Genomic DNA, 100,309 nt, shown 5'->3' on the forward strand with positions numbered 1-100,309 from the left:
CCGCCCGTGGAGAACGCGAAGCGGCGCGGGCCCGTCACTGCGCTGCCCGCCTGCGATTTGAGCCCGTCGACAAGCGTGACGCTGCATTGCACGTCGGGCGGCAGATCGGCGGCGAAATCATACGCCCACGTTTTGCCGTCGATCCACCGGCCCTGACCCGCGCCGGCAGCCGCGTTGCTGCATTGCAGGCGCGCGGGGTCCTTCGCGTCGGGCGCGCCGAACGCCACCATGGCCTCGTCGAACTTCACCACCACCTGGCGCACCTGCGCCACGGTCCCCTGCGGCGACACGCTCACCGCGCGCGCGGCATAGGCGCGCCACGCCCACGCCATGCATAAGCCCAGCACCAGGGCAAGCGCCAACGTCCACCACCCGCCAGCTTTTCGTGTTATTCGTTGCATCGACCGGTCCTCGTTTGCGCGCGCCGCGTGGCCATTACCGGGCGGCGTGCGGTGAATGGTACAGGGCGCCGCGCGCTCGCGCGCCAGGAATGGCCGGCCACGCGCTCACGCGTGCGGCTCGCGCCGAGTGCGAACGCCCGCGCGCAGCATGACGCGAATCGGGAACGCGCGATATCGGAAATCGCTGAATTTGCGAACGGGCTGGGACGAGGCGTGATACGAGGAGGGAACCGCGCAGAAGATGCTAGCCGGACTCGCGGGCGCGAGCCGATGAGAGACAACGGAAAGGCGTAGTGAAGGTGCGCCGAACGACTGCCGCGCCTCGCGGCTGGCCATGGGCCGCAAGCGGCCACTGGCCAGCCGCTCCCAGTCCATCGGACTACATGGCTTCGCGATACCGCGCCGCGGGCTGGGACTGTCCGAAGTTCGCGAACATGGCGGCGCGTGCGGCTTCGTAATCGTCCCACTGCTGTGCGTCGGGCAGCGGCGGGATCGTCACCGTCTCGCGCCGGTCGAAGCCCACGAGCGCCGCATCGACGAGATCGTCCACTTCCATCACGGCCGGCAATGCATTCACGTCCTTGCCCGAGCGCGCCCAGATTTCGGTGCGCGTGGCGCCGGGCACGACGGCCTGCACGTACACGCCCTTGCCGCCGAGTTCCAGATTCAGCGACTGCGAGAAATACAGCACGAACGCCTTCGTCGCGCCGTACACGCTCGAACGAAACTCGGGTGCGAGGCCGATGACGGAACCGATATTGACGATCGCCCCCTTGCCTTCGCGCGCAAACCGCGGCGCGACCGCGGCGGCGAGGCGCGCGAGCGCCGTGACGTTCAGACCGATGAGGCCGGCGACGGCGTCCGGGCCCTGCTCGACGAACGTGCCCGGCAGGCTCGCACCCGCGTTATTGATGAGCACACCGATGCGTGTGTCGTCGGCGAGTCTCGCCTCCAGAGGCGCAAGGTCGGCGTGCGAAGCCAGATCGGCTCGAACGACTTCCACGTTCACGCCGTCGCGCTCGCGCAGGCGCGCAGCGAGCGCTTCCATGCGGGCGCGATCGCGCGCCACCAGCACGAGGTCATGGCCTCGCCTGGCGAAACGGTCGGCGTAGACGGCGCCGATGCCCGTGGACGCGCCGGTGATCAGGACAACAGATTTATCAGACATCGAAACTTCTCCTTGGAATTCCGTTTACATGATAATCGTCATGTAAACTGAATCATGATGATCATCATGTATAATGTCAAGCATCGAACGATGGAAAGCGGAGAGGACAATGAGGGTCAGTCGCGAACAGGTGGAAGTGAATCGTCAGCGGATCCTGCAAGCCGCCGGCCGGCTGTTTCGCGAGCACGGCTACGATGCGGTGACCGTCGCGGACGTGATGAGCGCTGCTGGTCTGACGCACGGCGGCTTCTACGGCTATTTCAAGTCGAAGGACGAGTTGATTGCGCAAACGCTCGCCCACGTCGTTGCACAGGGCGAAGGCGGCGATTCCGATCTGGCGCGCTATGCCTCGCGCTACCTCAGCGCCGCGCATCGCAACAATGTGGCGGACGGGTGTCCAACGGCGGCGCTCGCCGCCGAAACCGCGCGGCAAACGCCCGAAGCCCGCGCCGTCATGGCAGCCGGTCTGGCGCGTCAGATCGAGCGCCTGAGCGGGGGCATGAACGGCGTCGGCGCCGCAGCGGCGCGCCAGGCGGCGATTGGCAGCTGGGCCGCGATGGTGGGTGCGGTCGTGCTTGCGCGGCTGTGCGACGACCCCGCGCTATCGGACGAGATCCTCGAGTCCACGCGCAGGTGGATTGGCGAGCGTGCCGCGCCGCGGGACTGAAACTGAACGTGGGCGTTTTGGGTGCTATCTACGCAGACGGCAAATGAATCAGCCCGCGATGCGCCTTCGCGCAGTCGCGGGCCGATATTCATCATGCGGCATGAATCGGCTTCGTGCCGCCGTAAACCTCAATGTGCGTTATAGATCGGCGGCGAATAGCTGCTTACCGCGCCATCGGTACGCCAACCGCTTTGCGACGAGCCGCTCGTGGCCGGGCCATAACCGGTTGCCTGCGCAACGGGCGCACCGCCTTGCGCATTCACGCGGGCCTGGGCTTGCTGCAGATCGGCGGGATAATAAAGGTCGTTCGCCGAAGGACGATAACCCGCGGCTTCGAGCTGCACCAGCTCGCTGCGCACCTGGGCATGCGTTACAGGACCATTGCTGCCTTGCGACTGTGCAAACGAAATGGCCGGCGCTGCAAGCACGGCAGCGATCGCAACGGCCTTGATGAGCGTTCTCATGACTAACCTCCAGTAACTTGATCGAATCGGCGCAGCGGCTTGTCTGCATCCGTTGAGTAGAAGTCTAGGAACGTTGGCCTTGCGAATAAATGCTGCAAAAGCGAATTGACTATTCCCGCAACGCAGCTAATCGGCTTTCATTGCTTCAATGCATAAGCTTCTATGCGGATGGAATATGGAACAGATGGGCAACGCATTGTGCCACTCTGATGCATGATAGGGGCTCTTCCGAATCTTCCGGGTTTTCGATAAGGGGGCAGCAATGGCGACGTGGCAACCGGACCCGACCTTCTACCCGTCTGCACGCATGGCAGGCGAAGCCCCGCCGGAGACACTGGCCTACGTGGCCAGCTTCGACCCCACGCGCAGCGTGCCCGATTCGCTCGACGTGGTCGATCTGGACCCCCGCTCGCCGGAATTCGGGCGCATCGTGCACCGGCTGGCCATGCCCAACGTCGGCGACGAGCTCCACCATTTCGGCTGGAATGCCTGCAGTTCGTGCCTGTGTCCCAACGCCCCGCATGCGCATACCGAGCGACGCTATCTCATCGTTCCCGGACTGCGCTCCTCACGCATTCATATTGTCGACACAAAACCAGACGCGCGCCGCCCGCATATCGCGCGCGTGCACGAGCCCGAGAGCGTCGCGCGGCGCGCGGGCTATACGCGCCCGCACACCGTGCATTGCGGGCCGGATGGCATTTATGTGACGTCGCTTGCGAACGCACAGGGCGAGGCGCCCGGCGGCGTCTTCCTGATGGACCACGAGAGTTTCGATATTCTCGGCCAGTGGGAAATCGACCGTGGCCCGCAACAACTCGCCTACGACGGCTGGTGGCACCTCGGCTACGACACGTTCGTGACGAGCGAGTGGGGGCTGCCCGCGACCTTCGAGAACGGCCTCGTGCCCGAGGTCCTGCTCGGCGGCCAGTATGGCCATCGCCTGCACTTCTGGGATCTGCACACGCGCCGGCACAAGCAGGTGCTCGACTTCGGCGCGGAAAACCAGCTCGTGTTCGAACTGCGCCCCGCGCACAACCCCACGCGCCCCTACGGTTTCGTGAACTCCGTGATCAGCCTGAAGGACCTCTCGGCCTCGATCTGGCAGTGGTATCTCGACGGCGGCCAGTGGGCCGCACGCAAGATCATCGAAATTCCGGCCGAGCCGGCCGATCCCGAGCATCTGCCGCCCGTGCTCAAGGGATTCGCGGCCGTGCCGCCGCTCGTCACCGATATCGCGCTCTCGCTCGACGACCGCTATCTCTACGCGGCGTGCTGGGGAACGGGCGATTTGCGCCAGTACGATGTGTCGGACCCCGAACATGCGCGCCTGACGGGTTGCGTGCGCATCGGCGGTATCGCTGCGCGCGCCGCGCATCCCTTCGCGCCTGAGCGCGCGCTCAACGGCGGCCCGCAAATGGTGGAAGTGAGCCGCGACGGCCGGCGTGTTTATTTCAGCAACTCGCTTTATGGTGCAATCGACGCGCAGTTCTACCCCGAAGGCATCGACGGCTGGATGGTGAAACTCGACGCCGCGCCCGAAGGTGGCCTCGCATTCGACGAGCGCTTCTTCGTCGAATGGCCGAAGTCGCACCGGCCGCACCAGATCCGGCTCGAAGGCGGCGATGGCTCGTCCGATTCGTACTGCTACCCATAAGCGCGGAGCATGACATGGAGGAAGTCTTCGCCGCACACTGGGGTGCCTGGGCAGCCGTGGTGGGCAGCGGCGTCTTTCACGGCGTGAATCCGGCGATGGGCTGGCTCTTCGCGACCGCGCTCGGCTTGCAGCGCGGGAGCCGCACGGCGCTGCTGCTCGCCTTGCCGCCCATCGCGCTCGGTCACGCCGCCTCCATTCTGCTGTTCACGAGTTCCACCGCGGCGCTGGGCACGCATCTGCCGGGCGCTGCGCTGCACGCTAGCCTGGGCGCGCTCCTGATCGCGTGGGCCGCGTGGCAGTACGCGTATGGCCACCGGCACCGCGTGCGCGTGGGGATGACCGTGGGCTTTGCCGGGCTCGCGGCGTGGTCTGCCTTGATGGCCACCTTGCACGGCGCGGGACTCATGCTGATGCCCGCCATGCTGCCGCTGTGCGGTGGAGCAGGCGGCGCAGCGGGCCTTGCGAACCCGCTCGCGCTTTCGTTTGCGTTCACCGCACTGCATACCGTCACCATGCTCGCCACCACGGCCATCATCGCGCTGCTCGCCTACGAATATCTCGGTCTTGGCGTGCTGCGGCGAGGCTGGATCAACTTCGACTGGCTCTGGCGCGGGGCGCTCGTGGCGACCGGGACATTGATGATCGCAACGGCGTGAGCCGCCAGCTCAACTCCCCGCCGGATAATCGGTGCCGAGGCTCAACTCGCGCCACGCCTCGATATCGGCAAGCGCCGCGCGCAGGCGGTTCGCCACCGCCTCCACGCCGAACGCGCCCAGCACGAGATGCCGCGGCGGCTTTTCCGTTTCCGTGATGCGGATCATCGCCTGCGCCGCGCGCACCGGGTCGCCCGGCTGATGGCCGCTGCCTTGCGCCGTGCGCTGCATACGCGCGCCCGCCGTTTCGGCGTAATCGTCGATACGGCTCGGCGTCTGCACGAGCGAGCGGCCTGCCCAGTCCGTGCGAAACGGCCCCGGCTCCACGCAGGTCACCTTGATGCCTAGCGGGCCGACTTCCGTCAGCAGCGAATCGGAGAATCCCTCCACGGCGTGTTTCGAGGCCGCATAGTAGCCGGAACCCGGAAAGCCCGCGAGCCCCGCCACCGACGTAATGTTGATGACGTGGCCCTTGCGGCGTGCACGCATGCCCGGCAGCACCGCGCGCGTGAGCGCGAACAGGCCGAACGCGTTGGCATCGAACTGCGCGCGGATCTCGCGTTCGTCGCCCTCCTCGATCGAACTCTGATAGCCATAACCCGCATTGTTGACGAGCACGTCGATCGCGCCGAACTGCTTTTGCGCGGCCGCGACGGCGGCGTCGATCTGCGCCGCGTCGGTCACGTCGAGCGAGACGGGCAGCAGGCGATCGCCGGCCTCGGGGGCGAGATCGTCGAGCGACGCCTTGTTGCGCGCGGTCGCGACACAGCGCCAGCCGCGCGCGAGCACCGCACGGGCAAGCTCGCGGCCAAAGCCGGTCGAACAGCCGGTCACGAACCAGACCGGCGACGCATTCGGGGAATCAACGGACATGGGACGGCCTCCGGGAAGAAGCGGCAGACAAGGCTGCCGAAGACAGGGGAAAGCGGAAGATGGCGCCGCCGCACGAAGCGGGTCGTTGTGAGGTGGCTGAGCCCGTTCGAACGCGTGCGCAGCCTCCGATGATACCGGTCACGCGCAAACTCTGCTGGCGCGCCCCTGAGCCTGTGCCCCTTGCCTGCCCCGTTGAACGCCTGTGCCAATCGCCCGAGCCATGTACCATACGGCGTCTGGCGCGGCGATCGATTGCGGCGCGCCATGAATCAACTGTCACCTGTCACGGAGAAGAAACCCGATGTCCAACGTCACCACGCCCGCACGACCCGCTGCCGATCACGCCGATGCCGTGCGCGCCCTCGAGGCGCGCTACGGTACGCCGTGGTCCGCGCCGCTGCCGGCCTGGAACGATACGCTCGACACGCTGCTCGCGCACCGCTCGGTGCGCAACTACGCGGACCGTCCGCTGCCCGACGGCACGCTCGAAACGTTGATCGCCGCGGCGCAGTCGGCCTCGACCTCGTCGAACCTGCAAACGTGGAGCGTGGTTGCCATCGAAAACCCCGCACGCAAGGCGCGCCTCGCCGAACTTGCGGGCGGCCAGTCGCACGTTCGCGCCGCGCCGCTCTTTCTCGTATGGCTCGCAGACCTCTCGCGCCTCGAAGCGGCCGGCGCCCGCAGCGGGGCGAGCGTCGAAGGTCTGCATTACATGGAGACACTGGTCGTCGGCATGATCGACGCGGCGCTCGCCGCGCAAAACGCCGTCGTCGCGCTCGAATCGCTCGGCATGAGCGCCGTGTATATCGGCGGCATCCGCAATCAGCCTGAGCAGGTGGCCGCGGAACTGGGTCTGCCGCCGCGCGTGCTCCCCGTGTTCGGTCTGTGCGTGGGCTATCCCGACGAAACACGCCCCGCCGACGTGAAGCCGCGCTTGCCGCAGGAAGCCGTGCTCCATCGCGAGCAATACGATGCGCCTTCGCAGGCGGCCGCCATTGCCCGGTACGACGAAATCATGGGCGGCTTTCAGACCGCCCAGGGGTTGAGCGCGGCGGGCTGGACCGTGCGTTCGCTCGCGCGCTGGCGCAGCCGCGAGTCGCTGCACGGCCGCGACCGCCTGCGCGACGCGCTGGGCGCGCTCGGCTTCGAGCTGCGCTGAACGCACCGGCACGCCGCGGAACATTTCGGGGAACGAAGTACGTACGCCACCCAGGAGAAACGCAAATGAAAGTCGCCGTCATGGGCGCGGGCGCAGTAGGCTGCTTTTACGGCGGCATGCTCGCGCGCGCGGGACACGATGTGGTCCTGATCGGCCGGCCCCAGCATGTCGAGGCCATTACGCGCGAGGGGCTGCGCCTCGAAGCGCAGCAGTTCGACGAGCGCATCGGCGCGCCGCACCTCGCGGCCAGCACCGAAGCCGCCGCCGTGGCGGGCGCGGACCTCGTGCTGTTCTGCGTGAAGTCGACCGATACCGAAAACGCGGGCGCCGCGATCAAACCGCATCTGGGCGCCGACACGCTCGTGCTCACGCTGCAGAACGGCGCGGACAACGCAGAGCGTCTGCGCACCGTGATCCCGCAGGACGTGGCGGCCGCCGTCGTCTATGTCGCCACGGAAATGGCGGGGCCCGGCCACGTACGCCATCACGGCCGCGGCGAACTGGTGATCGAGCCTTCGCGCGCGAGCGACGCCGTTGCGCGCACGCTCATCGACGCGGGCGTGCCCACGGAAATCTCGCCCAATGTGCGCGGCGCGCTCTGGGCGAAGCTGATCGTAAACTGCGCGTACAACGCGCTCTCGGCGATCGCGCAACTGCCCTATGGGCGTCTCGTGAAGGGTGCGGGCGTAAGCGACACGATGCGCGACATCGTGGGCGAATGCATGGCCGTCGCGCAGGCCGACGGCGTGACGCTGCCGCCGGACATGGACAGCGCGGTGACGCGTATCGCGCAGACCATGCCGGGCCAATACTCGTCGACGGCGCAGGATCTCGCGCGCGGCAAGCTCAGCGAGATCGATCACCTCAACGGCTATGTCGTGCAACGCGGCGCGGCGCTTGGCGTCCCCACGCCTGCGAACCGCATGCTGCAGACGCTCGTGCGGCTCATCGAGGACAAGGCGCGCGGCGCGATCTAGCGCGCGCCGCTCGTGCTGCGTCAGCGGTCGAACACGAGCAAGGTGGAAGTGGCGGACGCGTAGAGCTTGCCCTGCGCATCCGTGATGCTGGCCTCCGTGAAGGCCGCGCGGCGGCCGATGCTGAGCACGCGCCCTTCTGCGCGCACGGTGCCGGTGTCGGCCGTCATGGGCCGATGGTACGCGACCTTCAACTCCAGCGTGGTGTAGCCCTGATTTGCGCTCAGGCGCGAGTGCGCGGCGCACCCGCACGCGGAATCGAGCAGCGTGGCCGCATAACCGCCGTGCACCGTGCCGATGGGGTTGTATACGTGCAGACCGGGCGTGCCCTCGAACACGACGCGGCCCTCCTCGACTTCGACCAGCCTGAAGCCGAGCGTTTCGCCAATGGCCGGGCCACGGCTTCCATGCAGCAGGTGCTGCAACTGTTCGATGCCGGTCAGGCCGGCAGGCATTTCAGCAACGAGGTTCATCGAGGCAGTCTCCGTCTGCGGCGTGCGTCGGTTCGCGACTGGGCACGCCTGTGCGATTCGCCATCGTAACGTCTTTCGAACGATCGTGCTTAAATTATCGCGAGCCTCGCCGCTGTTTCGATTCAGGCCTCGATTCATTGCACCGGACGTTTCAATACGTCTCGAGATGCAGGCGCCCTTCCCGCTTGAGACGCTCCCACAACGCCTCCCAGCGCATGCCGTGCCTTTCGGCAATCTCCTGCAACGCCTGCAGCACGCCGTCTTCCATGCCCTTCAACCCGCAGACGTAGACATGCGTGTTGCCGTCCTTGAGCAGTTGGGCGACGTCCACGGCGCGCTCGCGCACGGCGTCCTGCACATAGTGCCGGGGCTGGCCCGGCGTGCGCGAGAAGGCAAGGTTCGTGTCGATGAAATCCTTCGGCAGATTCATCAGAGGTCCGAAGTAAGGCAATTCCTGCTGCGTGCGCGCGCCGAAAAAGAGCATGAGCTTGCCGGTCGCGCCCTTTAGCCTGCGGCGGCGGCGATATTCAGTCATCGCGCGCATGGGCGCCGAACCGGTGCCCGTGCAGATCATCAGCAGATGCGAGTTCGGATGATTCGGCATGAGGAAGGTATTGCCGAACGGCCCGATCACGGTCACCACTTCACCCTTCTTCAGATCGCAGAGATAGTTCGAGCACACGCCCGCGGTTGCATTGCCGCTGTGATCGCGCGTCACGCGCTTCACCGTGAGCGAAACGTTGTTGTAGCCGGGACGCTCGCCGTCGCGCGGGCTCGCAATCGAATACTGGCGCGCGTGATGGGCCCGGCCTTCCGGGGTCGCGCCCGGCGGCAGGATGCCGATGGACTGGCCTTCCAGCACCGGGAACGACATGGCGCCGAAGTCGAGCACGATGTGATGGATGTCGCTTTCGGTGGCGTCCCCGGTGAGGCGATAGTTGCCGACCACCGTCGCCGTGGCGGGCGCCTTGTGCGTGTAGAGCTGGACATAGGGGCGCGCGGCCGACCACGGCGGCACGGTCGAGCCACGCACCATGTCGGAGCCGCCCACGGGCGCAGCGGCGCCATTTGGCAGCGCTTGCGCAACGCTCGCACCATCGCCCGCTTCCGGTGCAACGACCGGCGCTTCCACCGATGGATTCTGCGCGGGCAATTCGTCCCACGCGTACTGTTCATCAATGGTGTACGTCTCGGCCTTGCGCACGTTGCGCCAGTTGTCGATCGCGCCGGTCGGGCACGGCGGCACGCAGGCCATGCAGGCGTTGCAGACGTCGGCTTTCACCACGTAGTTGGTGCCGTCGTGCGTGATCGCGTCGATGGGACACGTTTCCTCACACGTATTGCAGCGTATGCAGATTTCAGGATCGATCAGGTGTTGCCTGAGCATTTCCACGGGTAGCGGACCGTTCATGATTGTCTCCCACCGCGACGCGCCAACGCTGGCTGCGCGCCGCCGGCCCCCCTCAGTTAAAGCGCACGTATTCGAAATCGACGGGCTGCCGGTTGATGCCCATGGCCGGCGGCGCGATCCAGTTGGCAAACTTGCCCGGCTCGATCACGCGGCCCATGAGCGAGGTCACGTGGGCGCGGTCCGCCGCGGTGGGCAGCCATTTCGCTTCGTTCGCGGCCCATTCGGGCTCGCCGATCACACGCCCGTCCGGCGACACGCGCACGCCCGCGAACGTGCCGATCTGGCGGTTGAACGCCTTGTGCGGCACAGTGAGGCGAACGTCGATGCCCGTCTTCTCCAGCACCTTGTTCCAGCGGTTCACGCCCGCAATCGAGTCCTTGATGTAGTCGTCGCGCAGCACTTCGTTCATGGCGTTGAGCATCGGCACGTCGCGTTCCACGAGCTTGCCGTCCTGCACGTCGAGCAGGTGGTATTGCCGGCCTTCGAGCTGGTGGTCGTCGTCGCGTTTGGTCTCTTCGTAGCGGCCCTTCAGGCCCGAGCTGTAGAAGGTCGCGGCATTCGACGAGTGGTCGGCGCCGAACAGGTCGATCGTCACGGAGTAGTGGAAATTCAGGTAGCGCTGGATCGTTTCGAGGTCGATCACGCCCGCCCCGCGCAAGCGGTTCACGTCGTCGGTCTTCAGCTCGTTCATGACCTGCGCGGTGCGTTGCACGACGCGCGAGATGCCCGACTCGCCGACGAACATGTGATGCGCTTCTTCGGTCAGCATGAATTTCGTCGTGCGCGCAAGCGGGTCGAAGCCGGATTCGGACAGCGCCGAAAGCTGGAACTTGCCGTCGCGGTCGGTGAAGTACGTGAACATGAAGAACGCCAGCCAGTCGGGCGTTTGCTCGTTGAACGCGCCGAGAATGCGCGGGTTGTCGTCGTCGCCCGAGCGGCGCTCCAGCAATGCTTCGGCTTCCTCACGACCGTCGCGACCGAAGTAGCGATGCAGCAGATACACCATCGCCCAGAGGTGCCGGCCTTCTTCCACATTCACCTGGAACAGGTTGCGCAGGTCGTACATGGAGGGCGCGGTGAGGCCGAGATGGCGCTGCTGCTCGACCGAGGCGGGCTCCGTGTCGCCCTGGGTGACGATGATGCGGCGCAGGTTCGCGCGGTGCTCGCCCGGCACGTCCTGCCACGCCGCCTCGCCCTTGTGCGCGCCGAAATGGATCTTGCGGTCCGCTTCGCCCGGCGTGAGGAAGATGCCCCAGCGATAGTCAGGCATCTTCACGTGGTCGAAGTGCGCCCAGCCGCCCGCGTCGACGCTCACCGCCGTGCGCAGATAGACGTCGTAGCCGTGCGAGCCGTCGGGGCCCATGTCGCCCCACCACGAGAGGAAGTTCGGCTGCCACTGTTCGAGCGCGCGCTGCAGCGCGCGGTCGTCGGCGAGGTTGACGTTGTTCGGGATCTTTTCGCTGTAATTGATCGTGGACATTGCGGTTCCTTGCGGCAAATTCGACAGACGCGGCAAATGCGGCGGCGGATACGGAGATCAAACGCGGTCGACGTCGAACTGCGCCTTGCTGCCCTTGCCGTACACCTTGAGCGCGCCTTTCTCGCCCACGGCGTTGGGCCGGTTGAAGATCCAGTTCTGCCACGCGGAAAGCCGCCCGAAGATGCGCGTTTCCATGGTCTCGGGGCCGTTGAAGCGCAGATTCGCTTCGAGGCCCGTGAGCGCGTCGGGCGACATGACCGCGCGCTCTTCCAGCGCGAGGCGGATTTCGTCGGCCCAGTCGATGTCGTCCGGCGAGGCCGTCACGAGGCCCAGGCGCTCGGCCTCGACCGGCTTGACCGCTTCGCCGGTCTTCGCGCGCACGGCGTCGAGCGGTTCGGTTTCCTCATAGAAGCGCCGCGCGAGACGCGATTGATGCGTGACCATCGGGTAGAGACCGAAATTCGCTTCCGAGAGCGTGATGGCCGGCTCTTCGTCTTCGTTCGCGGGCAGCGCGGCCATGTAGGTGCGGTCCGCGGCGAACGCGAGTTCGGCGAAGGTGCCGGCAAAGCACGAGCCCGGCTCGATCAGCGCGAACAGCGAACGCGAAGAGACATCGATGCGCGCGAGCGTGCGGCGCAGCATGCCGATCGTCTCGCGCACGAACCAGTGGTCGCGGTGCGCGAGCAGCGCAGCGTCGGCGGCGAGCACGGTGCGGGTGTCGCCTGAAGTCTTGAGAATCCACGTGCCGATGTCGAGCTCGTTGGTGCGCATGGAGAGTATGGCGTCGTCCAGCTCGCGCGCGAACTGCAGCGGCCACCACGATGCGCCGGCGGCGACGATTGATTCGATATCCGAAGCAGGCGCCGCGGCGGGCGCTTTCGCCGTGAAGGTCGCGGTGCGCTTCGCGCGGTCGATCGCCACCTCGACCGTCGCATAGCTCAGGCCGCCGTCGTGCTCCAGACGTTCGATGCGCGCAAGCGCAATGCCCTTCGCGTCGGCGGGACGATCGCTTGCGGCGGCCAGCTCGAGCGCGCGCGCCTGCACGGCCTGGCCGAACTGATTCGGCTTCACGACTTCGTCCACGAGACGCCAGGCCTTGGCGCGCTCGCCGCGAATGCCCTCCACCACCGTGCAGAAGATATCGGCGCGATCGTGGCGCACCTTGCGCTTGTCGGTGAGGCGCGTGAGGCCGCCCGTGCCCGGCAGCACGCCGAGCAGCGGCACTTCCGGCAGAGCGACCGATGACGACCGGTCGTCCACGAGCATGATCTCGTCGCAGGCGAGCGCGAGTTCGTAGCCGCCGCCGGCACACGCGCCGTTCACGGCCGCAATGAACTTCAGGCCCGAATGGCGCGACGCATCTTCCATGCCGTTGCGCGTTTCGTTGGTGAACTTGCAGAAGTTGACCTTCCAGGCGTGGCTGGAGAGGCCGAGCATGAAAATGTTGGCGCCCGAGCAGAACACACGGTCCTTCAGGCTGGTCAGCACGACGGTGCGCACTTCCGGATGCTCGAAGCGGATGCGCTGGAGTGCATCGTGCAGTTCGATATCGACGCCGAGGTCGTACGAATTCAGCTTCAGCTTGTAGCCGTCGCGAATGCCGCCGTCCTCGGCAACGTCGATGCCGAGCGTCGCCACGGCACCGTCGAACGAAAGCTTCCAGTGCCGGTACTGCGAGGGGTCGGTGCGGTAGTCCACCTGCTGCGGGGCGACGGCGGTTTCCACTGCGGCCATGAGCGTCTCCTGTCTACACGTCGTTTGCATGAACGATAGTGCAATTAATTGCTCATGTAAAGCACATTAATGCATTTTAATGCATGGAAGAGGTAACCCTGGGGTAAACCCGTGAGACCGCAGTCCGCGTCCGCCGCTCATTCGATGCGGGGCGCCTGCGCGGCCAGGCGGGCGGCCAGCCGGTCGCGCAGCTGCAGGTAGGCGTCGGCGAGCGTCCTTTCGCTGGTATCGAAGGTCATGTCGGCGCGGCCATACAGTTCGCTGCGGCCCGCCAGGATGCGCTTGAGGTCGTCCATCGCCTCGCTGTTGCCCGAGTTGCCCGCCATGGGCCGCAGATCGCCCTGTGCCACGACGCGGCGCATGTGCTCTTCGGGTGCGGCCTGCAGCCAGACGGTGAAGCAATGCGCGAGCAGCACATTGAACGTGGCGGGCTCGGAAACGAGGCCGCCCGGCGAGGCGATCACGGCGCGCGGGTGCTCCGCGATCACCGCGTCCAGCGCCCGGCGCTCGTAGCGGCGATAAGCGCTCGCGCCATACAGCGAATGGATTTCCGAAGGCGGACAGCCCGCCAGCTGTTCGATCACCCGCGTCAGCTCGACGAACGGCACCTTCAGCTCCTGCGCGAGCATGCGCCCGAGCGTGGACTTGCCCGCGCCGCGCAGGCCGATGAGCGCGATGCGGTCGCTGCGGTGCGGGTCGGCGCTCGTGTTCGAGAACATCTCGGCGAGCGCCACGCGCGCGCGCTGCAAGGCAGCCGGATCGCGCCCCTGCAGCAACTCGCGGATCAGGAGCCATTCCGCCGACGAGGTCGTGACGTCGCCGATCACCTCGGCAAGCGGGCAGCTCAGCGTGTTCGCGATTTGCCGCAACACCAGCACGGAGGCATTGCCCACCCCGGACTCCAGATTGGCCAGATGCCGCTCCGAGAGCCCGGTTTCCGCCGCCAGCGTCTTGCGCGTCATGCCGCGCCGCGCGCGCAGCATGCGTACGCGCTCGCCCATGGCGGTCAGGAACGGATCGCGTTCGGTGCGCTCCCCGCGCGAGGCGTCGTCGGCGGCTTCCGCTGGCCGCTCGGCAATGTAAGTTTGCTTCATCTTAGGGAATCCCTGAACCCGGGTTTATGTACTATAGTGCTTGACATGCATTTTACGAACCGCTAATTTTCCGCGAAAAGGTTGATCGACGACAAATCCGATCGAATCAGACTGAGCGGAGACAACACCGTGCCAATCCCAGCAGCGTCGCCGGAACACGCCGCGGCCGTGCCGCCGCCCGCGCAATTCAACTTCGCCGCGCACCTGTTCTCGCTCAACGCCGCACGCGCCGCGAAGACTGCTTATATCGACGACACGCTCACGCTGAACTACGGCGAACTCGAAACGCGGGCCCGCCGCTTCGCGGCCGCCATGCGCGCGCTGGGCGTCCACGCGGAAGAGCGCGTTCTGCTCGTGATGCTCGACACCGTCGAGCTGCCGATTGCGTTTCTCGGCGCGCTCTATGCCGGTATCGTGCCGGTGGTCGTCAATACGCTGCTCACGCCGGCCGACTATGTGTACATGCTCACGCACAGCCGCGCGCGCGTGGTCATCGCGTCGGGCGCGGTGCTGCCCGCCGTGGGCGCGGCGCTCGCCGAAGCACAATGTGAGGACTGCCAGTTAATCGTTTCTCAGCCTGCGTCTCAGCCAGCCTCGCATGAATCACCACTCGTCCTCGCCGATCTGATCGCGCGCGCCGAGCCCGCCCCGCGCGCCGCGCAAACGGGCTGTGACGACATCGCATTCTGGCTCTACTCGTCGGGATCGACGGGCAAACCCAAAGGCACGGTGCATACGCACGCCAATCTCTACTGGACCGTCGAGACTTACGCGAAACCCATTCTCGGCATACGCGAAAACGACATCGTGTTTTCGGCGGCCAAACTGTTCTTCGCCTATGGCCTCGGCAACGGCCTTTCGTTTCCGCTCTCGGTAGGCGCGACCACGATCCTGATGGCCGAACGCCCCACCGCCAGCGCCGTATTCGCACGCCTCGTCCAGCATCGGCCCACGGTGTTCTACGGCGTGCCCACGCTTTACGCGAGCATGATGGCTTCGCCGGCCCTGCCCGCACGCGCCGACGTCGCGCTGCGCGTGTGCACCTCCGCGGGCGAAGCGCTGCCGCGTGAACTGGGCGAGCGCTTCAGGGAGCACTTCGGCAGCGACATTCTCGACGGCCTCGGCTCCACGGAAATGCTGCACATCTTCCTCTCGAACCGCCCAGGCGTGGTCGAATACGGCACTACGGGCCGCCCCGTGCCCGGCTACGAGATCGAACTGCGCGACGAGACCGGCGCGCTCGTGCCGGACGGCGAGATCGGCGACCTCTTCATCCGCGGACCGAGCGCCGCCGTAATGTACTGGTGCAATCGCGAGAAGTCGCGCGCGACCTTCCTCGGCGAGTGGGTGAGGAGCGGCGACAAGTACCGGCGCCTGCCGGGCGGCGCCTATGTCTATGCGGGCCGCAGCGACGACATGCTCAAGGTGAGCGGCCAGTATGTCTCGCCCATCGAAGTGGAAATGGTGCTCATGCAACACGAAGCCGTGCTCGAAGCAGCCGTGATCGGCGTCGATCAGGGCGGGCTCGTGAAGACCTGCGCGTTCGTCGTCCTCAAGCAAGCGGCAATGGAAACTTCGCACGACGCACTGGCCGGGCAGTTGAAAGCGTTCGTCAAGACGCGGCTCGCGCCGCACAAGTATCCGCGCGATATCCTGTTCGTCGACGATCTGCCGAAAACGGCGACGGGTAAGATTCAGCGTTTCCGGCTGCGTCAGCAGTTTCCGTCCTGACAATGACAAGCACCATGAACGAAAGCGAATTCGCCGATCTGCCCGCCACGCCTGTACACGATGCGTTGCGCATCGAATATCGCTGGATCGCCGCGGCCGCGAGCGAAGCGCCGCTCGCCGTGTTCCTGCACGAAGGCCTCGGCTCGATCGCGATGTGGAAAGACTGGCCCGCCGCGCTTTGCGAACGCCTCGGCATGCGCGGGCTCGTTTATTCGCGCCCGGGTTACGGGCGTTCCACACCGCGCGCGCAAGGCGTGAAATGGCCGGTCGATTTCATGTCGGCGCAGGCGCGCACTGTCTTGCCTGCGCTGCTCGACGCGCTAGGGGTGAGTGCGACCGAACGCGCGCGCATGTGGCTGATCGGTCATAGCGACGGCGCATCCATCGCCCTGCTCTACGCCGCCGCTTTCCCCGAAGCACTCGCGGGCGCGGTGGCGATCGCGCCGCACGTGTTCGTCGAAGACATTTCGGTCGAAAGCATCCGCGAGACGAAGGTTGCGTACGAAACGACCCGCCTGCGCGAAAAGCTCGCGCGCTATCACGACGATGTCGATTCCGCGTTCTACGGCTGGAACGATATCTGGCTCGATCCCGCGTTCCGGTCCTGGAACATCGTCGGCGAACTGGCGTCGATTCGCGCGCCGTTGCTCGCGGTGCAGGCGCGCGATGACCACTACGGCACCATGGCGCAAGTCGAGGCGATTGGCGCGGCCGTGCCGCATGCGTGCGTCCACGCGCTCGCGCACGGCGGCCATTCCCCGCATCGCGACGCGCCGCAGCCGCTGAACGACGTCATCGAGCCATTCGTTCGCGCGCAGCGCAAGCCCGCAAACTGAAGGCCGCACAGGCCAACCCCAGCGCCCCGCAAGCCCCCTCCAACGTCCATCGAATGCCTCCAGACAGGGGCGAATCGATGCACTTCGCATAACACTCCCCCGCCAACGCAGCACTGAAGCCCATCCAGGGCCAAACCCGCCCCATCGCTGCAATCCTTTGGTGATATTGTCTTTCTTTGCGCAGCGGAGACGGGGTCCGATCACGCGACCCCAACGGTAAAACGGGGCACCAAAAAAGCGAGACGCAAGAAGACCGGCCGGGTCACGCGCGCCGGCCAGAACGATGAGCGATTCCATCCTGATGAACGTTTCAAGAACCTCGGTGCGACTGAGGCGAGCCTGGGCGTCGATGCGTCCGCGCTTCGTGCGCGCCTTCGCGCCCGCGCTGCGCAACCTGCAATACGTGAAGCGCCGCATGCGCCCGCTCGCCGTGGTGGCGAGCGTGGGCTTCCCGCTTTACTACTACGTCTGGAAAGACCTCTTTCCTCAGCCGTATGAAAATCTCACGCTGCGCCTGATCGGCTCATTGCTGTTCGTGCCGATACTCGCGTTCGAGCGCTGGCCCGCCGCACTGAAAAAGCTGCTGCCGTGGTACTGGTACTTCTGCACGCTCTACGCACTGCCGTTCTTTTTCACGTTCATGCTGCTCAAGAACAACGGCAACGAAGTGTGGGTGGAAAGCGCGCTGATCGCGGCGTTCGTGATGGTGCTGCTGCTCGACTGGCTCATGCTCGTCCTGCAGTTTCTCGCGGGCATCAGCCTCGCGGTGATCGCGTACTGCCTCACCACCTACCCCGTCGTGCTCGGGCCGAACTACCTCACGCATCTGGCGATCTTTTCGTTCGCCGTGGCGATCGGCGCGGTGGCCAATTACGATCAGGACCGCATTCAGATCGAACAGGAGCGCGCCATGCTGGCCACGGCCGGCAGCGTGGCGCACGAACTGCGCACGCCGCTCGTGGCGATACGCGTGGGCGCCGCGGGCCTCATGCGCTATTTGCCCGCGCTGCTCGATACCTATCAACTCGCCCAGCGCAGCCGCTTGCCCGTGCCCAAAATACGCGTGGCGCATCTGCATTCCCTGCAAGGTGTGGTCGGCCGCATTGAACAAGAAGCACTGCATTCGAACGCCATCATCGACATGCTGCTCGCCACGGCGCGTTTCACGGGCGGCAACATGCAAAACGCAACGACGTGTTCCATCGCACACTGTGTGGAAACCGCGCTCGCGCGTTTTCCGTTTCGCGAAGGCGACCGGCGTCGGGTAATCTGCAACCTGCGCCCCGATTTCGAATTCCACGGATCTGAAATGCTTACCGTTCACGTGCTCTTCAATCTGCTCAAAAATGCCTTCCGGCATATGGGCAGCATCGAGGGCGCGCAGATTTCGATCCGTCTTGAATCAGGGCAAAGGGCCAATCGTTTGATTTTCAGCGACACGGGCACAGGTATTTCCCCTGAGGTATTGCCGCACATCTTCACGCGCTTTTATACTTCGACAACCGCCACCGATGACGTGACGCTCGGAGCAGGAATCGGGCTGGCATTCTGCCGCGATGTCATGCAAGCGATGGGTGGAGCAATTACCTGCTCTTCCGTAAAAGGCGAATATACCGAGTTCGTTTTGACATTCCCTGCGCCATGACGAAAGCCATTCAGCCGTTCTCCTATCCGACCACCGTCGCATTCGTCGACGACAGCGCCGCGTTCCTTTCGAACCTGAGCCTGCAACTCGACCCCGACCTGGCCTTCCGCCTGTTCAGCTCGCCCTCCGAGGCGCTGAAGTTCCTCAATGGCCGTGCGCCGCACGACCGCGCGGCAGAGCCTATCTTCAGCCCCTATCTGGACCGCACCGAAGAAAACGACGCGCACCAGGTCATCGCCATGCGCGTCGATGCGATACGTAGCCTCGTACATAACGCCTCGCGCTTCGAGTCGGTTTCGGTCGTGGTGGTCGATTACGACATGCCCGAACTCAACGGCATGGAGTTTTGCCGCCGCATCACCGACCCGTCGATCAGGAAAATCGTGCTGACCGGCAAAGCCGACGAGCACGTGGCCGTGAAGAGCTTCAACGAAGGGTTGATCGACCGCTTCATCCGCAAGCATGAAGTCGATGCGGTGGAAACGCTGAATCAGGCGATCGACGATATGCAGCGCGCGTATTTCGACCGCTGCTGCAGCACGGTGCTCGACGCGCTCGCCGTTTCCGAATATGCCTTCCTCAAGGATCATGCCCTCGCCGCGCACGTGAAGGGCATTGCCGATTCCCTGGGTATCGTCGAGCACTATCTCTCGTACCAGCCGCACGGACTCCTGATGTTCGACGGTGTCGGCACCGCGTACCTGCTCGTCATTCACACCGACGAATCGCTGCGCGGCGTGCGCGAAATCGCCGTCGAACAGGGTGCGCCCACAAGCTTTCTCGCGGAACTCGACAGCCGTCGCAGCCTGCCCTACTTCTGGCGCACGGAAGGCTATTACCCGTCACAGTGCGTGGAATGGCAGCCGTATATGCACCCCGCATCGGAGTTTCACGGCGACCGCCGCTATCTCTACGCCGTGGTGAAGAAGCCGGCGGGGCTCGCGCTCGACAACGTGCTGCCCTACGACCGGCATCTCGATCAGCTGGACCGGGAGATCCAGGCAGCGTGGGACTCGCCCTGATTTATGGCGCTGATTGACGCCGCGTTTTTCGCAGGCCGTCAATCGGGCGCCCCCCACGCTTGTCGCTGTCTCGCTCCATCCCGCCTCGACCGCGCGCGGCTCAGGCCGCCACGGCCACCATCGGCATGCTCACCACAGGCTGCGGCATACGCACGCGCGCACGGCCCGCGTTGCGTTCGTTGCGGCGCGTGGACGGCCAGTTCCACATCTGCACCTCGTCGCGAATCTCCGCGCACACGTCCACGAGCCGTTCCAGTTCCTCCTCGCACAGCGCCGCATTGAGCGAGAGCCGCACAAGCGAGCGGTTCTGCGCCGTGGCGGGCGCACAGAACACCGAACCGAAAATGCCGCGCGCCTCGAGCGCGTCGCGCAACACGATCGTCTGCGGTTCCGGCCCGGCTTCGAGCGCAATGATCTGCGTTTCGCTGCCGTTCAGGTTGTAGCCAAGCTCGGCCAGCCGTGAGCGCACGTAACGCGCGTTGGCCGCGACGCGCGCGCGCCGCCAGTCTTCGCGCTCGATCACGCCAAGCGTCGCCGCGAGACCTGCGGTTTCGTGCGGCAGCAGCGTCGAACTGAAAATGGCGGGCAGCGCCTCGCACTTGAAATACTCCTGAAACCGGCGCGAACAGCTGATGATGCCCGCGCGCCCGGCAAACGCCTTCGCAAGACTCGCGGTGCGGAAATGCACGCGGTCGATGAGTCCGAGTTCGGCCACCATGCCCGCACCGTGCGGCCCGTGCGTGCCGAGCGAATGCGATTCGTCCACGACCAGCACGCAGTCGTGCTCGGCGCACACCTCGGCAATCGCCGTGAGCGGCGCCACGCTGCCGTTCGTGCTGTACACCGAATCGACGATCACGATCCCGGCCCCGTAACGCTGGATGCGCTGCTCGAGATGATCGACGTCGTTGTGGAAGAAACTGATCGCGCGCGCACCGGCGCTGCGTATGCCTTCCCAAAGCGACATGTGCGCCATCATGTCGACGTATACCGGCGTCTGCGCATTGGCGATCGACTGGATCAGCCCCGTATTCGCGGCAAAACCCGACTGGCACAGCACGCTCGCTTCGGCCCCCATGTAGGACGCGAAGCGGTCTTCGAGCGCGAGCTGCGGGCAATCGTCGCCGTGCAGGAACACGCCCGACATCAACAGGCCGTTACCTTCCGAGCGGATACTCATGCACATTGCATCGAGAATCTCGGGGTGGCGCGCAATCGAAAGGTAGTCGTTACTCGAAAGGTGCAAGGCATCGGCATCGGCAACACGGCCCTTCATAATGTGGCCCCCGGCCCAGCTTTCCTGCACGCGCTCGGTGTAGTACCGATCGACACGTGCTGCGAGGAATGCGGGCAATGCCGCGTCGTTGTTATGTGCGTTACGCCAGTTGCTGCCAACTTTCATCTCAGGCTCCTTGTGGTTAAAGGCCGGCCCCGGAGGCGACTTGTCTGGTCAGGGTGGATTCCGAAAGGCAGGCCCGTAATGTGCCCGCAGCGAAACGGCACGCGCGATGAGGCCTCACGTGCGCATTCCGGCAGCGGACTTTCGAATGTGGGTGATGCAATGACTGGCAAGCGCGTGAGTCGCGGCGCGCGGCGGGGAGCGGTCACGGCCGGCGGCGCCAGAGCGCGCTTGAGAGAAAACCAATGCGGGCGCGGGGCGCCGGGAGCAGGCGCCCTCATATCCGCACGAATCCCGCTTCGCGTGATCGCCACTGGGTACAAGGGAAGAAACGCCCGCCCGAAAATATTTGAGGCGCGCCACGGGAGGCCACCTGGACCATGCACGTCATGCAGCGAAAGCGCCTTCACGCTGCACGCAACGTCAGTCGCGCCATTGATAATTATCGTTTAAAAACAGCGCTGTTAAGTCCTTCGCAGTGCGCAACTATGCGTAGCGCATGGAGTTTCGACAAGGATTGCCCGTCGCGCCGCGAAAGGGCGCGAGCATTGATTCATCGCGCATGAATTGCGCGAAGGAGACTGGCGGAATCGTCAGATGGCCACGACGCGGTCGCGTCCGCGTGACTTGGCGACGTACAGCGCGGCGTCGGCGCGCGCCATCAATGTGGCGAGCGAGTCTTGCGCCTGGAGTTCGTCCACGCCTGCGCTGAACGTCAGGCCGTCATGGGCCTCCTGGCCGGACTCGGCCGCGAGAGTGTCGGCGCTGCGGCGCACGGAGAGTGTCAGCACGCGCAATTCATCGAGCCGCGTCACGACATCGTCGCGGGTCGTGCCCACGAAGAGCAACGCGAATTCCTCCCCGCCGAGGCGGCCGAATACGTCTTCCGCGCGCACGCCGCCCTTCACGACGCGGCAGAACTGCGCGAGCACGCGGTCGCCTGCGGCGTGTCCGTAGCGGTCGTTGATCGACTTGAAGTGATCGATATCGACGATCGCGAACGCGACCCGCTGGCCCTTCTCGCGCGCGCCTTCGAGCGACGCGCTCGCCTGGGCGAGAAAGGCGCGGCGCGTAAGCGCGCCGGTCAGTTCGTCCTGGTTCGCGAGGCGTTCGAGCCGTTCGGCCATACGATCGTGCGCGAGCAGAACCATGCCGATCGAAATCGCGGGCAGCACGAGAATGCCGAGTGCAAGCCACGCGACGTTGAGCGGCGTGGAGTCGAGCAGCCCGTACTGCTTCACGAAGCCGCCGCCGTACATCACCCCGCGCAGCGCGTGCGCGAATGCGCCCAGCCAGGCCGCCAGCGTCACGAACCGGTAGCTGTAGACGGGGCGCGCGGGCGGCCGGCAACGCCATGCGAGCCAGCCGATCGACGCGTAAATGGCCGCATGGAACGCAGAGACGACGGCCACGCGTGCGCCGAGGCTGGGCGTGACCCAGTACCACCACACAATACCCGTTGCGAGCGCAACGGTTCCCGCGTAGGCGAGCGGCACACGCGGCTTGAGCCCGAAGAACTCGCGGCAACCCTCGAGTATGTGCACCACGGCTAGCGCCAGCAGCGTATTCGAAACGAAGACGGTGAGGATCGGCACGCCGAGCCGTTGCATGCCGGCGAGCAGGATCGCGACGCTTGCCATCAGGTAGGCGCCGATCCAGCGCCCGACACCGGGAATACCCGCAGGCCGCAACGAGCCGAGAATGGCGAGGCTCATGATGCTCGAAAGCACCGTGACAAGAAGAATATTGACCGGATCTAGCATGTACGGCGTGGTCTGAAGATATGTCCGAGTTTACGGCATCATTTTGAAAAACATTCGCTCCGGCCGGCGGCAGGCGGGAAAAATCCGCCGCGCCCTACCAACGCTTGACGAACGCCCCAAAGGACCGCGACCATGCCTGAGACGCCACGACCTGACAGGAGCCATGTCATGACCCACCATGCGTTATACGTCGAGCTGCACGCGCAGCCCGGCAAGGAAGAGGAACTGGCGGCATTTCTCGCGAGCGCGAAGCCGTTGGTCGATGCCGAACCCGCCACGCTGGCCTGGTTCGGCGTGCGCTTCGACGCTGCCACGTTTGCGATCTTCGACGCATTCGACGACGAAGCCGGCCGCAACGCGCATCTGAACGGCCAGGTGGCCGCGGCATTGATGGCGCGCGCAGGTGAGCTGCTGGCTGCGCCGCCACAGATCCGCCGCGCAGACGTGCTCGCCGACAAGCTTCCCGGCTGAACTGCCGCCAGATTGCCCGAGAAGACGTGCGCGCCTGCGCGCACAGGGAAAAGGCGCCAGGAATGGCGCCTGCGGGAGGCGTCGCGATTTTCGAAGGAGAAGCCGATGAAGCCTGGTTCCGCTTGCGAGGCAACCCGGGCTGATACCCCGGACGCGGCGCGTTCGAACGCAGAGGCGCTGAGCGGGCGCGTGCTGCACGCCCTCGAACGTGTCACGTGGCCCGCCCACCCCGCCACGCTGATCGAATGCGCCGAGCGCAGCGGCGCGCCGCGCGACGTGATCGACGCCTTGCGCCGCCTGCCCGACGAGGCGTTCGGCAGCTTTCCCGAAGTCTCGGCGCTCATCGTCGCGGCGCAACTGGGCGCGCGCGGCACGATCGCCCAACGGGGCGCGGCGAAGCAAGGATGACGAACGAAACGGAAACGATGCCGGCGGCTGACCTCGATTGCGTGCCGCGGGAACAGGAATTGCGTGCTGTGAACGGCCGCCGGAGACCGCCGGTCCGCCGCGACGCAATCGCGAAGAACAAAGGCACAGCCGCCATGATTGGCCGGGCCGCTCACGCACGAAACGTATGGCAACCGTATTACTAGTCGACGACGACACGAACGCGCTCGACGCGCTCAAGGAACTGGTCGGGCAGGAGGGTTATCGGGTCAGGACCGCCGCAGACGGTTCGGATGCCCTGCAAAGCGCGCTCGACGACCCTCCCGATGTCGTGATCTCCGACTGCATGATGCCGGGCATGGACGGTCTCTCCCTCATGCGCGAAATGAGGCGCAGCAGCAAGCTCGCGGGCGTGCCGCTCGTGCTCGTCTCCGCGCTCGTCACCCCGCCCGCCGACGCCGACGTCGTGGGCTTCCTGCGCAAGCCCTTCGCGGTTTCGCAACTGCTCGACATCCTCCACCGGGTCGCCACACCCTGACAAGCTTGAGCCTCGTTCATCGCATGAACGATTTACATCATCGTTGTAGCGACTGACGCGCCGGTTCGTAGGTGTTGACCTGATTCGGCATCCTGACTGGTCCCTGATCGAATGCCTCGCCTGGCACGCCACGGCATGACCGATGCTGGAGAGTCGGCGAGGCCGGTCCATTTGGGGCTGGCATGGGATCGAACCCTGGGCGCACCGCGTCGTGATGCGATGCGCATATCCGAAGGAGGTCGAAATGAGCGAATACGCAGGCCGGTCGCACGACGAGCGCGTGGCGCAACGCAAGCGCGAGAAGAAGGGCGCCACGGAGCCGCCGGGCGGCGATATGGCCGTGCACGGCACCGAGCCCGACGCCACCCACAGCAGCGGCGAGCTCTCTGAGCAAGGCAAGGAAGTGTGGCGCAAAGGCGCGGGCCTCGACGGCGGCGGCAAGAGCTCTGTGTCGCCCGGCGGCGACGGCGCACGCATCGTCGGCCGCAACCGCCCGGCAACGCCGGGCCCCGGCCCGGAAGTGATGGCGGCCAGTACGCTGGTCGGCGACCGCGTGCTGAGTTCGGACGGCGACGAAGTCGGCAAGGTCAAGGAGATCATGCTCGACGTGGAAAGCGGCTGCATTGCCTACCTGGTGATGTCGAGCGGCGGCTTTCTCGGCATTGGCGACAAGCTGCTGGCGGTGCCGTGGAATGCCCTCACGCTCGACGCGGCGCGCAAGTGCTTCGTCATCGCGCTCAACTCCGAGCGCGTGAAGAACGCGCCGGGCTTCGACAAGGGCGAATGGCCCTCGATGGCGGACCGCACCTGGGCCAGTTCCGTGCACCAGTACTATGGCCGGGAGCCGTACTGGAGCAACGACGCCGCGAGCCTGCCGCTGGACGAGCCGCCGGGTCGGGAGCCGCCGGAGGCCGGAGGCGTGAAGCTCTGACGCGCCTGCACGCGCACCGACAACCCTTCATCAAGCGCCCGCCGCGGCGCCAACGTGTCATGCTAATGGTCGCCGGGGCCTGTTCACGCTAATAGCAGGCCCTGACACAACGACAATAACGCGAACCCACCATGACTTCGATGGACCGCCGTGATTTCCTTCGCGCCGCCGCCGCGGGTGCGGCGCTCAGCATGACTTCACCCGCCATCCAGCGGGCGCTGGCCATTCCCGCAGACAACACAACCGGAACCATTGAAGACGTGCAGCATATCGTCATCTTCATGCAGGAAAACCGCGCGTTCGATCACTACTTCGGCACGCTGCCCGGGGTGCGCGGCTTCTCGGACCGCATCACGATCCCGTTACCCGACGGTGCCAACGTGTGGCAGCAAAGCGACGGCACACGCACGCTGCTGCCGTTCTACCTGGACAGCCGCATGGGCAACGCGTTGCTCGCGGGCGGCGCGCACAACTGGGCCGACGCCCACGAGGCCTGGGACCATGGCCGCATGACGCATTGGCCAAAGTTCAAGGGCGAAGCCTCGATGGGCTATTTTCAGGCCTGGGACCTGCCGTTTCATTTCGCGCTCGTCAACGCCTTCACGGTCTGCGATGCCTACTATTGCTCGCTGCACGGCGGCACCAATGCGAACCGGCTCTTTCTGTTCACCGGCACGAACGGCCCCACGGCTTCGTCTTATGCCGTGGTCGACAACAATGGTTGGGACAACATTGGCGCGCCGTCCACGGGCCTGAAATGGACGACGTATCCGGAGCGCTTGCAGGCCGCAGGCGTGACGTGGAAGGTGTACGAAAACCAGCCCGATAACTACACCGACAATCCGCTCGTCGGGTTCGCGAGCTATCGCAAGGTGCTCGAGGCCATCGAAGGCTCGCCCAACGTGCCGTGGAACCCGGTGCTCGACGCACGCGAGCCGCTCTATAAAGGCGTCGGCAATACGATGCCAGACGGCGGCTTCCTGCAGGCGCTCAATGACGACATTGCGGCGAACCAGTTGCCTCAGGTGAGCTGGATCATCGCGCCGCCGGCCTACTCCGAACACCCCGCCGTTTCGACGCCAGGCCAGGGTGCGTACTATCTGCAGAAGCTGCTCGAAGCGTTGACGCGCAACCCGGAAATCTGGAGCAAGACCGTGCTCTTCGTGAACTTCGACGAGAACGATTGCTTCTTCGATCACATGCCGCCGCCTTGTCCGCCCTCGCCCATCAAGGGCGGTGGATACGCAGGAAAATCCACGGCCAGCACCCGCCACGAATACTTCACCATGCCGAACCCGCCAGGCGACGGCAAGCCGGTCGCGCCAGACGGCTTGCCGTTCGGACCCGGGCCGCGCGTGCCGATGATCGTCGTCTCGCCGTGGAGCACGGGCGGCTATGTGAACTCCGAAGTGTTCGATCACACGTCGGTGCTGCGCTTTGTCGAAACGCGCTTCGGCGTGCGCGAACCGAATATCAGCCCGTGGCGGCGTGCGGTATTCGGCGACCTCACCTCGGCATTCAACTTCAGCACACCGAATGAAACGCCCGTGCCGGCGTTTTCCGCGCCGACGAAAGCGCAGGCCGATGCGCTGAACAAGCAGCAGAACGCGCTCCAGCCCGTGCCGGCGCCACAGCCCGACACGCAGACCATGCCGCAACAGGCACGCAAGACGCGGCCCTCGCGCGCGCTGCCGTACCGCCTCAACGTGGATGCGAGCGTCGACGGGCGTCATCACAAGGTTCAACTGGAGTTCGGCAACGAAGGGAAAGCTGGCGCCGTTTTTCACGTGTACGACACGCTTCACCTCGACAGGTCGCCGCGCCGCTACACCGTCGAAGCAGGCAAGACGCTGCGCGACACGTGGACGCCCACCGCCGCCGACGACGGCGCATACCGCCTGTGGGTGCTTGGCCCGAACGGTTTTCATCGCCACTTCGAGGGCAACGTGCGCGCGGCGGCGCATGGGCCCAATCCTGAAGTGCGCGTGCGGTACGACCCCGCGAGCGATGCACTCGAACTGAACATCGCGAATCGCGCGAGCGAGGCTTCGAACCTGCGCCTGGCGGCCAATGCCTACCGCACGGACGGCCCCTGGACTCATGCGTTGCGCCCCGGCGAACAGGTGCACTCGACCTGGGCGCTCGCGGATTCGGGCGGCTGGTACGACTTCACGCTGAGCGCCGAGAACGGCGTGCTAAGGCGCTTCGCGGGCCGGGTGGAAACCGGCAGGGACAGCGTGAGCGATCCGGCGATGGGTGCGTGAGACGCCTGAGTCAGCATCCGGAGCGCCTGCACGGTACACTGCCCGTTCCCTTCACGATGGCCGCGCGCGACGTTGCGTCCGGAACGTTCGATACGCGTTCAATGCGCGTTCGACACGCGTTCGCAGGCGTGGTCAGCCCCCCTCAAGGAGCCCGCATGAAAATCGATCTGACTGGAAAACTCGCGCTCGTCACCGGCTCGGCGGCGGGCATCGGTCTTGCCGCGGCCAGGGGCCTCGCGCTCGCGGGCGCCGACGTGATCGTCAGCAGCCGTCACACCGGAAACGTGCGCGAAGCCGAGGCTGCGCTGCGCGCCGCTGCGCCCGGCGCGCGGGTGCAGGGCTTCGTCGGCGATCTTTCCACCGCTCAAGGATGCGACGCGCTCGTGAAGGCGCATCCGCAGGTGGACATTCTCGTGAACAATCTCGGCGTGTTTCAGTTGCAGGAATTTTTCGAGATTCCCGATGACGAGTGGCTGCGCTTCTTCGAAACCAACGTAATGTCGGGCGTGCGTCTCTCGCGCGCCTATGCGAATTCAATGGTCAAGCGCGGCTGGGGGCGCATCGTGTTCATCTCGTCGGAATCGGGATTGAACATTCCCGCCGACATGATCCACTACGGCATGACGAAGACCGCGCAACTCGCACTCGCGCGCGGCCTCGCCAAGCGCCTTGCGGGCACGGGCGTCACGGTCAATTCGGTGCTGCCGGGCCCGACACTCTCGGATGGCGTGACGCACATGCTGAAGGACGAAGTGGCCGCTTCGGGCAAAACTGTCGAGGAGGTCGCCGCGCAGTTCGTGCAGACGCATCGTGCCTCTTCCATCATCCGGCGCGCGGCGAGCGTGGAGGAAGTGGCGAACATGATCGTCTATGCGTGTTCGAAAGAGGCTTCCGCAACCACGGGCGCGGCCCTGCGCGTGGACGGCGGCGTGGTGGATACCATCGCGTGACGTCTCCGGCTCTGAGCGAAATGATTTAATTCGTCATACGAATCATCGAGACGCAGCCGTCGAATGCAACAATGCAGCCCGCGCGGGCGGGCTGCGCTTCGGCCGCAACCAGCGTCGCTCGCTGACTAGCCCCTTCTCATGACGCCAAGCAACAACGTGACGAGGAAGATCACGAGGAAGATGAAGAACAGGATCTTGGCGATCGATGCCGCACCCGCCGCGATGCCGCCGAAACCGAACACGGCGGCAATGATCGCGATGATAAAGAAAATGACAGCGTATTGAAGCATGACGTCCTCCTGCATCCGGCGCGAGCCGGCTCAAGGGTGGTCGCCGCGCCCCGGCGCCGCGTGCGGTCGCCCGATGCCCGGCATCTGGTTGAGCAGGACGGATCAACGCGCCCGCCCCTGCAGGATCATGACAGCAAGCGCGGTGCCCGAGACCGGGCAGGCACTCGCGGGAAATGGCGTGACGCAATGATATTGGCAGGATGTTGGCAAACACGCGCGCGCCGCAAAAGCGCGCGCTTCGTGACGCGTTACGCCACTTGCGGATGCCAGCCGGCGCGCTGGAACGCCGTAGCGAAGAAAAGCACCTGGTAGCGGATCGAGTTCGACCAATAGGACCACGTATGGCCGCCTGGACGTTCCGCGTAATCGTGAGGCACGCTGAGTTCGACGAGCTTTTCGTGCAGCATCCGATTCGATTGCACGAAGAAGTCGCTCACGCCGCAGTCGATGGTGAGCGCGATATGGGCGTGTTCGAAGTCCTGAGCGCTATCCACGATCGCATTGCTGTTCCAGAACGACGCGTGCCGCGCGGGATCGCCGAATACGTGATCGATGCCGGGTTCGTCCTCGCAGTTGCGCGGATCGACGGCGCCGCTAATGCTGCCGGCCGCGCCGAACGTCTCCTGCCGGTCCAGCGCGATGCGCAGCGCACCGAATCCGCCCATGCTCAAACCCGTGATCGCGCGCGCCTCGCGCGTGGCGATCGTGCGGAAATGCGTGTCGATATACGACACGACCTCGCTGCCCACATACGTTTCATAACGACTGCTCCGGTCGAACGGGCTGTCGATGTACCAGCTCTCGTGACCGCCGTCCGGCATCACGAGCACCACGTGATAACGGTCGGCGAGCTTGCCGATGCGGGTGTTCGAGGTCCAGTCGGCATAGCTGCCGCCCGAGCCGTGCAGCACGTAGATGACCGGAAAGCGCGCGGCGTGGTTGCCGCGCGCGTAGTCGTCGGGCAAAACGACGGTCGCGTCGAACGAGCGCTGCATCGCCGCGCTGGGAATCGAAACGACACGCGTCTGGTAGGCCCAGACGGGTGCACTGAGAAGCAGCGCCAGAACGAACCAGCATGCGCGGACTATAGCCATGAGAAGTCGCTCTTGTGTTGACTGCCACGAAAGACCACTGCTTTCGTCGACTCTAACAAGGGCCACTTACAACCAAATTTCAGCGTGCCATACGAATGGGCGACAATGATCCTATCCCATTTTTTTCCCGAATACTGTATCCAGTGAAAGGGGATGGCGGCCGAGCCTCAGCCCCTGCCCCTCAAACCCGCAACGTGAATCAGAAGTTGAAGTTATCGATATTCGAAGCATCGAACGTCGTGGGCGGCCCGAGAATCACCTCACCGCCCTTGCCGATCGTGCGTTTGCCGAGCTTGCCCGCGTCAAACGACTCGCCTTCCTTGCCCGTGATCGTGCCTGAAGCCAGATTGGCCGCCGCATACGCGGCGAGATAGCCGAGTGCACCCGGATCCCAAAGCTGGAACGCCTTCACGGTGCCGTTCTTCACGAACGCGCGCATCTGGTTAGGCGTGCCGAGACCCGTCACCGCCACCTTGCCTTTGCTCGGCGACGAAGAGATATAACGCGCCGCTGCTGCGATGCCGACCGATGTGGGCGCAACGATTGCCTTCAGGTTCGGATACGCCTGCAGCAAGCCCTGCGTCTCGACAAAGGACTTCTGGTCGTCGTCGTTGCCGTAGGCGATTTTCACGAGCTTCATCTTCGAATACTCGGGCTTCTTCAGTTCTTCCTGCATCCACTTGATCCAGGTATTCTGGTTCGTCGCGTTGGGCGTGGCCGAAAGAATCGCGAACTCGCCCTCGCCGCCCATCAGCTTCGAAACGAGCTGGATCTGGCCGCGGCCGATGCTTTCCGCGTTCGCCTGGTTCACGAAGATCTGCCGCCCTTCGGGCGCCGTGTCCGAGTCGAACGTGACGACCTTGATGCCTTGATCCATTGCGCGCTTCAAATACGGCACGAGCGCATTCGCATCGTTGGCCGCAATGACGATCGCGTCCTGGTGCTGCGTGGTGAGCGTATTGATGTACGAGACCTGCGAGGACGCGCCCGCGTCCGAAGGTCCGACCACCTTGCCGTCGCCCTTGAACGCCTTGATTGCGTCCATGCCGCCGTTATCGGCGATCACCTCGTAGGGGTTGTTGATCTGCTTGGGCACGAACGCGATCTTCAACCCCTCCTTGATGCCGGCCGCGTGCGCCGCGACGCTGCCTCCCATTAGCATCGCGCACAGCAAGGCCGTACACACGTGACGTACTGGCTTTCTCATGACTCGTCTCCTCGATGGGTACCGGACGCGTCCGGCTGATTGACTGCCTCTTGACTTCCCTGCCTGTTTTCACGCCACGCTCAAGCCGCCCGCGCCAGCGCGCGGCGGTCGCGCATCGTGCGCCAGCGGGCGGCGAGATTCGGGATCAGCACCGAAGCCAGCAGCAGCGCCCCGGTCACGATCGTGAGCGTTTCGCTCGACACATCGACGAGCGTGAGCGCGTTCTTCAGCACACCGACGATCAGCAGCGAGAGCAGTACGCCATACATCGACCCGCGCCCGCCAAAAATGCTTACGCCGCCAAACAGCACCGCCGCGATCACCGAAAGCTCGAAGCCCTCGCCGTTGTCGCCCCGCGCGCTCGTGAAGCGCAGCGTATAGACCATGCCCGCGAGCGCGCTCATCACGCCCGAGAGCATGAACAGGCGCAGCTTGATCTTCGGCACGTCGATGCCCGAGAACGACGCGGCCGTACTGTTCGCACCGATCGCGAAGAGGCTGCGGCCGAACGCTGTGGCCTGCAGCCATATCGTGAACACGATGGCGCACGCCGCGACGATCAGGAACGGCAACGGGATGAACGTGCTGCCCAGGTTGCTCATGCCGAAGAGCGTATAACCCGGCGGAAAGTCGGCAATCGCCTGGTCGCCGAGCAACACGTAAGCCAGCCCGCGAAACAGCGCGAGCGTGCCGATCGTCACCGCGAGCGAAGGCAGATTGAGCTTCACGATCACGAGACCGTTGAAAAGACCTGCGAGGCCGCCCGCCACGAGCACGAGCGCCATGGCGACCGGCATCGGCAAGCCCATGTGCCACAGGACGCCCAGCAAGGCGCTCGATGCGCCGAGCACCGAGGCCACCGAAAGATCGATTTCGGCGGCAACGATGATGAGCGTCATCGGCAACGCCATGAGTGCGACTTCGGTGAGGTCCGCCAGCACGTTGCTGATGTTCGCGCCCGTGAGGAACACAGGCGAGAGCACGCGCCCCACCACCAGCGATGCCATGAGAATGACGACGAGCAGCGCTTCCCAGTCAAGCGGCAAGCCGGGCTTGCGCGTGAGCAGCGCGGCGTCGGGTTTCGGGGCGTTCCTAGCCATGGTCGCGTTTCCTCATCATGCGTTTTGCCACTGAGCGGGCGAGCAGCGTATCGGCGGCAATGGCGGCCACGATCAGCGCGCCCTGAATCGCCTGCTCCCAGAACGGCGAGACGTGCAGCACCACGAGCGCGATGCTGATCACGCCGAGCACGAGCGCGCCGAGCGTCGCGCCGAGTATCGTGCCCACGCCGCCCGTGATCGCCACACTGCCGACCACGGCGGCCGCGACCACCTGCAGCTCGATCCCCTTCGCGGTGCTCGCCTCCACGGTGCCGAAGCGCGCGAGCCACAGCGCGCCAGCCAGGCCCGCAATTGCGCCGCTGATCAAAAAGCCCGTCGCGACGCGGCGCTCCACGTTGATGCCGGCAAGGCGCGCCGCCTCGGGGTTCGAGCCGATCGCGTAGTACTCGCGGCCCGGCCGGAACTGCTTGAGATAGACGGAGAGCGCCGCCAGCAGCACGATCGCGATGAGCGCCAGCACCGGAATGCCGAGCACCGAGCCTGTGGCGAGCCGCGAAAACGCGTCGGGCAGGCTCGTGGCGTTGATCTGCCCGCCGTGCACCCACGCGTAATCGGCGCCGCGAAAGATGTAGAGCGTGGAAAGCGTCGCGACGAGCGACGGCACGCGCCCCACGGCCACGAGCAACGCATTGATTGCACCCGCAACGAGTCCGATGGCGAGCCCGGCGATCAACGCCGCGAGCACGGGCATATGCGGGAACGCCACGTAGAGACTACCCACGCCATAAGCGCTGATGCCGACCGTCGAACCGATCGAGAGATCGATATGGCGCATCAGGATCACGATCGTCATGCCCGCCGTGAGCAAGCTCACGATGGAGACGTTGAGCAGCACGTCGCGCAGATTCTGCAGGTTGAGGAATTGCGGCCGCGCGAGCGCCGTGCCGCCCACGATCAGCAGCAGGACCACGAAAAGCGTGGTCTCGCGGCTGCGCGCCAGCGCTTCGGCCAACGCACCCGCGTTGCGCCTCAGCGGGCGCGGTTCGCCGCCGTGCAGGGGATGAGGAGAAGTGGAATGGCGCATCATGCGGCGTGCCCCAGATGAATGCTGGATTCGCCGAGCGCGGCGCTCATGATGCGCGCTTCGCTGGCGTCGGCACGGGCGATGTCGGCGGTGATGCGGCCTTCGTGCATGACGAGCACGCGGTCGGCCATGCCGAGCACTTCGGGCAGTTCGCTCGAAATCATCAGCACGGCCATGCCCTCTTTCACGAGTTCCGCGAGCGCGCCGTAGACCTCGGCCTTCGCGCCCACGTCGATGCCGCGCGTCGGTTCGTCGATGATGAGCACCTTCGGCCCGGTGGCGAGCCACTTGCCGAGCACCACCTTTTGCTGGTTGCCGCCCGAGAGCGTACCCACGGGTGCGTTCAGATCGCTCGCCTTCAGGCGCAGGCGCTTGCCCCACTGCCCGGCAAGCTCCACTTCGCGCCCCGTGGAAATGAGGCCGAAGCGCACGAGCCGCCCGAGCACCGTGAGCGACGCGTTGCGCGCAATGCTCAGTTCGAGCGCGAGACCTTGCTGACGCCGGTCCTCGGGCACGAGCGCGAGCCCTGCCTTCACGGCGGCGGCGGGCATGCCGGAGGCCAGCGGCTTGCCCGCTATCTGAACCTGCCCGGCGTCGCACGGATCGATGCCGAATATCGCGCGTGCCACTTCGCTGCGTCCCGCGCCCACGAGACCCGCGAGCGCGACGATCTCGCCCGCGCGCACGTCGAACGAAATGTCCTTGAACACGCCGCGGCGCGTGAGGCCGCGCACGCGCAGCATCACTTCGCCCGGTTGCACGTCGGCCTTCGGGTAGAACGTGGCGAGGTCGCGTCCCACCATCTTCGCGACGATGTCCTGGGTCTTGAGCGTTGCGGTAGGCGCGTTGAACACCTTGGCGCCGTCGCGCATGATCGTCACGTGCTGTGTGAGTGCGAAGACTTCTTCGAGCCGGTGCGTGATGAAGAGAATCGCCACGCCGCGCTCGCGCAGCGTGCGCGCGATCGTAAAAAGCCGCTCGACCTCGGGCAGCGATAGTGCGGCCGTGGGCTCGTCCATGACGAGCACGTTCGCGTTGAGCGAAAGCGCCTTCGCAATTTCGATCACCTGCTGGTCCGCAATCGAAAGTCCGCGCACGAGCCGTTCGGGCTTCAGTTCGACGCCGAGCGACTGGAGCAGTGCCGCGACCTCGCGATGCATCGTGTCGTAGTCGATGCGGCCCACGCGGTCCACGGGCTGACGCCCCATGTAGATGTTCTCCGCAATCGAAAGATCGAAGAACAGTGTGGGCTCCTGATAAATCACCGCGATACCGGCGTCGCGCGCCTCGCTGGGCGTTGCGAACGCACGCGCCACGCCGTCGATGCGCATTTCGCCGCCGTCGGGCTGATACACGCCTGCAAGGATCTTCACGAGCGTCGACTTGCCCGCGCCGTTTTCGCCGAGCAGCGCGTGCACCTCGCCGGGCATGAGCCTCAAGCTGCCGTCGATGAGCGCCCGCACGCGTCCGAACGACTTGCTCGCGTTACGCAGTTCGAGCCGTGCAGTGTCGTCGGCCCTGATTTTTGCTTCTGCTTCCACGCCGGTCTCCTGTGGTTGCGCACGCGCTCAAATGCGGTAAATACGTTCGGCGTTGCCGCGAAATAGCGCCGCGTTTTCGCCCTCGCTCGCGCCGCTCACGATCGACGCATACGCATGCCAAAGCTTCGGATAGGCGCTGAACAGACGGTCCACCGGAAAGTTCGAGGCGAACATCGCGCGATCCGCGCCGAATGCGTCGATCGTTTCCAGCACATAAGGGCGCAGGCTCTCGACGCTCCACGCATGATCGAACATCGCCAGTCCGCTGATTTTCACGGCCACATTCGGGCATGCCGCAAGCAGGCGCAGGCCGTCGCGCCACGCGCGGTAGCCCGCGACGCTGTTGCGGTCGACGAACATGCCCGCGTGATTGATCACGAACTGAATGCCGGGATGCGCACGAGCGAGTGCGGCCGCCTCTTCCATCTGCGACGGGTAAAGCTGCAGGTCGAACGAAAGACCGTACGTCTCCAGCAGCGCGAAGTTCTCGCGCCACGTCGCCTCGTGCATGTAATGCCGGCCCACGTAGTCGTAGAGCTTGTTTTCGTGAACGTTGAGAATCTGGCGAATGCCGCGCGTACGCGCGAACGCCGCATGCGCCTCGAGCACGGCGGGTGCATTGGGCGCGCTGAGATCGCAGGCCGCGACGATCGCGTCGGGCCATGCATGCGCCGCCCCCTCGTTCACGGCAATGTCTGCGAGCCCTTCCAGCCAGCGCGTTTCCTCCACGGGATCGTCCGGATCGTGATTCGCCTCGACGTGCACGACCTTGAGCACGTCGACGTCGCCGGCCTCGCGCAGCAAGTCGGCAGGCAGATAGTTGTGCCTGAGTTCGCGCGCATCGCCCACGAAGGACGTGCCCGGATTCGCGAGCCACGGGTAATGATGCGTATCGAGGTTCCAGAAGTGGACGTGCGGATCGACGACCTGCATGGCATGTTCCTCGCGTGTGCTCAAGACAGCTGAAAGACCTGCACGAGCGGCTGTTGCAGCGGCACGTTGTGTGCATCCGTCTGCATGATGTCGGCCATGTAATCCCACCATTTGCGCATGACGGGCAGTTCGGGCAGCGCGTCCATGCTGTGGTCGTCGCGGCGTTCGAGCACGGCAAAGAGATGGTGCGTCGCTTCGTCGAGAAAGATGCGGTAATGCTCCACGCCCGCATCGCGCAGCGCGCCCGCGAGCTCGGGCCAGATTTCGCGGTGACGCCGCTCGTATTCGTCCCGTTTACCGGGATCGAGCTGCATGCGAAACGCGATTGTCTCCATGATGTGTCTCCGTCCAGCCTCGTTACGTCGAGCGCGTATGCCGCCTGTCTGCCCCTGGCGCACGCGTCGACTCGGTGTTTGCCCTGGCTTCGCGGCACGCGGTTGCGCGCGTTTTTACGGGGTTAGCTGCGCTGTGATCCGACTATAATTCCCGCATCGATAGCCAACCAATCCGATGTTGGGATCGGGCGATGCACAAACCGGATCGCTCCATGAACCATCAAACTTCCGTCGTCGCACTCGTCAACCGGCTCAGATTCAAACACCTTGCCCTGCTCGTCGCACTCGACGACGCCCGCAACGTCCACCAGGCCGCCGACACCATCAATGTGGCCCAGCCCAGCGCGAGCCGCATGCTGAGCGACATCGAGGAAGCGTTCGGCTTCCGGCTTTTCGAGCGCAACGCGCGCGGCATGCAGCCCACCGCGCTCGGCGTCGTCACGCTCGCCTACGCACGCCGCGCGCTCGCCGAGCTCACGCGCTTTGCCGAAGACCTCGACGTGAAGCGCCGCGGCGGTCACGGCCAGCTCACCGTGGGCGCGATCATGGGCGCCGCGCCCGACCTGCTCGCGCAAGCCGTCGCCACGCTCAAGACCGAACGCCCGCTGCTGCACGTGCGCATCCTCGGCGAAACAAGCGACCAGGTCGTGCAGCTGTTGCATCGCCGCGAAGTCGATCTCGCGCTCGGGCGCCTCACCACGCCGCTGCAGCACAATGATTTCAGCTTCGAGCCGATCGCGCGGGAAACGCTCGTGCTCGTGGTGCGCGCGCGCCATCCGCTTGCGCGGCGCGAACAGGTCACGCTCGCGGAACTGATGGACTGGCCGTGGGTGGCGCAACCCATTACGAGCCCCGCGCGCGAGTTGTTTGAAGGAGAGCTCGCGCGCGCCGGTCTCGGCACGCCCGCCAATCTCACCGAGTCGGCCTCGATCTTCGCCACGCTGCAACTGCTCGAAAGCTTCGACGCCGTGGCCATGCTGCCCGAGCCGGTCGTGCGCGACCATGTGCGCGGCAAGCTGCTCGTCGTGCTGCCGCTCGAAATCGGCAAGAGCCTGCCGGGCTACGGCGTGCTCACGCGCAAGAACGAGCCGCTTGCCGAGCCCGCCGAGCATTTCGTCGGCTTGCTGCGGCGCTTTTCGCAGCCCTTCAGGAGGGACGATATCGCTCACGATGGTGCGCACGCGGCCGTGCTCGCTCCTCATTGAAACGCTTGCCCAGGGCTCACTGCAGATTCACGAACAGCCCGCCATCCACGAGCAGCGCGGCACCCGTTACATAGCGCGCGCGGTCCGAGGCGAGAAACACCACGCATTCGGCCACGTCCTCCGGCGCGCCCAGCCGCCCGAGCGGAATGCGCTTTTCGAAGCAGGCGCGCTTCTCCTCGTCGCTCAGGTCTTCGGCGTTCAGGTCGGTGGCGATAGTGCCCGGCATCACCGAATTGCAGCGTATGCCATAGGGCCCAAGCGCGATCGCGCACGACTGCATGAGCGAATGCACGCCGGCCTTGGTGGGCGTGTAGTGGGTCTGCATGCCGCCGCCCACCAGCGCGCTGATCGAACTCGTCGCCACGATCGCGCCGCCCGTGCCCTGTTCTTTCATTTGCCGCGCGACAGCCTGGGTCACGTAGAACGCACCGTTCAGGTTCACGCCTATCGTGCGTTCGAGCACGGCGGGCGGCATGTCGAGAAACGAATGGAACGGGCAGATACCCGCATTGCTTGCGAGCACATCGACCTTGCCGAAGCGCTCCACGGTCTGGCGCACGAGATCCACGCCCGTTTGCGGCGCGGCCACGTTGCCTTCCAGCGCGATCGCGCGGCGCCCCAGCCGCCCGATCTCGCCCAGCACCTCGTCGATCGCCGAGCGGCGGCCGTACGAGGCGTCGTTGTCGCCCCAGTAGTTGATCGCGACATCGGCGCCCTCGCGGGCGCTCGCAATCGCAATGGCACGGCCAATGCCGCGCGAACCACCGGTGACGATCACCACCTTGTCCTTGAGCAGCACGTGTTTCTCCTCGCAGCTTGTGATGAGCCTCGCTCGGCGCACATTCGGTGCGCTCAGTGCGTATAAGGCCGCGAAAGTTTGCAGTCCGGATTGAGCCGCACGCCGAAGCCCGGCGCGTCCGGCACCTTGAGCCGGCCTTTCACCGGCACCGGTTCGTCGAGCAGCAGCGGGGTGAACATCGGCACCACCTTGTCGGCCTTCGGCGCCATCATGAGGAACTCCGCGAACGGCGAGTTATGGCGCGTCACGACGAAGTGGTAGCTGTACACCGAGGAGCCGTGCGGCACGACCAGCACGTTGTGCGCGTCGGCGAGCGCCGAGATCTTGATGAGTTCGGTCATGCCGCCGCACCAGTTCACGTCGGGCTGGATCAGGTCGCAGCAGCCCATTTCCAGCAGCATCCGAAAGCCCCAGCGCGTCGCCTCGTGTTCGCCGGTGGACACCATCATGCCGCGCGGCACATTGCGGCGCAGTTCGGCATAGCCCCAGTAGTCGTCGGGCGGCAGGCATTCCTCGATCCACTTGAGGTCGTACGCTTTCGCGGCCAGGGCGAGGCGCGTGGCATAGCGCACGTCGAGGCTCATCCAGCAGTCGTACATGAGCCAGAAGTCGTCGCCTACGCGTTCGCGCATCGTGGCGAGCCATTCGATGTTCTTTCTGAGGCCCTCCTCGCCTTCGGCCGGACCATGCAGCAGCGGCAGCTTGCCGCCGATGAAACCCATTTCCTTCGCGAGATCGGGGCGCGCGCCGGTCGCGTAGAACATCAGCTCGTCGCGCACCGGGCCGCCGAGCAGCTGATACACGGGTTCCTTGCGAATCTGCCCGAGCAGGTCCCACAGCGCGAGATCGACGCCCGATATGGTGTTGAGCACGACACCCTTGCGGCCGTAGTAGAGCGTGGCGAAGTACATCTGATCCCACATCTTCTCGATGTCGGTCACGCGCTGCCCTTCGAGAAAGCGCGCGAGATGCTTCTCGACGATGAATGCACCGATCTCGCCGCCCGTGGTCACGGCAAAGCCCACGGTGCCGTCGCTCGCCTCCACTTCCACGACGAGCGTGCCGAGCACGTCGATGCCGAACGAACGGCGGCTCTGACGATACTCGGGATAGCGCGCCATGGGCGTGGAAATATGGTCGTCGATCCAGTGGCCGTCGGGCTGATCGTGATAATCGGCGCCGCCGCCGCGCACGGTGAAGGCGCGCACGTGTTTGATGGTTGGCATGGCCATGTTACGTAGCTCCTGGGTAAGGGATTCATGCGCGCGGGTCGTGCTTCCCGCCTCAGTAAGTCGCCCGCCCGCCCGAAAGGTCGAACACCGAACCGGTGCTGAACGCGCAGTCTTCCGTCGTGAGCCATACGATCATCGAAGCCGCCTCGTCCGGCATGAGGAAGCGGTTCATCGGGATCTTCGCGAGCATGTAGTCGATATGCTGCTGCGACATCGAATCGAAAATCTCGGTCCTGGCCGCCGCCGGCGTCACGGCATTGACGAGCACGCCCTTCGTGGCAAGCTCCTTGCCGAGCGACTTGGTCAGCCCGATGAGCCCGGCCTTCGATGCACTGTAGTGCGAAGCATTCGGATTGCCTTCCTTGCCGGCCACCGAGGCGATATTGACGATGCGCCCGTAGCCCTGCTCGATCATGCGCGGCACCACGGCGCGGCAGGTCAGGTAGCTGCCGATCAGGTTTACTTCGATCACGCGGCGCCACACGTCCACGGGCAGTTCCCACGTGAGGCCATTGCCGCCCGTGATTCCCGCGCTGTTCACGAGCGCATGAATCGCGCCGTGTGCTTTCACGGTTTGCTGGGCGGCTGCCTCGACCGAGGCTTCGTCGGTCAATTCGACCGTCACCACCGAGACGCTGCCCAGATCCGACAACCCGGCGCGTGCGCGTTCGAGCCGCTCGGCGTCGATGTCCCAGAGCGAGACGGCCGCGCCCGAACGCAGTGCCCGTTGCGCCACGGCATAGCCCAGACCGCGCGCGCCGCCCGTCACGACCATCACGCGGTTGCCCAGATCCAGTTGATTCATTGCGCCTGCCCTCCTTGTTGCGCCACGAGGCGTTGCTGTTGGTCGCCGAGGCCGCTCGCGCCCAGCATGGGAATCGATCGTTGACAGCCAATATAGGTGCGCCGCGATAGCCGAACAATCCGAAAGCCGCATGAGGCGATAGCGAAACCGGATCGCGCTTTTGGCTTTGTACGGTTGATGCGCCATGGTTGGTAAGCAGACGAACCAAAGCCCGCGAACGCCGTGGTGGCGTACGCGGGCTTTGTGCACTGCAACGCGCCTGTTTTGCAGGCGCGACAGGGTGAGCGCGGTTAGTGCATCGCGTGCAGGTAATGATAGAGACCGGCTGCAGCCGCGCCGCCGGCAAGCGGTCCGAATACCGGAATCCACGCATAGCGCCAGTCGCTGTCGCGCTTGCCCGGAATCGGCAGCAGTGCGTGCATGATGCGCGGCGAGAGATCGCGCGCCGGGCTCATCGCATAGCCGGTCGGGCCGCCGAGCGAAATGCCGATGCCGAGCACGAGCAGGCCGACGGGCAGCGCATCGAGCGCGCCGAGTCCCACCTGCGGCGAGGCCAGGTAGAGCACGCCGAGGATCAGCACGAAGGTGCAGATCGCTTCCGTCAACACGTTGTGCCGCTTGCTGCGAATGGCGGGCGCCGTGCAGAACACTGCGAGCTTGATATCCGGGTCGGCTTCGTTCGCAAAATGCTGTCGATAGGCAAGCCACACTAGCAGTGCGCCCGCCATGCCGCCGAGCATCTGCGCCGCGATATAACCGCCGACCTTCGACCACGCGAACTTGCCCGCGAGCGCGAGGCTGATTGTGACGATCGGGTTGAGGTGCGCGCCGCTGAACGAAGCGGTCACGTAGACCGCCACGAACACGGCCATGGCCCAGCCCATCACGATGACGATGAGGTCGGCGCCCTTGCCCTTCGTTTTCGCCAGCAGCACGTTTGCAACGGCGCCGTTGCCTAGCAGCACGAGAATGGCCGTGCCGATGAACTCCGCAAGATAGGGTGACATGATTTTCGTAGTCTCTCTCTGCCCGCGCGGTGCATGCGCACGAAGCGCATGCCATCCCGCTGCGGGTTATGTTAATTAGTTATGCTTGTTTGGCGGAAAAGCGTGTTGCGCGGCTCAGTGCGAGTCGTCCGCCCAGGCCTTGGCCGCACGCACCGCGCGCTGCCAGCCCGCGCGGCAGGCGTCGACCTGCGCGGCCGGCATGGACGGCGCGAAACGGCGGTCGAGCTTCCACTGGCTCTGCAGTTCGCCCACGTTCTGCCAGTAGCCGGTTGCGAGGCCGGCGAGGTAGGCCGCGCCGAGCGCCGTGGTTTCGGTGATCTTCGGGCGCACCGCGTCCACGCCGAGCAGGTCTGCCTGGAACTGCATGAGCAGATTGTTCGCGCTCGCGCCGCCGTCCACCCGCAGCTCGCCCACGCTGATGCCCGAATCCGCTTCCATTGCGGCCAGCACATCGAGCGACTGGTACGCGATCGAATCGAGCGCCGCGCGCGCGAGGTGCGCCGCGGTCGTGCCGCGCGTCACCCCGAACAGCGTGCCGCGTGCGTGCGCGTTCCAGTGCGGCGCGCCGAGGCCCGCGAAGGCCGGCACGAGATACACGCCGTCCGTATGCGGCACGCTCGCGGCGAGCGCTTCGATTTCCGGCGCGCTCTTGATGATGCCCATGCCGTCGCGCAGCCACTGCACCACCGCGCCCGCAATGAAGATACTGCCTTCGAGCGCGTAGTTGACCTCGTCGCCGATCTGCCAGGCAATCGTCGTGACGAGGTTGTTCTTCGACTCGATGGGCTTCGTGCCCGTGTTCATCATCAGGAAGCAGCCCGTGCCGTAGGTGTTCTTCACCATGCCCGTGCTCGTGCACATCTGGCCGAACATCGCGGCCTGCTGGTCGCCCGCGATGCCGGCAAGCGGAATCTTCGAGGCGAACACCGTGGTCTTCGTCGGACCATAAACTTCGGATGACGAACGGACTTCCGGCAGCATGCTGCGCGGAATTTCGAGCGCGTCGAGCAGTTCGTCGTCCCATTGACGCGTGTGAATATTGAAGAGCATGGTACGCGACGCGTTCGTCACGTCGGTCACGTGCAGTTCGTGCTTCGTGAAGTTCCACACGAGCCAGCTGTCCACGGTGCCGAACGCGAGCTTGCCTCGCCGCGCTTTTTCGCGTGCGCCGGGCACGTTGTCGAGAATCCAGCGAATCTTGGTTGCCGAGAAGTACGAATCGATCGGCAGACCCGTCTTCGCGCGCACTGTCTCTTCGAGGCCGCGTGCCTTGAGCGAGTCGCAGAAGTCGGCCGTGCGGCGGTCCTGCCACACGATGGCGTTATAGACGGGATGGCCCGTCTCGCGGTCCCAGACGATCGTCGTCTCGCGCTGGTTCGTAATGCCGATCGCGGCGATATTGGTGCCGTTCATGCCGGCACGCGTCACGGCCTCGGCGGCGACGCCCGCCTGCGTCGACCAGATTTCCTGCGGATCGTGCTCGACCCAGCCCGGCTGCGGATAAATCTGTTCGAACTCCTTCTGGGCGATCGAAACGATGTTGCCCTGGCGGTCGAAAAGCATGGCGCGCGAACTCGTGGTGCCCTGGTCGAGCGCAAGAATGTACTGTTCCTGCATGTCTCTCATCTCCGTCTGTACTAGTTGTGATGACGCGCCGCGGGAACGGCGCGTTGGGGGGTGCGTGACTTACCTTGCGTGATGCCGGCGAGCTTCAGTGCTGCGCGGTCGCTGTCGCGCTTGCTGCGGCAAACCAGTGATCGATTGCGGCGGCCACGCCATTGAGCGTGCCCGGCGCCACATGCAGGCCCAGCTTCGAGCGGCGCCACAACACGTCTTCGGCGCGCGTGGCCCATTCGGCGTTGCGCAGGTAGCGCAACTCGGCTTCGTATATGCCCGGCACAACTTCGGCGCCGAGGTCCGCGAGCGACTGCGCGTTGCCCACGAGATGCCCGGCGCGCGTACCGTACGCGCGTGCGTAGCGGCGCGCAAGCGCTGCTGGCAGCCACGCGTGGCGTCTGGCGAAGTCCTGTGCAAAAGGCTCGAAACGCGCGTTCGCGATATCGCCGCCAGGCAGCGGCACGCCCGCCGTCCACGCAGGCGCGGCGTGGCCAAGCACGCGGCACAGCATGTCCGAAGCCTCTTCCGCGAGCTTGCGGAAAGTCGTGATCTTGCCGCCGAACACCGAAAGCAGCGGCGCGCCAGCGGTTTCGTCGAGTTCGAGCTTGTAGTCGCGCGTGACGGCGGACGCGTTCTCCGCGCCCTCTTCCTCGAGCAGCGGACGCACGCCCGAGTAGGTCCATTGCACGTCGGCCGGCGAAATCTTGCGTTTGAAATAACGGTTGATCGACTCGCACAGATAGCGCGTTTCGTCGCCGTCGATCGCGACCTTCGCGGGGTCGTTGTGATACTCCACGTCGGTCGTGCCAATGAGCGTGAAGTCGTGCTCGTACGGAATCGCGAAGATGATGCGCTTGTCCGGGTTCTGGAAGATGTACGCGTGGTCGTGCCCGAACAGGCGCTTCGTGACGATATGGCTGCCTTTCACGAGCCGCACGCTGTGCTGCGCGCCGCGCCCGAGCGCACCGTGCAGCACCTCGCCCACCCACGGGCCGGCCGCGTTGGCGATGGCGCGGGCGCGCACGTCGAAGGTGCTGCCGTCCGGGCGGCGCAGAAGCGCCTGCCATTCGCTGTCCGTGCTGCGCGCGCTGTCCGCGCCGGTCGCCGCGTTCGTGCGCACGGCGGAAACGAGCTTCGTGCGCGTGAGGATTTGCGCGCCGCGCTCCTGCGCGTCGAGCGCGTTGAGCACGACGAGGCGCGCGTCGTCGACCCAGCCGTCCGAATACACGAAGCCGCGCTGGATCGAGTCGATGAGCGGCTCGCCCGCCGCGTGGCGGCGCATGTCGATGCCGCGCGAGCCCGGCAGCAATTCGCGCTTCGCGAGATGGTCGTAGAGAAACAGGCCCATGCGAATGAGCCACGCGGGGCGCAGATTCGGCATGTGCGGCATGACGAAACGCAGCGGCCACATGATGTGGGGCGCGGCGCGCAGCAGCGTTTCGCGCTCCTGCAGCGCCTTGCGCACGAGCCCGAATTCCTTGTACTCGAGATAGCGCAGGCCGCCGTGAATCAGCTTGGTGCTGGACGACGAGGTATGCGAGGCGAGATCGTCCTGCTCGCAAAGCAGCACCGACAACCCGCGGCCGGCCGCGTCGCGCGCGATGCCCGCGCCGTTGATCCCGCCGCCCACGACGAGCAGATCGTACCGGTTCTGTTGAGTCACCCTGCTGTATCCCTAAAAGAAAAACGAACCTCGAAATGTTCGAATTCGAAATTTATCGAACATTAACGAAAAAGTAAAGGTTCGAATTTCAGGCGATTTACCGAAATCGGTGCGCAAACGAACACGTATCGAACAAGGCCGAACGTTCGTCAGGCGCGAACGAAAACAGGGGCGTGAGCGGGGGTCGCCGCGTGTTTCCGGTGGGCGACACCCCGCCCACACGCGAAACGCGCTGGAATTCAGGCCGGAAAGGGAAAAACGCGCGACCAACGGGTCCGGAACAAGCGCGTACGAAAAGCCCGCGGCTTACGCGGCGACGTGGACCTGCGTGCCCGCCGCGAGCACCGCCTCGTTCATTTCCTCAGGCAGCGGCTCGTCGGTGAAGAGCGCGTGAATCTGGCTCAGATGCCCCTGGCGCACGAGCGCCGGGCGGCCGACCTTCGAATGGTCGGCCACGAGATAGACCGTGCGCGCATGCTCGATAATGGCCTGCGCCACGCGGACTTCGCGCGTGTCGAAGTCGCGCAGCGTGCCGTCGGTCTCGATAGCCGAGGTGCCGATGATCGCGTAATCCACCTTGAACTGGCGGATGAAGTCGATGGTGTGCTCGCCGACGATCCCCTTGTCCCAGGGCCGCACGACGCCGCCCGTGATCATCACTTCACAGTCGGCGTAGCCGCTCATCACGCTCGCCACGTTGAGATTGTTCGTGACGACGCGCAGGCCCTGATGATGATTGAGCGCGCGCGCGACTTCCTCGGTCGTGGTGCCGAGGTTGATGAAGAGCGAGGCCTGATCGGGAATATGCTGGGCCGCAAGGGCCGCGATGCGGCGCTTCTCCTCATGGAACATGTGCTGCCGCGCACTGTACGAGACGTTCTCCGCACTCGTCGGCAGGCTCGCGCCGCCATGATAGCGGCGCAGCAGATTCATGTCGGCGAGCCAGTTCACGTCGCGGCGGATGGTTTGCGGCGTAACGTCGAAATGCGAGGCGAGATCGTCGACCGTGACGAAGCCGTCGCGTTGCACCCATTCGAGCATTGCCTGCTGGCGCGCGTTCAGGGTGAGGCGAGGATCTCGTGTCATTGGCTCGTTTGGCATGCAAGTGAGGACCGGCCTATTGTAAGGGCTTGCCCAGCCGAATCAGGAGAAAGCCGATGCATGCCGTATGCAAATGGATAGCAGGCGCCGCACGCTTTTTTATTGACCAGAATTTCCATTTTACTGGATAATGACTCCATTATCCCGGAATAAAATCCAATGGACAACCCGACCGACGCCGGCATCAACGAGCGCATTGCCCGCTGCGTGCGCGACCTGCGCGCCACGCGCGGTCTGACGCTCGACGCGCTGGCCGCGCGCAGCGGCGTGAGCCGTTCGATGATCTCGATGATCGAGCGCGGCGCCGCCAGCCCCACGGCCGTGGTGCTCGAAAAGCTTGCGGCTGGGCTGTCGGTCTCGATGGCGAGCCTTTTCGGCGCAAGCAGCAAAAGCGCGCCCGCTATGCCGCTGGTGCGCCGCGCGCAGCAGGCCCAGTGGCGCGACCCGCAGTCGGGCTATACGCGCAGGAGCGTCTCGCCGCCCAATTGGCCTTCGCCGATCCAGCTGGTCGAAGTGGATTTCCCCGCTGGCGCGCGCGTCGCCTACGAAACGGGCAGCCGCGAGAATGTGATTCACCAGCAGGTCTGGGTCATGGATGGACGGATCGACGTGGAGCTGGGCAACGAACGGCATGCGCTTCATGCAGGCGACTGCCTCGCCATGCGGCTCGATCAGCCGCTGATCTTCAGCAATCCAGGCTCGCAGGCCGCGCGCTACGTCGTCGCCATTTGCGACGCAAGCGGTATCTGAACCCGCGTCATCCGGCTCGATCTGCCACCCTTTTCATTTAAAGAGGATTCCACATGAATTCGAACTCAGAGAGCGATGGCGTGCGCTTCATCGATTGCAACGAAACGGACCACGCGCCGGCGATTCTCGCGATCCTCAACGACGCAATCGTCAATTCAACCGCGCTCTACGACTACAAGCCTCGTCCGCCCGAGGCAATGGCAACGTGGTTCGGCACCAAGCGCGCGAACCGTTTTCCGGTCGTGGGCGCCGTGGACGAAGCCGGCACGCTACTCGGCTTCGCGAGCTGGGGCACGTTTCGCGCGTTTCCCGCCAACAAGTACACGGTCGAGCACAGCGTCTACGTGCACCGCGACCAGCGCGGCCGCGGCCTCGGCGAACGCCTGCTGCTGGAGTTGATCCGCCGCGCCCGTGAGCAACAGATTCACGTGCTCGTGGGCTGCATCGACGCGACCAATGCCGGCAGCATCGCGCTGCACGCCAAGCTGGGCTTCACGCACTCGGGAACGATCAAGGAAGTGGGATTCAAGTTCGGACGCTGGCTCGACGCCGCGTTTTACCAGCTCAATCTGGAGATGCCCGCCCCGCCCGTGGACGGCTGACGCTCGCGCGCCCGGCGCCTCAACGCGTGCTCGAACGGGCGGCAGCCGCCGTCATGGCGTTGCGGATATGGCGCGCCCGCAGCGGCGCGCGGGCCGCGCGCTTCGAGGCACACGCCGCGCGCGTGGCACGCAGCTTCGCCTGACTGCGGCTGCGGGACTCGGCCTCGCGCGTGGCGCGCCGCGCCTGCCTGCGCACGACGAGGAGCACGCAGACGATTGCCGCGACCACGGCCACGCGAAACGGCGGCGACTCGAAGGCGCGTTCCGGCACGTGCAGCAGAAGAATGGAAATGAACACGGCGGCCTGAATGAGGATCGCCGAAAGCGAGGCAGCGAAGAGGTAGGCGTGCAGGCGATCGGTCGGCGGCTTCATGGGGCTGCACTCCAGAAAGTTGCGCGGACAACGATATCCGGTATGACGGATTCCGCTCTACGCCACGGGGGTTTCAGGCGAATGTCAGGCGAATGTCAGGCGCAGGGCACCGCGCGACGCTGGACAGGGTGATGAGATCGTGCCTGTTCCAGGCTGAAGAGAACCTTAAGGAAAGGCGTCTGCAATCACGCTTTTAGCGTCGGACGACAATTCTGTATGCACGAGCCTTGCCAGCGCCTTTCATCACCTTTCGTCCTGCCTCGATTCATGCACGGCGTGAGAAGGTCTCTTCCGGTTCGTTCAGTGCTTACGTAAGGTTGGCTTAAGCTCGCCGCCGTACCCTTGCACGCAGTAATCCGTACGGCAATGCAGTCATGAATCGCACTTATGAATACCGCGGCTACACAATCCGCGTGGGCGTCGAAACAAATGGCACGGTCCCGCTCGAGCGCCTGGAAACCGGACGGCCTCGCTACACAGCGGTGGTGAGCATCACGGCGATCGACGAGCCCGCCTCGCCCTCGCCCCGGAAAATCGACAGCGCCGCCGGGCTGCCCTTCAACTCCGATATCGACGCCTTGATGGGCGGCTACAGCGAGGCCCGCCGCCTGATCGACGCACAGCTCGCCGCAGCGGCGCCCTGACCCGTCAACGCAAAAAAACGCGCGACAGCCAGAAGCCGTCGCGCGTTTCTCATCGGGACGCACAGCGTGCGTCCTGTCCCTGCACTCAGTCGCGGTTCGCCTGCAACACGGTCAGCGCGGCCATGTTGATGATGCGTCGCACCGTCGAGCTCGAGGTCAGCACGTTCACCGGCGCATTCACGCCCAGCAGGAACGGGCCGACCGCCACGTTGCTGCCCGCACCCGTCTTGAGCAGGTTGTAGGCGATGTTGCCCGAGTCCACGTTCGGGCACACGAGCAGGTTCGCCGCGCCCTTGAGCTTCGAATGCGGCAGGATACGCAGGCGCAGGGCTTCGTCCAGCGCGCAGTCGCCGTGCATTTCCCCATCGATTTCCAGATCGGGATGCTTTTCCGTCACGAGCTTGAGCACTTCACGCATCTTCGTGCCCGAAGCCGAGCTGCCCGAGCCGAAGTTCGAACGCGAGAGCAGCGCGACCTTCGGCTGCAGATTCAGCCATTCCATCTGACGTGCCGCGGCCAGCGTGAATTCGGCGATCTGCCCGGCGTCCGGGTTGTCGTTCACGTGCGTGTCGACGATCGCGACCGTGCGCTTGTCGAGCAGCAGGATGTTCATCGCCGCATACGTATTCGCGTTGCGCTGCTTGCCGATCACCTCGTCGACGAAGCGCAGGTGGTCGTGATACGCGCCCACGGTGCCGCACACCATGCCGTCCGCGTCGCCCACGCGCACCATCATCGCGCCGATCAGCGTGAGGCGGCGGCGCATTTCCACGCGCGCCATTTCCTTCGAAATGCCGTCGCGGCAACGCAGTTCCCAGTAAGTCGTCCAGTACTGGTGGAAGCGCTCGTCGTATTCGGGGTTCGTGACTTCCACGTCTTCGCCGAGCTTCAGGCGCAGACCGAACTTCTCGATACGGGCGAGCAGCACTTCCGGACGGCCGATCAGGATCGGACGTGCGAGCTTCTCGTCGACGATCACCTGCACCGCACGCAGCACGCGCTCTTCCTCGCCTTCGGCGAACACGATGCGCGACTTGCCGCCGTCACGCACGAACTGCTTCGCGGCCGAGAAAATCGGCTTCATGAACGCGCCCGAGTGATACACGAACTGCTGAAGCTCGTTCGTGTAGGCGCCAAAGTCGTCGATGGGGCGCGTGGCCACGCCGTCTTCCATCGCCGCCTTCGCAACGGCCGGCGCGATACGCACGATCAGCCGCGAGTCGAACGGTTTCGGAATCAGGTACTTCGGGCCAAAGCGCAGATCATAGGCGCCGTATGCGGCCGCCACCGAATCGTTCAGTTCTTCTTCCGCGAGCCTGGCGATCGCGTGCACGGCCGCGATTTCCATGTTGCGGGTGATGGTCGTTGCGCCCACATCGAGTGCGCCGCGGAAGATGTACGGGAAGCACAGCACGTTGTTGACCTGGTTCGGGAAGTCCGAACGGCCCGTGGCGATCACCGCGTCCGGGCGCGCCTCGAGCGCGACCTCGGGGAAGATTTCCGGCGTGGGGTTGGCGAGCGCGAGAATCAGCGGCTTGTCCGCCATCTTCCTGACCATCTCGGGCTTGAGCACGCCGCCCGCCGAAAGGCCCAGAAACACGTCCGCGCCTTCGATCACCTCGGAAAGCGAGCGGGCCGAGGTGTCCTGCGCGAAGCGTTCCTTGTCCGGGTCCATGAGCGTCGTGCGGCCCTGGTAGACCACGCCGTCGATGTCGGTCACCCAGATGTTCTTCAGCGGCAGGCCCAGATCCACCATGAGATCCAGACAGGCCAGCGCCGCCGCGCCCGCGCCCGAGGTCACGACCTTGACCTTCGTGATGTCCTTGCCGATCACTTTCAGGCCGTTCATGAACGCGGCCGAAACGGTGATGGCGGTGCCGTGCTGATCGTCGTGGAAGACCGGAATCTTCATGCGCTCGCGCAGCTTGCGTTCGACCGTGAAGCAGTCGGGGGCCTTGATGTCTTCCAGATTGATGCCGCCGAACGTGGCTTCGAGGCTCGCGATGATGTCCACGAGCTTGTCCGGGTCGCTTTCGGTGATTTCGATGTCGAACACGTCGATGCCGGCGAACTTCTTGAAGAGCACCGCCTTGCCTTCCATGACCGGCTTGGAGGCCAGCGCGCCGATGTTGCCGAGACCCAGCACGGCCGAACCGTTCGTGATCACGCCCACCAGGTTGCCGCGCGCCGTGTAGCGAAACGAGTTCTGCGGATTGTCGACGATCTCCTCGCAGGCCACGGCCACGCCCGGCGTATAGGCGAGCGCGAGGTCGCGCTGGGTGACGAGCGGCTTGCTGGCCGTCACCGAAATCTTGCCCGGAGTGGGGAATTCGTGATATTCGAGGGCGGCCTGACGATCGGTCTTGTTCATGTTCCTCACTCTGATAGTGTGCCGCACGCACGGAAGGCGCGGCGGTCGGGTTCGAATGAGGCGATTCTAGAGAGCCCTCATAACCTGCTCATTTTGATTTAGTATGGGGCCATCATTTTTTGGTAATACCTTGGGGAATCGTGTCTTTCAGCATTGACGACGTGACGAGGCGGTTGAATACGCGCCTGAAAATGCGCCATCTGGTGCTGCTCCTGCAGATCCGCCAGCACGGCTCGCTCACGCGCGTGGCGGAACACATGGCGACGAGCCAGCCCGCCGTCACCAACGCGCTGGCTGAAATGGAGAGCATGTTCGGCGCGCCGCTGTTCGACCGTACGCCGCGCGGCATGACGCCCACGGCGCTCGGCAACGTGGTGCTCGCGCGCGCCCAGGCCATGCTGCACGACCTCGACCACCTCGCGCGCGACATCGAAGCCGTGGTGGCCGGCCACGCCACGCGGGTGCACGTAGGCGTGATTCCGTTCATCTCGGGGCGCACGCTCGCCGCCGCCATTCGCCTCACGCAGTCGCGGCTGCCGCAACGCGTCACCATGACGATTCACGAAGGCACGAGTGACGCGCTCCTGCCGCAGCTTCGCGACCACACGCTCGATATCGTGATCGGGCGCGCGTCTTCGGCCGTCGACGTCTCGCAGTTGCGCTTCGAGGTGCTGCATCAGCAAAAGCCGCGGCTCATCGCCAGCCGGCGCCTGGCGGCGCGCCTCGCGCGCGGCAAGCTCGACTGGGAAAAACTGGTCGAACTGGACTGGATCCTCGGTGCGCCGCACACGCCCATCCGCGAGCAGATTTCCGACCTCTTCCTGCACGCGGGCGTGGCGCCGCCCGTGCCTATCGTGGAGAGCTACACGTCGCGGCTCATCGGCGAGATGATCAGCACGAACGAGAAGGCCGTGTCGATCGTGCCCGCCGATATTGCCGAGGAACTCGTGCATTTCGCGGGCGTGGCGATCGTGCCATATACGCTCGACTGGACACTGCCGCCGGTTGCGATGTTCACGCGCGCCGGCGTGCTGCGCGATGTCGACGCCACCTTCGGGCAGTCGCTGCGCGAGCTGTATCAAGAGGCCGAGAAAGCGCGGGGTTAAGCCGCTTCCTGCCGCCCGCTTTCGAGCGCTTCCATCACTGAACTTCCCCGTTGCGGCGGCGAGATCCCGCCGCCGATATTCGCATTCCTGCGCCAGCACGGTGCCGTTTTCCGCTGCGTGTTCGAGCAACGAGTCGTTAGGTGTTTACCCGTAACCTTATTGTCAGCTGACTATCGGTATGCCGATAATACTCTCATGGATGTGAAAACTGCAGTGCGCGTCTTCGACGTGATCAACCTCTTTGCCGAAGTCCGGCAGCCGATGATCTACAGCGAGATTGCGCGTCGAACCGAGATTCCGCTGTCGAGCTGCCACGCGTTGTTGCAGACGATGGTGGCAAAAGGCTATCTGTATGCGCCGGGCGTGAAAGCGGGCTACTACCCCACGCAGCGTCTGTTGCACGTGGCGCGCGACATCTGCAGCGAGGACCCGCTCACGCTGATGTTCCAGCCGCTGCTTTCCGCGTTGCGCGACGCGACCGGCGAAACCGCCGCGCTCGCCACGCTTGCGGGCAACCGCGTGGTCTATCTCGACGTGATGGAATCGCGCCAGAAGATCCGCTACAGCGACGAGCCGGGCGGCTTCATGACCATTGCGAGCGCCGCGGGCAAGGCGCTGCTCGGCGCGCTCGCCCCGGCCGCGCGACGCAAACTGCTCGACAGTTGCAAGCCGCAGTTGCTCTCGGCCAATGGCGCGGTGATCGAGCGCGGCGCGTTCGAGCGCGACATCGAGCAGGGCGTGACCCACGGCTGGCATCGCTCGACGGGCGAGAGCGTGGAGGACGTAGCCGGCCTCGCGCGCGGTTTCCTGATTCATGGCGAGGCGTTTGCGCTCGTCATCGGCGCGCCCAAGGCGCGTCTTCTCAAGAACGAGCAGAACGCCGTGAAGGCACTGCTCGAGGTGTACGCGCAAATCCCGCCAGCGCTGCTCGCCGCGTGAGGCACGTCAAGCGCCTTGGGCGCTCGAGGTAGCGGTGCGTGAGGCGCGGAATTCCTGAAGCGGAGGGTCAAGCATGCGTTGGAAGAACCGGCCGGAAGGCTCGAACTGGGGCGACTTCGGTCCCGACGATCAATTGGGCCGCCCCAATCTCATCGGCGCGGAGCAGGTACGCAAAGGCGCGCAGGAAATTCGCGCGGGCCTCACGTTCACCCTTTCGCTGCCGCTCGACTTTCCCGGCGACAGCAAGCTCAACGTGCGCCGCCACCCGCCGGTGCTGCGCCCCACCTTCCGCGACGGCCTGCCCTATGTGAACTTCCCGTTCGCGCGCAACGTTGCGGGCGCAACCGACGTGGTGAGCGACGATCAGGTGCTGCTCTCGCTTCAATACTCCACGCAGTGGGATTCGCTCGCGCACGTGGGCGCGCGCTTCGACGCCAACGGCGACGGCGTGGCCGAGAGCGTCTACTACAACGGCTATCGCGCGAACGTGGACGTGGTCGGCCCGATGGAATATCGGGCGGAAGACAACTTCGCGCCTCACGCGTGCGGCGGCGAGCATAGCCATGCCGAGGTGCTCGGCATCGAGCACCTTGCCGTCAAGGGCATGCAAGGCCGCGGCGTGCTGATCGATTTCGCCGCGCATTTTGGCCGCGAGTTTCGCACGGTGGGCTACGACGACCTGATGCGCGTGATCGAGTCCGACGGCGTGGAAGTCGAGCGCGGCGACATGCTCGTGCTGCGCACCGGCTTTGCGGAGATGGTGCTCGACATGAACCGCCAGCCCGACGAAGCCGTGTTGTCGAGCCACTGCAGCGCACTCGACGGCCGCGACGAGCGCCTGCTGCAATGGATAACCGACTCGGGCATCGCGGCGCTCGCCGCCGACAACTACGCCGTCGAACGTTATCCCGCCCGCCCGCCCGCGACGCCCGGCGACCACCCGCTCATGCCGCTGCATCACCACTGCCTCTTCAAGCTCGGCCTGCCGCTGGGCGAGCTTTGGTATTTGCGGGACCTCGCGCTGTGGCTGCGCGAGCACCAGCGCTCGCGCTTCATGCTCACCGCACCGCCGCTGCGGCTGCCGGGCGCCATGGGTTCGCCCGTCACGCCCGTCGCCACGGTTTGACGAACCGATTCGCTGTCCTTTTTCATTCGCATTCCCGAAAAACATGGCTAAAGAACGAGTCCTGATCACCGGCGGCGCCGCCGGCATCGGCGCCGCGTGCGCCGCGCGCTGCGAGGCCGACGGCTACGAGGCCGTCGTGATCGACCGCGTGGGCAGCGGCATCATCGCCGATCTCTCCGACACCGAGGCGACGGCAGCCGCGCTCGCCCGCGCGCTCGAAGGCGGCCCGATCACGCGCCTCGTCAACAACGTCGGCGTGGTCGTGCCCAACGACGCCGAGCACCAGTCGCTCGAAGAACTCGAACGCGCATGGGCCCTCAACGTTCGCTGCGCGCAGCAGTGCATGCAGGCGCTGTTGCCCGGCATGAAGGCCGCGGGCTTCGGGCGCATCGTCAACATGTCGTCGCGCGCCGCGCTTGGTAAAGAGCTGCGCACGGCCTATTCGGCGACCAAGGCCGCGTTGATCGGCATGACGCGCGTGTGGGCGCTCGAACTCGGCGCATTCGGCGTGACCGCGAACGCCATTGGCCCGGGTCCGATCCGCACCGAACTGTTCGACCGCGCCAATCCGCCCGGCGCGCCGCGCACCGAGGCCATCATCAACGCCGTGCCCGTGAAACGCGTAGGCACGCCCGACGATGTTGCGCACGCGGCCTCGTATCTGCTCGACGCGCGCAGCGGCTTCGTGACCGGCCAGGTGCTCTACGTGTGCGGCGGCATGACCGTCGGCGTCGCGGGGGTATGACGATGGCGGCCCTCGAAACGCCCGCGCAAGCATGCGAAGCGCGACGCGCCGGCATCGTCGGCGCGGGCAGCATCGGCGTGGCGTTCGCGATCTGCTTTGCGCGGGCCGGCTGGCGCGTGCGCCTCTACGATCCCGACGCCGCACGCCGCACCGCCGTGCCTGAAGAGCTTGCGCAGCGCCTCGGCGACCTCACGCAATACGCCCTGCTCGACGAAAGCGCGCAGGCAATCGCCGCGCGCGTCGCGATCGTCGATACGCTCGAAGCCGCTGCGGCGCGAGCCGATCTCGTGCAGGAATGCGCACCCGAACGCGCCGAACTCAAGCGCGAGATCTTCGCGCAACTCGACCGCGTCGCGCCGCCCGAAGCGATACTCGCGAGCGCTTCGTCGTTTCTCGCGGCTTCGAAATTCGTCGACGATACGCTTGCCGGTCGCGCGCGCTGCCTCGTCGCTCATCCCGGCAACCCGCCCTACCTCGTGCCCGTGATCGAGGTCGTGCCCGCACCGTTCACGTCCGAAGCGGCAGCCGCGCGCGCGATCGCGCTCTACACCGAAGCAGGCATGAAGCCCGTGCGCGTGAAGCGTGAAGTGGAAGGCTTCATCTTCAACCGCCTGCAAGGCGCCGTGCTGCGCGAAGCGTATTGCCTCGTGCGCGACGGCGTGGCGTCGGTGGAAGACATCGACACCGTGATGCGCGAAGGCCTCGGCCCGCGCTGGTCGGTGATCGGCCCGTTCGAGACCGTCGATCTGAATACGCGCGGCGGCATCGCCTCGCATGCGCAGAAGATGGGCCCTGCGTATGCACGCATGGGCGCCGAACGCGGCCAGCACGACCCGTGGACGCCTGAACTCGTCGCCCAGGTCGAGGCGGCACGACGCGCGGCGCTGCCGCTCGATCAATGGGACGAGCGTGTTGGCTGGCGCGACCGTCAGCTCATGCATCTCGCCCGCCATCGCAAGACCTCAAGCCACGACAGCCACGATAGCCCCGACGACTCATAGGCGCGTCGAACGCGCGCGCCGAGAGCCGAAGAGACCCTACAACTATTACGATTCGATCAGAGACACTTCCATGCACAAAGTCACCGCTTTCTTTACCGAGCTGATGCGCCGGTATTTGCCCGATCCGTTCGTGTTCGCGATCGGCCTCACCTTGCTGACGATGGCCCTCGCCGTGATCGTGCAAGGGCAAGCCGTCACGGCCCTCACCACGAGCTGGGGCAAGGGCTTCTGGGCGCTGCTCGCGTTCACCACGCAAATGGCGGTGATTCTCGCGATGGGCTACGTGCTCGCGACCGCCCCGCTCACCGACCGCCTTCTGAACCGCGTGGTGGCGCGCGTGAGCGATCCGCGCATGGCGATCGTCGTCGCGACACTGGTGGGCGGCATCGGCAGCTATCTGAACTGGGGCTTCGGCCTCGTGGTGGGCGGCATCGTCGCGCGCAAGCTCGCGCTGCGTGTGAAAGGCGTACACTACCCGCTCATCATCGCTTCGGCGTATAGCGGTTTTACGCTCTACGGCCTCGGGCTTTCGGCCAGCATTCCCGTGCTGATCTCCACGAAGGGGCATCCGCTCGAAGCGCAGATGGGCGTCATTCCGCTCTCCGAAACGATTTTCTCGCCCACCATGCTCATCACGAGCCTCGTGACCATCATCACGCTGCCGCTCCTGAACGCATGGCTGCACCCCAAGCCCGGTCAGCCGATCAAGGAAATCGACCGCGTCCAGGAAGACAAACTGCAGAAAGCCGCCGCGCTCGGCGTGGATCTCGACGAAGGCAACACGCTCGCCAACCGCCTGAACAACAGCCGTCTTCTGAGCTACGCGATCGGCCTGATCGGCATGGGCTATGTCGCGCTGCACTTCGTGCAGGGCGGCTCGATCGACCTGAACCTCATCAACTTCTTCATTCTGTTCCTCGGCATCCTGCTGCTCGGCACGCCGATCCGCTATGTGGAGAAACTCAACGAAGGCATTCGCACGATCAGCGGCATCATTCTGCAGTACCCGTTCTACGCGGGCATCATGGCGATCATGGCGTCTTCGGGTCTCGTCAATACGTTTTCCGAAGCATTCGTGAAGGTCGCGACGCCGGGCACGCTGCCGTTCTGGGGCTTGATCAGTTCGTTCGTCATCAACTTCTTCGCGCCTTCGGGCGGCGGCCACTGGGTCATTCAGGGACCGTTCATGATCGAAGCGGCGAAGACCATCGGCGCCTCCGTGGGCCATACTTCCACGGCCGTGATGCTCGGCAACGCATGGAACGACCTCGTGCAGCCGTTCTGGATTTTGCCCGCGCTCGCGCTTTCGAAGCTCAAGCTCAAGGACATCATGGGCTACACGGTCATCATGATGTTCTGGATCGGCATCGTTTATTCGATTGCGATTCTCGCCTGGGGCTGATTGGCGCTTTTACGCCCTCTTTCTGAACCCCAACCTCACCGGAGACGATTGATGCTGTTTCTCGTGCACATGCAGGTGCAGATTCCGCACGGCACCGACGCCGCCTACGCCGACGCCCTGAAGGCCGAAGAAAAGGCGTTTTCGCAGAAGCTGCAACGCGAAGGCAAGTGGCGCCACCTGTGGCGCGTGGCCGGCGAATACGCGAATTACAGCGTGTTCGATGTCGAATCGAACGACGAACTCCATACGCTGCTTGCCGCGCTGCCGCTTTTCCCGTTCCTGAAGATCGGCGTGACGCCGCTCGCCCAGCATCCGTCGGCCATCGCGCCCAACTGAGAGGCACGCGCCATGCCTTTTCTCATCGAAACGTTCGACAAGCCCGGTCATGCCGAGGTGCGCGCACGCGAGCGCGATGCGCATCTGGAATTTCTCGCGCGCAACAAGGCGCTATTGCTGGCCTGCGGCGCGAAACTCAACGACGACGGCAGCAGCGCGGGCGGCGGCATCTATATCGTCGACCTCGAAACGCGCGAGGAAGCCGAGCGCTTCATCGCGCAGGATCCGTTCACGCATGCCGGGCTGTTCGAGAGCGTGAAGATCATTCGCTGGCGCAAGGCCTACATCGACGGAACCTCCTACCTGTAGGCGCGATGCGCCTGCAGTGGCGCCGGACACCCCCTGCCGCGACCGGCCTTTCCCATGAACTGAACGTATCAAATACCTAAAGGAAGTTTCATTTTTCGGGCCATTTTCGACACGTTTGCGTAATCGCCCTCGCCTAAATTTCCGGTTCCGCCACACACGAAGAATTCTCCTTCTCTACGGAACCGAAATGAAAAAAGCGTTGTTGAACCTCCTCGCGCTCGCGGCAGCCGCCGCCTGCACGAGCGCTCACGCACAAAGCAGCGTTACGCTCTACGGCACGGTCGATGCGGGCCTCGACTACGTCAGCAATCAGAAGTCGTCCACGGGTCATGGCACGACGTGGGGCATGCAGTCCGGCAACGTGAGCACGAGCCGCTGGGGCCTGCGTGGCACGGAAGACCTGGGCGGCGGGCTCAAGGCGATCTTCGACCTCGAGAACGGCTTCTCGGTCGTCAGCGGCAAGGGCTCCAACGGCGGTTATCTGTTCGGCCGGCAAGCGTGGGTAGGCCTCTCCAGCGACCAGTACGGCGCGCTCACGCTCGGGCGCCAGTACGACGCGCTCGTGGACATGATCGCGCCCATGTCGGCTACGGGCTCCGGCTTCGGCGGCAACATCGCGATGCACCCGTTCGACAACGACAACCTCAACAACGACGTGCGCATGAACAACGCCGTCAAGTTCCGCAGCGCGACCTACGCGGGCTTCCAGGTGGAAGGCGCCTACGCGTTCAGCAACCAGGGCGGCGGCTTCTCGAACAATAACGCCTACACGATGGGCGCTTCGTGGACCGGCGGCCCGATCAACCTGGCCGTGGCGTACTTCCAGGGCAACGAGCCCGGCTCGACCACGAACGGCGCATTGAGCGCCGGCAGCGGTACCGACAACGATCCGATGTTCGTCGCGGCACGCACGCGCACGCTCGGCGCGGGCGGCAGCTATACGATCGGGCCGGCGAAGGTGGGCCTCGTGTTCACGCGCACGATGGTCGCCGAGCCCACGCAGATCGCCCAGGGCGGTTCGCTCAATGCATTCGATGCCGACTACCTGACGTTCAATAACTTCGAAGTGAACGGCCGTTACGCGCTCACGCCGCAACTGAGCCTGGGCGGCGCCTATACGTATACGGACGGCTCGGTGAGCCGCGCGCAAGGCAACGCGTCGCCGCACTGGAACCAGTTCATGCTGCAGGCCGACTATGCGCTGAGCCGACGCACCGACGTCTATCTCGAAGGCGTCTACCAGCGCGTTTCGGGCGCCCAGGGCATTCCGGTGCTCGGCAATGCGTCGATCTACAACCTCGCGGCTTCGTCCAGCAATACGCAAGCGGTCGTCGCGGCAGGCATGCGCCTGAAGTTCTAAGCCCATGCTTAACGGGTAAGGGTAAGCGCGGTAACAGCGGCGTAACGGCGGGCCGCGCGATAGAAACGCGGCCCGCCATGCTGCGTAAAACAAGGGCGGTGTCATCGCCAGGTCATGCAAGCAAGCCATCGTTGCGCAGACACTCCCCCTGCGATGCTTGCGCCCGCGCGCGTCAGTCATGCAAGTCCGCCAGCGCAGGCTTCGCCTTCTGCTCCCCAGGCGAGACGACATGACGAATAAAGACATCCCCGAGAATGCATCCACCGAAAGCGGCGCCAGTGTCTCGCGCCGCGGCTTCCTCAAGCTTGCCGGCGCGTCCGGCTTCGCGAGCGCGGCCAGCGCTTTCGCGGGCAGCGCGAAAGCCGACGCCGCCACCCCCGACGGCACACCCGAGCAGATCCACCTCACCTGGGGCGAAGACCCGACACGCGAAGTCGTCGTCTCGTGGGCATCGCTCGCCTCGTCCACGAATCCGCGCGTGATCTACAGCGCCGATCGCGGCAAACGCGAGACGGTGCACGCCGTGCAACGCACCTATACCGACGGGCTGACCGGCGGCGTCGTCTTCACGTATCACGCCCGGCTGCACGCTCTGGACCCGGCGACGACCTACCGCTACGAAGTCACCGCCGATAACGACAGCCATGCCAGCAGCCCGTTTTCGTCGAGCTTCACCACGGCCCCGCGCGGGCGCGCCAAGTTCCGCTTCACGAGCTACGGCGACCTCGCCACGCCGAACACGGGCTGGGTGCTGTCGTCTGCGCAAAGCCGCTTTGCCGTCGAGGCCGTGGAGCGCTTCCAGCCGCTCTTTCATCTGCTCAATGGCGACCTATGCTACGCGAACCTGAATCCCGCGCACCAGACCGATGTGTGGCGCGACTTCGGCAACAACAACCAGACTTCGTCGGCGAATCGTCCGTGGATGCCGTGCCCCGGCAATCACGAGATCGAGTTCTACAACGGCCCGCAGGGCCTGAATTCGTATCTCACGCGCTATACGCTGCCCCATAACGGCACGCAGTTTTCGGGCCGCTGGTACCGCTTCCGCGTGAGCAACGTGCTGTTCGTCTCGCTTGACGCCGATGACGTGGTCTACCAGGATGCCGCCGCGTTCGTGGCCGGTCCCTCGCCGCTCGTGCCTGCCGCGAGCACGGGCAACGCGCCGGTTCAACCGGGCACCTCGTTCTACGTGCGCGGCTACAGCAAAGGCGTGCAGACGCGCTGGCTCGAGCAAACGCTGAAGCAGGCAAAGGACGACGACGACATCGACTGGATCGTGGTGCAGATGCACCAGGACGCGCTCAGTTCGTCGAAAACGGGCAACGGCTCGGACAAGGGCATTCGCGAGGCGTGGCTGCCGCTGTTCGACCGCTATGGCGTGGACCTCGTGGTATGCGGCCACGACCACGACTACGAGCGCAGCTACCCGGTGCGCGGCTGCAATCATCATGCGGGCGTCGATGCGAAAACCGGCGCGAGCGTCGACACGCTTCAGCCGCGCCCCGTCACGCATGCCCAGGGCATGGGCAACACCTACGACACGAGCCACGGCACGATCCACCTGATCCTGGGCGGCGGCGGTACGAGCGCGCCGCTCGACGTGTATGGCGTGGACGCCGGCAACGGCAATCCGCAGGCCCAGGTGTTCACGAAGCCCAACCATCCGGTGCCGGGCGCGACCGCGGGCACCTTCGCGCGCCCCACGGCGGACGCGCTCGAAGACGCGATCTGGTCGGCGCAGCGCGATACGGGCACGGGCTATGGCATTGCGGTGTTCGACGTCGATCCCGGCACGCACGGCGGCAAGACGACGATCACGATGAACTACTATCACGCGCCCGGCGCCGATCAAACGCCGACCGGCAATTATGAGTTGTTCGAAACGATTACGCTGGAGAAGTCACGGTAAGCGGACCGCGCGGGGCGCTCGCGCCCCGCGTCCAGATCAATCTGCCAGCGCGGCTTCTTCCACTTCCCGCGCCACGACCGCATCGCCAGCCAGCCGCCGGTAGCGCGACAGCGCCCACAGCGGGAAATACGCCGTGTACCCGTGATACTTGAGGTAATAGATACGCGGGAACCCGGGCGCATTGTGCGAGCGATGCCACCAGAACCCGTCTTCCTGCTGCACGGATAGCAGATACGCCACGCCGCGCCGAACCGACTCGGACTCCCAGTCGCCGAACGCCATTTGCGCGAGCAGCGCCCACGCGGTGAAGTTCGATGCGCTTTCGCCGCCGTTGGTGCCGGCAAGGCGCGGGTCGAGATAGCTGTCGTTGGTCTCGCCCCAGCCGCCATCGGCATGCTGGCGTGTGCGCAGCCACGCGAGCGCGCGTGCGATGTACGGCTGCCCCGGGTCCTCGCCTGCGAGCGCGAGGCCCGCCAGCACGCTCCACGTGCCGTAGATGTAGTTGGTACCCCAGCGGCCCCACCAGCTGCCGTCGGCTTGCTGGGCGGCCTTCACGTACTCGATGGCGCGCGCGAGCGCTGCCTTGTCTTCGGCGCGGCCCGTCACGCCGAAGCACAGGAGCACGCGGCCCGATACGTCTTCGGTTGGCGGGTCGAGCAAGGCGCCATGATCCGCGAAGGGAATCGCGTTCAGATAGAGGCGGTCGCAATCGGCGTCGAAGGCGCCGAAGCCGCCGTTGCGCGATTGCAGGCCGCGCATCCAGTCGAGCGAGCGCGCGACACGCGCCGCATACGGGTCCACGCCTGTCTTGCGCGCCTGCCCGCGGCCGCGCCGATGGAGCATGGCGGCAACCACGGCCGTATCGTCGATGTCGGGATAGTACGGGTTCTCATACTGAAAGGCCCAGCCGCCGGGCGGCGTATCGGGCTGCGCGTTCTCGATCCAGTCGCCGCGCACGTCTTCCACTTGACGCCCGGCGAGCCAGTCGTACGCGCACGCAATACGCTGCTGCAGTGCCTCGTCGCCGATAGCGGCCGACGCCGGATCGGCGTGCACGGCCGCGCGCGCCTGCTCGAGCGCCATCGTGCTCCACGCCGTATCCCACACCGGCGAGAGACAGGGCTGGCAATACACGCTGCCGTCCGGGCGCTCGACGAGCAGCTTTTCCAGCGCACTCTCGCAATCGCGGCGCAACGGATGATCCTCAGGATACCCAAGCACCTGCATCATCTGGTAGCTGTAGACAATAGGCGGAAAAATACCGCCCATGCCGTCCTCGCCGTTCATGCGCTCGGCGCACCAGGCCTCGGCGTACTTCATGGCGCGCTGGCGCAGCGCGCGCGGCAGCAGCGGCTCGATATGGCGCAGCGCACGGTCAGCCGCGAGAAAGAACCGGCGGATACCCTTGCCGCGCGCAAAATATTCGCGCTCCTCGTCGGGGGGCGTAACGAACAGTTCGGCAATCGATACGTCATGCGGATTGGCCGCGCGCGCCTTCAGCGAGCAGAGCGCGAGCAGCGGCACCATGGTCGTGCGCGCCCAGTAGGCGACCTTGTACATCGAAATGGGCACCCACTTCGGGAACAGCACGAACTCCACCGGCATGAACGGCGTGGCGCGCCACGGTACCTGTCCGAAGGTGGCGAGCAGAATGCGCGTGAACACATTGGATTTCGCCGCGCCGCCGAGCTTCAGAATGCGCTCCCGGGCACGCACCATGTGCGGCGCCTTTTCGGAGTCGCCCGCCGCCTTCAGCGCGAAGTACGCCTTCACGCTGCACGAGACATCGGGCGCGCCATCCATGTAGAGATCCCATGCGCCGTGCGTTTGCAAACGCTGAATGGCGCGCAGATAGCGCGCCATCTTCTCCTGGCGCACCACGTCGATCTTGCCCATGAAATGCATCATGAGGATGTATTCCGCGGTGATCGTGGCATCCGATTCGAGTTCGAAGCACCAGCTTCCATCGGCGTCCTGCTGCCGCACGAGCGCCTCGCGGCCGCGAATGATCGAGGCATCGAGCGCCGCCATGGCGGCTGTGGAGGCGGTAAAAGGCGGGTTGGAATTTTTCATCGGCGGATCATACCATCCGTACGGAATGTTTAGCAGCGACGTCGGCAATGGTATGATCGCCGCCATGAAAGACTCCTCCGTCAAGGCGCCCGCGCGCGCGACAAGGCGCAGCGCGAAGGCGGCTGACGCAGCGGCACCGCCGGCCTCTTCGGCCCCGAAGCCCCGTTCTGCGCGCAAGGACGCGGCGCCTGCCGCCGGCACGCGCCGCAAGAAAGCCCCGGCCCAGGTGCGCGCGCAGTTGCTGCAAGCGGCTTCCGATATCGCCACCGATCAAGGCGTGCCCGCCGTGACGCTCGACGCCGTGGCCGAACGCGCGGGCGTGACCAAGGGCGCGCTGCAGTATCACTTCGCCAACAAGCAGGGCTTGCTCGATGCGCTCTTCGAGCAGACGCTCATGCGCTTCGAGCAGCAGATGCACACGCGTATCGACGAAGGCGTGGCGCAAGGCGCGCCGAAACATGGCGCCGCCGCGCGCGCCTACCTGCGCACCACGATCGACGAAACGAGCCCCGCCGCCAGCACCAATGTCCTGCGCGTGCTGGTGGCCGCGATGATGACCGACCCCGCGATTCGCGAGCGCTACGCCGCGCCCATGCGAAAGTGGACGCGCCCCGACCCGCTGCCGCCCGAAGCCGCCGCCCGGCTCATGATCTGCCGGCTCGCGGCGGACGGCCTGTGGATCTCCGACCTGCTGGGCTACCAGAACATGCCGACGCGCCTGCGCGCCGAAGTGGTGCGCCAGCTGGAGCAACTGGCGCTCGGGAAAGACTAAAGCGCGCGCCAGCGTTCCCCCGGAGCGTCGTGCCTTGACGCCCGGCGCACTATGCCGAAATCGTCACCGCGCATGGGCCGTTCGAGCAAGACGGCCAAAATGGGGCGGCCTACGATTGTCTGCATGAAAACCCTGACCGTTATCGACTCCCACACGGGCGGCGAGCCTACGCGCCTCGTGATCGCCGGCGGCCCCGAGCTGGGCCGCGGCCCGCTCGCCGAACGCCTCGCCGTTTTCCGTCGCGACTTCGACCGCGTGCGCGCGGGCGTCGTCAACGAGCCGCGCGGCTCGGACGTGCTGGTCGGCGCGCTGCTGTGCGAGCCGCATGATCCGTCCTGTTCCGCCGGCGTGATCTTCTTCAACAACGTCGGCTTTCTCGGCATGTGCGGGCACGGCACCATCGGCCTGATCGCGTCGCTCGCGCATCTCGGGCGCATCGCGCCCGGCGTGCATCGCATCGAAACGCCGGTGGGCAACGTCGAAGCCGAACTGCACGCCGACGGCAGCGTCACCGTGCGCAACGTGCCCGCGTATCGCTACCGCCAGGCCGTGCCGCTCGACGTGCCCGGCTATGGCCGCGTGCACGGCGACATCGCCTGGGGCGGCAACTGGTTCTTCCTCGTCGCCGATCACAACCTGACGCTCGAAGCGCGCAACGTCGAAGCGCTCACCGAAGCCACGTGGGCCATGCGCCAGGCGCTCGAGGCGAATGGCATTACCGGCGCGGACGGCGCGCTGATCGACCATATCGAACTGTTCGCGCACTCGGACGTCGCGGGCATCGACAGCCGCAATTTCGTGCTGTGTCCCGGCAAGGCCTACGACCGCTCGCCGTGCGGCACCGGCACAAGCGCCAAGGTCGCGTGCCTCGCCGCGGACGGCACGCTCGCGCCCGGCGTGCGGTGGCGCCAGGAAAGCATCATCGGCAGCGTGTTCGAAGCATGCTATGCAATCACGCCCGAACTCCCCGCCGGCCATGTGCGCCCGAGCATACGCGGCAGCGCGCACATTAGCGCGGAGTCCAAACTGATTTTCGCCGACGACGATCCGTTCGCGTGGGGCATTCCCGCGTGACGCAGGGTTCGAGCCGTCAACACGATGTCGTCGTGATCGGCGCGGGCATCGTGGGCGCCGCATGCGCGCACGAACTCGCGGCGCAGGGCCTGGACGTCCTCGTCATCGAGCGCGCCGGTGCGGGCGGCGGCGTGACGGCTGCCGGCATGGGTCACCTCGTCGTGATGGACGACACGCCCGCCGAATTCGCGCTGAGTGCGTGGTCGCTGGGGCTGTGGCACGCGCTTGCGCCGCGTCTCGACGAGCGCCATGCGTTCCTGCGCTGCGGCACGCTCTGGGTCGCCGCCGACGAAGAAGAACTGACGCTAGCGCAAACGCGTCAGCAGGCGCTGCAACGCCAGCGCGTGGCGTGCTCGATGCTCGACGCGCGCCAGCTTCGCGAAGCGGAACCGGGTCTGCGCAAAGGCCTCGCAGGCGGCATGATCGTCGAGAACGACGCGGTGGTTTACGCGCCTGCCGTAGCAGCATGGCTGCTCGAGCAGCCCGTTAGCGGCCGCTTGACCTGCCGCACGCAAACGCAGGTCGCGCGCATCGATCGCACGGGCGTGCATCTTGCCGATGGCGAAGTCGTCGGCACAGACGCGGTCCTGATCGCGAACGGCCTGCAGGCGCTCGGCTTGCTGCCGCGCCTGCCGCTCCAGGCGAAAAAAGGACACCTGCTCATTACCGACCGCTATCCCGGCACGATTCGCCATCAGATCCTCGAACTCGGCTACATCAAGAGCGCACACAACGCGAGCGGCACCTCGGTGGCGTTCAACGTGCAGCCGCGGCCGACCGGGCAAATGCTGATCGGCTCGTCGCGCCAGTTCGACAGCACGGACCCCGCCGTCGAACCGGCAATTCTCGCGCGCATGCTGCGCCGCGCCGCCGAATATCTGCCGCAACTGCCCGCGCTCAATGCAATTCGCGCATGGACGGGATTTCGCCCCGCGTCGAGCGACGGCATGCCGCTGATCGGTCCGGCGGCCTCGTTTGCCGATGAAGGCAGCCATCGGTCCACATGGCTCGCCACCGGACACGAGGGCCTCGGCGTGACCACGGCACTCGGCACCGCGAAGCTGATTGCCGCGCAGATGCTCGGACGCGACGCCGATATCGACGCGACGCCGTATCTCCCTGCCCGCTTCGCTGCCGAGGGGACCTTGCATGCCTGAATCCAATACGACGGTGACGATCGATGGGCGCAAGGTGGGCGTCGCGCCGGGCAGCTCGGTTGCTGCAGCTGTCGCCATCGCCGCACAGGCAGAGCGCGCCGCGCCCGTCACGCGGCGTTCGGTGAACGGCGCGCTGCGCGGGCCGTTGTGCGGCATGGGCATCTGCCAGGAATGCCGCGTCACCATCGACGGCGTGCCGCATCGACTTGCATGCCAGACGGTCTGCGTCGCGGGCATGAAGGTCGTCACCGGGAATGCAGCGCCGTGAAATTCGATATCCTGATCATCGGCGCCGGACCCGCCGGATTGAACGCCGCGCACACCGCCGCACAGGCGGGCGCAAGCGTCGGCATCGTCGATGACAATGCGCTGCCTGGCGGCCAGATCTGGCGTCAGGGCCCCGGTCGTCGCGCAACTGGCCCCGCGCGCGCCATGCTCGACGCCCTCGCGGCGCGCAGCAACATCACGCTGCTCAGCGCAACCCGCATCGTGCAGGCGCTTCCCGGGCGGCAACTGCTTGCCCAGAGCCCCGACCGTGCGCTCACCCTCGCTTATGGCAAGCTCATCGTCGCCGCGGGTGCGCGCGAGCGCTTCCTGCCCTATCCTGGCTGGACCTTGCCGGGCATCACGGGCGCGGGAGGCTTGCAGGCGCTCATCAAAGGCGGGATGCCCGTGCGCGGCGAACGCATCGTCATCGCGGGCAGCGGGCCGTTGCTGTGGGCCGCCGCCGTCACCGCGCGCCAGCATGGCGCTACGATCGCCGCTATCGTCGAGCAGGCGTCGCCCCAGGCGGTGCGCCGCTTCGCGGCAGGTCTCGTCCATACGCCCGCGAAACTCGCACAGGCGTTGCGCATGCGCTTCGATCTGCGCGCCACGCCTTACTGGTGCGATGCGTATATTGCCGACGCGATCGGCACGACGCGCGTGACGCAGGCGCGCGTGCGGCGCGGCAACGACGAAGTGCTGGTCGATTGCGACCGGATCGCGTGCGCCTATGGCCTCGTGCCGAATGCAAACCTTGGCGCGGCGCTGGGTTGCCGCCTCGAAACTCATGCGGGTTCTCCCGCCATCGCCGTGAACGAATGGCAGCAGACCTCCGCCGAAGCCATTTATGCGGCGGGCGAATGCACGGGCGTGGGCGGCATGGAACTCGCGGCGGTGGAAGGACGCATCGCGGCACATGCCGCGCTCGGGGACGACACGAACGCCCGGCACCTGTTCGCCGGGCGCGAGCGTTACCGCCGTTTCGCCATGCGCCTGCATGCGGCGTTCGAACTCTCACCCGCGTTGCGGGCGCTCCCGCAGCCCGACACCGTGTTTTGCCGTTGCGAGGACGTCGCCTTTCGCGACGTTGCACGGCACACGTCGTGGCGCGACGCCAAGCTGCAAACACGCTGCGGCATGGGTCCCTGCCAGGGCAGGATTTGCGGCGACGCAGCGGCGTTCTGCTTCGGCTGGCCGCAAAACGGCCAGCGCCCGCCGTTCTCGCCCGCGCGCATCGACACCTTGCTGCACGCACAAACGACGGAATAGCGCTATACGCATTTTTTTGTTACAGATGCGCGGGCGTGCGCAAATCGGCACAATGGTGATTTCCGCCGATCCCGCCCCAGGCGCCTCGCGATGCCCGAACTGGTCCTGCCCGCCGCCCTCGAAAACGCCACGTTTGCACAGATGGTCGCGCATTTCACCATGCTCGAACCGCTGTTCGACGCCATGCCCGACGTGGTGTTCTTCGTGAAGGATCACGAGGCGCGCTACGTGATCGCGAACACCACGCTCGCCGCGCGCTGCGGCTTCAAGAAAAAAAGCGCGCTGCTCGGCAGGACGGCCGAGCAGGTCTTTCCCTCGCGCTTCGGCCACAGCTATACCGCGCAGGACCAGGCCGTGGTGCGGCTCGACAGCAGTCTCATCGACCAGCTCGAACTGCATCTGTACCCGGGCCGGCAGCCGGGCTGGTGTCTTACCTCGAAAGTCCCGCTGCACGACGCGCATGGCCGCGTGCTGGGCGTGGCGGGCATTTCGCGCGACCTGCAGGCCGCCGAAGGTACGCACCCCGCTTACCAGCGGCTCGCGGTCGCCGCGAAGTACATCCAGGACAACTATGCGCAGCCGCTCAAGCTCGCGCATCTGGCGAAGCTCATCAACATGTCGGTGGCGCAGATCGAGCGGTATTTCCACAAGATCTTTCACCTCACGCCGCGCCAGATGCTGCTGAAAACGCGTCTGGACGCCGCCTCGGTGCTGCTCGCGAGCGACCTGAGCATCACCGACATCGCCGCGCAGTGCGGCTATAACGATCACAGCGCGTTCACGCGGCAATTCAAGGCCACGGTGGGCGTCACGCCAAGCCAGTATCGCGCGTTGCTGCAAACGCCGGAAAGCGCGCAAAGGCCGGGCACGTGAGCCTCGTGACAGCGTGCCAAGGGTTGTCCCCGGGCCGCTGAACGAAGTGGCGGACTATGCAGATTTCGTCTTTCTGAAGCGCGAAAGGCCCCAAGCGTCAAACGAATTGGACAGCGATACTCCACTCATATTCAACAGGTACCGGCGCGAGCCGCTACGCATTCAAGGAGTGAGTCACAGTGAGCGCTATCCAGTGGAGCGGGGTGTTTCCCGCCGTCAGCACGCAGTTCAAGGCGGACTTCTCAGTCGACATCGACGCCACGCACCGGGTGGTGAGCCATCTCGTCAAGGACGGCGTGTCGGGCCTCGTGGTGTGCGGCACCGTCGGCGAAAACACCTCGCTCGCCACGCATGAAAAACTCGCGGTGATCGAGGCCGCGCGCGACGCGGCAGGCGGCAAGGTGCCGGTGATCGCGGGCGTCGCCGAATTCACCACCGAGTTCGCGCGCCAAACCGTGAAGGAAGCGGCGCGCGTGGGCGTGGACGGCGTGATGGTCATGCCGGCGCTCGTGTATTCCTCGAAGCCGCACGAAACGGCGGCGCATTTCCGCGCCGTGGCTTCCAGCACCGACGTGCCGGTGATGGTCTACAACAATCCGCCGATCTACAAGAACGACGTCACGCCCGACATCCTGATCGCTCTTCAGGATTGCGAAAATATCGTCTGCTTCAAGGATTCGTCGGGCGATACGCGCCGCTTCATCGATCTGCGCAACGCCGTGGGCGACCGCTTCGTGCTGTTCGCGGGCCTCGACGACGTATTGGTCGAAAGCGTGGCCGTGGGCGCGCAAGGCTGGGTGTCGGGCATGTCGAACGTCTTCCCGAAGGAAGGCGAAACGCTCTTTCGTCTCGCGAAACAAAAGCGCTTTGATGAAGCGCTCGCGCTCTACCGCTGGTTCATGCCGCTGCTGCATCTCGACGCGCGCCCCGACCTCGTGCAGTGCATCAAGCTGTGCGAGGAGCTGGTGGGCCGCGGCAGCGCGATCACGCGCCCGCCGCGCCTGGCGCTCGAAGGCGAAGCGCTCGCGCATGTGAAGGCGGTGGTCGAGAAGGCGCTCGCCACACGCCCCGCCCTGCCGGACGTCGGTCTGTAAGGGTTACGAACCCAGCGCGCCTCTCGCAATCTTCGTTCGAATCCTGCGCGACTGACTGCCCTGCTCCCTCTCGTCGTGCCGCTTAAGCACCGGTTAAGCCGGGATGAGCGACAATGTAACGATAGAAATTGGGGGAGCGAACGATGCGCCTGTTGCTGGTGGAAGACGACGAAATGATTGCCGAAACGGTGCTCGACTCGATGCGCCGCGAGGGTCATGCCGTCGACTGGGCGCGCGACGGGCGGGAAGCGGAGCTTTCGCTCGGCAACGACGTATACGATCTCGTGCTGCTCGATCTCGGGCTGCCGAAAAAGGATGGGATCGAGGTGCTGAACGGCTACCGCCGCAAGGGCGGCGAGGCAGCCGTGCTGATCCTGACCGCGCGCGACTCGGTGACGGACCGCATCGCCGGGCTCGACGCCGGCGCCGACGACTACCTGATCAAGCCCTTCGATCTCGACGAACTGGCCGCCCGTACGCGCGCCATGCTCCGCCGCCGCACGGGCCAGAAACAGCCCGTCTACACGCATGGCTGCCTCGCACTCGACCCCGCCGCGCACGAAGTAACGAAGGACGGCGAAAGCATCGCGCTCGTGCCGCGCGAATTCGCGCTGCTGCGCGTGCTCATCGAGCAGCCCGCCCGCGTGTTCACGAAGGCCGAACTCGAAGAGCGCATGTACGGCTGGGGCGAGGAAGTCGGCAGCAACGCGATCGAGGTGCATGTGCACAGCTTGCGCCGCAAGATCGGCACCGACCAGATCGTGACCGTGCGCGGCGTGGGTTACCGGCTCAAGAGAGCGGAATGAATTCCATCCGCCGCCGTCTGCTGGGCTGGCTCATCTGCGGTTTCGCGGCGGCTTCCGTCGTGGCCGGCTTCGGAATTTTTCACAGCGCGCGCGAGGAAGCGGGCGAGCTGTTCGATTACGAGCTGCATGCCGTAGCGCTTTCCATGCCCACGAACGCCACGATGGCGAGCGAGGTCAAGCAGTCCGGCCCCGGCTTCGACGAGATCGCCGACGACCGCATTCTCATCCAGATCTGGGACCGCGACGGCAAGCTGGTTTATCGCTCGCAGGAAACGCCGGTGCTGCCGCGCCAGGCCACGGGCTTTCGCACGATCGAGCACGACGAGGTGCATTGGCGCGTGTACGGTATCGCGCAACCGGAGCGCTTCGTTCAGGTCGCCCAGCCCATTTCCGTGCGCGACGGGCTGGCGCTGCACCTCGCGCTGCATACCCTGTGGCCGCTCGCACTGCTCGTGCCGGTGGCCATCGTGCTCCTGCTGTTCGCGGTGACGCGCGGGCTCGCGCCCGTGGGCGCCCTGTCGGCGCTGCTCGCCTCGCGCTCGGCGCACGAGCTGGAACCGTTGCGCCTCGATGGCTCGGTGCCGGTCGAACTGCGCCCGCTAGTCGTCGCGCTAAACGATCTGCTGGACCGCCTGAACGCGGCTTCGCAGGCGCAGCGCACCTTCATCGCCGACGCGGCGCACGAGCTGCGCTCGCCGCTCGCCGCGCTCAAGCTGCAATGGCAGGCGGCGCTGCACGACGGCACGCTCAGCGGCGAGCCGCGCACGCTCGAGCGCATGCAAACGCGGCTGAACCGCACGATCCGCCTCGTACAGCAATTGCTCACGCTCGCGCGCGAAGACGCGCAGGCGAGCACACCCGCCACGGTCGTGAGCCTGCGGCGGCTGGGTGAGCAGGCCATCGGCGACTTCTCGCTGCTCGCGGAGGAAAAAGGCATCGACCTCGGCCTGGAGTCGCGGCCGCCCGTGACGCCTGAGTGCATCTGCAACGTGAACGCCGATGCACACGGCCTGAACACGATGCTGAACAACCTGCTGGACAACGCGATTCGCTACACGCCGACAGGCGGCAAGATCGATCTCGTGCTCACCCGTTCGCAGAACACGCTCGGCTTCGAAGTCATCGATAACGGGCCCGGGATTCCCGAAGGCGATCTCGAGCGCGTGCTCGACCGCTTCTTTCGCGGCGATCATGCCCAGGGCACGGGCAGCGGGCTCGGTCTTTCGATCGTGGCGCGCATCGCGCAGCGTCATGGCCTGACGTTCACGCTGCGCAACAACCCGGGCGGACGCGGGCTCACGGCTGCGGTAAGCGGGCTGCCGGCGCACGACAGCCCGGCGGCCAACACGAATGCGTCCGCCGCCCGACCCGCGCGGGCAACGAGCGATTCGGCTCAAGGCGCAGTCTCGGGCAGGTAGCGGCTCACCGGCGCGTCCAGCGAGAGCCTGCTGATTCCGCGCGATGGCCTCCAGCGAGACGACCCGCGCTCCCCCTTACTCGGCGTACTCCGGGCTGCGCTGAAGCTCATTCACGCTGCCGGCAGCGTACCCTTCGCGCATGCGCGGCGCATAAACGGGCGTCGCGGCTTGCCCGCGCGCACCGCCGCGCACGAAGCGGCGCCCTTCCCGGCCATACACGGCATCCGGCTCGGGGAAGATCGTCAGCAGTACGACGTAGATCATGCCGCCCACCGCCAGCGAGACCGGTACGCTCAGATCGAGGCCACCCGCCAGCGACCCAAGCGGACCGACGAACTGCCCCGGCAGGTTCACGAACGAAAGACCGAGCAACGCCGCCGGCAGCCACGCGCCCATCGCGCGCAGATTCCAGCCGTGCGTGAACCAGTAGTGCCCGCCACGGCCGCCGCGATTGAAGACCTGGAGGTCGTCGGCGAGATAGTGGCCGCGGCGCGTCATGAAGCCGATCACCATGATCGCCATCCACGGGCAGCTGAACGTGCAGATCAGCGTGGAGAACGTCGAGACGCTTTCCACGAGATTGAACGCGAAGCGGCCGACGAAGATGAAGCCGATGGCCAGCGTGCCGATCAGCATGGTCGCGCGCACGCGGTTCAGGAGCTTCGGGAACATGCTCGACATGTCGAGGCCGGTGCCGTAGAGCGCGGTCGTGCCTGTGGACATGCCGCCGATGATCGCAATGAGGCAGGTAGGCAGCAGGAACCAGCGCGGCGATACGGCCAGCAGTCCGCCCACATAATCGTTCGAGGCAATGTAGCCCGGCGCCTTCGTTGCGATGAGCGTGGCCGTGACGAGGCCGAAGAAGAATGGCACGAAGGTGGCGATCTGCGCGGCGAACACAGCGCCCATCACGCGGTGGCGCGGCGTGTGCTGCGGAATGTAGCGCGCCCAGTCGCCGAGCGTGGAGGCGAACGACACCGGGTTGCTCAACGCGACGAGCACGGCGCTCACGAAGGCCACCCAGAATCCCGCGCCACCCTCATGCAGCGTGCCGGCGTAGCCGGGATCGAACGTGCCCGCGAACGCAAAGGCGCCCACCACGAACATGAGGCTCGCTGCCCACACGGCGATCCTGTTCACCCACAGCATGAAGCGAAAGCCGTAGATGCACACCACCACCACGAGCAAGGCGAACACCATATAGGCCGAGCCCAGCGTCCACGTGTTGACCGGCACGCCGACCATGTCGTGCGCGCCGCCCACGAGCGCATCGCCCGAACTCCAGACGGCGAGTGCAAAGAACGCGATCGACGTGAGCAGCGCAAGAAACGAGCCCACGATCCGCCCGTGGATGCCGAAGTGCGCACCCGACGAAACCGGATCGCTCGTGCCGTTGCGCGGACCGAACAGGCTCATGGGCGCGAGAATGCAGGTGCCGGCGAGCACGCCGAGCACGACGGACCACACGCCGGCCTTGAACGAGAGGCCGACCAGCACCGGAAAGCTGCCCAGCACCGAGGTGGAGAAGGTATTGCAGCCGCCGAACAGCAGCCGGAACAGATCGATGGGCCGCGCGTAGCGCGACGCATCGGGAATGCGTTCGAAACCGAATGTTTCGATCTGGGTAATGCTGTTGTCGCTCATTGTCTCACTCCTTGCAGCGCTGATCGGGTTGCTCATGCAAACAACCCGTCAACGCACTATCCATGTCTCGCGCCCACTTTAATCGATCACAGCGGGCTATTTATTCTGCATTCCATACGTTCACATCATGCGCAGCCTATGTATGACCCACACCGCTTCTTTCATTCGGCCAGCGAGTCGGGCACGGCGGCATGCTGCCCATACACGTTAAGCAGATCGTCGCAAAACGCGCGCACGATGGGCTTTTCCGCGGCGCTGCGCTTGACGGCCAGATGCATCGGCACGTCGAAGCCGAAGGTGGTGCGTCCGAGCGCCCGGATGAGGCCCCGCTGCTCGAACGGCTCGGCGTGATGCGCGGGCAGATAGCCGATATGGCTGCCCGAGAGGATCAGGACCGTGGCGGCGTCGATGCTGTCGGCAATCGCCGTCACCTGCCGATCGCCGATACCGGCAAGCTCCTCAGGTATCGGATAGCTGCGCCAGACCCAGTCGTGCTCGCGCAGGTCGTCCACGTTGACGTTCGGCGCACCATGGAAAAGCGCATGCCCGCGTCCGCAGCACAGCACCTGTCGCTCGCTGAACAGCTCGGTATAGTCGAGGCCCGCCACGCGATGCCAGAAGTAGCCGATCGCAATGTCGAGGTGGTTGTTGACGAGGCTTTCCTCGAGTTCCCGAGGCGCCGCGACCTTCATCGTGAAACGCACAGCCTGGTCGCGTTTGCGGAATGCGCCTATCGCCTCCGCGAGCCGCGCGTTCTCGACGTGCGAAGCCTGGCCGATCAGGCCGATGCCGAGCGTGCCGACGAGTTTGCGGTCGATATCGCGCACGCGCGCGACGAACTCGGTGGTGGCTGCAACGAGCGCGCGCGCAGAAGGCACGAAACGCTCGCCCTTCGACGTGAGACGAAAGCCACCGCGCCCGCGCTCGCAGAGCTTGAAGCCCACGCGCGCCTCGAGCGCCGAGAGTTGCGTGCTGATGGTGGACTGCCGCACGCCTAGCGTCGCTTCGGCCGCGGTGATGCCGCGCGCGTCCACCACGGCGAGAAACACGCGGATGAGCCGCAGGTCGAGATCGGACGTATTGGAGAACATGCCGCTCATCCCTCACATTGGAAAGCCCATCGCCTTGATACCCTTGATCCACGCGCGCTTCCAGCCGCCTTCGGCGTCGGCGCCGTCGAACGCATGGAACGTGACCTTGGCGGCCAGCCAGCGCACCGGCTCCGGCGGAATATAAGTCGGACTCTGGTTGGCAATATCGAGCGCGCGCTCGGGGCTCGCACGGTCGAACAGGATATTCAGGCCCATGAACGCGCCGAAGCGGCTCGCCGCCACGCCAAAACCCGTGTAACCCGCCACGAAAACGGCCTTGCCGTTCAGATAGCGCTTCGCGAACACGGAGCCGCGCGAGCAGTAGTCTATCGGCCCGCCCCACGCATGCGAGAAGCGCACATCGGCAAGCTGCGGAAAGGTGCGGTAAAACGCCTGCGCGAGCCGATAGTAGGTCTCGGCCTTCTGGTCCTGCGGGGGATTCGGATCGCCGTCGAAGTGATAGCTCACGAGTCCGCCGAAGATGATGTTGTTGTTCTTCGTGAGGCGGAAGTAATTGAGCTGCGTGCGCGTGTCGTAAATGCCCTGGCGATTTTTCCAGCCAATACGCGCGAGCTGTTCTTCGGTGAGCGGTTCGGTGGCGAGCACGTGGTCGCGCACCTGCAGCACGCGCCGGTTGATATCCGGAATGCCGACCTTTGCCGTACCGCTGCCGAACACCACGCGCGGGGCGCGCACGCTGCCTTCGGGCGTCTTCACGTACACAGTCCGGCCTTCGTCGACGACGTCGATGAGCGGCGTGTGCTCGTAGAGCTTCACGCCAAGCGAAAGCGCCGCGCGCTTGAGACCCCATGCAAGCTTGGCCGGATGCACGATGCCGCTGCGATTGCGCGACCACAGCGCGCCGGCGAACAAGGGCGAATCGAGTTGCTCGCGCGTCGCCTCGCCATCGAGCAGGACAACGTCGTGCCCATAGCGCTGGTGCAGTTCATAGTCGCCGCGCAAAGACTCGATATGCCCGGGATCGACCGCCACGGTCATTTCGCCGTTCCATTCGATATCGGCGTCGATGTTGTAACGCTTGAGCGTTTCCTCGAAGCCGTCGAGGTTGTGATGGCCGAACGCTTCGAGCTGCGCAATATCGTTAGGGAATACCCGCACGGCATTGGGCAATCCATGCATCACCGAAGTCGAGATGATGCCGCCCGCGCGGCCCGACGCGCCGTGCGCGACCTTGCCCGCCTCGATCAGCACGACGTTCAGATGCGGCATCTGCTCCCTGGCCTGCACGGCGGCCCAAAGCCCCGTGAAGCCGCCGCCGACGATCAGCAGGTCGGCCTCCACGTCGGCAGTGAGCCTGGGTTCGGTCGGCGGCTCGGCGGGGTTGTCGAGCCAGTACGGAAAGAACCGCGTGCGCGAAAGCGCCTCTTGCACGCTGAGCGCGACGCCCGGGCGCGATTCGACTTCAACTTCTGCAGAGATACTCATCATGGACTTCACTGCACAGAACGGGAGAAACAAAAGCCGCCTCCCACGGGAGGCAGCTCGCCATGGTCCTTAGGCCTGTTCGAGCACGACGTAGAACTTCTTCGCGTCTTCGAGGGTTTCCCAGCGGCCTGCAAATCCGGCGGGCAGGAGGTAGCCCTGGCCCGCCGTGAATTCCTTGCGGGCACCGTTCGCGTCGGTCAGGGCGATCTTGCCCTGCACGAGCCATACCGCTTCGTCGGCGGTCGTGGCCGGGAAATCCACCGCGCCGACCTTGCCTTCCCACCAGCCGATCACGTAGTGATTGTTCTTGCCGGACGTGGCACGCCAGTCACTTTCGTCCATACCGTACTCCAGCCTGGTGAATTCGCCGATGCCGGCGCCCAGCGGCACGATGTCCTGAATCAGTTTGCTCATTTGCGTCGCTTCCAGTTGATTGAGTAACGCCAAAGTTACCGACTGGCGCGGCCGCAGTATGCCCCCCCTCAGGGGGGACAAGCGGTGTTTTGCTGCCCGGTTTTGGGCTTTTTTGGCGGCAATAGCCTTCGGCTATAATGAACCGGCCATCACGAATGGGCGTGCCATGCTGCTCAACGTCCCCCCGCTCAACCGCGATCAACCGAACTTTCCGCTCTCGTTCAAGACCCTCGGCAATGTGATCGAGGCCGTCGGCACGCCCGATTTCGTGCCGCGCCTCACGCTGCTGGTGAACGAGGTCGTGCCCGTCAATGTCGTGCATATCGAGCGTTCGCGCACGGACAGCACGATGCCCACGGGCTTTCGTTGCGAATGGATCGGCAGTGGCGGGGTCGGAATGGATTCGGGCGCGATCTCGGACGTGATGACCCTCTATTACGACCGCTTCTACGAAAGCGATCCGCTGTTCGCGGGCATTCGCGGCAAGCTCGGCACAATGCTGGTGGTGCGCGACATCGGCGCAATACCGCCGGGCGAATTCCGCCAGCGGCTCTTCGACGAGGCGCGCATCGCCCACGAATGCGTGCTCGCACGCGGCACGCGCCACGCGCAGGACTCCATCGCGCTCGAACGCGGATTGCGCGAACCGCCGTTTACGCTCATGGAAATGAACCGTTTTCGCAGCGTGAGCGAGTTTTTGTTTCCGCTGCTCGAACTGCATGCCTCCACGAGCGCGGCCCGGCGCATCGCCCACGCGGCTCCGTTCATGCATCCGCTCGCGCAGTTCGACGCGCGCATTGCGTCAGACAATGTGCGCCTGTCCAAACGCGAATACGAAACCTGCGCGCACCTCATCACCGGAAAGACCGTGCCCGAAGCCGCGCAGATCCTGGGCGTGCAGGTGGCCACCGCCGAGTCGTACGTGAAGCGCGCCTTCGCGAAGCTGGGCGTGCGCACCAAGCGCGAACTGATCGCCTGGGGCCACGCCGCGGTTTAAGCAGGCCGCTTGATCACGGCGTTTAACCGATTAAAGACTTGCATACATCGAATTCCATCGATGTAAACATCTCAACTTCACTATTTGGCCGCGCGGGATCTCCCCTACCATCGTCCGATCGATTTGCCTCTAACGTTCGGAGACACACCAGATGGAGCGCCAGTTCAACCAGCCGCAGGGCGGCAACGAGATGCCGCGGTTCGGCGGCATCGCCACGATGATGCGCCTGCCGCAGGCCGAGACCACGGAGGGCCTCGACGTCTGCTTCGTGGGCGTGCCACTCGATATCGGCACCTCGAACCGCTCCGGCACGCGTTTCGGGCCGCGCCAGATCCGCTCTGAATCGGTGCTGCTGCGACCGTACAACATGGCCACGCGCGCGGCGCCGTTCGATTCGCTGCAGGTGGCCGATATCGGTGACGTCGCAACAAACCCCTATGATTTGAAGGATTCGATTCGTTTGATCGAAGCGGCCTACGACCGCATCGTCGAGACGGGCTGCCGCCCCATCACGCTCGGCGGCGACCACACGATCGCATGGCCGATCCTGCGCGCGCTGCACAAGAAATACGGCAAGCTCGCCGTCGTCCACATCGACGCCCACGCCGACGTGAACGACACCATGTTCGGCGAAAAGATCGCGCACGGCACGCCATTTCGCCGCGCCGTCGAAGATGGTCTCCTGCAATGCGACAAGGTCACGCAAATCGGCCTGCGCGGCACCGGCTATCACGCGGAAGATTTCGACTGGTGCCGCAAACAGGGCTTCACCGTCGTGCAAGCCGAGTCCTGCTGGAACCGCTCGCTCGCGCCGCTGATGGAAGAAGTGCGTGCACGCGTGGGCGACACGCCCGTGTACCTGAGCTTCGACATCGACGGGCTCGACCCCGCCTTCGCGCCCGGCACCGGCACGCCCGAGGTGGGCGGGCTGACCGTGCACCAGGGCCTCGAGATCGTGCGCGGCATGAAGGGGCTCAACGTGGTGGGCGCCGATCTCGTCGAAGTCTCGCCGCCGTACGACCAGGCCGGCACGACCGCGCTCGTGGGCGCGAATCTCGCCTTCGAAATGCTTTGCATCATGCCCGGCGTGGCTTACCGCTAGGGCGCGAGGAGACACGTCATGACTACGAATACCGAACGTCGGATCGACGGCGAGGCTTTTGTGCTGCCCGCCGCAACGATTGCGGGTGAAAGCTTGTGCGCCGAGGACAGCGAAGTGTGCTCGCCCATCTGCAATGCGGCCACGGGCGAAACGATCGGCTGGCAGGAGCACGCCACGCCCGCGATGGTCGATCGCGCCGTGCATGCCGCGCACGATGCGCTCATCGCGTGGCGGCACACGACGCCCGCCGCGCGCGGCAAGCTGCTGCGCAAGATCGCCGAACTGGTGGCAGCCGACCGCGCACGCCTCGCTGCCATGCAGATGCAGGTGAGCGGCAAGCCGCCGTTCGAAGCGGACCTCGACGTGAGCGACACCATCGCGACGTTCAACTACTATGCCAGCCTGTGCGAAGACGCCTCGGCGTTCGCCGCCGAAGCGGTCGCGGTGCCGGACGAGGCGCTGCTGGCCGAGCGCGTGCATGAACCGGTTGGCGTCGCGGCGCTGATCGTGCCGTGGAATTTCCCGATGGTCACGACGGCCTGGAAACTCGCACCCGCACTGGCCGCGGGCTGCACGGTCGTCATCAAGCCTTCGGAACTCACCTCGCCCACCGAGCACATGCTCGCCGCAATCGTGAGCGAAGCGGGCGTGCCCGATGGCGTCGTGAACGTGGTCAACGGCGGCGGCGACGTCGGCGCCCGGCTGACGACGCATCCGCTAGTCGACAAGATTTCGTTCACCGGCAGTACGGCGTCGGGCCGCAAGGTCATGCAGGCCGCCGCGCAGGACATGAAGCGCCTCACGCTCGAACTGGGCGGCAAGTCCGCACTGATCGTACGCGAAGACGCCGACGTGGCACAGGCCGTCTCGCTCGCGGTGGGCGGCGCGTTCACCAACGCCGGGCAGATGTGCTCGGCCACCGCGCGCATCCTCGTGCACGACAACGTGTATCGCAAGTTCATGGCCGCATTCGAGACAGCCGTGCGAGCCGTCGTGGTCGCGCCGCCCCAGGGTGCGGACGCCGCGATGGGACCGCTCATCAGCGCCGCGCAACACGCACGCGTGGCGGCGCTCGTGGCGCAAGGCGTCGAAGCGGGCGCACAGATCGCGTTCGCGGGCCAGCTCGATCCCGCATGCGCCGAAGGCTTCTTCATGGCGCCAGTCGTCATTGCGGAACCCGCGGCGGACAACGTGCTGTGGACCGACGAAATCTTCGGACCGGTCGCGTGCGTGAAATCCTTCCGTTCGGATGACGAAGCAATCGCCATCGCCAACGATACGCGTTACGGACTAGTCGCCACAGTCGTGACCGGCGACGAAAAAGCCGCGCGACGCTACAAGGCACAGTTGCGCGCCGGGCTCGTCTGGGTCAACACCCCGCAACTGATCTTTCCGCAAGTGTGCTGGGGCGGCTTCGGCCTGAGCGGCATTGGCCGCGAACTGGGCGTCGCGGGCCTACGCAGCTACCAGGAATTGCGCCACACGGTCGGCCTGCGTGGCTGATCGCTTCATGCCGGCTTCATGCCGGCTTGAAGCGGCCGCGACGCTTTGACGGGCGGCGCTGCTGTAAGCGGCGCGGTGGGGGTTGCGGCTCGCATGGCATAATCGCCGCAATATTTCCACCGCTTCACGCCGTGCGCCAATTCCAACTCAGGCTGGGCAGTCTACTGGGGATGCTTGCGCTCCTCATGGCGACGCTCGCGCCCGTGGTTTCGCACCTGCTAGCCGCCAAGGCCATGCAGATGGCGCCCGGCACGGTGGAACGCGCGCCCTGCGGCATGCCTTCGATGGAGCACCACGTTCGCGGCACGCACGGCACAGCGGGCGCGCATGCAGCGAACACAACGTCCGGCGACATGCAGGACTGCGGCTATTGCAGCTTCTTCGCGCACCTGCCCGTCGTGTCCGGCGTGCCCGTGCCGCTGTTTGTCGTCGGCGCGCTTGTGCAGGCGCGCATCGCGGCGCGATTCGAGAGCGTTCACCTCGTCGCGCCCGCGGCCCACATCCACGCACGCGCCCCGCCCCTGTCCTGACCGGATCGACCACGCCAATCCCGGACGATGCGCCCAGCGTGTCGCCGGGCCTGCACGCGCGCCGCCGAGGCTCGCGCGCGTGCCTCGTTTCTCGACAGGACAACTCATGTCTGACCAATCGCCGTCCGGCCGCATGGCTACGGACGTGCTTGCACCCGTTCGCGCGTTGACGCGGCTCTTCGGCTGCGCGCTGCTGCTCGGACCATGTGCGGCCCATGCTCACGCCATCGCAGGCGACCGCGTTTTCCCCTCCACGCTCTCCGTCGACGACCCCGGCGTAGGCGACGAAGCCAACCTCGAATTCGGGCACCAGCGCGTGCCGGGCGACGCAGGCGACCAAAGCGTCAACACCTTCAGCTTCGAGTACGACAAGCTCATCACGCCACGGCTCGCGTTCTCGGTGGACGGCGGCTACGTCATGCAGAACAATCCGGGCGCGCGCGGCTTCGACAATTTCGGCGTGGGGCTCAAGTACCTGCTCTACGTGAACGACGCGCATGAATTCATGACCTCGGTGGGCGTGGACGCCGAACTCGGCGGCACGGGCAGCCGCGCGATCGCCGACAACTTCTCGACGATCTCGCCCACGGTCTTCGCCGGCAAGGGCATGGGCGATCTGCCCGACTCGCTCGCCTGGCTGCGGCCCATCGCCATCACGGGCGAAGCGGGGCCGTCGTTCACGACCGGCGGCGGCCAGCCGAACGCGTTCGACTACGGCTTCACGTTCCAGTACAGCCTGCCCTACCTGCAGCAGCACGTACACGACCTCGGCTTGCCGCAGCCGTTTTCCAGCCTCATCCCGCTCGTCGAAGTGCCCCTCTCGCGCAGCCAGGGACAAACGACCGGGACGGTCAACCCCGGCTTCATCTGGATGAACCGTTACGGCCAGCTCGGCATCGAAGCGCAGATCCCGATCAACCGGGCAAGCGGCTCTCACGTCGGCATCCTCGCGCAGGTGCACATCTTCTTCGACGATATCGCGCCGCGCACGCTCGGCAAGCCGCTTTTCCAGTAAGCCCGCACATTCACACAGGAATATCGACATGAAACTCGCTACATTGCGCACGGCCGTCGCCTCAATCGCGCTGCTCGCCGCCCACCTCGCGTGGGCGCACGCTTATCCGAAGCATCAGGAACCGCCCGCTGGCTCGACCGCGCCGGCCACGCTCAGCGCGGTCGTGATCGACTTCGACGACGGGCTCGAGCCTGCCTTCAGTTCCATCGACGTGACCGACGCGCAGGGCAAATCCGTCATTCGCGAGAAGGCCAGAGTCGATGCGGGCAACAACAAGCGCATGTCGGTTGCGCTGAATCCGCTGGCGCCCGGAAAGTATTCGGTGGCGTGGGTCGCGGTTGCCGCCGACGGGCATCGCACGACCGGACATTACTCGTTCAACGTGAAGTGAACGTGTAACGATGAGATGAGGCCATGCTGCGACTTCCTGAGGGATCGCAGTGTGGCCCGTTCGTGACTCTCCGGCGGGGCGCCGGCTTACTGCGGCGAGGTAACGGTAAAGGCTTCGGGCGAGCCGTTCAAGGCGTCGTACAGCTCCCAAACGGGCACGTCGCCGATTTCGTTGTGGATATAGGCATTAAACGTACGCTCGTAGAGCGCGCGCCCGGCAACGGTTTCCATCGTCATCTCGAAGCCGTTGAGAACCAGGCCGGCGATTTCGTCGGCTTCGAGCAGGATGTGTTCAGCTTTCTTGCGTTCCATGGTAGTGCTCCGGTACAGCAGGTACCATGCAATTTTAAGGGGAACAGCTCGAATTCGCCAACGATCCGAAGTACCCGCCCCCGCGCGCCGGCGCCTGGGTCAGCGGCGAGCAGATCCGCGAAGCCATGAGCAACGGCCAGCTCAAGCTGCATCGTGTAATGCTCATTCGGAAAAAATCAGTCCGCAACTACTGCCGAGGGCTTGGCGGGGCATTCACCGCACTGCCGTTGCAGACACCAGCCGCGCACGATCGGAACGCTCTCCAGCGGACAGCTCGCCGGCCGGGCGCGATGCGCCAGTTTGACGGGCAAACGGACATCGCAGCCTTCAAGACGCGTGATGGCGATTGGGGCTTCATTTCTCATCATGTGTTCAAGGCGTCCGGCCAGCTCACCCATGCTCAATACACGTTGTGGGTCAATCGAACAGCATGCGCAGCGCGCTAATCATCACGATCGCGAATAGCGCGAACCCGAACGTCGTGCCAATCAGCAACAACATGCCGGCATGACGCTCGATACGCGTAGCTTGTCTTTCATCGTTTCGTCGAGCATGCGTGTGTGCATACGATCCGTCGTGAAGAGATGAAACATCAACGAGCGAATAGGGACTCATTTCGCTTCTCCTTGGCTATTGACTCTCAAACTATCGTCAGAATAGACGGAACGTATGCTCCTTACGATCGAAAAACTTCGAAAGACTTCGCAAGGGCTGGGAGGAATGTCTTCGCGTTACTTCGGCAGGCGCGACGCCCCACCGCCCGCCGCGCTGCCGCGCAACGGCGCTGCTTGCGAGTTACATGCCATAATTTTTATGACGGCAATCCAAGCATCGCTACAGACGCAGCCCCGACATGCCACCACGCCTACTCATTCTGTTCGGCTCGATCCTCCTGACGTGCGCGGCAACATTGGCGCCGGTGATCATCAGCATACGAATTGCCAACATCGACGATGCACGCAACGAGCAGGCACGGCTCCAGGCGTTCGCCAATCGCGTGATGGCGCATACGGAGTCGATCACCAACGAGGCCATTTCGGGGCTCGCCCAGGTCTTGCCTGACGAGCACACGCCCTGCTCGCCCGAAAACATCGAACAGCTACGTCGCCGCGTATTCAACTATTACTTTATTCGCGACGCCGGGTTCTATAGCGGCAAGCAATATCTCTGCTCGGCGCTGATGGGCGACGTACAAGACCAGAATCTGACGATGCCGGCTCCAGGGCGTTTGACCCGCGATGGCTATTCGATCTGGTTCAGCCAGATGAATCCGCTCAGCGATTTGCGCAGCGATATCCAGATCGGTCGCAACGGCCGATACGTCTCCATCGACCCGCAATCGTATGTCGACCTCATCGATCCGGCTCAGCGGCCGATCGCGGTCATCGACGCCGACCAGAACGTGGTGCTCGCGGTCTCGCCGGGAACGAGCGGAGCGGAAATGATCAAGGCGTGGAAAACGGGCGGCCATATCGAAGGCTCGCGCTGGCGCTACGCGGTCGCGCGCTCCGCCAAACGGCCCGCGCTTGCTGTCGTCGTGAAGACGCTGCGCGATTTGCCTTCGTCGAGTGCGATTACTTCGCTGATCACCTGGGTTGGCGGCGGGCTGGCGATTGCGTGCCTGGTCGGATATCTGGGTTACCGGCGCGTCTCGCGTCAACTCTCGTTTCCTGCGACGCTACAGTGGGCAATATCGCATCGCGGTATTGAAGTGCACTATCAGCCCGTGATCGGCCTGGGGGATGGGCGCTGTGCGGGCGTCGAAGCCGTCGCTCGCTGGCAACTGCGCGGGCGCGCCGTCGCGCCGGAAGTCTTTATTGCCGTTGCGGAACAAAATCAGCTGATTCAAGGCCTGACCGATCTCGTTCTCGACAAGGCCATCGAAGGCGCACTGCGGGAGCTGAGCGCCGATCCTTCGTTTTACCTCAGCGTCAACGTCAGTGCGAGCGACTTGCAGGATGGACGCTTGCCACAAGCGATCGCCAAACGCCTGGCCGGCACGGGCGTCAAGCCCGGGCAAATCTGCATCGAGATCGACGAACACCACCTCTCCAACGCGCCCGACGTCCGCAATGCGATCAACGCGCTACGGGAGGCCGGATATCCGGTTTATATCGACAATTTCGGTACGACTTACGCAGGTCTGGCCTATCTTCAGAGCTTCACCGTCGACGCGCTGAAACTCGACAGGTCATTCGTCGCTGCAATCGGCAATGAAGCGACGCCCAGCGTGGTCGTGACGCACACCATCGCCATGGCGCACGAACTCGGACTCAAGATCATCGCTGACGGCATTGAGAATCAAAACCAGTTCGACTATTTGCGGGAACAGCGTGTGCAGTACGGGCAGGGCTGGTTCTTCTGCGAACCGCTGGCGTCGAATGAATTCCTCGACTGGATACGCCGCCGCAACGAGCAGAATGCGAACGCGAATTCTGCGGGCGGCGCGCACGCATAGCACGGGTTTGCTCAACGGGCAGCGGCCTTGTAATGCTGCAGGCGGTAGCCGTAGCCATAAATCGGCGAAAGCCTGAAGCCAAATTCAGGCCGCAGATTTAACTTGCTTCTGAGTATCGAAACATAAGTGTCGATGCTTCGTCCGGAAACATCGTTGCCGCGGCTCCAGATCACGTCGAGAATATGCGCGCGCGAAAGCGGCCGGTTCAAATGCTGAAACAGCAGCAAGGCCAGCGAAAACTGTTTTTTGGTTAGCGTGATCGAGCGCCCGGAGTACGTCACGCGGCGATCGGTGGCCTGGAATTCCATGCCGCCGATCACATGTATCGTCGCATCCGCCACCAACGAGTAAGTCCGCCGCAACAACGACCGCACGCGCGCCAGCAGAACGTCCGAGGAATACGGTACCGCGATGACGTCGTCCGCGCCGCGATCGAGCATCGAAACGATCGCGTCTTCGTTGCTGGCGCGGGCCATGAACAACACGGGGACGTCGTTCTGGAAACGCGTTCGCACGCTCTCGAGCAGACTCACGCTGGACATGTCCGTCACGCTATCGCTCACCACGAGCAGATCGAAGGTTTCCCGGCGCAACGCCCTCATGAGATCCCGGCCCAGACGAAACGCGCAACAGATATGGCCTCCGGCGTCAATGGTCCGGCAAACCGCCATCGACCGCACCGGATCGCTTTCTACCACGGCAATTCTCATATCACCAGACTGTCGGCGAGCAGGCGAAACGCCACGGCCAACGACAGTCTTCACACGCACGAGTTCGAATAATTGATAAATCTACCGGCAAGCGCGGCACCGTTACATCAAACAAATTCGATTATCGACATGGCGTACCAATCGACCGCTGAACTCCGTCGGCCTGCGATCACGATACGACTAGTTTTCCGTTAGAACCGCATCGGGCGGGATCGTCAGTTTTCGCCAGATCTCGCCGGAGACGCGCGTGCGGATGCGCGGCATGGAGATCGCCATTTTCATGCAGTGATTCACGCACGCATTATCTCTTTCCTTGTTGCCGCTGCTCAGCAGAACCACGACGCGTTCGGCGTGGCCCTGCCGGTCGAAGTAAATCTTCAACACGGTGCGCTTCGGACTCGATGATTCACTCATATTCATGCACGGTCGCTATTCCAGATCACCTCGCCCGAATGCATCAGCCTCTCCGAAGCACTTTTCATACAGGAAACCGCCGCTTCGAATGGCCGGCTCTCTTCAAACCCGAGGATCGAATAGATTTCGCTCACGCCGTACAGCTCGTATCGACCGACTTCCTCCCACGATGTGCGGTCGAGCGCGACGATAGATGCCTTTTTCGGCGCTTGCAGATCTTTCCGGTTACCGCTGATCCCTACATAGACGATGTCGTTGCGGACGAAGATGCCACGCGTGTAACCGCCCAGGTTCTTCTTCCGGATCAGCTCGAACTGGCCGCTATATTCCCTGACCTCGAATTGTTCGGAATTCGCCAACAGGAGGCGATCTTCATCTACAACGAGGCTGTGCGGCTGCGATAGCTCGCTGACCGCCACCGCATTCTCCCCGACGATCTCCACATAGCCTGCGTTCCGCGTATTGCCCCGGTACGCGCCACTCTGCGTGAAATTGCCGAAGCGGCTGACGAGCAGTTTCCCGTTCATCCGCACGAGGCTGTTGAAGTGGTGCGAGTCGTGTTCGCCGGGGTACGACATCGTCCACGTCGGCGCACCGTCGAATCTGAAGCAGTCGATCGCATTCGTCTCGGTGGAAACGAGCAGAATCCCCTTCGATTCGATCAACACGTCATGCACGTCGCCAAACCGCGCGCCGCTTTCTCCACCGCCGCTGATGAACGTATGCTCGCCTGTGCCGAGGTGACAGATCACCACGTAACGCGGCTGAAGCGCACGCACGAGCAGGTCATCGCGAAAGCTCAAGCCGGTGGCATTGAACGAATCGATGCAAACGACGTTCTTGTTGCCGTCGCGAAGCGCCACGGTTGCGCCGCCATTCGGCGACGTCACAATCAATTTGCTGAACATGTCAATCAACGAGTCAGATTAACTACCCCATTTGCCGATGTAGTCGCGGTATCCTTGCCACCAGACAGCGGACCCAAACGCGCCTTCGCTCTGGTGCGTCACCGATATCGGCCAAGTGCCGATCGTCATGCCCTTCAAGCGCACTTCGCGGCAGAAATCGAGGTCATAGAAATGAAACTTGAATCGCGGGTCGAATGCCACGTTCCGGTTCAGCAATGCAGCCTTGCGCGCGGCGATAAAAACGCCGTCGATCAATTCGCAGGCGACACCGGCCGCGCCAAGTTTTGTAATGCTGCCGCCGCGCTCCTTGCCGTGCGCAATCGAACCGGAAAGATGGTGGGGGTCGTCGAGCTGGAATACGCCTTCGTGCGCGCCCCATACGAAGCACCACGCGGGCTGCATGGGGCCGCGCGAAGTATTGCCAGCGAGTCCTACCACGTCATAGCGATGGCACGCCTCGGCGACGCGCTCGATCCAGAACAGGTCTTCCAGCCAGACATCGTCGTGAATAAACACCAACATATCCGCCGGTGTGTCTGAATGGATTGCGCGGTTGTAGATCTCGGGAAGTCCACACCGATTTTCGTATTCGATGTGGCAGGTGATGCGCGGATCCTGCGAGAACCGCTTCAGTGAGCACCCCAGCGCGGCGTGCGTCCAGAAGTCGTCTCTGGACCGCCTCGTCGCGCTCACAACTTCGATCAAATAATCCGCCATACGTACCTCAACGACGCTTCCGCGTTCAACCCATCTCAACCCTGCATCGGCCAATGAATGCTGTAGCCGACGTCCCGAAACCAGTCCATGATCCATTTTTCCCCATAGATCGATTCCGCGATCGGTTGGGGAATGTCGTAACGGATGATCCTGCGGTTTTCATCGACGATCTTGCGCAGCTTGCTATGGTGGCCAAAAATATGCCGGACCGAATCCTCGCCATGCAACACCGGCGCGGCATGCTCGATCGAAAACTGCCGCGCGATATCCAGCGAAGGGAATTTCATTCCTGCGCGCTCGAGTTGCTGCCGTGCGGAGATACAGAGCCACACGTCCTCCAGCACTGCTTCGCCGTCCCACTGCATTGCGTGGGGCGCAGTTGCGCTAACGGAAGGCACCGGAATCTGGAATGGAATGCCCAACGCTCGCGGCGCATTCAATAACTTCTTGCTGCGCAAACTAAAACCGCCGTTGAAGATATTTTCAACCGGCACGCCTTTCACAAAATCCTCGACCCAGGAAAATCCGCCCCGGTATACCGCGCCGTCATGCCGATGCACGCGCGCGAGATGCACGGGAGCGCCGAGATAGTCGTAATCGAAAAACTCCGGCCGCCAGTTGCTCACATCCATCGCCCAGCCGTCGTTCTGGACGATCAGCGCGAACTCGGTGTCAATGAATTGCCCGAGCGAGTAGAGCACGAAAAGCGAGTACTCCATATAGCCGAAAGGCTTGATGGCAACGTGTCTGACGTTCTTCATCATGCCCTCCGGCTGCGCCGGGCTAAGGAGCAAGCCGCGGCTGCCCGACAATTGCCGCATGCTCAGTTCGATTGCGGAAAGCGCGCCCGACGCCACGGCTTGCAGTCCCGTCACGCTGACTACGGTGATTCGGGAAAAATCAGACATGATTCACCAACGCCTCCCACATCTCTTTCATGCCGCCCGCAATGGACACTTGTGGCGACCAGCCTGAACAACTCAGCAGACTGCCGAAGTTGAGAACATTCGCCGCCACATCGAATGAACGCTCCGGTTCATGACGGACCTCGACGGACAAGCCGTTCGCCTCCGCCAGAGGACGAATCAGGCCAAGGATGTCCATATTGCTGCGGCCGATTCCGCTGCCGATGTTGTAGACCTCGCCAACGGCGCCGCATTCCAGCGCCGCTCTCATGCCCGCCGCCACATCGCGCACGTGGATATAGTCCCGAACCGTGCCGCGCTCGCCGAAGACGACCACTTCGCTACCCTTGATCACATTGCCCATAGCCGTCGCGATGAATCCCTGCCCGCGAAACGGCCGCTGGCCCGGTCCGTATGGATTGCCCGGACGCACCACCACGACCGGCAGTCCGTGCAGGCGGTGGTACATCAGCGCGTAGCGCTCGATGGTCAGTTTGGTGATGCCATACGGCGAAATCGGCTCGGTTGGCGCGTATTCCGAAATCGGCAACCGGTCGGCGTGGCCGTAGACCGTACCGCCAGACGACACCACCAGCAGTCGCTTCAGACGCGGCATCTGGGCAAGGTCGTCCATCAGCGCGACCGTCCTCGGCAAATTTGCCTGAAGGTCGAAGATGGGATCGCTAAAGCTGGTTTTGGGGACAGTCGCGTAAGCCAGGTCGATCACCTCGTCACATTCGCATAGCACGTTTCTGAGCGCGTCGCGATCGTCCGTATTCACCGCAACATACTGCACGCGCGGATGGGCGCCTGCGAGCGCGGGTGCGCGCCGGCCGACGGAAATCACGTCCCTGCCGGACGCGGCCAGCGCATCGCTGAGATAAGCGCCGATAAAACCCGCACCACCAATCAAACAGCTACGCATATTCCCCACCTCCTGCTCGATACGCCTTCGCCGACCTTATTGCGCTTCGTCGACCTTTTCCTGATGCAGTTTTTGAACCGTCTGACCGAACAGTTCCGCGCGTCCTTCAAAAAGCCGGTGCGTCGCTGTCGCGCCCGCCACCTTGCGGCGCAATGCGAGACGTTCGTCGTGCCCGTTCGCGAGGCGCAGCGTCGCGTCGATGTATTCTTCGTTGCTGCGCGTCACGAGCCAATGCGGCATGTTCATGCGCTTGAAGAGGCCTTCATCGATATGCTCGTGCGGTTCGCGGCCCGATTTGCAGACACCCACGAGCCCGACCGTCGTCATATCCACGATGCCGTTCATGTTTCCGAATGGGAACGGGTTGATATACATGTCGCACTGGGAGAGGCTCTTGAGATATTCGCCGTAGCCCTTGTGATTGTTGACAGTCGCATAGTCGCCGAGATACCGCTTGACCACGCGCGTCACCTGCGGCCACATGAGTCCCTGCGCCTGACCAATGAAGAACTGAAAGTGAACCGGCGTCTCCGACCGGTCGGCAATCGCGCGGCAGGTCTCCAGCAACTCCGGATTCAGCTTCATGATGGTCGCGGCCATGGCGATCTGAACGACCTTCGGCTTGCGCATCGGCGCCTGGGCGACGTTCTCCGGCGTGGCAATCGACGGCACGAACGGAAACGCATCGACGGGCATCTTGACGACCTGTTCGGTAAAACAAGCTTCGTCGCCAACAAAATCCTCGTCTATCAGGAAGTAGTCCATCTGCGAGGCGAACGTACTGGCCGAGTGCCCGAGCGTCGTAATCTGCATGGGCGCCACGCGCAGGTTCGCGAGGTACATCGTGGTCTGGAACATGCCGACGCTCGGCATATACAGCACCTGCACATCGCGCTCGTCAGCCAGCTTTCGCACCTGGCGCAGGAAGCTTTCGATGCCCTGGCTCACGTCCGGTTCGATGAATTCGTCGAATACCGCTCGCCCCACTTCGTCGGTCGTATTCATGGGACCGAGGCCGATCAGATGAAATTGATCGCGCATCTTGCGAATCGCGTTCGACAGCACCCGATAAACCGAGTGACCGGCACTGAACCATTCCACCACCACGAGCATGACCGGTTTGCCCGACTTCGGCAGGCGCGCCGGCACCATGCGGTCGTCGATATGCCATTGATGCTGGATCTTGCGACGCAGCAGCGTGTTGACCGAGCGTTTGATGTTGTGCTTGCCCTTGTAACTCGAATAGCTGCAATGCATGTAGACGTCGTGCAGGATGCCGGCGGGTAGTTCGTCGACGCTGTCGATCTCCTCCAGCTTGCCGGGAAGCCATTGAAGCAGCGCTTCGCGCTTGGCATAGGCAGCCGGGCTCGCCGCGAAACGCGGCGACATCAGTGCCACGAAGAGATTCGCCGCCAGCACCTTGTTCGAATCCCAGAGCCGTTCGAAACTGACATTGACTTCCGATTCCGGAAAATACAGCGAGCAGAATTTGTGGAAGTTCTTTCCGGACAACTGCAGCGAGTTCAGTTCGTAACCGTCCTGATTGAACGACCGGAGCACGTGATCGGCATTGGCGAACGGGCTGACGGCGAAGACCGTCGAAAGCCAGCGATGCCATTGCATGACCTGCTTGAAACCGCTATCGGAGAAGCTGAAATTCGGATCGGAGATCAATGCCGAAATCGCGCCTGATAATCGCGTCAAGACGTGAAGATCGACGGTGTCCGGATCGATCTGCATTGCGCGGAGCGAACTCGCCTTGAAATTGTGCAAGACGCCGTAATTCGCATCGAGGTCGTGAAGGAGCGCGAAAAGTTCGCGCGCCGCCAACTCGACCTGACGTGAATAGGCCAAGTATTCGAATCGCTCCAGATTGAATTCCATTTCCGCTTCCTATAACGTAAATGCGGTTGATGCGTTTTATCCAGACGTACCGGCGCGACAAAGCGGCACGCCGCTGCGCGCCAAGGCCTCATCCGCGCCGGTGCGGCGCAATGTGATCACTGATCGTTTCAGTTCCGCTGCCAGCCGCCGAGAGCTCGAAGCCACGTTGTGGCGCCCCGCGACCGGCCACACGGAGAAGCGACGCTGTTTAGCCGCCCTATCGTCGATAGCGGCGTTACCGGCCTTGAACGAGAGATCTTTCGCGCCGAGGACATGCGACGAAAGTTCAGGAAATTCGACGTGTTCAACGCTGCATCACTGCTGACATTGATGAATATACTGGCCTCGCAGAACACTTTAAATAGTAAATGTTCTATTTAATTGTCAAAGATGCCTGAACATCGAGCGGCCTGCATCGTGTCGATTTCAATCCGGTTTGTCGACCGAAACCGGCAGCTCCGCGGGCGTGTCTTCCGCACGTGCATCGGCGCGCAAGTCCTTCGGCAAGGGCAGCCGTTCCAGCATGTAACCGTAGCCATAGAGCGGCACCAGACGATAGCCGCGCTCGGGACGCAAACCCAGCTTGGACCGGAGCGCGGAGACATGCGTATCGGCAGTGCGCATGGCCATGCCGTCGCCGGTCACATGCCAGACCACCTCCAGGATATGCGCGCGGGAAACCGGGCGATTGAGGTGCCGGAATAGCAGTAAGGCCAGATAGAACTCCTTCTGCGTCAGGGCAATGGCCTCGCCCTCGCGCACAACCTTGCGGGCATCGATGTCGAATTCAAATTCGAGCTCTTCAAACGTGGTCGATGGCGCGCGCGTTCCTTCCGCCAGCGAATTGACGCGATACGCACGTCGCAGCAGTGCATCGACACGCGCCAGCAGCACGACGAGAGAAACCGGGCGCACGACGTAATCGTCGGCGCCTGCACCCAACATCGCGGCCACCTGTGTCGCCTCTTCGTTGCTGCTCATGACCATGACCGGAACCGCCGATAGCGGCCCCTGCCGGATGCGGCTCAAGAGATCGATGGCGGAAATATCGGGCAGTTTCCAGGCGACCAGGACCAGATCGAAGGTTTCTTTTGCGAGGCGCCTGAGAAATTCGCCACTTTGTGAAATGGCCACGCTCGTGTAGCCTACAGCCGACAGTAGTTTGCAGAGCTGATTGGCCTCAGCCATGTCGGCGCCCAGAACAGCGATTCTCATGCAGGTTCTCTCAGAAGGCGTTTGTATCGATCTTCGCGGACTCAGCGCCTCCAGAGACACCCTCGCTAAACCAGGCGCCGAAGCCCCGGGGCTCGCCAGGCGGCAACCAGATACGCCTTGCCTTCATGGTGCACCGGCCACCGCGAGGAGCCAATCGAAGATATTCGAATTGATGGAGAGATCTGGAGCTAATACACGAATACGCGAATGCTGGGCGGCAATCAGGCTCGCGGCTTAACGACTGCCACCCAGCCGCTATCCTGAGCTTCGTGGGCTTCGACGATGGCGCCGAGCGCGACAGCCAGCCGCCAACGAAACTGCCCAGAATCGTTCCGAGTTAGAGAATGCCTATCCTGTGCGTGAGAAATGCAAAGTGGCAAACGTGATAATTCGACGCAACGGGGACGGCCCGGCGTCGCGTCATGGCGACTTCGCCTCCAGCATTGCGCGCATCTTGCGCAGTTCGTCCGCGATCGCCAGACACTGCTCCTCGATGTCCTCGGTCCAGCGTCCCGTTTCGGCGACGAATAAACGCAGATCGCAGCAGTGTTCGAGCAATTGCGACGGCCCGAGCACGGAGAGCCCGCCTGCCACGCCATGCAGGTATCGGCGCAGCAATGTGGTGTCGCGCTCGGTCACGGCCAGTTCGAAGCGCTCGAGATCTACGCCAACCTGCTCGACAAAGGACGCGGCGTAGTTCGGCGGTACGTGCGGATAAGCCGGCAAACTTTCGTCGAGATCCTCGCTGGCCAAAGTCTCGACCGGCTCGGCGGTCTCGACGGCCACGCTCCGGCCGCGCTCGAGAACCGCCGTCAAGGCCGACATCGGCACGGGCTTGGTCAGATAATCGGTAAACCCGCGCGCGCGCCCTTCGGCAATATCCTCAGGACGGGCACTCGCGCTAATCGCGTACACAGGAAGGTCGATGCCGCGCCGTCTGATTTCGTCGAGAAACTCAAAACCATTCAATATCGGCATATCGATGTCGGTCAGTACGAGATCGATATCCGCCTGGTCGAGACGGCTCAGCGCCTCCTCACCGTTGGTCGCTTCCACCACTCGCGCGCCGAGTGTCGTCAATTGATCGCGCAGCAAGTCGCGATTCAGCACGTTGTCTTCCGCGATCAACACATTCAGGTTTTCGAAACTTCCCGAGGGACCGGCAACATCCGATTCGGAAAAAACATGATCGCGCACCGCGCCGCGGCTGGCCGCCGTGCAGATCCGCACGGCGGCCTTCATTCCGGCGGCGCTATAGATGCTGACCTCCACGCTGCCGTCGCGATTGACCGTGGGAACGAGCGGCCCGATCTGCGTGGCCCAGACGACGGCACAGGGCTTGCGGCACCAGTTCGCGATACTCGCAAGATCGAATTCGTCCGTTGCAATGACGACGTCGAACTGAACCTGTTCGAGTGGCTGCTGAATGTCGTTGACGACGACCGGCGCGGCGACGTCGGGATCGATCAGATTGAGCAGCCATTCGCCGTATTCGGCCGAGCGGCAGACGATCACGGGATGCTTCGTCGGCAAGGTCCAACTCGCCCGGCGTCCAGGATGGCTCACGTCTTGCAGCGGAAGCGCCACGGAAATTCGCGTGCCGACACCTACTGCGCTGTCGAGCGAAATGTGTCCGCCCATCAATTCGCACAACCGCGCACAAATCGAGAGACCCAGACCGGTGCCACGCGCCTGCATTAGCCGGTTGCTGTCGCCCTGAATGAACGGTTGGAACAGCCGCGCCTTGAGTTCGTCGGGTATGCCGATTCCCGAATCGATAATCGCCAGCACGACTTCCGAATCGACCCAATTCGCGCGCAAGACAATCTTGCCGGACTGCGTGAACTTGAATGCGTTACTGAGCAGATTATTGACGATCTGCGAAATACGAATGGGATCGAACCGCAGCACGGCGGGAATCGCCCGATCGACCACGATAAAGAATTTCAGCCCCTGCTCCGTCGCGAGCGGTGCATAGGAAGTCGCGATCCGGCTCAGCAGATCGATGAGCGACGCGTCTTCTTCATGCAGACTCAATTCGCCGATGTCGATCTTCGAGAAGTCCAGTACATCGTTGACGACCTGCAGCAAGCCCTCGGCGGACACCTGCATGGCCCGAACGCGCGCGCGCTGCTCCGGTTCGAGTTTTCCGCGCGTCACGAGTTCGATATTGCCGACGAGCGACGACAACGGCGTGCGGATCTCGTGGCTCATCGATGCGAAGAAGTTGACCTTGGCCTTGGCCGTGGCCTCCGCGGTGCGTTTGGCTTCGAGCAGCAGTTGTTCAGCGCGATGATGCTCCGTCATATCGGTAATCGCGCAAAAGAACACCTCTTCCTTATTCAGCGTAACCGGCGCGTAGGTGAACTCCAGATGAACGCCGCCCTCTCCATGACGGGTCAGTGAAAATGGAAACTGGAATATCTGCGTTCCCTTGTTGCCGGACACGTCTTTATGGTGCATATCGAATTCCCGATGCAATGAGCCCGGCAGCGATCTGTCCGTCTGTTGCAGGCCCAATACATTGCGCGCGATCTGATTGGCCACGAGAATTTCGAGGTTTTCCTTTCGCACGATGCATAGCCCAATGGGCGTCGCGTGAACGAGAAGATAATTGAGCATCTCGCTTTCAAGCGCGCGTGAAGCCTCGGAATAGGTTCGCGTCAGGAATCTGAAATTCCAGTAGCGGTACATCGCGAGCAACAACACGATCAGCGCGGCGGTCACCGATACGATCAACAACAGGTCGTACCGCATCGCATACATCTGCTGCTGCACGGGCAGGACATGAATCAGATGTCCGAACCCCGGAATCAGCGGCGGACGACGCAGTGCCCAGCCATAACCCTGGACCCAATGAAAGCGGCCGTCCTGAAGATGCGCAAGACGCGAGTCGATCAATCGTGCTTCCGCAGCCAGCGATGGTGCGACCAGCGGATTGCCGCCGTCGTCGATGGCGATCGGCTCAGGCAATTCTCCGCTCGACGACTTCAGTACGTCGGCGAGATCCATGCTCGTTAATACGACAGCGTAGACTTCGTCTCCGCGCGGAACGAGCGATGCCCCGATCATCTGCGGCGGTGTTCCGTCCGCCGATCCGGGCGTCGCAAGCCAGACGACACGTTTCTGGCGCGCGGCAGTCAGCGGGTCGAGTCCGTGCGCGCCATATCGATTGAGCACCGTCTGCACCAGCGAGGAGGTCGACGCACCCGGTTGCGCCGGATGAATCGGCGGAAGCCTCGACGAGAATTCATAGCCATAGGCCGCGCTGCCGTCGAGGAGCATCATTGCCACGCCAGGCGGACGCCCGGAGGTGGACAGCAGTTGCGCGGCCTCGTCGCAACTCTCACGCAGCAGCGGAACCGGAACCGCTCCCGGCAAGCTGGCAACACATCGTCCCTGAATATGGGATCGTTTCTCGGTGGAAACACCGTTGACCCGCAGGTCGAGCACCATGTTCGCGGTGAGCAATGCGCTGCGATGTTGCAGTACCGCGTCGACGACATCCTGCTCCGACGCCTCGGCGATTTGTTCCTGCGCACGCAGGGTCTCCGACATGCGCGCGGCAATCGCGATCGCCGAAGCCGCGATGGCGGCGCACGCGAGAAGAAAGATGACGATGGTAAAAACGCGTCGCTCGCGCTTAAGATTGGCTTCGAGCGAATAAAAGGAACGTAAGGGCGATTCCTCGAAATTCTTTGAAAAGCGCTGCATTACACGAGCCCTTGCTCATGTGCGTAGGTCACGAGATCGGCATTGGTCGTCACGTTCAGCTTGCGCATAGCCGAGCGCTTTTGCGTGGCTACGGTCGTAATGGAACGGCTGAGCTGACGCGCGATCTCCGTGAGCGACACACCGCGCGAGAACAGACGAATCACCTCTAATTCCTTCGGCGTGAGCAACGACGCGCTACGCATGCTCGACGGCGCATTGCCAACGCTCGCCAGGCGCGCCTGCACGCCGGGCGATAGGCACGGCGGCTTGCCGGCCAGCGATCGAATGCAAATACGCTCCAGAACGGAGAGGTTTTCATCCTTGCCAACCAACCCCGTCACCCCAAGTTGAACGAGCTGATGCAAGATTCCGGTGTTTGTCAGCATGGTGAATACGACGATCGGCAAATCGGCATACAGGCGGCGCAAGCGAGCAATCAAACGCAGACCATCTTCGTCCGGTTGCGTTTGCTGCATCGTTAAATCCGTGACGACCAGATCGCACTCTTGTTGCGTGAGCACTTCGAGCAGTTCCTGACCAGAACCCACGGTGGCGATGACCTTGAAACCTGGAAGCGCCTGCAACGTGTCGGTAATGGCGAGGAGGATAATTGGATGGTCGTCGGCAACAACGACTCGCGTATCCTGCAATGCATTCATGTAAACTCTCCGCTTTACGTACCGCTCAGACGTTTAATCGTCACTTTTATTGCACCACTTTCACGCACCCGCGCGGCGCGCCCGGTAATTAGCGATCGGCGCTCGTTCCGGTGGCATTCCACCCTCCTGGGGACATATCACTTCGTGATTGATTCTCCAGCATCTGCTGCCATCAGTCTACTGGGGCGGCCGATCGTTCGCGAGACACACCGGCAGGCGACCGGGCGCCGCAAGTCATGGAGAGAGCGGCCGCGCAGACTTTCAGATTCCTGACTGCGCGCGGCGCGTCCGGCGGCGTGCCGCCTTGCTGATCAAGCGATGTTTACTCGCCGTCGAGCTTCAGCGGTTTCCAGACGGGACATTCCTCGCGGCAATGGCAATGCACGCAGGATGGGCTTACACGCAGGGATGTTTGCTGACATGTCCTGTCACAACGCGGATCGTCCTGCGACGCGGCCGTGGCCTCTTTTCCGACTGACCTCGGCGTCAGCGGAATGCCGAATATCGGAATTTCGCGCACGGCGATGACTTCCATATCGACCGGCAAAGCGGCCGATGCGACTCCGAATATGCCCGCGGTTAAACCCATGCACAGGATCAGCAAGGCCGTGACGACCACCAGCCAAGCGCTGGTCACACTGAAGTACCATACGCAAAACAGCACGCAGCAGAATAGCGTAAAAAATACCGGCAGGAGGAGAAGCGCAAAGCTCGCCAGCCAATCGCAGATTTGCGCCATACGGCCGCCACGGGCATATTGTCTCGCACGAAATGTCATGCTTCCCCCCTTTCGACTACTGCTATGCCTTATCCCTGTTCATGATTGAACCACCGGCATTTCGCTAAAAACACGCATTGCCCTGCCCGACCCGAAGCCTGTCAATTGAGCATTCAACGAAACAATTAAATCCTCGATATCTCAATTTTATCCAGGGTAAAAATGACTTTGCATCGAATAATTTCGAAAAGCTCGACCGGCCATTTGTCAAATTTATAGATATTTATAACTTTTTGATCTCGCCAGAACCCCGAACTGACGGCGCGCAGTGCAGCGATTTTGGGTGCCTGACGATCATGTGTGATCGCACCGCGACGATCGTTCCCGAACGGCGTACGGAACAAACGCACCGGGCATCAAGATGCACTCGCCTGGCCAGTCCCAGCGCACAGCGCTTCCGAGCGACGGCGCAGGCAACACCGGCATCGCGCACGTGAACCAGTTGGGTTTGCACACGGACTACTCGCTCTCCAGGCGCACCGATATCTACGCTCAGGTGGTTTATCAGTTCGCAAGCGGCATGAACGCGGCGATCTATAACGGCGACACCACGCTGACCAGCAGCGACGACAGCGCAGCGGCGGCGGCGCGTTACCAAACCGCCGTCACGGTGGGCTTGCGTCACAAGCTCCAAGTATCGAGGAAGTACTCGACCGACGCGTTCGGCATCAACTCAAAGCCGTGTGGATGGAAACATCCCACGGTTTTTTTTACGTTCCGAACGATCGGATTGAACGAGCGATGTCGGCCAGGCAAAAAAAAGCGCGCCAGAAACTGGCGCGCTGAATACTCATGGATACAGCCGTAGCATGGGAGAACCTGCTACGGCTATAGGATAGCTTTCGCCTCTATTTCGACAATCGAATAACCTCGAAAAATGGTCAAATCGATTGACGCGTCGAGGTCTCGAGATCTTCAATTGTCAGGTCTGGTGCCCGTTTGAGCTGCAAAAGATGGCCCCGCCCACCGCCATCGTCGCGAAACGATGACGGTGCGTCGCCACGCGTTTGCCGCTTGCTACGTCGAAATAGCTGACCGGATCGGCCTCGAGCATCCGATTGTCGACGCCGACGAACCTTGCGGTTGTCCTCGTCAGATCACCCGACAAACGTAACTGCGCGATCTTCGTTAATAAGCATCCGCCCGGAATGCCCGACGACGCTGCGCGCGGGTAACCAGGCAGGTAATCGTGGACCTCGACCACCCCACCGGTCGGAATATCGTCTTCCGAACACCCGGACGAAAAGGCTAGCACTGCAACGATACAGACAGTGCGTGCGCGGGCCGGCGGCTGGAGGTTACCTGTACGAACGAAATGCACTATCGGCTCGTCTTGTTAGCAATCGCGTCAGCTTGGTGCATCGTTTGCCTGCTTCCATCGTTTGCCCATTGATTCTTTCTCGAAGGTCCCAGATGAGCAATCCAGCCGAGCTTCCTTTTTTCAAGGTGTATGAGATGTTTGAGCACCACGATGGCTCGACAGGCCGGACTCTTCGTTGATGCTTGAAGAGACCGGCCGCACACGCATTATTTCTTGTCTACGTTCTCGCATTCTCCATTCAGTTGTTTCTCACCTGCGGGCAAATTCATCACGCCCGAATCCGTGCAATTGAACAACGGCTTGACTTCGCCAGGATTCTCCATGTGCAGCTGCTGATAGAGCGTTGCCTCCACGGATTTATCCACCGGTTGCGCGAGATTCGAGCCATCACCGGAACCGATCACTGCATTGGTCGAGTTACTACTCATCATGTTCTCGACCGCACCTGCCACATCGCCAATACCGGACTTGAATCCCGCGATGACACTGCCGCTGTCATTTCCCTGGTTTGATACCGTCGAATCGTCGGTCGGATTGTGATACGTGCTGTTGATCGTCGTGTTATTGGTGCCGTTTATATACCCATTGTCCGTCACGTTGCTGCCAGAGACGGTCGTGTTGTTACCCGTGATATTTCCGGTGTTCGTCACGTTGTTCGTGGCACTCACGGTGGTGTTGTCCGAACCGCTGATGTTGCCGCTGTTCGTGACGTCGTTGCCCGACACCGTCGTGTTGCCACCCGTGATATTTCCGGTGTTTGTCACGTTGTTCGTGGCGTTCACCGTGGTGTTGTCCGTGCCGCTGATGTTGCCACTGTTCGTGACGTTATCGCCCGACACGGTCGTATTGCCGCCCGTGACGTTGCCGCTGTTCGTCACATTGTTCGTGGCGTTCACCGTGGTGTTGTCCGAGCCGCTGATGTTGCCGCTGTTCGTGACGTTGTCGCCAGACACCGTCGTGTTGCCACCCGTCACGTTGCCGCTGTTCGTCACGTTGCCGCCAGACACTGTGGTGTTGTCCGTGCCGCTGATGTTGCCGCTGTTCGTGACGTTATCACCCGAGACGGTCGTGTTACCACCCGTGACGTTGCCGCTGTTCGTCACGTTGCCACCAGACACCGTGGTGTTATCCGAGCCAGTGATATTTCCACTGTTGGTGACGTTATCACCCGATACGGTCGTGTTACCACCCGTGACGTTGCCGGAATTAGTCACGTTGCCGCCAGACACCGTGGTGTTGTCCGAGCTGGTGATGTTGCCGCTATTCGTGACGTTATCGCCCGACACGGTCGTGTTACCACCCGTACGTTGCCGCTGTTCGTCACGTTGCCACCAGACACCGTGGTGTTGTCCGTGCCGCTGATGTTGCCACTGTTCGTGACGTTGTCGCCCGACACCGTCGTGTTGCCACCCGTGACGTTGCCGCTGTTCGTCACGTTGCCACCAGACACCGTGGTGTTGTCCGAGCTGCTGATGTTGCCACTGTTCGTGACGTTATCGCCCGATACGGTCGTGTTACCACCCGTGACATTGCCGGTATTCGTCACGTTGCCGCCAGACACCGTGGTGTTGTCCGAGCTGCTGATGTTGCCGCTGTTCGTGACGTTATCACCCGACACCGTCGTGTTGCCGCCCGTGACGTTACCGCTGTTCGTCACGTTGCCGCCAGACACCGTAGTGTTGTCCGAACCACTGATGTTGCCGCTGTTCGTGACGTTGTCACCCGACACGGTCGTGTTACCACCCGTGACGTTACCGCTGTTCGTCACATTGCCGCCAGACACCGTAGTGTTGTCCGAACCACTGATGTTGCCGCTGTTCGTGACGTTGTCACCCGACACGGTCGTGTTACCACCCGTGACGTTGCCGGAATTAGTCACGTTGCCGCCAGACACCGTGGTGTTGTCCGTGCCGCTGATGTTGCCGCTGTTCGAGACGTTGTTACCGGACACCGACGTATTTGTGCCGTTGATGTCGCCACTGTTCGTGACGTTATCACCCGATACGGTCGTGTTACCACCCGTGACATTGCCGGTATTCGTCACGTTGCCACCAGACACCGTAGTGTTGTCCGAACCACTGATGTTGCCGCTATTCGTGACGTTATCGCCCGACACGGTCGTATTGCCGCCCGTGACGTTGCCCGCGTTCGTCACGTTGTTCGTGGCGTTCACGGTGGTGTTGTCCGAGCCGCTGATGTTGCCGCTGTTCGTGACGTTGTCTCCAGACACGGTCGTGTTACCACCCGTGACATTGCCGGTATTCGTCACGTTGCCACCAGACACCGTAGTGTTGTCCGAGCTGCTGATGTTGCCGCTATTCGAGACGTTGTTACCGGACACCGACGTATTTGTGCCATTGATGTC

The 100,309-nt window shown here is 64.1% G+C and carries 95 protein-coding genes and 1 pseudogene (1 of these 96 cut by a window edge); 48 read left to right on the forward strand and 48 right to left on the reverse strand.

Going from position 1 to position 100,309, the window contains the following annotated elements:
• Both BHE01S_RS06865 and BHE01S_RS06870 read right to left on the reverse strand, forming a co-directional pair.
• On the reverse strand, window positions 1-401 hold the 5' portion of the coding sequence (locus tag BHE01S_RS06865; protein ID WP_042261903.1) for an alpha-2-macroglobulin family protein. The gene continues 5,674 nt to the left of window position 1, outside the view; the window shows 401 of its 6,075 coding nt (coding positions 1-401); its start codon is at window positions 399-401; its stop codon lies beyond the left edge, outside the window.
• Window positions 402-780: 379 nt separating this feature from the next.
• Window positions 781-1,569, reverse strand: coding sequence for an SDR family NAD(P)-dependent oxidoreductase (locus tag BHE01S_RS06870; RefSeq protein ID WP_042261905.1), 789 nt, complete (start codon window positions 1,567-1,569; stop codon window positions 781-783).
• 109 nt (window positions 1,570-1,678) lie between these two features.
• Between BHE01S_RS06870 and BHE01S_RS06875 the strand changes: the two genes are divergently transcribed.
• Window positions 1,679-2,236 (forward strand): TetR/AcrR family transcriptional regulator, encoded by a 558-nt coding sequence (locus BHE01S_RS06875; protein WP_042261906.1) that lies wholly within the window; start codon window positions 1,679-1,681, stop codon window positions 2,234-2,236.
• 128 nt (window positions 2,237-2,364) lie between these two features.
• On the opposite strand, the gene BHE01S_RS06880 is transcribed toward BHE01S_RS06875, so the two are convergent.
• Complete coding sequence (locus BHE01S_RS06880; protein ID WP_042261907.1) at window positions 2,365-2,700, reverse strand: DUF4148 domain-containing protein; 336 nt, start codon at window positions 2,698-2,700, stop codon at window positions 2,365-2,367.
• 262 nt (window positions 2,701-2,962) lie between these two features.
• On the opposite strand from BHE01S_RS06880, the gene BHE01S_RS06885 reads away from it, so the two are divergent.
• Window positions 2,963-4,357 carry a selenium-binding protein SBP56-related protein gene (locus tag BHE01S_RS06885; RefSeq protein WP_042261909.1) on the forward strand — a complete coding sequence of 465 codons (1,395 nt, stop codon included), beginning with the start codon at window positions 2,963-2,965 and terminating at the stop codon, window positions 4,355-4,357.
• A gap of 14 nt (window positions 4,358-4,371) precedes the next feature.
• Window positions 4,372-5,013, forward strand: coding sequence for a hypothetical protein (locus tag BHE01S_RS06890; RefSeq protein ID WP_042261911.1), 642 nt, complete (start codon window positions 4,372-4,374; stop codon window positions 5,011-5,013).
• Between the two features lie 9 nt (window positions 5,014-5,022).
• On the opposite strand, the gene BHE01S_RS06895 is transcribed toward BHE01S_RS06890, so the two are convergent.
• Window positions 5,023-5,883, reverse strand: a complete 861-nt coding sequence (locus tag BHE01S_RS06895; protein WP_042261912.1) for an oxidoreductase — start codon at window positions 5,881-5,883, stop codon at window positions 5,023-5,025.
• A gap of 301 nt (window positions 5,884-6,184) precedes the next feature.
• Between BHE01S_RS06895 and BHE01S_RS06900 the strand changes: the two genes are divergently transcribed.
• Together BHE01S_RS06900 and BHE01S_RS06905 are read left to right on the forward strand one after the other, a co-directional pair.
• Entirely contained in the window at window positions 6,185-7,042 is an 858-nt protein-coding gene (locus BHE01S_RS06900; protein WP_042261914.1) for an NADPH-dependent oxidoreductase, read from the forward strand.
• 65 nt (window positions 7,043-7,107) lie between these two features.
• Entirely contained in the window at window positions 7,108-8,019 is a 912-nt protein-coding gene (locus BHE01S_RS06905) for a ketopantoate reductase family protein (protein ID WP_042261916.1), read from the forward strand.
• Window positions 8,020-8,039: 20 nt separating this feature from the next.
• Here BHE01S_RS06905 and BHE01S_RS06910 read toward each other — a convergent pair whose 3' ends face one another.
• The 5 genes from BHE01S_RS06910 to BHE01S_RS06930 form a co-directional block, all read right to left on the reverse strand.
• On the reverse strand, window positions 8,040-8,489 hold the full coding sequence (locus tag BHE01S_RS06910) for a PaaI family thioesterase (protein WP_042261917.1): 450 nt from the start codon (window positions 8,487-8,489) through the stop codon (window positions 8,040-8,042).
• Window positions 8,490-8,640: 151 nt separating this feature from the next.
• Window positions 8,641-9,900: a benzoyl-CoA 2,3-epoxidase subunit BoxA gene (gene boxA / locus BHE01S_RS06915; RefSeq protein ID WP_042261918.1), complete on the reverse strand. Its 1,260-nt coding sequence runs from the start codon at window positions 9,898-9,900 to the stop codon at window positions 8,641-8,643.
• 52 nt (window positions 9,901-9,952) lie between these two features.
• Complete coding sequence (gene boxB, locus BHE01S_RS06920; RefSeq protein ID WP_042261921.1) at window positions 9,953-11,380, reverse strand: benzoyl-CoA 2,3-epoxidase subunit BoxB; 1,428 nt, start codon at window positions 11,378-11,380, stop codon at window positions 9,953-9,955.
• A gap of 57 nt (window positions 11,381-11,437) precedes the next feature.
• Entirely contained in the window at window positions 11,438-13,114 is a 1,677-nt protein-coding gene (boxC, locus tag BHE01S_RS06925; protein WP_042261922.1) for a 2,3-epoxybenzoyl-CoA dihydrolase, read from the reverse strand.
• Window positions 13,115-13,251: 137 nt separating this feature from the next.
• Complete coding sequence (locus BHE01S_RS06930; protein WP_042261924.1) at window positions 13,252-14,208, reverse strand: helix-turn-helix transcriptional regulator; 957 nt, start codon at window positions 14,206-14,208, stop codon at window positions 13,252-13,254.
• Between the two features lie 129 nt (window positions 14,209-14,337).
• Here BHE01S_RS06930 and BHE01S_RS06935 point away from each other — a divergent pair, with 129 nt between their 5' ends.
• The 4 genes from BHE01S_RS06935 (at window position 14,338) to BHE01S_RS06950 (ending at window position 19,442) form a co-directional block, all read left to right on the forward strand.
• On the forward strand, window positions 14,338-15,939 hold the full coding sequence (locus tag BHE01S_RS06935; protein WP_042262154.1) for a benzoate-CoA ligase family protein: 1,602 nt from the start codon (window positions 14,338-14,340) through the stop codon (window positions 15,937-15,939).
• Between the two features lie 14 nt (window positions 15,940-15,953).
• Window positions 15,954-16,775: an alpha/beta fold hydrolase gene (locus BHE01S_RS06940; RefSeq protein WP_245639655.1), complete on the forward strand. Its 822-nt coding sequence runs from the start codon at window positions 15,954-15,956 to the stop codon at window positions 16,773-16,775.
• Window positions 16,776-17,058: 283 nt separating this feature from the next.
• Window positions 17,059-18,420 (forward strand): sensor histidine kinase, encoded by a 1,362-nt coding sequence (locus tag BHE01S_RS06945; RefSeq protein WP_245639656.1) that lies wholly within the window; start codon window positions 17,059-17,061, stop codon window positions 18,418-18,420.
• Window positions 18,417-19,442, forward strand: coding sequence for a response regulator (locus BHE01S_RS06950; RefSeq protein WP_042261933.1), 1,026 nt, complete (start codon window positions 18,417-18,419; stop codon window positions 19,440-19,442). The genes BHE01S_RS06945 and BHE01S_RS06950 overlap by 4 nt, the downstream gene beginning before the upstream one ends.
• Window positions 19,443-19,542: 100 nt before the next feature.
• Here the strand turns inward: BHE01S_RS06950 and cqsA are convergent, their stop codons facing one another.
• Together cqsA and BHE01S_RS06960 are read right to left on the reverse strand one after the other, a co-directional pair.
• Window positions 19,543-20,844 carry an alpha-hydroxyketone-type quorum-sensing autoinducer synthase gene (cqsA, locus tag BHE01S_RS06955; RefSeq protein ID WP_042261935.1) on the reverse strand — a complete coding sequence of 434 codons (1,302 nt, stop codon included), beginning with the start codon at window positions 20,842-20,844 and terminating at the stop codon, window positions 19,543-19,545.
• Window positions 20,845-21,434: 590 nt separating this feature from the next.
• The gene (locus tag BHE01S_RS06960) at window positions 21,435-22,604 is read right to left on the reverse strand and encodes a GGDEF domain-containing protein (protein WP_042261938.1); all 1,170 of its coding nucleotides are present in this window, start codon (window positions 22,602-22,604) and stop codon (window positions 21,435-21,437) included.
• A 168-nt stretch (window positions 22,605-22,772) separates the two neighbouring features.
• On the opposite strand from BHE01S_RS06960, the gene BHE01S_RS06965 reads away from it, so the two are divergent.
• The 6 genes from BHE01S_RS06965 (at window position 22,773) to BHE01S_RS06990 (ending at window position 28,145) form a co-directional block, all read left to right on the forward strand.
• Window positions 22,773-23,075, forward strand: a complete 303-nt coding sequence (locus tag BHE01S_RS06965) for a putative quinol monooxygenase (RefSeq protein ID WP_042261942.1) — start codon at window positions 22,773-22,775, stop codon at window positions 23,073-23,075.
• Between the two features lie 105 nt (window positions 23,076-23,180).
• Window positions 23,181-23,483 (forward strand): DUF2795 domain-containing protein, encoded by a 303-nt coding sequence (locus BHE01S_RS06970; RefSeq protein WP_042261946.1) that lies wholly within the window; start codon window positions 23,181-23,183, stop codon window positions 23,481-23,483.
• A gap of 166 nt (window positions 23,484-23,649) precedes the next feature.
• Window positions 23,650-24,000 carry a response regulator gene (locus BHE01S_RS06975; protein ID WP_042261948.1) on the forward strand — a complete coding sequence of 117 codons (351 nt, stop codon included), beginning with the start codon at window positions 23,650-23,652 and terminating at the stop codon, window positions 23,998-24,000.
• A gap of 448 nt (window positions 24,001-24,448) precedes the next feature.
• A complete protein-coding gene (locus tag BHE01S_RS06980; RefSeq protein WP_042262156.1) occupies window positions 24,449-24,931 on the forward strand; it encodes a PRC-barrel domain-containing protein in 483 nt (160 codons plus the stop codon).
• 131 nt (window positions 24,932-25,062) lie between these two features.
• Window positions 25,063-27,195, forward strand: a complete 2,133-nt coding sequence (locus BHE01S_RS06985) for a phosphocholine-specific phospholipase C (protein ID WP_042261951.1) — start codon at window positions 25,063-25,065, stop codon at window positions 27,193-27,195.
• Window positions 27,196-27,350: 155 nt separating this feature from the next.
• Window positions 27,351-28,145 carry an SDR family NAD(P)-dependent oxidoreductase gene (locus BHE01S_RS06990; protein ID WP_042261953.1) on the forward strand — a complete coding sequence of 265 codons (795 nt, stop codon included), beginning with the start codon at window positions 27,351-27,353 and terminating at the stop codon, window positions 28,143-28,145.
• 125 nt (window positions 28,146-28,270) lie between these two features.
• Here the strand turns inward: BHE01S_RS06990 and BHE01S_RS06995 are convergent, their stop codons facing one another.
• The 8 genes from BHE01S_RS06995 to rhaM all read right to left on the reverse strand — a co-directional run bounded on the left by BHE01S_RS06995 (window position 28,271) and on the right by rhaM (window position 35,690).
• The gene (locus tag BHE01S_RS06995; protein ID WP_042262158.1) at window positions 28,271-28,435 is read right to left on the reverse strand and encodes a DUF1328 family protein; all 165 of its coding nucleotides are present in this window, start codon (window positions 28,433-28,435) and stop codon (window positions 28,271-28,273) included.
• 248 nt (window positions 28,436-28,683) lie between these two features.
• Window positions 28,684-29,529, reverse strand: coding sequence for an alpha/beta hydrolase (locus BHE01S_RS07000; protein ID WP_042261957.1), 846 nt, complete (start codon window positions 29,527-29,529; stop codon window positions 28,684-28,686).
• A 199-nt stretch (window positions 29,530-29,728) separates the two neighbouring features.
• Window positions 29,729-30,736: a rhamnose ABC transporter substrate-binding protein gene (rhaS, locus tag BHE01S_RS07005; RefSeq protein WP_042261959.1), complete on the reverse strand. Its 1,008-nt coding sequence runs from the start codon at window positions 30,734-30,736 to the stop codon at window positions 29,729-29,731.
• Between the two features lie 80 nt (window positions 30,737-30,816).
• The gene (locus BHE01S_RS07010; RefSeq protein WP_042261961.1) at window positions 30,817-31,836 is read right to left on the reverse strand and encodes an ABC transporter permease; all 1,020 of its coding nucleotides are present in this window, start codon (window positions 31,834-31,836) and stop codon (window positions 30,817-30,819) included.
• A complete protein-coding gene (locus tag BHE01S_RS07015) occupies window positions 31,829-32,884 on the reverse strand; it encodes an ABC transporter permease (protein ID WP_042261964.1) in 1,056 nt (351 codons plus the stop codon). The genes BHE01S_RS07010 and BHE01S_RS07015 overlap by 8 nt, the downstream gene beginning before the upstream one ends.
• Window positions 32,881-34,422 carry a sugar ABC transporter ATP-binding protein gene (locus BHE01S_RS07020; RefSeq protein WP_245639657.1) on the reverse strand — a complete coding sequence of 514 codons (1,542 nt, stop codon included), beginning with the start codon at window positions 34,420-34,422 and terminating at the stop codon, window positions 32,881-32,883. The genes BHE01S_RS07015 and BHE01S_RS07020 overlap by 4 nt, the downstream gene beginning before the upstream one ends.
• A gap of 27 nt (window positions 34,423-34,449) precedes the next feature.
• Window positions 34,450-35,355, reverse strand: a complete 906-nt coding sequence (locus tag BHE01S_RS07025; RefSeq protein WP_042261966.1) for an amidohydrolase family protein — start codon at window positions 35,353-35,355, stop codon at window positions 34,450-34,452.
• A gap of 20 nt (window positions 35,356-35,375) precedes the next feature.
• Window positions 35,376-35,690 (reverse strand): L-rhamnose mutarotase, encoded by a 315-nt coding sequence (gene rhaM, locus BHE01S_RS07030; RefSeq protein WP_042261968.1) that lies wholly within the window; start codon window positions 35,688-35,690, stop codon window positions 35,376-35,378.
• Between the two features lie 212 nt (window positions 35,691-35,902).
• Between rhaM and BHE01S_RS07035 the strand changes: the two genes are divergently transcribed.
• Window positions 35,903-36,895, forward strand: coding sequence for a LysR family transcriptional regulator (locus BHE01S_RS07035; protein ID WP_042262163.1), 993 nt, complete (start codon window positions 35,903-35,905; stop codon window positions 36,893-36,895).
• A 16-nt stretch (window positions 36,896-36,911) separates the two neighbouring features.
• Here BHE01S_RS07035 and BHE01S_RS07040 read toward each other — a convergent pair whose 3' ends face one another.
• The 7 genes from BHE01S_RS07040 to BHE01S_RS07070 form a co-directional block, all read right to left on the reverse strand.
• Window positions 36,912-37,694, reverse strand: a complete 783-nt coding sequence (locus BHE01S_RS07040; protein ID WP_042261970.1) for an SDR family NAD(P)-dependent oxidoreductase — start codon at window positions 37,692-37,694, stop codon at window positions 36,912-36,914.
• Between the two features lie 53 nt (window positions 37,695-37,747).
• A complete protein-coding gene (rhmD, locus tag BHE01S_RS07045; protein ID WP_042261972.1) occupies window positions 37,748-38,926 on the reverse strand; it encodes an L-rhamnonate dehydratase in 1,179 nt (392 codons plus the stop codon).
• Window positions 38,927-38,978: 52 nt separating this feature from the next.
• Window positions 38,979-39,731: an SDR family NAD(P)-dependent oxidoreductase gene (locus BHE01S_RS07050; RefSeq protein ID WP_042261974.1), complete on the reverse strand. Its 753-nt coding sequence runs from the start codon at window positions 39,729-39,731 to the stop codon at window positions 38,979-38,981.
• 290 nt (window positions 39,732-40,021) lie between these two features.
• Window positions 40,022-40,738, reverse strand: coding sequence for an MIP/aquaporin family protein (locus BHE01S_RS07055; RefSeq protein ID WP_042261976.1), 717 nt, complete (start codon window positions 40,736-40,738; stop codon window positions 40,022-40,024).
• A 114-nt stretch (window positions 40,739-40,852) separates the two neighbouring features.
• Window positions 40,853-42,355, reverse strand: a complete 1,503-nt coding sequence (glpK, locus tag BHE01S_RS07060; protein WP_042261979.1) for a glycerol kinase GlpK — start codon at window positions 42,353-42,355, stop codon at window positions 40,853-40,855.
• A 94-nt stretch (window positions 42,356-42,449) separates the two neighbouring features.
• Window positions 42,450-44,018, reverse strand: coding sequence for a glycerol-3-phosphate dehydrogenase (glpD, locus tag BHE01S_RS07065; RefSeq protein ID WP_042261980.1), 1,569 nt, complete (start codon window positions 44,016-44,018; stop codon window positions 42,450-42,452).
• A 306-nt stretch (window positions 44,019-44,324) separates the two neighbouring features.
• Entirely contained in the window at window positions 44,325-45,104 is a 780-nt protein-coding gene (locus BHE01S_RS07070; protein ID WP_042261982.1) for a DeoR/GlpR family DNA-binding transcription regulator, read from the reverse strand.
• Window positions 45,105-45,278: 174 nt separating this feature from the next.
• On the opposite strand from BHE01S_RS07070, the gene BHE01S_RS07075 reads away from it, so the two are divergent.
• Together BHE01S_RS07075 and BHE01S_RS07080 are read left to right on the forward strand one after the other, a co-directional pair.
• Window positions 45,279-45,869: a helix-turn-helix domain-containing protein gene (locus tag BHE01S_RS07075; RefSeq protein ID WP_042261984.1), complete on the forward strand. Its 591-nt coding sequence runs from the start codon at window positions 45,279-45,281 to the stop codon at window positions 45,867-45,869.
• 53 nt (window positions 45,870-45,922) lie between these two features.
• Window positions 45,923-46,471, forward strand: coding sequence for a GNAT family N-acetyltransferase (locus tag BHE01S_RS07080; RefSeq protein ID WP_042261985.1), 549 nt, complete (start codon window positions 45,923-45,925; stop codon window positions 46,469-46,471).
• A gap of 19 nt (window positions 46,472-46,490) precedes the next feature.
• Here the strand turns inward: BHE01S_RS07080 and BHE01S_RS07085 are convergent, their stop codons facing one another.
• Window positions 46,491-46,844: a hypothetical protein gene (locus BHE01S_RS07085; protein WP_042261987.1), complete on the reverse strand. Its 354-nt coding sequence runs from the start codon at window positions 46,842-46,844 to the stop codon at window positions 46,491-46,493.
• Window positions 46,845-47,218: 374 nt separating this feature from the next.
• On the opposite strand from BHE01S_RS07085, the gene BHE01S_RS07090 reads away from it, so the two are divergent.
• On the forward strand, window positions 47,219-47,488 hold the full coding sequence (locus tag BHE01S_RS07090; protein WP_042261990.1) for a hypothetical protein: 270 nt from the start codon (window positions 47,219-47,221) through the stop codon (window positions 47,486-47,488).
• Between the two features lie 85 nt (window positions 47,489-47,573).
• Here BHE01S_RS07090 and BHE01S_RS07095 read toward each other — a convergent pair whose 3' ends face one another.
• The gene (locus BHE01S_RS07095) at window positions 47,574-49,859 is read right to left on the reverse strand and encodes an NADP-dependent malic enzyme (RefSeq protein WP_042261991.1); all 2,286 of its coding nucleotides are present in this window, start codon (window positions 49,857-49,859) and stop codon (window positions 47,574-47,576) included.
• A 140-nt stretch (window positions 49,860-49,999) separates the two neighbouring features.
• Between BHE01S_RS07095 and BHE01S_RS07100 the strand changes: the two genes are divergently transcribed.
• The 10 genes from BHE01S_RS07100 to BHE01S_RS07145 all read left to right on the forward strand — a co-directional run bounded on the left by BHE01S_RS07100 (window position 50,000) and on the right by BHE01S_RS07145 (window position 60,092).
• Complete coding sequence (locus BHE01S_RS07100; RefSeq protein ID WP_042261993.1) at window positions 50,000-50,965, forward strand: LysR family transcriptional regulator; 966 nt, start codon at window positions 50,000-50,002, stop codon at window positions 50,963-50,965.
• Window positions 50,966-51,160: 195 nt separating this feature from the next.
• Window positions 51,161-51,904, forward strand: a complete 744-nt coding sequence (locus BHE01S_RS07105; protein ID WP_042261996.1) for an IclR family transcriptional regulator — start codon at window positions 51,161-51,163, stop codon at window positions 51,902-51,904.
• A 73-nt stretch (window positions 51,905-51,977) separates the two neighbouring features.
• A complete protein-coding gene (locus BHE01S_RS07110; protein WP_042261998.1) occupies window positions 51,978-53,030 on the forward strand; it encodes a cyclase family protein in 1,053 nt (350 codons plus the stop codon).
• A 43-nt stretch (window positions 53,031-53,073) separates the two neighbouring features.
• Entirely contained in the window at window positions 53,074-53,775 is a 702-nt protein-coding gene (locus BHE01S_RS07115) for an SDR family oxidoreductase (RefSeq protein WP_042262000.1), read from the forward strand.
• Entirely contained in the window at window positions 53,772-54,776 is a 1,005-nt protein-coding gene (locus tag BHE01S_RS07120) for a 3-hydroxyacyl-CoA dehydrogenase (RefSeq protein WP_084068628.1), read from the forward strand. The genes BHE01S_RS07115 and BHE01S_RS07120 overlap by 4 nt, the downstream gene beginning before the upstream one ends.
• 70 nt (window positions 54,777-54,846) lie before the next feature.
• Window positions 54,847-56,178, forward strand: coding sequence for a short-chain fatty acid transporter (locus tag BHE01S_RS07125; RefSeq protein WP_042262001.1), 1,332 nt, complete (start codon window positions 54,847-54,849; stop codon window positions 56,176-56,178).
• Between the two features lie 51 nt (window positions 56,179-56,229).
• The gene (catC, locus tag BHE01S_RS07130) at window positions 56,230-56,514 is read left to right on the forward strand and encodes a muconolactone Delta-isomerase (RefSeq protein WP_042262002.1); all 285 of its coding nucleotides are present in this window, start codon (window positions 56,230-56,232) and stop codon (window positions 56,512-56,514) included.
• Window positions 56,515-56,526: 12 nt separating this feature from the next.
• The gene (locus BHE01S_RS07135; RefSeq protein ID WP_042262004.1) at window positions 56,527-56,823 is read left to right on the forward strand and encodes a YciI family protein; all 297 of its coding nucleotides are present in this window, start codon (window positions 56,527-56,529) and stop codon (window positions 56,821-56,823) included.
• Window positions 56,824-57,010: 187 nt separating this feature from the next.
• Window positions 57,011-58,183, forward strand: coding sequence for a porin (locus BHE01S_RS07140; RefSeq protein WP_042262007.1), 1,173 nt, complete (start codon window positions 57,011-57,013; stop codon window positions 58,181-58,183).
• A gap of 229 nt (window positions 58,184-58,412) precedes the next feature.
• The gene (locus tag BHE01S_RS07145; RefSeq protein ID WP_042262009.1) at window positions 58,413-60,092 is read left to right on the forward strand and encodes a purple acid phosphatase family protein; all 1,680 of its coding nucleotides are present in this window, start codon (window positions 58,413-58,415) and stop codon (window positions 60,090-60,092) included.
• A gap of 36 nt (window positions 60,093-60,128) precedes the next feature.
• On the opposite strand, the gene shc is transcribed toward BHE01S_RS07145, so the two are convergent.
• Window positions 60,129-62,165, reverse strand: a complete 2,037-nt coding sequence (gene shc / locus BHE01S_RS07150) for a squalene--hopene cyclase (protein ID WP_042262012.1) — start codon at window positions 62,163-62,165, stop codon at window positions 60,129-60,131.
• A gap of 64 nt (window positions 62,166-62,229) precedes the next feature.
• Between shc and BHE01S_RS07155 the strand changes: the two genes are divergently transcribed.
• From BHE01S_RS07155 to BHE01S_RS07195, 9 genes are all read left to right on the forward strand, one after another.
• Complete coding sequence (locus BHE01S_RS07155) at window positions 62,230-62,937, forward strand: TetR/AcrR family transcriptional regulator (RefSeq protein ID WP_084068642.1); 708 nt, start codon at window positions 62,230-62,232, stop codon at window positions 62,935-62,937.
• Window positions 62,938-63,060: 123 nt separating this feature from the next.
• A complete protein-coding gene (locus BHE01S_RS07160) occupies window positions 63,061-64,011 on the forward strand; it encodes a 4-hydroxyproline epimerase (RefSeq protein WP_042262169.1) in 951 nt (316 codons plus the stop codon).
• Window positions 63,993-65,168, forward strand: a complete 1,176-nt coding sequence (locus BHE01S_RS07165; RefSeq protein ID WP_245639658.1) for an NAD(P)/FAD-dependent oxidoreductase — start codon at window positions 63,993-63,995, stop codon at window positions 65,166-65,168. The genes BHE01S_RS07160 and BHE01S_RS07165 overlap by 19 nt, the downstream gene beginning before the upstream one ends.
• Window positions 65,161-65,436, forward strand: a complete 276-nt coding sequence (locus BHE01S_RS07170; protein ID WP_042262015.1) for a 2Fe-2S iron-sulfur cluster-binding protein — start codon at window positions 65,161-65,163, stop codon at window positions 65,434-65,436. The genes BHE01S_RS07165 and BHE01S_RS07170 overlap by 8 nt, the downstream gene beginning before the upstream one ends.
• Window positions 65,433-66,701, forward strand: a complete 1,269-nt coding sequence (locus BHE01S_RS07175) for an FAD-dependent oxidoreductase (protein WP_245639659.1) — start codon at window positions 65,433-65,435, stop codon at window positions 66,699-66,701. The genes BHE01S_RS07170 and BHE01S_RS07175 overlap by 4 nt, the downstream gene beginning before the upstream one ends.
• Window positions 66,702-66,791: 90 nt before the next feature.
• Window positions 66,792-67,574 carry an AraC family transcriptional regulator gene (locus tag BHE01S_RS07180; protein WP_042262019.1) on the forward strand — a complete coding sequence of 261 codons (783 nt, stop codon included), beginning with the start codon at window positions 66,792-66,794 and terminating at the stop codon, window positions 67,572-67,574.
• A 179-nt stretch (window positions 67,575-67,753) separates the two neighbouring features.
• Entirely contained in the window at window positions 67,754-68,668 is a 915-nt protein-coding gene (locus tag BHE01S_RS07185; RefSeq protein WP_157025175.1) for a dihydrodipicolinate synthase family protein, read from the forward strand.
• A gap of 143 nt (window positions 68,669-68,811) precedes the next feature.
• Complete coding sequence (locus BHE01S_RS07190) at window positions 68,812-69,474, forward strand: response regulator (protein WP_042262021.1); 663 nt, start codon at window positions 68,812-68,814, stop codon at window positions 69,472-69,474.
• Window positions 69,471-70,892, forward strand: a complete 1,422-nt coding sequence (locus BHE01S_RS07195) for an ATP-binding protein (RefSeq protein WP_063769077.1) — start codon at window positions 69,471-69,473, stop codon at window positions 70,890-70,892. The genes BHE01S_RS07190 and BHE01S_RS07195 overlap by 4 nt, the downstream gene beginning before the upstream one ends.
• Window positions 70,893-70,967: 75 nt before the next feature.
• Here the strand turns inward: BHE01S_RS07195 and BHE01S_RS07200 are convergent, their stop codons facing one another.
• The 4 genes from BHE01S_RS07200 to BHE01S_RS07215 form a co-directional block, all read right to left on the reverse strand.
• Window positions 70,968-72,536 (reverse strand): purine-cytosine permease family protein, encoded by a 1,569-nt coding sequence (locus BHE01S_RS07200; protein WP_042262023.1) that lies wholly within the window; start codon window positions 72,534-72,536, stop codon window positions 70,968-70,970.
• 161 nt (window positions 72,537-72,697) lie between these two features.
• Window positions 72,698-73,627 carry a LysR family transcriptional regulator gene (locus tag BHE01S_RS07205; RefSeq protein ID WP_042262175.1) on the reverse strand — a complete coding sequence of 310 codons (930 nt, stop codon included), beginning with the start codon at window positions 73,625-73,627 and terminating at the stop codon, window positions 72,698-72,700.
• Between the two features lie 12 nt (window positions 73,628-73,639).
• Window positions 73,640-75,073, reverse strand: coding sequence for an NAD(P)/FAD-dependent oxidoreductase (locus BHE01S_RS07210; RefSeq protein WP_042262177.1), 1,434 nt, complete (start codon window positions 75,071-75,073; stop codon window positions 73,640-73,642).
• A gap of 69 nt (window positions 75,074-75,142) precedes the next feature.
• Window positions 75,143-75,487 carry a cupin domain-containing protein gene (locus BHE01S_RS07215; RefSeq protein ID WP_042262024.1) on the reverse strand — a complete coding sequence of 115 codons (345 nt, stop codon included), beginning with the start codon at window positions 75,485-75,487 and terminating at the stop codon, window positions 75,143-75,145.
• Window positions 75,488-75,653: 166 nt separating this feature from the next.
• On the opposite strand from BHE01S_RS07215, the gene BHE01S_RS07220 reads away from it, so the two are divergent.
• From BHE01S_RS07220 to BHE01S_RS07245, 6 genes are all read left to right on the forward strand, one after another.
• The gene (locus tag BHE01S_RS07220; protein WP_042262026.1) at window positions 75,654-76,484 is read left to right on the forward strand and encodes a helix-turn-helix transcriptional regulator; all 831 of its coding nucleotides are present in this window, start codon (window positions 75,654-75,656) and stop codon (window positions 76,482-76,484) included.
• 151 nt (window positions 76,485-76,635) lie between these two features.
• Window positions 76,636-77,586, forward strand: a complete 951-nt coding sequence (speB, locus tag BHE01S_RS07225) for an agmatinase (protein ID WP_042262027.1) — start codon at window positions 76,636-76,638, stop codon at window positions 77,584-77,586.
• A gap of 18 nt (window positions 77,587-77,604) precedes the next feature.
• The gene (locus BHE01S_RS07230) at window positions 77,605-79,089 is read left to right on the forward strand and encodes an aldehyde dehydrogenase family protein (protein WP_042262030.1); all 1,485 of its coding nucleotides are present in this window, start codon (window positions 77,605-77,607) and stop codon (window positions 79,087-79,089) included.
• Window positions 79,090-79,259: 170 nt separating this feature from the next.
• Window positions 79,260-79,619, forward strand: a complete 360-nt coding sequence (locus tag BHE01S_RS07235; RefSeq protein WP_042262031.1) for a DUF2946 domain-containing protein — start codon at window positions 79,260-79,262, stop codon at window positions 79,617-79,619.
• A gap of 133 nt (window positions 79,620-79,752) precedes the next feature.
• On the forward strand, window positions 79,753-80,634 hold the full coding sequence (locus BHE01S_RS07240) for a hypothetical protein (protein WP_042262034.1): 882 nt from the start codon (window positions 79,753-79,755) through the stop codon (window positions 80,632-80,634).
• Window positions 80,635-80,662: 28 nt separating this feature from the next.
• A complete protein-coding gene (locus BHE01S_RS07245; protein ID WP_042262036.1) occupies window positions 80,663-81,025 on the forward strand; it encodes a copper resistance protein CopC in 363 nt (120 codons plus the stop codon).
• An 86-nt stretch (window positions 81,026-81,111) separates the two neighbouring features.
• On the opposite strand, the gene BHE01S_RS07250 is transcribed toward BHE01S_RS07245, so the two are convergent.
• Window positions 81,112-81,336 carry a hypothetical protein gene (locus tag BHE01S_RS07250; RefSeq protein WP_042262038.1) on the reverse strand — a complete coding sequence of 75 codons (225 nt, stop codon included), beginning with the start codon at window positions 81,334-81,336 and terminating at the stop codon, window positions 81,112-81,114.
• A 125-nt stretch (window positions 81,337-81,461) separates the two neighbouring features.
• Between BHE01S_RS07250 and BHE01S_RS37645 the strand changes: the two genes are divergently transcribed.
• On the forward strand, window positions 81,462-81,782 hold the full coding sequence (locus BHE01S_RS37645; RefSeq protein ID WP_157025177.1) for a hypothetical protein: 321 nt from the start codon (window positions 81,462-81,464) through the stop codon (window positions 81,780-81,782).
• Here BHE01S_RS37645 and BHE01S_RS37650 read toward each other — a convergent pair.
• Window positions 81,754-81,951: a hypothetical protein gene (locus BHE01S_RS37650; RefSeq protein WP_157025180.1), complete on the reverse strand. Its 198-nt coding sequence runs from the start codon at window positions 81,949-81,951 to the stop codon at window positions 81,754-81,756. The genes BHE01S_RS37645 and BHE01S_RS37650 overlap by 29 nt on opposite strands.
• Before the next feature lie 238 nt (window positions 81,952-82,189).
• Here BHE01S_RS37650 and BHE01S_RS07255 point away from each other — a divergent pair, with 238 nt between their 5' ends.
• Window positions 82,190-83,794, forward strand: coding sequence for an EAL domain-containing protein (locus BHE01S_RS07255; RefSeq protein WP_042262040.1), 1,605 nt, complete (start codon window positions 82,190-82,192; stop codon window positions 83,792-83,794).
• Window positions 83,795-83,805: 11 nt separating this feature from the next.
• Here the strand turns inward: BHE01S_RS07255 and BHE01S_RS07260 are convergent, their stop codons facing one another.
• From BHE01S_RS07260 to BHE01S_RS35960, 11 genes are all read right to left on the reverse strand, one after another.
• Complete coding sequence (locus BHE01S_RS07260; protein WP_042262042.1) at window positions 83,806-84,504, reverse strand: response regulator transcription factor; 699 nt, start codon at window positions 84,502-84,504, stop codon at window positions 83,806-83,808.
• Between the two features lie 180 nt (window positions 84,505-84,684).
• The gene (locus tag BHE01S_RS07265) at window positions 84,685-84,888 is read right to left on the reverse strand and encodes a hypothetical protein (protein ID WP_167337665.1); all 204 of its coding nucleotides are present in this window, start codon (window positions 84,886-84,888) and stop codon (window positions 84,685-84,687) included.
• 32 nt (window positions 84,889-84,920) lie between these two features.
• Window positions 84,921-85,697: a DUF4915 domain-containing protein gene (locus tag BHE01S_RS07270; protein ID WP_167337666.1), complete on the reverse strand. Its 777-nt coding sequence runs from the start codon at window positions 85,695-85,697 to the stop codon at window positions 84,921-84,923.
• Between the two features lie 147 nt (window positions 85,698-85,844).
• Window positions 85,845-86,543, reverse strand: coding sequence for a glycosyltransferase (locus BHE01S_RS07275; RefSeq protein ID WP_042262046.1), 699 nt, complete (start codon window positions 86,541-86,543; stop codon window positions 85,845-85,847).
• Window positions 86,544-86,578: 35 nt separating this feature from the next.
• A complete protein-coding gene (locus BHE01S_RS07280; protein WP_042262050.1) occupies window positions 86,579-87,451 on the reverse strand; it encodes a DUF5672 family protein in 873 nt (290 codons plus the stop codon).
• Entirely contained in the window at window positions 87,444-88,373 is a 930-nt protein-coding gene (locus BHE01S_RS07285) for an NAD-dependent epimerase/dehydratase family protein (protein WP_042262052.1), read from the reverse strand. The genes BHE01S_RS07280 and BHE01S_RS07285 overlap by 8 nt, the downstream gene beginning before the upstream one ends.
• Before the next feature lie 36 nt (window positions 88,374-88,409).
• Window positions 88,410-90,257, reverse strand: a complete 1,848-nt coding sequence (locus BHE01S_RS07290; RefSeq protein WP_042262055.1) for a hypothetical protein — start codon at window positions 90,255-90,257, stop codon at window positions 88,410-88,412.
• 426 nt (window positions 90,258-90,683) lie between these two features.
• Window positions 90,684-91,472, reverse strand: a complete 789-nt coding sequence (locus BHE01S_RS07295) for a response regulator transcription factor (RefSeq protein ID WP_042262057.1) — start codon at window positions 91,470-91,472, stop codon at window positions 90,684-90,686.
• 420 nt (window positions 91,473-91,892) lie between these two features.
• The gene (locus tag BHE01S_RS07300; protein WP_042262059.1) at window positions 91,893-95,186 is read right to left on the reverse strand and encodes an ATP-binding protein; all 3,294 of its coding nucleotides are present in this window, start codon (window positions 95,184-95,186) and stop codon (window positions 91,893-91,895) included.
• Entirely contained in the window at window positions 95,186-95,845 is a 660-nt protein-coding gene (locus BHE01S_RS07305; protein WP_042262061.1) for a response regulator transcription factor, read from the reverse strand. The genes BHE01S_RS07300 and BHE01S_RS07305 overlap by 1 nt, the downstream gene beginning before the upstream one ends.
• Window positions 95,846-96,167: 322 nt before the next feature.
• Window positions 96,168-96,623, reverse strand: coding sequence for a hypothetical protein (locus BHE01S_RS35960; protein WP_157025183.1), 456 nt, complete (start codon window positions 96,621-96,623; stop codon window positions 96,168-96,170).
• Between the two features lie 361 nt (window positions 96,624-96,984).
• Here BHE01S_RS35960 and BHE01S_RS39765 point away from each other — a divergent pair, with 361 nt between their 5' ends.
• Entirely contained in the window at window positions 96,985-97,431 is a 447-nt protein-coding gene (locus BHE01S_RS39765) for a porin family protein (protein ID WP_042262062.1), read from the forward strand.
• A 114-nt stretch (window positions 97,432-97,545) separates the two neighbouring features.
• Here the strand turns inward: BHE01S_RS39765 and BHE01S_RS37655 are convergent, their stop codons facing one another.
• Together BHE01S_RS37655 and BHE01S_RS07320 are read right to left on the reverse strand one after the other, a co-directional pair.
• On the reverse strand, window positions 97,546-97,944 hold the full coding sequence (locus BHE01S_RS37655) for a hypothetical protein (RefSeq protein WP_157025186.1): 399 nt from the start codon (window positions 97,942-97,944) through the stop codon (window positions 97,546-97,548).
• Between the two features lie 206 nt (window positions 97,945-98,150).
• Window positions 98,151-99,230 (reverse strand): beta strand repeat-containing protein, encoded by a 1,080-nt coding sequence (locus BHE01S_RS07320; protein WP_157025189.1) that lies wholly within the window; start codon window positions 99,228-99,230, stop codon window positions 98,151-98,153.
• A gap of 21 nt (window positions 99,231-99,251) precedes the next feature.
• On the opposite strand from BHE01S_RS07320, the pseudogene BHE01S_RS07325 reads away from it, so the two are divergent.
• Window positions 99,252-100,309, forward strand: a pseudogene (locus BHE01S_RS07325) (hypothetical protein); the annotation flags it as partial.

The sequence above is a fragment of the Paraburkholderia heleia NBRC 101817 genome (assembly GCF_000739775.1).
GTDB lineage: Bacteria > Pseudomonadota > Gammaproteobacteria > Burkholderiales > Burkholderiaceae > Paraburkholderia > Paraburkholderia heleia.

What these genes read in the sequence shown, in the direction of transcription:
- BHE01S_RS06870 (WP_042261905.1), bottom strand. Translation starts at nt 1,569, where the DNA reads ATGTCTGATAAATCTGTTGTCCTGATCACCGGCGCGTCCACGGGCATC.
- BHE01S_RS06875 (WP_042261906.1), top strand. Translation starts at nt 1,679, where the DNA reads ATGAGGGTCAGTCGCGAACAGGTGGAAGTGAATCGTCAGCGGATCCTG.
- BHE01S_RS06880 (WP_042261907.1), bottom strand. Translation starts at nt 2,700, where the DNA reads ATGAGAACGCTCATCAAGGCCGTTGCGATCGCTGCCGTGCTTGCAGCG.
- BHE01S_RS06885 (WP_042261909.1), top strand. Translation starts at nt 2,963, where the DNA reads ATGGCGACGTGGCAACCGGACCCGACCTTCTACCCGTCTGCACGCATG.
- BHE01S_RS06890 (WP_042261911.1), top strand. Translation starts at nt 4,372, where the DNA reads ATGGAGGAAGTCTTCGCCGCACACTGGGGTGCCTGGGCAGCCGTGGTG.
- BHE01S_RS06895 (WP_042261912.1), bottom strand. Translation starts at nt 5,883, where the DNA reads ATGTCCGTTGATTCCCCGAATGCGTCGCCGGTCTGGTTCGTGACCGGC.
- BHE01S_RS06900 (WP_042261914.1), top strand. Translation starts at nt 6,185, where the DNA reads ATGTCCAACGTCACCACGCCCGCACGACCCGCTGCCGATCACGCCGAT.
- BHE01S_RS06905 (WP_042261916.1), top strand. Translation starts at nt 7,108, where the DNA reads ATGAAAGTCGCCGTCATGGGCGCGGGCGCAGTAGGCTGCTTTTACGGC.
- BHE01S_RS06910 (WP_042261917.1), bottom strand. Translation starts at nt 8,489, where the DNA reads ATGAACCTCGTTGCTGAAATGCCTGCCGGCCTGACCGGCATCGAACAG.
- boxA (WP_042261918.1), bottom strand. Translation starts at nt 9,900, where the DNA reads ATGAACGGTCCGCTACCCGTGGAAATGCTCAGGCAACACCTGATCGAT.
- boxB (WP_042261921.1), bottom strand. Translation starts at nt 11,380, where the DNA reads ATGTCCACGATCAATTACAGCGAAAAGATCCCGAACAACGTCAACCTC.
- boxC (WP_042261922.1), bottom strand. Translation starts at nt 13,114, where the DNA reads ATGGCCGCAGTGGAAACCGCCGTCGCCCCGCAGCAGGTGGACTACCGC.
- BHE01S_RS06930 (WP_042261924.1), bottom strand. Translation starts at nt 14,208, where the DNA reads ATGAAGCAAACTTACATTGCCGAGCGGCCAGCGGAAGCCGCCGACGAC.
- BHE01S_RS06940 (WP_245639655.1), top strand. Translation starts at nt 15,954, where the DNA reads ATGAACGAAAGCGAATTCGCCGATCTGCCCGCCACGCCTGTACACGAT.
- BHE01S_RS06945 (WP_245639656.1), top strand. Translation starts at nt 17,059, where the DNA reads ATGAGCGATTCCATCCTGATGAACGTTTCAAGAACCTCGGTGCGACTG.
- BHE01S_RS06950 (WP_042261933.1), top strand. Translation starts at nt 18,417, where the DNA reads ATGACGAAAGCCATTCAGCCGTTCTCCTATCCGACCACCGTCGCATTC.
- cqsA (WP_042261935.1), bottom strand. Translation starts at nt 20,844, where the DNA reads ATGAAAGTTGGCAGCAACTGGCGTAACGCACATAACAACGACGCGGCA.
- BHE01S_RS06960 (WP_042261938.1), bottom strand. Translation starts at nt 22,604, where the DNA reads ATGCTAGATCCGGTCAATATTCTTCTTGTCACGGTGCTTTCGAGCATC.
- BHE01S_RS06965 (WP_042261942.1), top strand. Translation starts at nt 22,773, where the DNA reads ATGACCCACCATGCGTTATACGTCGAGCTGCACGCGCAGCCCGGCAAG.
- BHE01S_RS06970 (WP_042261946.1), top strand. Translation starts at nt 23,181, where the DNA reads ATGAAGCCTGGTTCCGCTTGCGAGGCAACCCGGGCTGATACCCCGGAC.
- BHE01S_RS06975 (WP_042261948.1), top strand. Translation starts at nt 23,650, where the DNA reads ATGGCAACCGTATTACTAGTCGACGACGACACGAACGCGCTCGACGCG.
- BHE01S_RS06985 (WP_042261951.1), top strand. Translation starts at nt 25,063, where the DNA reads ATGACTTCGATGGACCGCCGTGATTTCCTTCGCGCCGCCGCCGCGGGT.
- BHE01S_RS06990 (WP_042261953.1), top strand. Translation starts at nt 27,351, where the DNA reads ATGAAAATCGATCTGACTGGAAAACTCGCGCTCGTCACCGGCTCGGCG.
- BHE01S_RS06995 (WP_042262158.1), bottom strand. Translation starts at nt 28,435, where the DNA reads ATGCTTCAATACGCTGTCATTTTCTTTATCATCGCGATCATTGCCGCC.
- BHE01S_RS07000 (WP_042261957.1), bottom strand. Translation starts at nt 29,529, where the DNA reads ATGGCTATAGTCCGCGCATGCTGGTTCGTTCTGGCGCTGCTTCTCAGT.
- rhaS (WP_042261959.1), bottom strand. Translation starts at nt 30,736, where the DNA reads ATGAGAAAGCCAGTACGTCACGTGTGTACGGCCTTGCTGTGCGCGATG.
- BHE01S_RS07010 (WP_042261961.1), bottom strand. Translation starts at nt 31,836, where the DNA reads ATGGCTAGGAACGCCCCGAAACCCGACGCCGCGCTGCTCACGCGCAAG.
- BHE01S_RS07015 (WP_042261964.1), bottom strand. Translation starts at nt 32,884, where the DNA reads ATGATGCGCCATTCCACTTCTCCTCATCCCCTGCACGGCGGCGAACCG.
- BHE01S_RS07025 (WP_042261966.1), bottom strand. Translation starts at nt 35,355, where the DNA reads ATGCAGGTCGTCGATCCGCACGTCCACTTCTGGAACCTCGATACGCAT.
- rhaM (WP_042261968.1), bottom strand. Translation starts at nt 35,690, where the DNA reads ATGGAGACAATCGCGTTTCGCATGCAGCTCGATCCCGGTAAACGGGAC.
- BHE01S_RS07035 (WP_042262163.1), top strand. Translation starts at nt 35,903, where the DNA reads ATGAACCATCAAACTTCCGTCGTCGCACTCGTCAACCGGCTCAGATTC.
- rhmD (WP_042261972.1), bottom strand. Translation starts at nt 38,926, where the DNA reads ATGGCCATGCCAACCATCAAACACGTGCGCGCCTTCACCGTGCGCGGC.
- BHE01S_RS07050 (WP_042261974.1), bottom strand. Translation starts at nt 39,731, where the DNA reads ATGAATCAACTGGATCTGGGCAACCGCGTGATGGTCGTGACGGGCGGC.
- BHE01S_RS07055 (WP_042261976.1), bottom strand. Translation starts at nt 40,738, where the DNA reads ATGTCACCCTATCTTGCGGAGTTCATCGGCACGGCCATTCTCGTGCTG.
- glpK (WP_042261979.1), bottom strand. Translation starts at nt 42,355, where the DNA reads ATGCAGGAACAGTACATTCTTGCGCTCGACCAGGGCACCACGAGTTCG.
- BHE01S_RS07070 (WP_042261982.1), bottom strand. Translation starts at nt 45,104, where the DNA reads ATGACACGAGATCCTCGCCTCACCCTGAACGCGCGCCAGCAGGCAATG.
- BHE01S_RS07075 (WP_042261984.1), top strand. Translation starts at nt 45,279, where the DNA reads ATGGACAACCCGACCGACGCCGGCATCAACGAGCGCATTGCCCGCTGC.
- BHE01S_RS07080 (WP_042261985.1), top strand. Translation starts at nt 45,923, where the DNA reads ATGAATTCGAACTCAGAGAGCGATGGCGTGCGCTTCATCGATTGCAAC.
- BHE01S_RS07085 (WP_042261987.1), bottom strand. Translation starts at nt 46,844, where the DNA reads ATGAAGCCGCCGACCGATCGCCTGCACGCCTACCTCTTCGCTGCCTCG.
- BHE01S_RS07090 (WP_042261990.1), top strand. Translation starts at nt 47,219, where the DNA reads ATGAATCGCACTTATGAATACCGCGGCTACACAATCCGCGTGGGCGTC.
- BHE01S_RS07095 (WP_042261991.1), bottom strand. Translation starts at nt 49,859, where the DNA reads ATGAACAAGACCGATCGTCAGGCCGCCCTCGAATATCACGAATTCCCC.
- BHE01S_RS07105 (WP_042261996.1), top strand. Translation starts at nt 51,161, where the DNA reads ATGGATGTGAAAACTGCAGTGCGCGTCTTCGACGTGATCAACCTCTTT.
- BHE01S_RS07110 (WP_042261998.1), top strand. Translation starts at nt 51,978, where the DNA reads ATGCGTTGGAAGAACCGGCCGGAAGGCTCGAACTGGGGCGACTTCGGT.
- BHE01S_RS07115 (WP_042262000.1), top strand. Translation starts at nt 53,074, where the DNA reads ATGGCTAAAGAACGAGTCCTGATCACCGGCGGCGCCGCCGGCATCGGC.
- BHE01S_RS07120 (WP_084068628.1), top strand. Translation starts at nt 53,772, where the DNA reads ATGACGATGGCGGCCCTCGAAACGCCCGCGCAAGCATGCGAAGCGCGA.
- BHE01S_RS07125 (WP_042262001.1), top strand. Translation starts at nt 54,847, where the DNA reads ATGCACAAAGTCACCGCTTTCTTTACCGAGCTGATGCGCCGGTATTTG.
- catC (WP_042262002.1), top strand. Translation starts at nt 56,230, where the DNA reads ATGCTGTTTCTCGTGCACATGCAGGTGCAGATTCCGCACGGCACCGAC.
- BHE01S_RS07135 (WP_042262004.1), top strand. Translation starts at nt 56,527, where the DNA reads ATGCCTTTTCTCATCGAAACGTTCGACAAGCCCGGTCATGCCGAGGTG.
- BHE01S_RS07140 (WP_042262007.1), top strand. Translation starts at nt 57,011, where the DNA reads ATGAAAAAAGCGTTGTTGAACCTCCTCGCGCTCGCGGCAGCCGCCGCC.
- BHE01S_RS07145 (WP_042262009.1), top strand. Translation starts at nt 58,413, where the DNA reads ATGACGAATAAAGACATCCCCGAGAATGCATCCACCGAAAGCGGCGCC.
- shc (WP_042262012.1), bottom strand. Translation starts at nt 62,165, where the DNA reads ATGAAAAATTCCAACCCGCCTTTTACCGCCTCCACAGCCGCCATGGCG.
- BHE01S_RS07155 (WP_084068642.1), top strand. Translation starts at nt 62,230, where the DNA reads ATGAAAGACTCCTCCGTCAAGGCGCCCGCGCGCGCGACAAGGCGCAGC.
- BHE01S_RS07160 (WP_042262169.1), top strand. Translation starts at nt 63,061, where the DNA reads ATGAAAACCCTGACCGTTATCGACTCCCACACGGGCGGCGAGCCTACG.
- BHE01S_RS07170 (WP_042262015.1), top strand. Translation starts at nt 65,161, where the DNA reads ATGCCTGAATCCAATACGACGGTGACGATCGATGGGCGCAAGGTGGGC.
- BHE01S_RS07180 (WP_042262019.1), top strand. Translation starts at nt 66,792, where the DNA reads ATGCCCGAACTGGTCCTGCCCGCCGCCCTCGAAAACGCCACGTTTGCA.
- BHE01S_RS07190 (WP_042262021.1), top strand. Translation starts at nt 68,812, where the DNA reads ATGCGCCTGTTGCTGGTGGAAGACGACGAAATGATTGCCGAAACGGTG.
- BHE01S_RS07195 (WP_063769077.1), top strand. Translation starts at nt 69,471, where the DNA reads ATGAATTCCATCCGCCGCCGTCTGCTGGGCTGGCTCATCTGCGGTTTC.
- BHE01S_RS07200 (WP_042262023.1), bottom strand. Translation starts at nt 72,536, where the DNA reads ATGAGCGACAACAGCATTACCCAGATCGAAACATTCGGTTTCGAACGC.
- BHE01S_RS07205 (WP_042262175.1), bottom strand. Translation starts at nt 73,627, where the DNA reads ATGTTCTCCAATACGTCCGATCTCGACCTGCGGCTCATCCGCGTGTTT.
- BHE01S_RS07210 (WP_042262177.1), bottom strand. Translation starts at nt 75,073, where the DNA reads ATGAGTATCTCTGCAGAAGTTGAAGTCGAATCGCGCCCGGGCGTCGCG.
- BHE01S_RS07215 (WP_042262024.1), bottom strand. Translation starts at nt 75,487, where the DNA reads ATGAGCAAACTGATTCAGGACATCGTGCCGCTGGGCGCCGGCATCGGC.
- BHE01S_RS07220 (WP_042262026.1), top strand. Translation starts at nt 75,654, where the DNA reads ATGCTGCTCAACGTCCCCCCGCTCAACCGCGATCAACCGAACTTTCCG.
- speB (WP_042262027.1), top strand. Translation starts at nt 76,636, where the DNA reads ATGGAGCGCCAGTTCAACCAGCCGCAGGGCGGCAACGAGATGCCGCGG.
- BHE01S_RS07230 (WP_042262030.1), top strand. Translation starts at nt 77,605, where the DNA reads ATGACTACGAATACCGAACGTCGGATCGACGGCGAGGCTTTTGTGCTG.
- BHE01S_RS07235 (WP_042262031.1), top strand. Translation starts at nt 79,260, where the DNA reads ATGCTTGCGCTCCTCATGGCGACGCTCGCGCCCGTGGTTTCGCACCTG.
- BHE01S_RS07240 (WP_042262034.1), top strand. Translation starts at nt 79,753, where the DNA reads ATGGCTACGGACGTGCTTGCACCCGTTCGCGCGTTGACGCGGCTCTTC.
- BHE01S_RS07245 (WP_042262036.1), top strand. Translation starts at nt 80,663, where the DNA reads ATGAAACTCGCTACATTGCGCACGGCCGTCGCCTCAATCGCGCTGCTC.
- BHE01S_RS07250 (WP_042262038.1), bottom strand. Translation starts at nt 81,336, where the DNA reads ATGGAACGCAAGAAAGCTGAACACATCCTGCTCGAAGCCGACGAAATC.
- BHE01S_RS37645 (WP_157025177.1), top strand. Translation starts at nt 81,462, where the DNA reads ATGAGCAACGGCCAGCTCAAGCTGCATCGTGTAATGCTCATTCGGAAA.
- BHE01S_RS37650 (WP_157025180.1), bottom strand. Translation starts at nt 81,951, where the DNA reads ATGAGTCCCTATTCGCTCGTTGATGTTTCATCTCTTCACGACGGATCG.
- BHE01S_RS07255 (WP_042262040.1), top strand. Translation starts at nt 82,190, where the DNA reads ATGCCACCACGCCTACTCATTCTGTTCGGCTCGATCCTCCTGACGTGC.
- BHE01S_RS07260 (WP_042262042.1), bottom strand. Translation starts at nt 84,504, where the DNA reads ATGAGAATTGCCGTGGTAGAAAGCGATCCGGTGCGGTCGATGGCGGTT.
- BHE01S_RS07275 (WP_042262046.1), bottom strand. Translation starts at nt 86,543, where the DNA reads ATGGCGGATTATTTGATCGAAGTTGTGAGCGCGACGAGGCGGTCCAGA.
- BHE01S_RS07280 (WP_042262050.1), bottom strand. Translation starts at nt 87,451, where the DNA reads ATGTCTGATTTTTCCCGAATCACCGTAGTCAGCGTGACGGGACTGCAA.
- BHE01S_RS07285 (WP_042262052.1), bottom strand. Translation starts at nt 88,373, where the DNA reads ATGCGTAGCTGTTTGATTGGTGGTGCGGGTTTTATCGGCGCTTATCTC.
- BHE01S_RS07290 (WP_042262055.1), bottom strand. Translation starts at nt 90,257, where the DNA reads ATGGAATTCAATCTGGAGCGATTCGAATACTTGGCCTATTCACGTCAG.
- BHE01S_RS07295 (WP_042262057.1), bottom strand. Translation starts at nt 91,472, where the DNA reads ATGAGAATCGCTGTTCTGGGCGCCGACATGGCTGAGGCCAATCAGCTC.
- BHE01S_RS07300 (WP_042262059.1), bottom strand. Translation starts at nt 95,186, where the DNA reads ATGCAGCGCTTTTCAAAGAATTTCGAGGAATCGCCCTTACGTTCCTTT.
- BHE01S_RS07305 (WP_042262061.1), bottom strand. Translation starts at nt 95,845, where the DNA reads ATGAATGCATTGCAGGATACGCGAGTCGTTGTTGCCGACGACCATCCA.
- BHE01S_RS35960 (WP_157025183.1), bottom strand. Translation starts at nt 96,623, where the DNA reads ATGACATTTCGTGCGAGACAATATGCCCGTGGCGGCCGTATGGCGCAA.
- BHE01S_RS39765 (WP_042262062.1), top strand. Translation starts at nt 96,985, where the DNA reads ATGCACTCGCCTGGCCAGTCCCAGCGCACAGCGCTTCCGAGCGACGGC.